The organism is Streptomyces djakartensis (assembly GCF_014651075.1).
GTDB lineage: Bacteria > Actinomycetota > Actinomycetes > Streptomycetales > Streptomycetaceae > Streptomyces > Streptomyces djakartensis.
In genome coordinates this window covers 56,766-170,193 of sequence record NZ_BMWE01000001.1, presented here as the reverse complement: position 1 = coordinate 170,193, position 113,428 = coordinate 56,766, and the positions used below count along the sequence as shown (strand labels likewise).

Here is a 113,428-nt window from a genome sequence, read left to right as displayed (position 1 = left end):
GTCGAGTACCTGGGGATCATCGCGGTGGTGGTGGCGATTGTGCTGGCGATCACCGGAACGAACATCGGGCAGACGATTCTCACCAAGATCCAGGCGCAAATCGCCAAGGTTGCTCCTTGATGCCATCTCGCCGGTACGGCGACGCAGGGCAGGCCTTCCCCATCTACATCACGGTGGTGGGGGGCCTGCTCTTTCTCGCGTTCGCCTACTTCGCGGTCGGCCAGGCCGCGGCGAACAGGAACGGCGCGCAGACGGCCGCCGACGCAGCGGCTCTCGCGGCAGCCCAGGACAGGCGGGACCAACTCGCGGGCGCGTGGGTGAAAGACGTGCTCGAACCGGCCAAGTGGGACCAGATCTTCGACGGCAACGCCGAGGGACTTGATCCTTCGTGCTGGCGCGCGCATGAGCTCGCCGCTCAGAACGATGCCCAGCTGGTCGAATCCGGTTGCACCCCGGACGACCCCTTGAGCTTCACCGTCGAGGTCGAAACCAACAAGTCCGTAGGGGACTCGATCGTCCCCGGCACGGAGAGCCAAAGGTCCAACGCGACCGCTACGGCTGTGATCGAGCCCCGCTGCGACTTCGATCCCCCTGTCGGAGACGCCGATCCTGAGGTGTTGCCGACGCTCTTGTGTGAGGACGAGGAACGCTGGGAGTTGAAACCGGACGATCTAGACGTCCTGCCCGAACCCGAAGACCTCTTCGACGTCCACCTGGCCGACCCACAAGCGAACGACGAGTGATGAAGGAAGCAGAGAGATGAGCATTCGGTTCACTGCGAAGGCGGGCAGGGGGATGGTCGCGCTAACCGTGGCGGCCGGACTGGCCCTGGGCGTGGCCGGCTGCGGCAGCGGAGGTGGAGGAGACGACAAGTCGAGCCCGTCGGCGTCCGCCTCAAAGGACAGCGAATCCAAGCCAAGTGCTCAGGAAGGTCAGGCGGAGACGCCCTTGGCTGAACTCAAGGGAACCGACGGGCTGCTCCTCCAGATCGCCTCCGCCCAGAAGGATGCCGGCGGCTTCGTCACGGTGAGCGGCAGCCTGAAGAACGACGGGGCGGAGTCAGTGGCCATTCCTGCTCAGACGAGCGGTGACGAGACCGAGGTCATCAAGCACGGCCAGTCGCTCGGTGGTGCCACACTCGTGGATCCCAAAGGAAAAAAGCGCTACTACGTCCTTCGAGACACAGACGGACGTCCGCTGACGACCACGGGGCTCACCACTCTCGAAGCCGGGCAGACGCTCCCCGTCTTCATGCAGTTCCCGGCGCCACCGGCAAGCACGGCCGAGGTCGACCTCCAGGTGCCGACATTTTCCAGCGGCACCATCAAGATCTCCGGGTGAGCCGGCCATGACCCTCACACCCGCCCGAACGGCGACCCCACGCCTCGCCCTGGTCCTCACCGCCGCCACCCTTATGGTCGCCACCAACCTCCACGGCGCCGTCTCGGCTCACGCCGACGAAAGCCCCGGCGTCCCCCCTGGTACCGAAGCCTCCGCTTCCGCCCCGGTGGAGGTCGACCCCAACGACCCAGACCTCAAGCTCCCCGAGGGCGCCACCCTCGCCGAACCCAAGGTTCTCGACATCAAACAGGTCGTCGAAGACCAAAGCGGTGACGAACGTCGAGAAGACACCAACGCCGACGTCAAGTTCGCCCTCCAGGCCGAAGTCCTCTTCAGCAAGGACAGCGCGAAGCTCAGCGCCGAGTCGAAGGCCCGTATCTCCGCGATCGCCCGGGAGATCAAGACACAGAACGCGACGAAGATCCGCGTCTTCGGCTTCACGGACAACCTCGGCTCCTCCGCCCACGGCGACGTCCTGTCCCGCAAACGGGCTGACGCGGTACAGAACGTCCTGGACAAGGAACTGACCGACTCCAACGTCACATACGAGGTCCGCGGCTACGGCGAGCAGTACCCGATCGCCGACAACGCCACGGAATCCGGCCGCAAGAAGAACCGCCGGGTCGAGGTCTCCTTCCCCCGCTCGGCGAGCTGAGCCACCACGGGCCTGCCTGCGCCCGTCTCGCGCCACCGTCAGCGAGGGCGGGCCTCGCCTGTTTCCGCACACATCTCAGCAGCGCGGCGCGCATGGATACGCCCAGTGCGCTGCTGCGGCTCAAGTAGGCCCAGGGTGGGGGCCACGGGCCCATGGGATTGATCGAGCTTTCTTAGCCTCGGCCGGGTGTCCGCCCTGAACTGTGCCGCTTAACGAGCTGAGGTCATGGATGTCTGGTGCCGGTAGCCCGATACCCCCGAGCGGGACGTGGGCCGCGCAGAACCTCCCATCCTCGGGCCAACGTTTGCCGCTGCCCAGGGAACTGGTCGGGGCGCAGGTACTGCTGTGGGTGCAGTTCGCACTGACGGCGCTGTACGTGGTCACCGTGCTGTCGGTGGTGTCGTACTAATCCGGGGAGATCTTCGGGATCCTGGTGTACGACGCGCTGCCCAGCGTGGCGGGGGTCTACTTGGCCCGGCGCCTGTGGCGGGGCGGGGTGTGGACGAGCCGTGCACTGACCGCCGTGCAGGCGTGGATCGTGTGGCTGTCGTTCGGCACTGTGATGCACGGTGATCTGTGGGTGATCACGCAAGCGGCGCTGCCGGTGGCCGTCATCGTGCTGCTGCGCCGGGCCCGATCGCGTGAGGCAGGCACCCAGGACGGCGCGGAACCCGGCGACGGTACGGAGTCCGGCGACGGCACGAGCACAGGCACGGGCGTTGGTGACACGGGCGGCAGCGACATCCCCGCGTCAGCGCAGATCATCACCTACGAGGGCGCCGGCCCGAACGACACGGTGCCGCTCGCTCCGGACCCCTTCGACGACAAGCCCCTCTGGGGGCGACGTACACGACCAGGAACGCCACGACAGGACGTTCACGGACCAGGTCCGGGGCTTCTTCGTCGCGCCGACCAAGAGCCTCCTGGCCAGCACGATGGACATCGTCAGCGACCCAGTCGGTTCCAACAAGGACAGCTGGAACGGCGACGGCCACCAGCGCCACACGAACCCGCGTCTGGCGGCCGCCTGCGACACCCGCCGCCGCGCGGCCCCGCCCGTTCTCGCGTGCGTGGTCAGGGCGTGCGGCGGCGACTGGGGAATCGGCGACGCCCGCGAACCAGGCGGCGGCACCCGGATGCGGGCGGTGTTGCCCAGGCACGGCGCTCGCACGTACGCACGCGCGGGCGAACCGCACGCCCCCGAGTGACCGGAGACGCAAGGGCGGGCAAGCGCCCTCCCCGCCCTCATCCTGCCTGCCGGCCACTCACCCCCAGCGCCCGCCGGATCGTGGCGATCATCGTCGCGGGGGAGTGGAACACCTCCTCCGCCGTGAACCGCAGAACGATCCGTACCTCGGCGCATTGCTGGAGGTCGTTGAAGCGGCCGACGTCGCGACGGTGGTCCTCGCGCCGCCCGTGGTACGCGTAGCCCTCGATCTCGACGGCGACACCCTCCGCCCGGAACAGAAAGTCACAGCGAAGCCCGCGCCCACCCGCCCCGACCAACTCGGCCTGTGTCTCCGGACGGAGACCGGCGTCGTACATGCGCAGCCGCGCGACCGTCTCCGCCGGTGAGCCGGACGCGGGGTCGGCGAGGGTGAGCCAGGCACGGCCTCGGACGCCACCGTGTGGCCGCCCGTCGAGAGCTGAGGCGAGGGCGCCGACGCGGGTGAGCGGTGCCCGCCGAACGCGTCGGCCACCGCCGCCACCGCCGACCGTCACGGTGCGATACGTGAGCGCGGACTCGACGGCGACCAGGGCCTCGTCCCGTGGGCCGGAGACCAGCAGGTCGGCGAGGGTGCGGTCGACGGTGGTGGCCCGCAGACCGCCGTGTCCCCGCATCTCGACGACCTCCCCGGCGCCGAGCACACCGCGATGCACCCGCAGCCCTGAACGCCGACGCCACCCGCCCAGATCGGTGAACTCTGCCTCGACCGCCAACAACTCGATCCCCCAGGCCCAGGCAGCCGCCCGATGGCTGGCCACAAGCTCCGGGGTGAGCAGCTGAACCGCCCGAAGCCGTATGGCGAAGTCGGGTGGAGCACCGGGCTGGGCCCACACGCCTCCACCGAGGCGAGCCCAACCCTCCGTCTTCAGCGCCCGGAAGACCGAGGCCCGAGACCATCCCGCGTCCACCGCCCATGCCGGCACCAACAACCCGTCCCGGGCGATCTCCTGCAACCTTCCCGAATCCCGCATACGCCCCACACTTCCACCCGGCACGGACAGAGTGGCCGGAGCTGTGGACAAGCGAGAGCATCCGGAAATTGTCATTTTCGTCTCAGGGCTGGCGCAGGCCCGCCCTCGCCACCTGGGCCTTTGCCGGTACCGAATGAGACAGGGGCACCAATAGTGGTCACAGGCTCTCGGAGCCTGTCACGGAGCATGGAACCTCCCCCGGGCAGGGCGCATCTTCAGGTGCGCAGGCGCGCGCCGACCTCGCGTGCCGATTCGTATCCGAGGGGGAACGAAACGTTATGAAGAGCAAGCTGACCGCCGTGGCCCTTGCCGCCGTCGTCGTCGCAGGAACCGCCGCTGCCGCCGTCCCGGCCTCGGCCGCTCCCGCCGCTCCCGAGCCGGCCCGCTGCCACACCGCCGACCTGAAGGCCGGCTTCGCCATGGGGGATGACGCGAAGCCGGAGATGGAGCAGGCCGACAAGCAGACTCAGGCGTTCATCTGGTTCACGAACCAGAGCAAGCGCACCTGCACCCTGTCCGGCTTCGCCGGTGTCGACATGGTCGGTGCTCAGGAGACCGACGGCACCTGGTCGCTGGCCCGCTCCTCCAAGAAGCCCGTCAAGATGACCCTGAAGCCGGGGGACACGGTGGACTTCAGCATCAACCTGCTCCCGGTGGCCGGGTCCACGCCGCAGAAGGAGAAGTTCGTTCCGGCGAAGTTCCTGGTCACCCCGCCGAACGAGACGGAGCACTTCACCCTGAAGTGGCCGTTCGGCGGCCAGATCCTCAAGCAGGACGGCGCCACCCACCCGGCCACCTACCTCAACCCGATCGGGATGTAGGGAGAACTGGCGTGAGAGTCAAAGCCTTCGACCACCTCGTGCTCAACGTGAGTGACGTGGACAAGGCGCTGGAGTTCTACACCGGCCCGCTCGGCCTGGCGCCCGAACGGGTCGAGGAGTGGCGGGCGGGCGAGGTGCCCTTCCCGTCCGTGCGTATCGACGAGAGCACTGTCATCGACCTGTTCCGCCGCCCGCGGGGCGAGTCCAACGTCGACCACATCTGCCTGGTCGTCGACCCGCTCGACTGGCAGGAAGTCATCGGCTCCGGTGTCTTCGACGTCCTTGAGGGGCCCGTCCCGCGCTGGGGGGCGCGTGGCACGGCCCAGTCCGTCTACGTCAGGGACCCGGACGGCAACACGGTCGAACTGCGCTGGTACCCCCAGGACCAGGCGGCAGGAAGCTGAGCGCCCTGGGAGCCCTCCGCCGGTATCCGGCGGAGGGCTTTCAGCCACCGCCCACGACGACCTCCACACACACCCCCTTCCGCACCCCCCACTCGCTCATCGCCCCGGCCATCGCCTCCACCACGTGCCGGGCGCGCACCCGAGGCATCCCGAGCCGCCCCGGCGGCATGGTGCGCACGGCGATGACACGAAGGTGCCGGTCGAGATAGGCCACATCGATCGGCATGCGCATACGGAAGGTGTGCACGCTGCCGGCAGGGGAGAGCAGCATGGCCCCGTCGACGGAGTCACGGCCCAACAGCCCTCGCGTCCGGGCCCGGTACGAGGTGGCGATCTCCAACGGCACGACGACGGAGGATCCTCGACCGCCGCCGTGCACAACCAACTCCCCGCGCCCGTCTGGCCACCGTCGCCCCATCCGCTCACACTTCCGATCAAGCCGTCTGCTGCTTCGTGACCCGAGTATCGGTATCAGTGCCCAGTGCCCAGTGCCCAGTGCCCAGTGCCCAGTGCCAGCGTCCTCGCGTAACTCCCTCGACGGATAAATACCGAGCAGCTCCACCGACGCCGATGCAACCATCGGCCCCGTGGCAGACTCGCTGACAGACCCGCAGATGAAGCCCCCCACCTTCGAAACCCTCGTCGCGGAAGCCGCCTCCGCCCCCACGGAGGGCTGGGACTTCTCCTGGTTCGAGGGGCGGGCCACCGAGGCGCGGCCCTCCTGGGGGTATGCCGTGTCGATGTCCGAGCGGCTGGGGCGGGCCGGTGCCGTGCTCGATGTGCAGACCGGCGGCGGTGAGGTGCTGGACTTCGCGCTCGGCAAGGCCGCGGCGCAGCCGTTGCTCAGCGTCGCGACCGAGGGGTGGCCGCCGAACGTCGCCAAGGCGACCGCCCTGCTCCGGCCACGCGGAGTCGCGGTCGTCGCCGTGCCGGAGGACGCTCCGCTGCCCTTCGCGGACGGCACGTTCGACCTGGTCGTCAGCCGGCATCCGGTCCGCCCGAACTGGGACGAGATCGCCCGGGTCCTCCAGCCGGGGGGCACGTACTTCGCGCAGCACGTGGGGCCGGGCAGCGTCTTCGAGCTCGTCGAGCGGTTCCTCGGTCCCCAGCCCGAGGACGTGCGCGGCGCCCGGCATCCCGACCGTGAGCGGGCCGACGCCGAGGCGGCCGGACTGGACGTCGTGGATCTGCGGGCGGAGCGACTGCGCATGGAGTTCCACGACATCGGCGCGGTCGTGCACTTCCTGCGGAAGGTGGTGTGGATGGTGCCCGGCTTCACCGTCGAGGCATACGAACCGCACCTCCGCGCGCTGCACGAGCGGATCGAGCGTGAGGGGCCGTTCATCGCCCACAGCGCCCGGCAGCTCTTCGAGGCACGCAAGCCGGGCTGGTTGCCGCACCAGCAGCACCACCCGCACGACCGCACGAGCGCACGACATGACACCTCGGGCCGTGTGAGGGACCCCGGGACCCCGTAGTCACTCGTCTTGCTCACCCCACTTGCGCATCTCCCGACGAGAGTTTTCACATCGTTATCGGCGACGGCTCGCCTCCGGCCTGTCTACTCGCGTAAATTCGACCGCGGTAATTCGCGTGAGCAAAGCAGCGCGGGCGGTACCGCGCAGTGGAGGGGGCTGCGCGGTGCCAGGACCTCCTCGCCGGGGCGGCCGCGGGGTCAAGCGGGCGCGGGCGGGCGGGTCACCCGTCGGGGGGTGCGGCGGCAACGCCTTCCCGGGCGGGGTTCGAGGGGCGGCGAAACCTCCCGGCTTTCAGCCACTTGCCCGTGAATGCCCTGCGTGCGGGGGCGCATTCCGGCCAGGTGGCAGCCGTGAAGGCCGGATTCCGCGAACACCGCCGCGTCGCCGGGCGGCTCCGGAGAGTAGTTGTGGCACGCCGATGCACGCAGCATCACTCACGAAGGGTTATGGTGGGAACCCCCCCTCGGGCCGGTCCGTCTCCCCCCCACGGACCGGCCCGTTTTCCTTGTGCGTCGGGGGCGCACCGTGGCACGGCCGGAACCATTCGTTCCGTACCCGTTGGCGGCCCGCGGCGGCAGCAGGGGTAGGCTTCGCCTCCGGGGACCGCCATACGGGCAGGGACCGCCGGCGGCCACGACCGGGCCGCACACCGCGGCCTGTCCGATCCGTACGGAGGGGCTGACGATCACGTGAACCTGCGCGACAAGCTGCGCGGCCTGCTGGTCAGGCTGTACGCGCGCCGGGTGGAAGGCCACCTGGACCACGCTCAGGTGCCCAAGCACATCGGCGTCATCATGGACGGCAACCGGCGCTGGGCGAAGGCCGCCGGTTCCAGCACCGTCGACGGCCACAGGGCCGGCGCCGGGAAGATCGAGGAGTTCCTCGGCTGGTGCGCCGAGACCGACGTCGAGGTCGTCACCCTCTGGTTGCTCTCCACGGACAACTTCGACCGTCCGCAGGAGGAGCTCGTCCCCCTGCTCGGCATCATCGAGGACGTCGTGCGCACCCTGGCCGCCGACGGCCGCTGGCGTGTGCACCACGTGGGCACGCCGGACCTGCTGCCCTCCGGGATGCAGACGGTGCTGAAGGAGGCCGAGGAGACCACCGCGCACGTCGACGGGATACTGGTCAACGTCGCCATCGGCTACGGAGGCCGCCAGGAGATCGCGGACGCCGTGCGCTCCATGCTGCTCGAGGCCCAGGGCAAGGGCACCCCGATGGAGGAGCTCGTCGAGGCCGTCGACACCGACATGATCGGACGTCACCTCTACACGAGTGACCAGCCCGACCCCGACCTGGTGATCCGCACCAGCGGAGAGCAGCGGCTGTCGGGATTCATGCTCTGGCAGACCGCGCACTCGGAGTACTACTTCTGCGACGTCTTCTGGCCCGCCTTCCGCAAGGTCGATTTCCTGCGTGCCATGCGCGACTACGCCGCCCGCCACCGGCGCTTCGGCGGCTGAATCGCGCGCCCGGCGTACTCCGGCACGTGTTCCTTTCAACAAGTCACCCGCGCGGCCGGGCACCGCGGTCGCCGCACGTCGCAGCGCCTACCGGTACCCCGCTTGAGGCCGAAGTAACGCGGAGTTCACCGGCTCGCCGTCATATGCCGTGGCATGGCGACGCTCGTTCGAGGGCATAACCCAGTCAGGTCGACGCCCGAACCCCGGGTGTCGGATCTCAGCGGACGGCACGGGGCCGTCCGCCCGGGAGGCCCTTTGCACCAGCCCGATCGTGCGGTCACAGCACGGACGAAAAGGCGGAGGGCCGGTTCTCGGCCCGTGCAGCGCGGCCAGGAACCGGTCCAGCTCCGCTCCGTCGCTCCCCGACCTCATCCGAGGGGGTACGTCCTTCCGTGGTGACCAGTGCAAAGCGCCACAAGCCAGACCGGCGCACCTATGTCCTCGACACCAGCGTCCTGCTGGCCGACCCCAGCGCCCTGAGCCGCTTCGACGAGCACGAGGTCGTGCTCCCCATCGTCGTGGTGACGGAACTGGAGGCCAAGCGGCACCATCCCGAACTCGGCTACTTCGCCCGGCAGGCCCTGCGCCTGCTCGACGACCTCCGGGTGCGGTACGGCCGCCTCGACGCCCCCATTCCCACGGGGGACCTCGGCGGGACCGTCCGTGTCGAGCTCAACCACTCGGACCCCGGCGTGCTGCCCAGCGGCTACCGCCTGGGGGACAACGACTCCCGCATCCTCGCGGTCGCCCGCAACCTGCAGGCCGAGGGGTTCGACGTCACCGTGGTGTCGAAGGACCTCCCGCTCAGGATCAAGGCGTCCTCCGTCGGGCTCCTCGCCGAGGAGTACCGCGCGGAGCTCGCCATCACGGACTCCTCCGGCTGGACCGGAATGTCCGAACTGACCCTGCCGGGCGAGCAGGTGGACATCCTCTTCGAGGAAGGGCACGTCCACGTCCCGGAGGCCGCCGACCTGCCGGTGCACACGGGCCTGACGATCCAGTCGGAGCGCGGCAAGGCGCTCGGCCGGGTCACGCCCGAGGGTGGCATCCGTGTCGTGCGCGGGGATCGCGAGGTGTTCGGCATCAAGGGCCGCAGCGCCGAGCAGCGGATCGCGCTCGACCTGCTGCTCGACCCGGACGTCGGGATCGTGTCGATGGGCGGCCGGGCCGGCACCGGCAAGTCGGCGCTGGCGCTGTGCGCGGGCCTGGAGGCGGTGCTGGAGCGCCGTCAGCACCAGAAGGTGATGGTGTTCCGTCCGCTGTACGCGGTGGGCGGGCAGGAGCTCGGCTATCTGCCCGGTACCGAGGCGGAGAAGATGAGCCCCTGGGCGCAGGCCGTGTTCGACACGCTGTCGGCGGTCACCAGCCGGGAGGTCATCGAGGAGGTCACCGCGCGCGGGATGCTGGAGGTCCTGCCGCTCACCCACATCCGTGGCCGCTCGCTGCACGACGCGTTCGTCATCGTCGACGAGGCGCAGTCGCTGGAGAGAAACGTACTTCTCACCGTTCTGTCCCGGATCGGGGCCAATTCACGGGTGGTTCTCACCCATGACGTGGCCCAGCGGGACAACCTCAGGGTCGGCCGGTACGACGGGGTCGTCGCGGTCGTGGAGAAGCTGAAGGGGCATCCGCTCTTCGCGCACGTGACCCTGAACCGGTCCGAGAGGTCCCAGATCGCCGCCCTTGTGACCGAAATGCTCGAAGACGGTCAGATCTGACCGCACCACCCCGGAATAGGGGTGGTTACGCACTAGTTGGCGCCGTTCGGAAAGGCGAAGAGCCTAGCCGGGCGGCGCCTTCGCGTGTGGTCGTTCCGTGGAATTTCCTGCGTCAAACGGGTTGTGAGCTTTCACACGCGACTTGGAATTGCCTTGCCCCGTCGTGTTACGGCAGAGTCTCTCTCCTGTCAGGCCCCGCATACGACACACCTGTACCCCCAGCGGTACGGCACCACAAACAGCACAGCTCCAACTGCATAGCGATGTCGTATGCCGCCCGAGCACCACGCGGCGCTCCCCTCGGGGGAGTTGCCCACCGGGCCCGCGCCTCCCGTGACCCCGCAGTTGGGGAGGCCAGTGCCAGGGGCACGATTGCGTCCGCGAGGGTCACCGAAGCGGGCGATGCTGGAAGGAAACCGTGTGAGCCGGATCTCGGTCCGGGGATTCGCAGTGGCCTCGGCCACGGCGGTCACCGCTGTCGGAAGCGTCGTCGGCGTTGCCTCGGGCAGCACCGCGCAGAACAACGACGCCGAAGCGACGGCAAGCGGCGCCACGCTGCTCGCGGACATCCCCGCGGGCCAGCAGGCCCAGGTGCAGACCGCGTCCCTGACGCAGCAGGCCGACGTACAGGCCATCGCCGCGGACGCGAGCGCGAAGAAGGACGCCGAGGAGGCAGCCCGCAAGGCCGCCGCCGAGACGGCCATCGCCAAGAAGGAGGCCGCCAAGGAGGCGGCCGAGAAGGCGGCGAAGGAAGCCAAGGAGCGCGCGGAGGCCAAGGAAGCCGCCGCCAGCCGCTCCAAGAGCGCCGCCGACTTCCCCGTCGCGACCTCCTACACGATCGCCCAGATCCAGGCGATGGCGCGGCAGATGGTGCCCGCGGGCCAGTTCCAGTGCTTCAGCAACATCGTGGACCACGAGTCCGACTGGAACTACAAGGCGGTCAACCCCTCCTCCGGCGCCTACGGCATGTTCCAGGCGCTGCCCGGTTCCAAGATGTCGTCCGCCGGTGCCGACTGGCAGACCAACCCGGCCACCCAGATCAAGTGGGGCCTGAACTACATGAACGACCGCTACGGCAGCCCCTGTGACGCCTGGTCGTTCTGGCAGGCCAACAACTGGTACTGATCCCACGGCCCCGAGCCGCAGCCGGATCCTCGCGCGAGCCCCGCACCGTCGAACGGTGCGGGGCTCGCGCCATGTACGGTCGGGACGGACGACTCCCTGGGGAGTGGCGCGGACAGACGGGGGAAAAGGACGGATCATGTCGCGAGTGCCAGGGTGGCTCGGCCGGCTCGGCGCCGGACTGGCCGAGATGAGCGAGCAGTGGAAAGAGCGCCGGGCCGAGGCCGAGCGGGAGCGTGACGAAGCCGAGTCCCGGACACGGTCCGACGACCATGTGCCGCCGCCCCCGGACTACGCGCCCGACGTACCCGCACGACCCGATCCCGCGCTGGCCGTGCCGTGGGGGGTACGGGTCGCGGCCGAGGCGGGGTGGCGGCTGCTCGTCCTCGCGGGCACGCTGTGGGTGCTGATGCGGGTCATCAGCGCCGTCCAGCTGGTGGTGCTGGCGTTCGTGAGCGCCCTGCTCATCACCGCGCTGCTGCAGCCGACCGTGGGGCGGCTGCGGCGGCTGGGAGTGCCGCGGGGCCCGGCCACGGCGCTGACGGCGATCCTCGGCTTCGTCGTCATGGGGCTGATCGGCTGGTTCGTGACCTGGCAGGTCATGGAGAACATCGACGACCTCTCGGGCCAGATCCAGGACGGCATCGACGAGTTGCGGAACTGGCTGCTGAACAGCCCGTTCCACGTCACGGACAAGCAGATCAACGAGATCGCCGCGAACCTGCGGGAGGCGGTCGGGGCGAACACCGAACAGATCACCTCGGCCGGGCTGGAGGGCGTGACCGTCGTCGTCGAGGCATTGACGGGAATTCTGCTGGCGGTGTTCTCGACGCTGTTCCTGCTCTACGACGGCAAGCGCATCTGGCAGTGGACGCTGAGGCTGGTGCCCGCGGCGGCGCGGCCCGGAGTGGCCGGGGCAGGGCCGGCGGCGTGGCGGACACTGACGGCGTATGTGCGGGGCACGGTGATCGTGGCGCTGATCGACGCGATCTTCATCGGGCTCGGGATCTACTTCCTCGATGTGCCGATGGCTGTTCCGCTGGCCGTGTTCATCTTCCTGTTCGCGTTCATCCCGCTGGTCGGTGCGGTGGTGTCCGGGGCGCTCGCGGTGGTGGTCGCGCTGGTCACCCAGGGGGTGTTCACGGCGGTCATGACGCTGGTGGTGGTGCTGGCGGTGCAGCAGATCGAGGGGCACATCCTGCAGCCGTTCATTCTGGGGCGGGCTGTGCGGGTGCATCCGCTGGCGGTGGTGCTGTCCGTCGCGTGCGGGGGGATGGTGGCCGGGATCGGGGGTGCGGTGGTGGCTGTGCCGCTGGTGGCCGTGACGAACACCGTTGCCGGGTATCTGCGGGCGTTTTCGCGGGGGTCGGCGTCGCGGCACGCGGTGCGGCCGCGGGCGGCCACGGTGGTGGGTGCGGAGCCTGAGGCCGGGGCGCCGTCGGAGTAGCCCGGCACTCAGGGGGCTCCGCCTGCTGGATCCGCGGACCCACCCGCCGTCCGACGCGGTCGGACAAGAAGCAGACGAGCAGGGCCCCGTCCACCGTGCCCGGTGGACGGGGCCCTGCGATTCGCGGCGGGAAGCCCGGAGTTACCCGGCCAGAACCGCCTCGGCGTCCAGTGTCACGCCGACCGCCTGGATCACGGAGGCGATCTTGAACGCCTCCTGGATGACCTCGCGGTCGAGGCCCGCCTTGCGCAGGACCTGCTCGTGGGAGTCGAGGCACATGCCGCAGCCGTTGATCGCGGAGACCGCGAAGGACCACAGCTCGAAGTCGACCTTGTCGACGCCCGGGTTGCCGATGACGTTCATCCGCAGACCGGCGCGCAGGTTGCCGTACTCGTGGTCCGACAGCAGGTGCCGGGTGCGGTAGAAGACGTTGTTCATCGCCATCACCGCGGCGGCGGCCTTGGCGGCCGTGTAGGCCTCCGGCGACAGGTTCGCCTTCGCCTCCGGCTCGAGCTCGCGCAGCACGATCGGGGAGCGGGAGGCGATCGCCGTCGCCAGGACCGTGCCCCACAGCTGCTGGGCCGGCAGGTCGGAGTTGCCGATGACCGAGCCCAGGTTGAGCTTCAGGTCCTTGGCGTAGTCCGGTATCGAGGACTTCAGCGCGTCGAGCGACATGTCAGATCACTCCCCGGAGAGCAGCGCGACCGGGTCGAGGGTCTCGTCGCCCTTCGACCAGTTGCAGGGGCACAGCTCGTCCGTCTGGAGGGCGTCGAGGACCCGGAGGACCTCCTTCGGGTTACGGCCGACCGAACCCGCGGTCACCATGGAGAACTGGATCTCGTTGTTCTGGTCCACGATGAACACCGCGCGCTTGGCGAAGCCGTCCTCGCCCTCGATGCCGAGGTCGCGCATCAGCTCGTGCTTGGAGTCGGCCATCATCGGGAAGGGCAGGTCACGCAGGTCGTCGTGGTCCTTGCGCCAGGCGTGGTGGACGAACTCGGAGTCGCCGGAGAAGCCGAGGACCTGGGCGTCGCGGTCGGCGAACTCGTCGTTCAGCTTGCCGAAGGCGGCGATCTCGGTCGGGCACACGAAGGTGAAGTCCTTGGGCCACGCGAAGATGACCTTCCACTGACCCTCGTAGGTCTTGTGGTTGATCTGCTGGAACTCCTTGCCCTTCTCCAGCGAGACGCAGGCGGTCAGATCGAACTCGGGGAACTTGTCACCGACGGTGAGCACACACACTCCTTGCAGCGAAGAAACTCCCGGATCGCGGGGGTTTCCCATGGGTTGGACTGTGTTGATGTTGGCACAGGCTCGATTGATTACGGAAATAGCTACACTCGGTCGGGTTGATCGGAGGTAGTTATTAGTGACTGTCGGTAATAAGCGCAGGCAACCCAGCCTCGCCCAGCTCCGTGCCTTCGCAGCGGTCGCCGAGCACCTTCATTTCCGGGACGCGGCCGGGGCGATCGGCATGAGCCAGCCCGCCCTATCGGGCGCGGTCTCGGCCCTGGAGGAGACACTCGGAGTGACGCTCCTCGAGCGTACGACGCGCAAGGTGCTGCTCTCGCCCGAGGGGGAGCGGATCGCCGTCCGGGCCAAGGCGGTGCTGGGCGAGGTCGGCGCGCTCATGGAGGAGGCCGAGGCGGCCCGGGCCCCCTTCACCGGGGTGCTGCGGCTCGGGGTGATCCCGACGGTGGCGCCCTATCTGCTGCCCACGGTGCTGCGGCTCGTGCACGAGCGGTATCCGCACCTCGATCTGCAGGTGCACGAGGAGCAGACCGGGAACCTCCTCGACGGCCTCACCAACGGGCGGCTCGACCTGCTGCTGCTCGCCGTGCCGCTGGGCGTGCCGGGCGTTGTCGAACTGCCCCTCTTCGACGAGGACTTCGTGCTCGTCACGCCCCTCGGTCACCGGCTGGGCGGCCGGGAGGGCATCCCGCGTGAGGCGCTGCGCGAGCTGAACCTGCTGCTCCTCGACGAGGGGCACTGCCTGCGCGACCAGGCCCTCGACATCTGCCGGGAGGCCGGCCGCGACGACGTGCCGGTGACCACCACCGCCGCCGGGCTGTCCACGCTGGTGCAGCTGGTGGCGGGCGGCCTCGGCGTCACGCTGCTGCCCCGTACCGCACTCACGGTGGAGACCTCGCGCAACGACCGGCTCCTCACCGGGTACTTCGCCGCCCCCGCCCCCACCCGCCGGATCGCACTGGCGATGCGGGCGGGGGCCGCGCGCGGAGCGGAGTACGAGGAGCTGGCGGCCGCCCTGCGCCAGGCCATGCGTCCGCTGCCTGTCCGGGTCCTGGACGAGGATGTGTGACGACGTCCAGGACGGGGATGCGGGAGGACCGCCCCGGCAGGACCTACTCCGTCCGCAGCCCGTCCGGCCGCATCAGCTTCAGCAGCGGCGGCAGGCTCAGCAGCGTCACCACCAGGACGACGCCGGCGCCGATGCCGGTCATCGACAGCACACTCGGCCAGTTCACCCGGACCGGAGTGTTGGTCATCCGCAGCAGTACCGCGCCCAGGGCCATGCCCACCGTCGCGGCGAGCAGCAGGCCCAGCCCGATCGGGATCGCCGTCTGCCAGAGGACCGACAGGCCGAGGGTGCGGCGCCGGGTGCCGAAGGCGACCAGCGACGACAGCAGCTTGCGGCGTTCGCGCAACTGCTCCAGCTGCGAGACCAGCAGACTCGCACCGATCAGCGCCAGCACACACGCGGCGCCGACGGACAGGCCGGTGCGGATGGTGGCGTAGCGTTCGTTGCTCTCGACGCTGCTCCAGGTCATCGGCTCGACCAGCGGGTCCAGTCGTGCGGCCGTGTTGCGCACATGGTCGTACGCGTCCGGCACCGAGGGGTCCAGGCTCAGGAAGAGCCGGGTGGTGGTCAGCGCCCGGAGCTTCTCGGGCAGCGCGCCGGGCGTGATCAGGATGCCGCCGTGGTCGTAGCCGGTGGGGTCCTCGCGGGACTGGGCCTGCCGGATGTCCCGCGGCACGGTCCACGAGATCAAGCGTTCGCGGGAGCCGGAGTCGTCGTCCGGCAGCTCCCACAGGGTTGTGCCGGGCTTGGCCAGGCGCTCGCTCTCGTCGTACTGCGAGCGCTTGACCGCGAACACGTCACCGTCGCGGCAGGAGGCGAACGTGGCCACCTCGCGCAGTGACGCGCAGTCGGCCACCGTGATCTGGATGATGGACTCGTCCTCGCCGCGCCGGTCGCCGAGATGCACATCGGACAGCGCGGTGACCTTGCGCACGCCCTCGGTGTCGCGGTACTTCCCGACGGTGGCCGCGGTGTCGGCGCCGTCCGGAACGTCCGCGCTCATCTGCGCCCGGGTGACGTCGTACTGCGACGCCCTGGTGTAGTCGCCCTCCACCCCGGCGAAGAGCATCTGAAGGGCGATCGCCCCGGCCACCGCCACCGCGATGCCGTTGACCATCCGGGCCGCCGCGCCGCTGCTCAACTGGAGTCTGCGCACGGCCAGTTGCCAGGCGACCCCGCCCGCGCCGAGCCGGGCCACGACCCTCTCCACCATCCAGGGGAGCAGCGCCGTGACGCCGATCAGCAGGAGCATCACGCCACCGACGACGAGGTACTGGTTGAAGTTCCCGCCGTCGTCGCCCTGTCCGATCATCGGGTACAGCAGCGCGAGCCCGCCCAGCGGCAGCAGCAGCCGCCACCACAGGCGGCGCCGCGAGGGCTTGGCCGTGCGCACCACACCGAGGGGCTCGATGACCACGCCGCGCAGGGCGAGGATCGTGACCAGGACCGCGGCCGCCGGCACCGCCAGCGCGACCAGGACGGCCAGCACGGGCGAGGGGTTCAGGTAGCTCGGGAACACGCTGACGCGGAACACCTCGACGGAGGCCGCCAGTTCACGCCCGAGAAGGAAGAACCCGGTACCGAGGACGAGCCCCAGCACGGAGCCGGCGAGTGCCTCACCGGCGGCGATCCGCCGGGTCATCCGGCTGTCGGAGCCGACCAGCCGCAGCGCCGCCAGCCTCCGGTCGCGCCGCTCGCCGCCGAAGCGCACGGCCGCCGCGATGAACACCGCGACCGGCATCAGCAGCACCACGAAGACGACCAGGACCAGCAGGAGCAGCACCGGGTCCCAGCGGTCGGACGACCCCAGGTCGTCGTTGCCGAAGCTGTCGATGCGGGCCCCGCTGGCGGAGCCCTCGAGCAGTTTCATGAGCCCCTTGCCGCCCGCGAAGTACGCGAGTTCGTGGGAGCCGACGAGCCCCTGCTCGCCGATGGTGCCCGTGATCCGGTAGTCCAGCCGCTCCCGCAGCAGCTTGCCCTCGTCGGAGTCGAGCAGTTCCTTCAGCGCGGGGGAGACGACCATCTCGCCCGCCGCCGGGAACGCCGACACGCCGGGCGGCAGCGGAGCCCGCGGGCCCTCCGCCTCCAGCACCCGCCCGCGCACGTCCAGGTCCCGGTACGTGGTGTCCGAGTCCACGACGACCAGCGTGTCGTCGGCCTTGGGTATCTTCTGCTGGCTGAAGGTGTGGTCGCTGCGCGCCTCCTCACGCCGGTCGCGTTCCGCCAGCGCGTTCGGGATGGCGGTGGTGAGCAGCAGCAGCGCCACCCCGAGTCCGACGCCGACGGCCGTGAGCAGCGCCCTGGTCCACCCCTCGCGTCCGCCGGCGAAGGCGAACCGGGCCCCCATGGCCAGGTCCCGGCTCCACTGCCTGACGCTCATACGACGCGCTCCATGTCGCGCGACTTGCCGTCCCGTACGACGATCTCGCGGTCGGAGTACGCGGCCACCCGCGCCTCGTGCGTGACGAGCACCACGGCCGTGTTGGCGGACCGGGCGGCGTCCGTGAGCAGCTCCATCACGCGCTCGCCGTTGAACGAGTCGAGCGCACCGGTCGGCTCGTCGGCGAACACCACCCGCGGGTTCGTCACCAGGGCGCGGGCGACGGCGACCCGCTGGCCCTGGCCGCCGGAGACCTCGCCGGGGCGCTTCCCCCGCAGCTCGTCGACCTCCAGCCGTTCCATCCAGGCCAGTGCGGTGCGCTCGGCCTCCTTGCGGGAGGTGCCGTTCAGCCGCAGCGGCAGCGCCACGTTCTCCACGCAGGTGAGTTCCGGCACGAGCTGCCCGAACTGGAAGACGAAGCCGAACTCCGAGCGGCGCAGCGCACTGCGCTGGGCGTCGCTCATCGAGGTCACCTCGCGCCCGTCGTAGGTGATGGACCCGGAGTCGGGTGTCACGATCCCGGCGAGGCAGTGCAGCAGCGTCGACTTGCCGGACCCGGAGGGGCCCATCACGGCGACGACCTCACCGGGGTGGATCGAGAAGGCGGCGCCGTCGAGCGCGGTGGTCGGCCCGTACGCCTTGCGGAGGTTCTCGGCGGCGAGCAGGGAACCGGGAGGAACGTTCACCGGGACACCGCCTCACGGAGTCTGTCGAGGCGCGCGGCGGTGAGCTCGAGCCAGCGCAGGTCCGCCTCGAGGTGGAACAGGGCGTGGTCGCAGATGAGCTGGTCGGCGAGGTCGCCCTTGCGCTTGCGGTCGGTGAGGATCCGCATGCCGCGCAGGTGCTCGGAGCGCTGCGTGTCGAGGATGTCGCCCGCGTCCCGCCCGGTGAGCAGTGCGAGGACGACCTTGGTGTAGAGGGTCGACTGGAGGTACGGCTCCGGCTTCTCCGGCGTGGCGAGCCACCGCTCCACGTCGGTGATCCCGGCGTCGGTGATGGCGTAGCGCTTGCGCTCCGGGCCGTCGCCCGCCTCGATCCCGTCGATCTCGACGAGGCCGTGCTTCAGCAGCCGGGACATCGTCGAGTAGACCTGGCCGTAGTGCAGAGGCCGGTCGTGACCGAATTTCTCGTCGAAGGCCCGCTTGAGGTCGTAACCATGGCGGGGCCCGGACTCCAGGAGTCCCAGAAGGGTGTGACCGATGGACATGTGAGCACCATACACACGGTGTATACGTCGTGTGTATACATGGGGTGTGCAGCTGGCGCCCGAGCGGGTGACCGCGCAGGTGGCGGCCGTTTGTCACGGTTCTGCTACGCGCCACCGCCGTCGCGTGGCGGCCGGCCCCGCCGGGGCGGCGGCCCGGTGTCCCGCGGCAGCCGCCCGGCTTCCTTGAGGGCCCTGCGCAACAGGAACTCGATCTGGGCGTTCGCGGACCGCAGCTCGTCTCCGGCCCACCGGGCGAGCGCCTCGTACACCGCCGGGTCCAGCCGCAGCAGCACCTGCTTGCGCTGCTGCTGCGGCCGGCGCCGGGGGTCCGGGTCTTCGGACGGGGCCGTCACTGGTAGAGGGACCCGGTGTTGAGGACCGGCTGTGCGGCGCGGTCACCGCACAGCACCACCATCAGGTTGGAGACCATCGCCGCCTTCCGTTCGGAGTCCAGCTCCACGATGTCCCGCTCGGCGATCCGGGCGATCGCGGCCTCGACCATCCCCACCGCTCCGTCCACGATCTGCCGCCGCGCGGCGACCACCGCTCCGGCCTGCTGACGCTGGAGCATCGCCGAGGCGATCTCCGGGGCGTACGCGAGGTGGGTGAACCGCGACTCGATGATCTGCACCCCGGCCGCCTCCACCCGCGCGTGCAGTTCGGCGGCGAGCTTCTCGGTGATCTCCTCGGCGTTGCCGCGCAGTGAGAGGCCGTCCTCCTCGTGGGCGTCGTAGGGGTACTCGATGGCGATGTGCCGCACGGCCGCCTCGGTCTGTGTGGAGACGAACTCGATGTAGTCGTCCACCTCGAAGACGGCCTGGGCGGTGTCCTCCACCCGCCACACCACGACCGCCGCGAGCTCGATCGGGTTGCCGTAGGCGTCGTTGACCTTCAGGACGGCGGTCTCGTGGTTGCGGACCCGCGTCGAGATCCTGGTGCGCGAGGTGAAGGGGTTCACCCAGCGCAGGCCGTCCTGGCGGATGGTCCCCCGGTAGCGGCCGAAGAGCTGGACGACCCGGGCCTCGCCGGGCGCCACCATGTTCAGCCCGCACATGGCCAGGAAGGCCGCGAGCGCGACCAGGATGCCGGTGATGATCAGCGCGGCCTTCGCGCCTGCCCCGTCCACCGACGTGGCGACCGCGATCAGCCCGGCGCCGGCCAGCAGCCCGAGCAGGCCGAGCAGCAGCGCGAGGCCGCCGCCGATGCTGTGCGCGGTGACCTCCCGCACGCGGGGTGCGGGCATCTCGGGCACATCTGCCGTGACCTGCGGTTCCTGTGTGGACATGGGTGATCCCCCGTTTCTCCTGGGAAGCCTCTCCCGCTTAGCTTCCTCCTATCTAAGTGATATCACTTTTTTGGTTCCTGGCAACCCTGCGGGCGTCTGGAACGTCGGTTCCGTTGGGATGGGTGCTGATTGTCACGTCCGCAAAGAGCCGGATCGGCAGCCCTATCTCTTATCTCCCGGTGTTAGCTTTCTGAGCTGACCTGAGCGGCGAACCTGTGTGACATGTGGGCACACATGAGCGAAGCGGAGCAGATCGGACCCATGGGACGAGCGGAAGAGAGACGCGCCAGACAGCGCGGTGGACGCCGGGCGGCGCCCAGGCGCCGTTCGTCGGGCGCGGCCGGGAAGGGCGGCATACGCAGGCTCTTCAGCTGGAAGAAGATCCTCGGCACCTTCTTCGGCCTGTGCCTGCTCGGTATGGGCGCCTTCATCGCGCTGTACATGATGATCGACATCCCCGCGGCCGGGAACGTCGACGCCGAGCGGCAGAGCAACATCTACAAGTACAGCGACGGCACGATCATGGCCCGCGACGGCAAGGTCAACCGCGAGGTCGTCGATCTGTCCCGGGTCCCCAAGGAGGTCCGGAACACCTTCGTCGCAGCCGAGAACAAGACCTTCTACAAGGACGCCGGCGTCGACCTGAAGGGCACCGCCCGAGGCGTGCTCAACACGCTCTCCGGCCGGGGCGCGCAGGGCGGTTCGACGATCACCCAGCAGTACGTCAAGAACTACTACCTGACGCAGGAACAGACCGTCTCCCGCAAGCTCAAGGAGCTGGTGATCTCGCTGAAGCTGGACCGGGAGAAGTCCAAGGACTACATCCTCGCCGGCTACATCAACACCAGCTACTACGGCCGCAACGCCTACGGCATCCAGGCCGCCGCCCAGGCCTATTACCGCGAGGACGCCGAGGACCTCGACGTCGCGCAGGGCGCCTACCTCGCCGCGCTGCTCCAGGCCCCCAGCCAGTACGACTGGGCCGTCGCGTCCGAGAACGGCAAGAAGCTGGTGAAGGCCCGCTGGAACTACGTCCTGGACAACATGGTCGAGGAGAAGTGGCTGAGCCGGTCGGAGCGGGCCGGCATGAGGTTCCCGGTGCCGGAGGAGCCCAAGCCCGCCCCTGGCATGGAGGGCCAGAAGGGCTATCTGGTCAACGCGGCCAACGCGACACTGGAGAAGCGGCTCGTCGCCGAGGGCGTCGCGAGCAGCCGCAAGGAAGCCGATGCGATGGTCAACGCCGGCGGCTGGACCATCACGCTCAACATCGACAAGAAGAAGCAGGCGGCGCTGGAGAAGTCCGTCCAGCGGCAGCTGACCAGCAAGCTCGACCCCGACAAGCGCGAGGTCGACGCGGACGTCCAGGCCGGTGCCGCCTCGGTGAACCCGAAGACGGGCGCCGTGGTCGCGATGTACGGCGGCGAGGACTACTTCAAGCACTACACCAACAACGCCACCCGCACCGACTACCAGCCCGCCTCCACCTTCAAGCCGGTCATCCTGGCCGCGGCACTGGAGGAGCAGGCGAAGACCCAGGACGGCGACCCGATCACCGCCGACACGGTCTATGACGGCACGAGCAAGCGCCAGGTCATGGAGAACGGCAGCAAGGTCGGCTTCGCCCCCGAGAACGAGGACGACAGGAACTACGGCCCGATCTCCGTCCAGACGGCGATGAACAAGTCCGTCAACTCCGTCTTCGCGCAGATGGGCGTCGACGTCGGCATGTCGAACGTGGTGGACGTCGCCGGCAAGCTCGGCATGGACACCGAGAACATGGAGGCCGTGCCCGCCCAGACCCTCGGCAGCATGGGCGCGAGTCCCCTGGAGATGGCCGGCGTCTACGCCACCCTCGACAACCACGGCAAGAAGGTCACCCCGGCCCTCGTGAAGTCGGCCGAGCACCTGAACCGCAGCGTGAAGATGCCCGACCCGATCGGCGAGCAGGTCATCAGCCGCGAGGCCGCCGACACCGTGACGTCGGTGCTGACCGGCGTGGTCGACGACGGCACCGCCCAGACATCGGTGCGCAACAACCCCCGGCGCGACGGCCAGCAGGTCGCGGGCAAGACGGGTACGTCCGACAACAACAAGTCGGCCTGGTTCACCGGCTACACGCCGAAGCTGGTCACCTCGGTCGGCCTGTTCGGCGAGGACAACAAGCCCCCTTACAAGCAGGTCCCGATGTACAAGGCGGGCGGCGAGGCCCGGGTCGACGGCGGTGGTTTCCCGGCGCTGATCTGGGCGGCGTACACCTTCGGTGTGATGGGCGACGTCACCAGGTTCGACCTGGACACCCAGCAGGGCGCTGCCGTCCCGCCGACGCGGACGCCGACACCCACCCAGGAGCCGACCCGGGAGCCGACGCAGGAGCCGACGACCGAGGCGCCGTCGTCGTCCCCGCCGCCGACGACCGAGGAGCCGAGCAGCTCGCCGCCGGCGACTCCGACGACGACACCACCCACCTCCACCCCGCCGGCGACTCCGACGACGACACCGCCGGACGACGGTGACCCGTTCGACCCGGTCCGGCCGGGGGACGAGGAGTAGGACACGCGGAAGGCGCCCGGTGGAAACCGGGCGCCTTCCGGCGCGTCTCGGAGAGTTCACCTGAGATTCACCTGAATGTCGCCAGGGCGGGCCTGTTCGGTGGAAGCGGCCTATCGTTGAGCGCATGTTCAGGCCCCGTTCCCAGCGCGCCGACCGGCGTGCATGAAAGGTGGCGCGCTCCATGAAAAGCCCTCTTCGCGGGACCCACGAGCACGAGAGCGGCACCCGCGATTTCGACCCGGACATCACGCGTACCCGTCTCGTTCGCGCCGTCGGCGGGGCCCCGGAATCCGAGCCCCGGGAGGATGCCCCGGAGGAGGGCTGTGCGTCGTTGTACGACGCCATACGGGACATGGGTCTGTACGGGGCGAAGGTGGCGGCGGAAGGGCGCGGGAACGGTGGTGAGGGCCTCAGACTGTGACCCGTACCCGGAGGAGCCCAGCGGGCGCACCACAGGAGACAAGTACTTCAAGGAGTTCATGAGGCTCGTGCACGTGAGCCTGCGGAGCTGGTGGTGGGGGGAGCCGCTGGGGGCGCTCTTCGGCGCGGCCGGAGGTGCCTGGCTCGGTCATGACGACGACCTGCCGTTGGACGAGGTGCTCGGCGTCGCCGTCTCCATGGTGGGGGTCATCATCGGGTCCGTGTTCGGCATCCTGGCGATGATCACCCGGGCCTGCGACAACAACTTCCTGAAAAAGGCCCGGAAGGCGGGCATCCTGCCCGTCGTCAACTACCTGTGGCCGTTCTTCACCATCATCGCCATGGGCATTCTCGCCATCGTCTTCCTGCTGATGGTGGCCGGGATCCCCGAGGACGCGCCCACGGCACTGCCCATGGCGGCCGGCGCGGCGGCGGGCTTCTGCGTCCTGTGGACACTGGCCGGGCTTCTTCCCGCCCTGGGGGCGCTCATCGTGTTCACCCGGCTGATCGAGAAGACCTCCGGCGTTCAGGACTGAGGGCCGACCGGGGGTGCCGGCCCCGCGTCCCGCGCGTCACTCGTCGACGTCGAGCACCAGAGCGACCTGACGGCCCTCCAGGGTGATGCGGCCCTCACCGTAGGCGGCTCGGTAGTGGCCGGTCCCGGCGGTGATGCCGGTCTTGGCCGTCACGCGCTCCCCGGACCTGTACCTGATCACGTCACTGAGGGTCAGCGTGCCCTTCGCCAGGCGCAGAACCCGGGTGCATGCCGCCGTCACCTCAGGGCCCTGGACCGCGATCGCGGAGCACTCCGACGTCCCGTCACCGGCGTGCCGCAGCGACTTCCTGCCGGACCCGTCGGTCACCTCCGTGTAGAGGTCCAGGTGGTTCGTCCAGCCGTCACTGGTCCTCACATCCCGGACCGGGGTGGTGTCGGACCCGCTGACACCGACGAGCTCCACCCTCTCGATGTCGTTGTCAGCGTCCTTCTCCTCGGCGTGTGCCGACGCCGGAAGAAGGGCGAACGCGCTGGTGAGGGCGGCGACAGCCAACCCGCGGACAGCCGATGTGATCACGAAACCTCCTGGGTCGGTCGACGGACGCCGTTCCTGCCGGGTGTATCGGTCAGTCATCGACGTAGAGGTCGAAGACGACGCGGTCGCCGTCGAGGGTGATGTAGCCCTCTCCCTCGGCGTCGTTGTACTTGCCCGTGCCGCCCGCGATGGCGGTCCTGGCGGTGACCTTCTCCCTGCCCTCGCGGGTGATCACGTCGTGCAGGGTGATCTCCCCGGCCTTCAAGCGCAGGACCCGCGTGCACTGGGTCGTCACCCGGCTCTCGAACAGGGGCGCCTCCACGGCGGAGCACCGGGCACTTGCGTCGCCGACGCGCTTGTCACCGGGCGTGTACAGGTGCATGTACGTGGTCCAGCTGTCGCCGGTCAGCGCGTAGTACGGGGTGGAGTCCGTCTTGATGACGCCGACGAGCTCGAGCCGCTCGATGTCCTCGTCCCCGACGTCTGCGGCGGCCTGCGAGGAGAGGGAGAGGGTGAGGGCGGCGGCCAGGGCGCCGGCGGAGACGGCGCTGCGGACGGTGGCAGAGGGCATGCATCCTCCAGGTGCGGCTGTGGACGCTCAGAGTTTCGAGCGCTGTCGCATTCCACGTACGAAGCCGCTCCGGTGCAACGCGCCTTGCGAGGGAGACGCGCAGAAGCCACACGAACAGGGGACTTGACCGCCCGGTTGTCCGACACCCTCGTCGGCGCGGCGGCGGGGCCGCCCACAGCTGAGCGGGGAGCGGGCGGCACCCGCCCGCTCCCCGCCCGGGCCGGTCAGCCGCGGTTGAGCTCGAACCACACGACCTTGCCGGTGCTCAGACGGGTCGCCCCCCAGCGCCGGGCCATCCGGTTCACCAGGTACAGCCCGCGCCCGCCCTCGTCGGTGGCGCGGGCCTGACGGAGCCGGGGCAGCTGCGGGACGTCGTCGCCGACCTCGCAGCGCAGCACGTCCGTGCGCAGCAGCCGCAACGTGACCGGCCGGGAGGCGTACCGCACGGCGTTCGTCACGACCTCACTGACCAGGAGCTCGACCGAGTCGCTGAGCTCCTCCAGACCCCAGCGCTGCAGGGCGCGCCGGGCCAGGCGGCGGGCCCGGCCGGGGGCGGCGTCCTCCGGCTCCAGGAACCAGTACGCCACGTCGCTGGGCGCGATCCCGTCGAAGCGGGCGGCGAGCAGCGCGATGTCGTCGTCCCGATCACCCGGGCCGAGCATGTCGAGCACCTCGTCGCACAGCGCTTCCAGGGGCGGCGGATGGTCCGGCCCGGTGAGCTGCGCGACCGCGGCGAGCTTCTCCCGCAGCTGCTCGATGCCGGTCCACACGTCCCGCAGGCGGGACTCGACCAGCCCGTCGGTGTACAGCAGCAGCGTCCCACCGGCCGGCGCGTCCAGTTCCACCGCCTCGAAGTCGACGCCGCCGACCCCGATGGGAGCTCCGGCCGGCACCCGCAGCACCTCGGCCCGGCCACCGAGGTGGAGCAGGACGGGCGGCGGGTGGCCGGCGTTGGCGATGGTGATGCGGTGCGAGACCGGGTCGTAGACGGCGTACAGGCAGGTCGCCATGCGGTCCACACCGAGGCGCTGGGCCTGTTCGTCGAGGTGGTGCAGCACCTCCTGCGGCGGCAGGTCGAGGCCGGCGAGGGTCTGGGCGGTGGTGCGCAGCTGGCCCATGATGGCGGCCGACGTCATGGAGTGCCCCATCACGTCACCGACGACCAGGGCGACCCTGCTGCCCGGCAGCGGGATGGCGTCGTACCAGTCGCCGCCGACCCGCGCGGTCTCCGCGGCCGGCAGATAGCGGGAAGCGAGCCGCACGCCGGTGGGGCGGGGCAGTGTCTCGGGCAGCATGGTGCGCTGGAGCTCGTCCGCGATGTACGCCTCGCGGCCGTACAGCACGGCCTTGTCGATGCCGAGCGCGCTGTGCGTGGCGAGCTGGGCGGCCACCAGCAGGTCGTCCGCCTCGAAGGCGAGGCGTTCCGGGCGGCGCAGGAACAGGGCCGCACCGATGACCCGGCGGCGGCCGCGCAGCGGGGCGAGGATCGCCCGCTGCCCGTCTGAGACGGCGAACTCTTCCCCGTCCCCAAGGAGTTCGGGCAGGGCGGCACGCGCCGCGGGGGCGTCGGTGAACACCGGGCGCACTCCGCGCAGCACCTCGGCGAGCGCGCTGCCGGGCCGCACCTCGCACAGCTCGGCGCCGACCGTGTCCAGCTCGTTCGGCTCGGGCTGCGCGGCCGGCAGGAAGCCGTTCTCGGTGTCGCGCTCCGCCGGTATCCGGTCGGTGCGCCGCAGCCTGAGCACCAGCGGACCCGTGGGCCGCTCGTCGCCGACCGGCAGCGGGTCGCGCAGATAGACCAGGATCGCGTCGGAGAACGTGGGCACGGTGGCCCGGCAGAGCCCCATCACGATCTCGTCGAGATCGATGCCGCGGGCGATCCGCCGGGTGGCGGCACCCACGAACCTGAGCCGGTCGCCGTCCCGCCGCATCGGCGTGGGCCGGCCGGGCGGCAGGCTCTGGCCGCTGCGCCGCTCCGGCCCGTCGGGGTTCACCCCGGCCCGGTCCTGCTCGTCGGCCGGCTGCACCGGGATGCCCTCGGGAGCCGGGCGCGGCCGGGGGGTGTCGCGCTCGGCGGTCTGTTCGGCACCCGGCTGGGAGTGCTCGGATGCGGGGTCGCTCACGGTGTCCTTGCCCTTGCCGCACGGCGTGGAGGTGCCCGGCTCCGACGTGCCCGGTGAAGTGTGTGCCGTCGTGGCCGGAACGGTGACGTCGCCGCCTGGGCGGCCCTGTACCGGTAAGGCGCCCGCGCCGGGCGCACGACCCGGTGTCGGGGTGTGCACAAGCGCCCCGCGGGGGTCCGCGGGGTCGACGCCCTGCTGCGGGCGTCCGAAGGAGGTCGGCTGCTCCGTCACGCGTGTCGAATCCATCCGTCCGGGGCTGCACGCCGTACGTGCAGGTGGTCCCGCCGAAACTCCGATACCCGGAATACGTGCCCCAGGAACGGAATTCCCGCGTGGTCAGAGGTTGTGCCTGTGCCACCGGCGGACCGCCCGCAGCCCTGGGAGCCTGCGGCGCAGGCTCTCCCGGTGTTGCCCTCGTACCCCTCGCTCACGTCCTGCCGCCCCTCGGTGACGATCGGTCAAGCCCAGCGCGTGCTCCCGCAGTTGCCGCCGCGCGCCCTTGCGGAGGACGATCCTACGTTTCTTGCCCGGGGGCGCATCAAGGGTCTCATGAGGACACTTGCGCGGGCGTACGGTCCCAGTCTTCCGGGAGTGACGGTACCGTCCAGGACGAATCCGGGCGCCACTGCTGCCAGCCTTCCGAGAACGGCGGCCCCCAGGAGTGGATCACTTCCACCGCCGCCCGGCCGGCCGCCCGCACACTCTCGGCCTGCCGGTCGTCCATCAGCCCGTCCCGCCGGGCCTGGGCGAACTCGTCCTCGTCGCGCCAGTGCCAGCTGCGGTCCGGGTGGACGGAGATGTCCAGGAAGTGGTCGACGGAGTCCACGCCGCCCTCCCAGCGGGTCAGCGGCTCCTCCAGGTTCACGTACCAGTTCTTGAAGAGCCAGCCCGGCTCCCAGAACAGCCACACCGACCAGGGCTCGCCGGGGCGGGCCAGCTTCAGGACGCCGGTGCCGAACCACCGGTCGCGCTGCACGGTCCGCGGCTTGGTGTAGCGCGACTGAAGCGGTTCCAGGTGCACGGGGGTGCCGTCGGCGAGCACGGGCTTCACGCACTCGGTGCCCGGCGCCAGCCACACGGCGAGCAGCTCCGCGTCGTCCCGTACGACGGTGACGGGGCGCGCGATGTGGAAACCCGCTCCGCCGTTCTCCCGGTACCGCCACAGAATCCGGCTCCCGGGCGCCCAGAAGCCCGCCGCACCGCCCGTTCCCACGCGTCTCACCGCTCCGCCCTCTGCCATGCACAGATATTAGGTGCCATGGGCACACGACGCTGCGGCGCGTGTCACGGTTCACGCGCCGGGCGCACGTGCGTCGCGAAACGTCACGGGCGCGTCATCCGCAGGACATCCAGCGCCTCGTCGAGCTGCTCCATCGTCAGGTCACCACGTTCCACGTACCCTCCGTCCAGCACGACCTGCCGGATCGTCTTCCGCTCGGCCAGCGCCTTCTTGGCGACCTTGGCGGCCTCCTCGTACCCGATGTACTTGTTGAGCGGCGTGACGACGGAGGGGGAGGACTCGGCGTACTCCCGGGCCCGTTCGCGGTCGGCGGTGATGCCGTCGACGGTCCGGTCGGCCAGCAGCCGCGAGGCGTTCGCGAGCAGCCGGATCGACTCCAGCACGTTCTTCGCGATGACCGGCAGCATCACGTTGAGCTCGAAGTTGCCCGCGGCGCCGGCCGTGGCGACGGTCGCGTCGTTGCCCACCACCTGGGCGGCGACCATCAGCACGGCCTCCGGAATGACCGGGTTCACCTTGCCCGGCATGATCGAGGAGCCCGGCTGGAGGTCCGGCAGGGCGATCTCGGCGAGGCCGGTGCGCGGCCCGGAGGACATCCACCGCAGGTCGTTGGCGATCTTCGTCAGTCCGACCGCGATGGTGCGCAGCTGCCCGCTCGTCTCCACGACGCCGTCCCGGGCGCCCTGTGCCTCGAAGTGGTCACGGGCCTCGGTGAGGGGCAGTCCGGTGGTGCGGGCGACCTCCTCGATCACGGCGGCGGAGAATCCGGGCGGGGTGTTGATGCCCGTGCCGACGGCCGTGCCGCCGAGGGGCAGTTCGGCGAGCCGGGGCAGCGAGGCCTCCAGCCGCTCGATGCCGTACCGCACCTGGGCGGCGTATCCGCCGAACTCCTGCCCCAGCGTCACGGGCGTGGCGTCCATGAGGTGGGTCCGCCCCGACTTCACGACGTCGGAGAACTCCTCGGCCTTGCGCTCCAGGGAGACGGCGAGGTGGTCCAGGGCGGGGATCAGGTCCCGGGTGACGGCGGCGGTGGCGGCGATGTGGATGGAGGAGGGGAACACGTCGTTGGACGACTGGGACGCGTTCACATGGTCGTTGGGGTGTACGCCCTTGCCCAGCCGCTCGCTCGCCAGCGTGGCGATGACCTCGTTGGTGTTCATGTTGGACGAGGTGCCGGACCCGGTCTGGAACACGTCGACGGGGAAGTGCTCGTCCCACCTGCCCTCGGCGACCTCCCCGGCCGCCTCCTGGATCGCCCCGGCGATGTCCTTGTCCAGAACCCCCAGCTCGGCGTTGACCTTGGCCGCCGCCCCCTTGATCCGGGCCAGCGCCTCGATGTGCGCGCGCTCGATGCGCTGCCCCGAGACCGGGAAGTTCTCCACGGCACGCTGCGTCTGAGCACGCCACTTGGCCTCTGCGGGGACACGCACTTCGCCCATGGAGTCGTGCTCGATGCGGTATTCGTCGCTCATACCGGCTATAGCGATCGAGAGGGCGGTGATGTTCCTGGACCGGGGCGGGGGGCGGAGACCCCGCCGGAGGGAACGGGGCGGGGCGGCGGGGGCGGGATCCGACCCCGCCGCCCCGGGGCACTAGGCCAGCCCAGGCCCCCGCACCGGGATCGAGGTGAACGTCGGCGCCGGGGCAGGGTCCTGGAAGAAGTCGTTGCCCTTGTCGTCGACGACGATGAACGCCGGGAAGTCCTCGACCTCGATCTTCCAGACGGCCTCCATGCCGAGCTCCTCGTACTCGACGACCTCGACCTTCTTGATGCAGTCCTGGGCGAGCCGGGCGGCCGGGCCGCCGATGGAGCCCAGGTAGAAACCGCCGTGGGCGTTGCACGCGTCGGTGACCTGCTTGCTGCGGTTGCCCTTCGCCAGCATCACCTTGGAGCCGCCCGCCGCCTGGAACTGCTCCACGTAGGAGTCCATCCGGCCGGCCGTGGTCGGGCCGAAGGAGCCCGACGCGTAGCCCTCGGGCGTCTTGGCCGGGCCGGCGTAGTACACCGGGTGGTCCTTCAGGTACTGCGGCATCTCCTCGCCCGCGTCCAGCCGCTCCTTGATCTTGGCGTGCGCGATGTCACGGGCGACGACCAGCGGGCCGGTGAGGGACAGCCGGGTCTTCACCGGGTACTTGGTCAGCTCGGCGAGGATCGTCTCCATCGGCTGGTTGAGGTCGATCTTCACGACGTCGCCGCTCTCGTCGAGCTGCTCGTCCGTCGTCTCCGGCAGGAACCGCGCCGGGTCCGTCTCCAGCTGCTCCAGGAAGACGCCCTCGGCGGTGATCTTGGCGACGGCCTGGCGGTCGGCGGAGCAGGACACCGCGATGGCCACCGGGCAGGACGCGCCGTGCCGCGGCAGCCGCACCACGCGCACGTCGTGGCAGAAGTACTTGCCGCCGAACTGCGCGCCGATGCCGATCTTCTGCGTCAGCTCGAAGACCTTCTGCTCCAGCTCCTGGTCCCGGAAGCCGTGCCCCAGCTCGGAGCCCTCCGCCGGGATCTCGTCGAGGTAGTGCGCGGAGGCGTACTTCGCCGTCTTCAGCGCGTACTCGGCGGACGTGCCGCCGACCACGATCGCCAGGTGGTAGGGCGGGCAGGCCGCCGTGCCCAGCGAGCGGATCTTCTCCTCCAGGAACTTCATCATGGAGGCCTCGTTCAGAACGGCCTTCGTCTCCTGGTACAGGAACGACTTGTTGGCCGAGCCGCCGCCCTTCGCCATGAACAGGAACTTGTAGGCGCCGCCGTCGGTCGCGTACAGCTCGATCTGCGCGGGGAGGTTGGAGCCGGTGTTCTTCTCCTCCCACATGGTGAGCGGAGCCATCTGCGAGTAGCGCAGGTTGAGGTTCTGGTAGGCGTCGTAGATGCCGCGGGACAGGGCCTCCTCGTCGCGGCCCGCCGTCAGCACGTTCTGGCCGCGCTTGCCCATCACGATCGCCGTGCCCGTGTCCTGGCACATGGGCAGCACGCCCGCCGCCGCGATGTTCGCGTTCTTCAGCAGGTCCAGCGCCACGAACTTGTCGTTGCCCGACGCCTCCGGGTCGTCGATGATGCGGCGCAGCTGCGCGAGGTGGGCCGGGCGCAGGTAGTGCTGGATGTCGTGGATGGCCTCCTCGGCGAGCTTGCGCAGCGCCTCCGGCTCCACCTTGAGGAAGGTCCGCCCGTCCGGCCCCTCGACCGTGGAGACACCCTCGGAGGTCACCAGCCGGTACGGCGTGGTGTCCTCTGCCTGGGGGAGCAGATCGGTGTACGCGAACTCAGGCATCTCAGCCCATTCCTCACTCTGCGGACGGCGGCCCGCCTCCTTTGGCGAGCGCCCACCAGCGTAGAACCTGCCGCTGACGGCGAGCTTGTGAGGTAAGGCTCAGTTCGTCACAGTCGAGCACCGCGGAGGGTATCGCGATCTATCGTGTCTTCGGTACGCTGCTGCCGTGGACCTTCAGAAGCAGGACCTCCAGAAGCAGACGCCGGCCGCCTCCGGGCTCCGCGCCTCCGACGCCGAGCGCGACCGGATCGCCGACATCCTGCACGACGCCCTCGCCGAGGGCCGTCTCACCGCGGACGAGCACGCCGAGCGCGTCGAAGGGGTGCTGCGCGCCAAGACGGTCGGCGAGCTGGAGGTCCACATACGGGACCTGCCCGCCGCCCACCGCCAGGGCCCGGGCGGCCCGTCCCGGGCTCCGGCCCCGCATCGGCCGATCGCGGGCGCCGTTCCGGTCGACCCGGACGACAACGTGGTGGCGATCTTCAGCGGCGCGGTCCGCAAGGGCCGCTGGCGCACAGGCGGCCGTATCCACGCGTACGCGATCTTCGGCAGTGTGGAGATCGACCTCAGTGAGGCGCTCTTCGACCACCAGCACGTCGTGATCAAGTCCTTCGCGCTCTTCGGCAGTGTCGGGATCCGCGTCCCGGAGAACGTGTCGCTGCGCGGCACGGGCGGCGGTGTGCTCGGCAGCTTCGAGGTGGACACGCTCGACTCGGGCGAACCGGACGCCCCGGTCGTCTACGTCGACGGCTGGGCCGTGCTGGGCAGCATCGAGGCGCGCCCACGGCGCGGGAGGGTCGTCGCGGACATCCTCGACCGGGTGCAGCGCAAGGCCGACAAGGGTTTGCGCAAGCATCTCGGCCATTGACACTCGCGAATCCGTCCGGCGTTCAGGGCAAATCGCCCTGCTCGTGCGCGGCCCGACGGAGGGGAGACCGGGGGCCGAACCAGCGGTTGGGAACTCAGTGCATAGGCGCGCGCACAGCGGGTAGGCCTTGCTGCATCGTCTCTCGCTCGCGAAGCCGTCGTCAGGAGTAGACCGTGCTGCAACCGCCGCATTCGTCTCTGCAGGTAGCTGCCGTTCCGGCCCCGCGGGTGCCAGTGCGAGACAGGGACCAAGACGCCCCGTGGCACACCGAGGCGGTGTGCCGGCGCGACGAGGCCGGCCTCTTCTTCGCCCCCTCCAAGGAACCGACGGCCGCCCGGCTCTCCCGGGAAGAGGCTGCGAAGCGGGTCTGCGCCCGCTGTCCGGTCATGGTGGAATGCCGCGAGCACGCCCTGCTGCAGCCCGAGCCCTACGGCGTCTGGGGCGGTCTGACCGCCGCCGAACGCCGCGTGGTCCTGGCGCGCCGCCGCCGCCGCGATCTGGAGCTGAAGAAGGCGGCCCGCTCGGCGAACCGGATAGCCGCGGCGGGCTGACCGCCCACAAGCCTTCAGCGGCACGTCGAGCAGCACACCGGGCAACACCTCGAAGGGCGCCCCCACCGCACCGGGGGCGCCCTTCGGCATGACCGGAGAGCTGCCTCCGGTCTCACGGTGTCCCGCTACTTCCCCTTGTCGAAGTCGATCGCGCTGTACGCCCGCAGCTTGCTCAGCCGGTGCTCCGAGGAAATCCTCCGCACCGTCCCCGACCGCGACCGCATCACGATCGAGTCGGTCGTAGCGGTCTCGGCCCGGTACCGGACCCCCCGCAGCAGCTCCCCGTCGGTGATGCCCGTGGCCACGAAGAACACGTTCTCCCCGGTGACCAGGTCCTCCGTGGTCAGCACCCGGTCCAGATCATGCCCCGCGTCGACCGCCCGCTGCCGCTCCTCGTCGTCCTTGGGCCACAGCTTGCCCTGGATCGTGCCGCCCAGGCACTTCACCGCACAGGCCGAGATGATCCCCTCCGGCGTGCCGCCGACGCCGAGCAGCAGATCGACGCCCGTGCCCTCGCGCAGCGCCAGGATGGAGCCGGCGACATCGCCGTCGGAGATCAGCTTGATGCGCGCCCCGGTGTCCCGGATCTCCTTGATGATGCCCTCGTGCCGCGGCCGGTCGAGGATCACCACGGTGACGTCCTCCGGCGCGGACCGCTTCGCCTTGGCGACCCGGCGGATGTTCACCGACACCGGCGCGTTGATGTCGACGAAGTCGGCCGCCTCGGGCCCGGTGACGAGCTTGTCCATGTAGAAGACCGCCGACGGGTCGAACATGGAACCGCGCTCGGCGGCGGCCAGCACCGCGATCGCGTTCGTCATGCCCTTCGCGGTCAGCGTGGTGCCGTCGATCGGGTCGACGGCGATGTCGCACTCGGGCCCCGTCCCGTCGCCCACGTGCTCCCCGTTGAACAGCATCGGGGCCTCGTCCTTCTCGCCCTCGCCGATGACGACGACGCCGTTCATCGAGACGGTGGAGACGAGGGTGCGCATGGCGCGCACCGCGGCGCCGTCGGCGCCGTTCTTGTCACCGCGTCCGACCCAGCGGCCCGCGGCCATCGCCGCCGCCTCGGTCACCCGGACCAGCTCGAGGGCGAGGTTGCGGTCGGGGGCCTCGGAGGGCACATCCAGTTCGGACGGCAAGTGATGATGCTCGGTCATCGGAGCGCACCTTTCTGTACGACGACGGCCGGAAAGAGGGTTCTGTCGACCGACTCTATCTCTGAGACCGCAAAATGAGCAGGGGCCCCCACGGATGAGCGCGCTCAGCACCTGCGACGATAGGGGGCGTGGCAGGCACGAACGGCAAGCAGAAGACGGCGCGGGACATGATCCTCTCCATGGGTGTCATCGTCCTGGTCGCGGGCTTCATATACCTCTTCATCCCGCACGACGAGAGCCCGCGCGAGGTCAAGCGCGTCGACTACCGGGTCGAGCTGCTCACGGCCCGCCGCGCGGCTCCGTACCCCGTGGCCGCGCCCGAAGGACTGCCCGACGCATGGAAGGCCACCTCCGTCCGCTATCAGGGTGACGACTTCGACGCCTGGCACCTCGGCTTCCACGATCCCGAAGGGGAGTACGTGGCGGTCGAGCAGTCCACTCAGCCGCGCCCGGTCTTCGTCGACGAGCGCACCAAGGGCGCGCAGGAGACCGGGAAGACCGAGAAGATCGACGGCCGGACCTGGACCCGCTACGTGGGGGGCCGCTACGACGCGCTGGTCCTGGAGGGCACCGAGGGCTCGACGACGGTCGTGACGGGCACCGCGTCGTTCGCGCAGCTGACGAAGATGGCGGACGCGCTGAAGGCGGAGTGACACCCGCCGCACACAGGGAAGGCCCCCGGCGCGCGCCGGGGGCCTTTGCTGTGTGCTGATCTCAGAGCGTGTGCGCGGATCTCAGACCGTCTTGACGACCTGGTCGAACTCCAGCCGCGGGGCGCGCGGGTACCAGGCGTCCGGGCCCAGGCGGCCGATGTTGACGACCATCAGCGGGGTGTGGTCGGCGTCCAGGAACTCCTTGCGGACGCCCTCGAAGTCGAAGCCGGTCATCGGGCCGGCGGCCAGACCGGCGGCGCGGACGCCGACGATGAAGTACGCGGCCTGGAGGGCGGCGTTCAGCGCGGCGGCGTTCTCGCGGACCGGGCGCTCGGCGAAGAAGAGGTCCTTCACCTGCGGCATGGCCGGGAACAGGTGCGGCAGCTCCTCGTGGAACTCGTTGTCCGCGGAGAGGATCGCGACCAGCGGGGCGCTCGCCGTCTTGGGCCGGTTGCCCTCGGCCATGTGCGCGACCAGACGCTCGCGGGCCTCGGGGGAGCGGACCAGGGTGATGCGCAGCGGGGTCTGGTTGAAGGCGGTCGGACCGTACTTGACCAGGTCGTAGATCGCCTGCACCTGCTCGTCGGTCACCGGCTCGTCGGTGAAGGTGTTGGCGGTGCGGGCCTCGCGGAACAGCAGGTCCTGGGCGGCGGGGTCAAGAACGAGGGACATGGATGCACTTTCTCGCAGCTGTCGGGTCCGAAGATCGGCTGACGGTTCCGACCGTACGCCAGTGAAGTTCAACCTTCAACTATCATCAGGGTGTCGTGTGTCACCCCGACCCGAACCGGTCCACGACTACTCGGCCTCTCCCGCTTCCCCGGCCTCCTCCGCCAGCGCCGCGTCCAGCCGCTCCCGCGCCCCGTCCAGCCAGCGCCGGCACACCTTGGCCAGCTCCTCGCCGCGCTCCCAGAGCGCGAGGGACTCCTCCAGCGTCGTACCGCCCGCCTCCAGGCGCCGGACGACCTCGATCAGCTCGTCCCGCGCCTGCTCGTACCCGAGCGCCTCGGCCATGCCCGGCGTCTCATCAACCTCGCTGGTCATCCACCCACCCTATGTGTCCACTCGTACGGAGAACTCACCCTCACCGACCCGCGCGCGCAGCGCCTCGCCGGCCTCCACCTCGCCCGGGTCGCGGACCGCGTGCCCGTCCGCCTTCTGCAGCACGGCGTACCCGCGCCTCAGGGTGGCGGCGGGGGAGAGGGCCACCACCCGCGCGTGCGTGTGCGTCAGCTCCGAGTCCGCCCGGTCCAGCTGGTGCCGCAGACAGCGCCGGCCCCGGTCGAGCAGGTCCGCCACCTGGTCGGCGCGCTCGTCGATCATCCGGTGCGGATCCTCTATCGACGGCCGGGCCAGCGCGTGGGCCAGCCCGCGCTCCTCCCGCTCGACCAGCGCCGCCACGCACCGCCGCGCCCGGTCCCGCAGCAGCCGCACCCGCTCGTACTCCTCGCCGACGTCCGGCACGACCTTCTTGGCGGCGTCGGTCGGTGTGGAGGCGCGCAGGTCGGCCACGTGGTCGAGGAGCGGGTTGTCGGGCTCGTGCCCGATGGCGGACACCACGGGCGTACGGCACTGCGCCACCGTCCGGATCAGCTGCTCGTCGGAGAACGGCAGCAGGTCCTCCACACTGCCGCCGCCCCGCGCCACGATGATCACGTCCACGTCCTCGAGCGCGTCGAGCTCCTTCACGGCCTGCACGACCTGCGGCACGGCGTGCACGCCCTGCACGGCGACGTTGCGCACCTCGAAGCGCACCGCGGGCCACCGGTGCCGGGCGTTCTCCAGGACGTCCCGCTCGGCGGCCGAGGCCCGCCCGCAGACCAGTCCGACCAGCTGCGGCAGGAAGGGCAGCGGCTTCTTCCGCTCCGGCGCGAACAGGCCCTCCCGCGTGAGGGCCTTCTTCAGCTGCTCCAGGCGCGCGAGCAGCTCACCGACGCCGACGGGCCGTATCTCGGCCGCCCGCAGCGACAGCTGCCCCCGCGGGGCGTACCACTCGGGCTTCGCCAGCACGACGACCCGGGCGCCCTCGCTCACCACGTCCGCCACCGCGTCGAACACCTGCCGGTAGCAGGTGACGCTGACGGAGATGTCGTACGACGGGTCCCGAAGCGTCAGGAACACCACACCCGCGCCCGGGCGCCGCGACAACTGCGTGATCTGGCCCTCGACCCACACCGCCCCGAGCCGGTCGATCCACCCCCCGATGAGGCGCGACACCTCACCGACGGGGAGCGGGGATTCCGCGGACGTGTTCACAGCCATGCCCGCGAGAGTAGTGGGCGCCGCCGACAACACGGCTCACCCGGGCGCGATCTTCGACCCGCGGGACGCGGCCTTACGATGGGACGCATGTCTGCTTCGCCTGGCCGCCGTGTCCTGCTCGCCGCCCCCCGGGGCTACTGCGCGGGTGTGGACCGCGCCGTGATCGCCGTCGAGAAAGCGCTGGAGCAGTACGGCGCTCCGGTCTACGTCCGGCACGAGATCGTCCACAACAAGTACGTCGTGCAGACCCTGGAGAAGAAGGGCGCGATCTTCGTCGAGCAGACGGAGGAGGTCCCCCCGGGCAACATCGTCATGTTCTCCGCGCACGGCGTCGCCCCCGTCGTCCACGAGGAGGCCGAGCGCGGCAGGCTCGCCACCATCGACGCCACCTGCCCCCTGGTCACCAAGGTCCACAAGGAAGCCGTCCGCTTCGCGAGCGAGGACTACGACATCCTCCTGATCGGCCACGAGGGCCACGAGGAGGTCATCGGCACCTCCGGCGAGGCCCCCGACCACATCCAGCTCGTCGACGGGCCGGGCGATGTGGCGAAGGTCGAGGTCCGTGATCCGTCCAAGGTCGTCTGGCTCTCCCAGACCACGCTGTCCGTCGACGAGACCATGGAGACCGTCGACGCCCTGAAGGAAAAGTTCCCGCAGCTCATCTCCCCGCCCAGCGACGACATCTGCTACGCCACGCAGAACCGCCAGCTGGCCGTGAAGCAGATGGGCGCCGAGTCGGACCTGGTCATCGTGGTCGGCTCGCGCAACTCCTCCAACTCCAAGCGGCTCGTCGAGGTCGCCAAGATCGCGGGGGCCCGGGAGGCCTACCTCGTGGACTTCGCCGAGGAGATCGACGAGGCCTGGCTGGAGGGTGTGAGCACGGTCGGTGTCACCTCCGGCGCCTCCGTCCCGGAGGTCCTGGTCGAGCAGGTCCTCGAGTTCCTCTCCCAGCGCGGCTTCGAGGACGTCGAGATCGTCAAGGCGGCCGAGGAGTCCATCACCTTCTCGCTGCCCAAGGAGCTGCGCCGCGACCTGCGCGAGGAGGCGGCGACGCTGGTCGCCGAGCGCGGCGGGGCCGGTGCCGCGGCCGGTGCCGGTGTCGAGGCCGGTGAAAATCCCGGGGAGTGATCGGGGACAGGCGGGGCGGCGACCGCTGCCCCGCCTGTGACGTTCAGCCTGTTCTTGCGAGGAACCCCAGGGCTTCGGCCCCGGGAGGAATCGCGCCCTCGTGCTCGCAGCGCGCAGCGCCGCGGCATCGCAGCCCGCACCCGGCCGCGGAGCGGCCGGGTGTCGTCTTCCGCGGAGCCGGAGAGTATGCGGTGACGGCTTCACCCGGTGTCGGACCCTGCGCGCCAAACTCCAGAGGATCGCCCTGGAAGAGCTGACGGGCATCCGCGAACGGGTACGGCTCCGCAAGCCCCAACGGGCCACCCACTCCAGCTGGTCCTTTGCCCAGCTGGGGCAGTTCATCGCGTACAAGGCCCGCCGGGCGGGAGTGCCGGTGGTGTATGTCGACCCGGCGTACACCTCGCGTACCTGTGCCGAGTGCGGGTACATCGACAGAGGACGGGGCTGGACGCGAACGCAGCATCACCGCCAGTGGTGCCCGTTGCGCAAGCCCGGCGCTTTGGCGCCGGGTAGTTGACTCGTTCGTCGTAACGTGGGGCCATGCAGATCTTCGGTGTGGACATCGGCGGTTCCGGGATCAAGGGTGCCCCGGTGGACTTGGACAAGGGCGACCTGGCGCAGGAGCGCCACAAGGTCCTCACCCCGCAGCCGGCGACGCCCGACGGGGTGGCCGACGGCGTCAAGCAGGTCGTCGACCACTTCGGCTGGACGGGGCCGGTCGGGGTCACGTTCCCGGGCGTGGTCACCGACGGGGCCACGATCCGCACGGCGGCGAACGTCGACGACAGCTGGATCGACACCGACGCGGCGGCGCTGCTCGGCGAGCGGCTCGGCGGGCTGCCGGTGACGGTCGTGAACGACGCGGACGCGGCGGGCGTCGCCGAGATGCACTTCGGCGCCGGCCGCGGCCGCCGAGGCACGGTGATCCTGCTGACCCTCGGCACGGGCATCGGCAGCGCGGTCTTCGCCGACGGCGTGCTGGTTCCCAACACCGAGCTGGGGCATCTGGAGCTCGACGGGCACGACGCGGAGAAGCGGGCCTCCAGCAAGGCCCGCGAGGACCACGACATGTCGTGGGAGCACTGGGCGTCGCACCGGGTGCGCAAGTACCTCGCGCACGTCGAGATGCTGTTCTCGCCCGATCTGTTCATCATCGGCGGCGGCGTCAGCCGCAAGTCCCACAAGTTCCTGCCCCACATCAAGGGCATCAAGGCGGAGATCGTCCCGGCGCAGCTGCAGAACAACGCGGGCATCGTGGGGGCGGCGATGCGGGCGGCGGGCCGCTAGTACCCACAAGGGCCCCGGTGTCTATCTGGCTCTGGCCCTGGCCGCCCTCCGCAGCCGTACCATCCGGATCCGCCGCACGATCACGATCAGGCCGGTGATCAGGGTGCCTGCGTACAGCCACCCGGCCTGTGTGGCGAGGGCCGTCACCAGCCCCATCAGCCGGCCGGCGACACCGTCGTCGCCGTCCGCCAGCGGCAGCAGTCCCACGGCGAACGCGATCGGCACCAGGACAGGCGCGGTCATCAGGTCTCCCCGGCGCACCCAGACGGCGGTCAGCACGCACACCGGCAGGAACAGCACGCCGTACGCCGTGAGCGACGCCCCGAACAGCGCGTCGCAGAGCCCGCCGAGCAGGAACATCACCACCGCGCAGAACAACCCGCCGCCCAGCCCGGTCAGCCGGGGGTTGGGAAGCCTCCCCGAGACGGGTGCCGGTACGGGGGCGGGCCGCCGCACCGCCGCCGGCCGGCGCTGCGGCCCCGGCTGCCGGACCGCTCCACCGCCGGCCCCCCGTCCCGCCTGGGGCGGCAGGGGCGATCCGGGCCGGTCGCGTCGCGGTCCGTACTGGGCAGGTCGCGTCCTGTATCGCTCCACCGCTCCAACTTAGGTCGTTCAATATGCCGAATGGCCCCTCAGACACGCCGTGGGTCGATGCCCGGCCATGCGTTCGATACGCCGCCCGGGACGGTTCCGGGCACGCCGTAGACTGGTGGATCGGCCGGTCTCCTGGCCCCCTGGCCCTCTCCACTCACGGGAAGTCGCAACGTGTCGCTCACGATCGGAATCGTCGGTCTGCCGAATGTCGGCAAGTCGACCCTGTTCAACGCCCTGACCAAGAACGACGTGCTGGCGGCCAACTACCCGTTCGCCACCATCGAGCCGAACGTCGGCGTCGTCGGCGTCCCCGACCCCCGCCTCACAAAGCTGGCCGAGATCTTCTCCTCCCAGCGCGTCCTGCCGGCGACCGTCGACTTCGTCGACATCGCGGGCATCGTGCGCGGCGCGTCCGAGGGTGAGGGCCTGGGCAACAAGTTCCTCGCGAACATCCGCGAGTCCGACGCGATCTGCCAGGTCATCCGCGCCTTCAAGGACGAGAACGTCGTGCACGTCGACGGCAAGGTCTCGCCCAAGGACGACATCGAGACGATCAACACGGAGCTGATCCTCGCGGACCTCCAGACGATCGAGAAGGTCCTGCCGCGGCTCCAGAAGGAGTCGCGCATCAAGAAGGACCTCGCGGCGAAGGTCAAGGCGGTCGAGGAGGCCAAGGAGATCCTGGAGAAGGGCGACACGCTCTTCGCGCACGGGATCGTCCAGGGCACCGAGCGCAACGAGCTCCTGCACGACCTGCACCTGCTGACCACGAAGCCCTTCCTCTACGTCTTCAACGTCGACGAGGACGAGCTGACCGACGAGGACTTCAAGAACGAGCAGCGGGCCCTGGTCGCCCCGGCCGAGGCGATCTTCCTCAACGCCAAGCTGGAGGCGGACCTCGCCGAGCTCGACGAGGACGAGGCCCTCGAACTCCTCCAGTCCGTCGGCCAGGAGGAGCCCGGTCTCGCCACCCTCGCCCACGTCGGCTTCCGCACCCTCGGCCTGCAGACCTACCTCACGGCCGGCCCCAAGGAATCCCGCGCCTGGACCATCAAGAAGGGCGCCACTGCCCCGGAGGCCGCCGGCGTCATCCACACCGACTTCCAGAAGGGCTTCATCAAGGCGGAGGTCATCTCCTTCGACGACCTGGTGGAGACGGGCTCGGTGGCGGAGGCCCGCGCGAAGGGCAAGGCGCGTATGGAGGGCAAGGACTACGTGATGCAGGACGGGGACGTGGTGGAGTTCCGGTTCAATGTGTGACCGGTGACGTGACAGGAAAATCCTGACCCGCCCGCAGGGTGGACGGGGTCTGGCCCCCGGGGACAGGCCCCCTTTCCATGCCCCGGCGGGCGGGGCGCACCTCACCCGCCGCCCTGCCAGCCGTCGTGGTGCAGGACCTCCTCCAGCGGCATCCGTGGCCCCGGACGGAAGGTGGTGCCCGAAGGGTACGCCGTCGGCAGCAGCGCGCCCTGGCGGACGGTCGGCGGCAGGCCCAGCAGGTCGGCGACCTCCCGTTCGCGGTCCAGGTGGACCGTGGTCCAGGCGGTCACCAGACCGCGGCTGCGGGCGGCCAGCGCGTAGCTCCAGGCCGCGGGCAGCAGCGAGGCCCACAGTCCGGCCTGGTTTCCCTCCGGCAGCCGGCCGCCGGCCAGTTCGAGGCAGGGGATGACCAGAACGGGCACCCGGTGGATCCGGTCGGCCAGTGTCCGGGCGGCGGTGAGTACGGAGCGCGTTCCCGCGGGCCGTTCGTCCAGCCGGGCGAGGGCCTGCGCGTTGCGGTCGTAGAACGCGGCGCGGTACACCTCGGCGACCGCGGCGCGAATCCGCTGGTCGGTGAGCAGGATCCAGCGCCAGTTCTGCCGGTTGTTGCCGTTGGGTGCCTGCAGGGCGATGCGCAGACAGTCCTTGACCAGTTCCGGGTCCACCTCCCGGTCCAAATCGAGGCGGCGCCGGACGGTGCGCGTCGTGGTCAGCAACTCCGTGCAGGTGAGCGGTGGTTCGCTGGTCATGGCAGCAGTACCGCCCGGACGGTGAGAGCGAGGTGGGTCCCGAAGACGAAACCCGTCGCGGCCGGCAGCGGCCAGCCACCGCGGCGTGCGGCGAGGAACCGCCGGGCCCCCAGCGCGGGCAGGACCGCCATCGCGCACGGCAGCAGCCCGAGCGCGCCGTCCGGGCCGAAGAGGACGATCTGGCAGCCCGCCGCCCCGGCGGCGAATCCTGTGGTGAGCAGAGCGCTGCGCCGGGGCCCGAGGGCCGCCGAGTACATGCGGGCGCCCGGCGCGGCCTCCCAGCTCGTCTTCCGGGCGAACTCGAAGTGCAGGAACACACAGGCGCACAGCGTGAGCAGCAGCGCGCCGCGCCAGTCGGCGGTGATCGTCCCGGCGGCGGCCAGCGATCCGTACACATAGACACCGAGCAGCACCTGCACCGGGTACGTGACGGCGAGGTTGAGCAGCTGCCGGTCGCGCACGGCCGGTGACAGGCGTTCCAGGACGACCAGCGAGAGCCCGTAGCCGAGGGCCGTCAGGATCAGCAGGACGGCCGCCGCCGACAGGGCCGCGTTCAGGCCCACCGCCGCGGCGGTGACGGCGGCCATGCCGCCACGCAGTTCGGCGACGGTGATCTCGCCGGTGACCAGGGGCCGGTCGGGATGGTGCTCCCGGTCGTACTCGAGGTCCTTCTGCTCGTCCAGCATCCGCAGGAACAGCAGGGCCAGGACGACGGAGGCCACCCGTACCCAGGTGGCGCCGGACGGCTGCCAGGCCGTGCCGGTCAGCGTCACCGCCGAGCCCTCCAGGGCGAGGACCCAGAGCAGCCCGTAGGTGGCGTAGACGTGCGGCCGGAACATGCGAAGCACGAATCGGCCCAGTCTGGCGGGGACGTGCGTAACGGCGATGGTGGTCACTGACGGTGTCCCCGGTCTCAGACGTGTGCGGGCGCGGGTCTCGGGCTGCTCTCCGCTCGCCGGGCGCGTCCCTCGGACACGGGCGTGGGCGCCAGGGCGTGTTCCGGCGAGGCGAAGACGCCCCCCGGGCCCGTCGAGTTCCGGTCGGCGAGTCGGATCCGGGCCTCGGCGACCAGGGCGCCCGGCTGGTGCAAGGTGCACTCGACGTCGGCACCGGGCCGCACGGGCGCGGTACGGCACTCCAGGGGCAGATCCATCTCGGCGAAGCGGCGAAACCGCGCGGACAGCGCGACGGGGAGCGCGGCGGGACCGTCCACCGTGCCGGCGTCCACGGAGGCGACCAGGGCCAGTTGCCACAGGCCTTCCAGCTCCAGCATGCCGGGCACGTGGTCCACCCAGTGGTCGAACAGGGTGGGATGCGTGGTGTCGACGACGAGGCGGGCCGTGCGCCCGCCGTCACCCGTCGCACGCGACGGGGAGATGACGGCATTGGCGGGGTCACGGCGGTCGACCAGCGCGGGATCGATGCGCGGGACGGACAGCGCGACCGGCCGGCCGGGCAGGCCGAGTGCATCGCGCTGGCCGGACCGCAGCCGCTGCCAGTCCTCCGGAGGCATCCAGGAGTAGTCGATACCCGCCTGCAGGGCCTCGCGTCCGCCGACGGCCGCCGTGAAGCACAGCCGCCTACCCGTCAGGCCGGACCGGGAGCTGGGCCGGTGCTCGATGTGCGCGCCGATGACGACCTCGGCGGGACTGTCACCGTGCGCCAGAGCGGCCGGGTCGGTCACCTGGAACTCCACCGTGCGCAGCAGGAACTTGTGGTCCATGGGAACGCCGAGGTAGCGGTGCGACACCACGAAGAGGCCCTGACGGCACGCCTCGAGCAGCAGGAAGGGGGCGTGGTGGCTGCGCGGACCGAGGGTGTCGTCGTAGAAGGGGTGGAGGCGGGGCAGCTGTGCGGCGAGGAGCACCTCGTCGCTGCCCTGGCGCTCCGCGTCGGTCAGGAAGACCTCCGCGACCGCGGCCCGGTGCACCAGCGCTCTGGGAAGCGTTCCGGTGAACTGCATGATCGGCCCCTCGCTCAGGATCGGACGGCACGGACGGCGGCCAGGTGGCGTCGCCACTCGTCGACCCCTGCTCCGTCCAGTACCGGGGCCCGGCCGGGCTGCCGCATGGGAAGCACCTTGGAGCCGACGATGACGGCGTCCCACGGGTCGAGTTCGAGTCCGTGGGACCAGGCCGACTCCAGCAGTTCCCGCGGTTCGGCGCCGGGAACGGGTGAGTGATGGCCGGAGACCGCTTGCCGCAGGCGCTCGACGGCGGGTTCGAAGTCGAGTGCGCGTGGTTTGCCGGCCGCGTACAGCCGGCCGGCCAGATCCAGGGCGTGCGCGGTGTGGTCCTCGTCCGCCAGTGCGCCGCGCAAGAGGCGGTCGCGTTCGCCGTCGTCGAAGTGGACGGCCAGTTCGCGCAGCACGTCGGCGGGTTCGTCGGGCGTGTGCACCAGGTTGAGCAGGTAGCTGTAGCGGCCGAGGTGGTGGCGCAGCTGACCGGGGACCCGGGCGTCCGGGTCGGTGGGCCCCTTGTGGTGGGTGAGCAGGACCGAGGCCGGCACGTCGGTGTCGTGCTCGGGCCGGACGAGCAGGACGAGGGCGTCGGCGTCCTCCAGGAACAGCGCGGCGAGGCGCCTGCGGTGGGGGGTGGCGAGGTTCCACTGGAAATACCAGAGCGAGCGGATCACGGTCCGGGTGAGCCGGGTGACGGCCGCGCCGACGATCCGGTACCGCCGCGCGGTCAGCCAGTCCACGGCCGCCTCCAGCTTGCGCGCCACCACGGCGTCGGGCTTCAGCAGCAGGGCCGCGTGCCGGTGCGCGAACCCGGTCACGTCGTCGGTGAGGGCGGCGAGCTGCTCGTAGCCCTCCTGGTAGTAGGTGTCCGCGCCGTACAGACGCTGCTTGGCGGGGTGACAGGTGAGCAGGGGCGAGACCGGTATGCCGTGGCTCGGTTCGGGGGTCATGGCTGCGGGCTCCTCTCGGGTGGGGTGACCGCCGGCGCCGCGGCGCCCCCGCGCGGTGTGCTCGCGCCGAGGTAGCCGACCTTCAAGGAGTGGTCGAGCAGCTTGCGCAGGTAGGGACGGCCGCCGGCGGGGACCGGATGGCGGCTGAAGGCGACGGTGTTGGTGTTGTCGAAGTGGATCCGGCGACGCATGTAGGAGGCGTAGAGCGAGATGACGCGCTCGTGGCAGAGCCGTTCGCCGTCCGGGAGGGCCTGAGCGGAGAAGACGGCGGGCGGTATCCACCTCGCCACCTGGAACGAGGGGTACTCGGCGAGCACGTCGGAGAAGTCGCGCAGGGTCACGGCCCGGCCGGCGACGGCGTGCAGGGTCAGCCCCCGGGCGTCCTCGAAACGGGTCGCCGCCTCGGCGATCAGGTCCGCGACGTAGTCGACCGGGACCAGGTCGAGGAGTGCGTCGTAGTTCCCGGGGATGGTCCTGGCCCGTCCTTTGGTGATCAGCCTGACCACCGGGTACAGGGTCTTGAAGTCCCGGACCTGGCCGGTGCGCCGGTCGCCGGCGATGATGCTCGGCCGGACCACGGTGACGGGCAGGCCGTCGGCGGCCGCCTTGTGCACCAGGGTCTCCGCGTACAGTTTGCTCTGCTCGTAGGCGTTGCCGAACCGCTGGCCGACGTCGAGTTCGCCCTCGCGGGCGGCGCCGTCGCGCTCCCCGCACACATAGGCGGTGCTGACGTGCACCAGGGGCGTCCCGTGGGCCCTGGCCAGGGCCACGACGTTCTCGGTTCCGGTGACATTGACGTCCTGGTACACCTGCTCGGGGCGGCCGAAGTCGGTGATCCCGGCACAGTGCACGATGCGGTCCGCGCCGGCCACCATGCGGAGCCGCTCCGCGTCCAGGCCCAGTCCGGGCCGGGTGACGTCCCCGGTGAGCGGCGTCAGCGTTCCCGGCTTCGGCTTCAGCGGTCTGCCGTTGTTGCGGACGATGCCGCCGTTGCTGTGCAGCAGGGCCAGCACCGAATGACCCGCCGCGGTGAGCCGGGCGGTGACCTCCGCGCCCAGGAACCCGCTGGCGCCGGTGATCAGAACGGTCATCGCCTCGGTCATCGGTTCTCCCGGCCGCGGGACATCGGACTCACGTCTTCCTCCAGGGTTCGGACGGTGGTCGGGGCAGGGCGCTCAACGCGCCTGGTGGGGCTGGGCTCCGCTGGTGGCGACCAGATCGCGGATCTCCTGGAGCGGCAGCTGGGAGTCGAAGTGGGCCGCGACGCGCACCCAGTCGTAGCCGAGCTCCAAGGTGGCCCGCCAGGTGTCGGCGGAGTCGAACGAGGAGGGGAAGGCGTCGGCACCGGCGGCCTGCCGCACCACGCCGACGAAGTCCTCCAGTTCGCACAGCACGGCTTCGGCGCGCTCGGCCGAATCGATGGTCAGCCGGGTCAGGCCGTCGGCCAGGGCACGGATCGGCCGGGTGTCCTCCGGCAGCAGGGAGAGCCTGCGGACCAGGTCTGAGTCGGACGGCAGCGGGCTGACTCCGTAGGCGCAGAACAGTCCGCGCAGCGCGCTGTGCACCGCACGGCGCGCGGCGACCTCGGCGACCTTCCACTGCCCTCGCTGCAGGGCACCCGCCAGGTCCTCCCGGGCGTTCTCGACGACCATGTTGGAGAACGCCAGTTCCAGGGTGGCCGCCCCGAACCGTTCGGCGGGCAGCGGGATGAGATCGACCGCGTCGGGGGCGGTCACCGCCGCTCCGCGCAGCGACAGCAACGGCTGGGCGGTGCTGGGAGGCGGGGTGATGGGTCCCGGGGGCGACGCCAGCGGCAGCGCCGGTGTGACGGTGCCACCGCCCTTCCAGGCCAGCCGTACCAGCCCCAGCCGCAGGAACTCCGCCAGCAGGGAGCCTGCTTCCCGGGTCCCGGTGGCCCGGGCGTTCGCCAGCACCTGGGGCAGCGGACTGCCGAGGACGAGCGAGCGCCAGACCCGGCCGGCCCGCTCGCCGAGCGCGAACACGTCGCGTCGGCCGCGGATCACATGGACGCGTTCCGCCGCCTGCCAGGTGGTCACGCCGGGTTGCCGTTCCACGGTCAGCCGCTCCGGTGTCCGCCGTACGCCGGTGACGCCCAGGTCCGCGGCGAACGCCAGGCAGGCGGCGAGATAGTCGTCGGCGGCCACCTCGGCGGCGGCGGACTCCAGCTGCCAGTAGCGGTCACTGATGTCGGGCCGGTCCGCCCGGTCCAGCTGCATCGACAGCCACTTGGGCTCCAGGTACGTCTCGCCCTGCCCGGCGGCCCACGACTTGACCACCTGCACCAGCCCGGAGCGCGCCCAGTCCACCGCCTCCTCGGACTCACCGAGGCACTGCATCGCCAGCGCGTGCCGCAGGGACTGCCTGGCGCAGTGCGCCCACCAGGCGGCGGCGATGTCGCGGAAACGTTCCACCGGAAGCATGCCCTTGGCCTCCTCGACCAGGGCGTGACCCCGCAAGGGGTAGCTGTGCAGCAGACGCTGACAACGGTTCAGCAGATCCTCCGGGATCCTGCCGACGCGCTTGGCGCCCGTCTTCAGGGCGGCGAACTGCTCGGCGAGCTGGTGTACCGAACGGGTCCGGATCTCCACCCGCCGGCCGTCGACGAAGAACAGCGAGGGCATGGTCGGCAGGTCGTCCTTGGTGCGGCCGATGAGCAGGAAGTCGATGTCCGACCCGGGATTGCCGAACCCCTCGGCGATGGACCCTTCGAGCACCACGGCCCAGTCGCCGGTGCGCACCTGGGGCAGCGTCTTGTCGAGCAGGTCCTGCAGATAGTCCTCGGTGAGGATCACGCGTGTCTCTCCGTCCTGTGGGTGCCCGCCGTCACGGTGCGCCGCCGTCCCCGGGCGGGTCGGCGAGTACGGTGACGGTGCCGGCGGCGCCGTCGACGCGCAGCCGCGCGCCGGTGCCGATCTCGGTCGTGGCGTTCTTGACCTGGACCACGGTGGGGATGCCCAACTCCCTCGCCACCACCGCCACGTGGGTCAGCGGGCTGCCCCTTTCGATGACCAGCGCCGCGGCCGAGGGCAGCGCGGCCACCCAGCCGGGGTCGGTGCGGTAGGTGAGCAGGATGCCGCCGCCGATGTCGCGGGGAGTGTCGGTGACCACCGCGAGCCCTTCGACGACTCCGGGGCAGCAGGGGGTGCCGCGCAGTTCCCGGGCGCCGCTGCGGGCGGCGGGGCCGCCGGCCCAGCCCGCCCGCTCCAGGTTCCCCGACCAGTACGGGGCGCCGCGGGTGGTGAACCGGGACGGAGCGTGCAGCTCGGCGTCGGCGGCGAGCCGCCGTCGGCGCAGCGCGGCCAGTTCCCTCAGCTCGGAGTGGGCGATCATGCCTTCATAGGCGCCGCGGACCTCCTCCAGACGCAGCATGAACACGTCGTCCCAGGCGTCGATGGCCCCGCTGCGGGCCAGGTCGCGGCCCATGGCACGCAGCATGCGCTTGACCGAGCCGAAGGCGCGGGTGCGGCAGAAACGCAGCCGCTCCCGGTCGGTGAGTGCGGCCCTGGCCTTGCGCCGCACCCGCTCGTACACCCAGCGCCGGGGGCCGCGCAGACGCTCGTCGAGGTAGGCGTCGGCCTCGTTCCCGCGGGCCCCCGCGGCGCCGCTCGTGCTGCCGGGCAGCGCGTCACGCAGCAGCGTGAACAGTCCGGCCGGGTTCTCGTACAGGTCGGGCACCTCGAGCTTGAGCTCGTCGGGGCTGCGGTAGCCGTAGTCGGTGATGTAGGCGTCCACGGCGGCCAGGAACCCGGTGTGGCCGCCGTCGCGCAGCGCCGCGTAGGCGTCTTCGTCGGTGGTGTTCTCCAGCAGCCGCCGCAGTCCGTCGTCGGCTCGCACCCGGGCGGCCAGCGCGGACAGCGCCCGCGCGGGTTCGGCGGACTCGACGTCGCTGCCGGGGGCGGCCGCGGCCCAGGTGAACCACTCGGGGGCATCGGGCAGCCACTTGCGGGTCAGCAGGGCCAGCATGCCCACGGAGAGCAGGATCGTGGCGTCCAGGGCCTGCATCGGGCCCCACTTCTCGATGAGCTCCCGTTGCAGCCGGCGAAAGCGGCGGTAGGTCTCGTCACCGGGCAGCGCGTCGTAGTCGACGTTGTTGAAGACCTCGTAGGCACGGTAGAAGTTCCGGTGGAAGGTCTCCATGGATCTGCCGATGGTCAGGAACCTGTGCGCGAAGACGACGGTGCGGGCCAGCCGGGAGACGCGGCCGCGCAGGCCGGGCCGGGGTGTGAAGGGATGGAGCGCGTCAGCCGCCTCGTCGGAGACGCTCTCCGCCACGCCCAGCGATTTCTCCAGCACCCGCCGGTTGAGCCGGTAGAGGGGTGCCAGCCGCACCATGCGGTACCAGTGGTACAGGTTGTAGTAGACCCGTCCGTGGACGTACCCGAGCAGGTGCGGGGTCCACTCCTGGACCTCGCGCAGCTGGTCGCCCTTGACGCCCAACGCGCGGGCGTAGCTCTCGTACACCTTGGCGTAGGTGTCGGCGGCGAAGCTGTAGGTGAGCGGGGAGACGACACCGCTGAAGCTCTCGATGATGTTGGAGTTGTCCCACACCCGCAGTTCCCCGGCCGGTTCCCCGGCGGTGCCGGCCGCCGGGCCGAGGGCCGTGACCGGACGGCTCTGCAGGATCCACAGGGTCCCCTCGGCGATGGCCCACTCGATGTCCTGCGGAGCGCCGTAGTGTTCGGTCGCGCGTACCCCTGCCGCGTGCAGCAGGGCCAGGTCGTCCGCGGTCAGGGACAGCGCCTCGCGGTCCTCGTCGGCGACCGGCGACACCTCGCAGCCGGGTCGGCCGCCGGCGTCGTATCGTTCCTGCTTGTCGCCGATCACGGTGCTCAGCGGCTCACCGGTGGCGGCGTCCAGGACGACGGTGTCCGCGTCGACCGCGCCCGAGACCAGCCCTTCCCCCAGCCCGTGGACGGCGCTGATCACATGGCGGTCGGTACGGCCGGTCACCGGGTCGGCGGTGAACAGGACGCCGCTGCGCTCGGCGGGCACCATGCGCTGGACGATGACGGCGACGCCGCCGGTGCCGGGCGGCAGTCCACGCTGCGCGCGGTAGCGCAGGGACCGTTCCGAGAACCCGGAAGCCCAGCACCGGCGGACATGGGCGGCGACCTGCTGGAGACCGGAGACGTTCAGAAAGCTGTCGAACTGGCCGGCGAAGGAGTGTTCGGCGCCGTCCTCCTCCGCGCCGGACGAGCGGACGGCCACGAGTCCGCCGCCGGCCTGACGGTAGGCCTCGGCGATGGCCTCGATGACGCGCTCGCCCAGTGGTGCCGCGTCGATCAGCGTGGCGATCTCGGCGGCGACTTCTCCGGCCCTGTCGGGCCGGCCCTCCGCCGCGCGCAGGCTCTGAAGGCACTCGGCCAGTTCGCTGCCGCGGGAGAACTCCTCGAAGACGTCGAGGCCGATCACCGACCAGCTCGGGACCTGGAAACCGGCCGCGGTCAGGATGTGGAGGTTCCTCCCTTTCCCACCGGCCAGTTCGACGACCTGGGCTTCGTCACTGAGTGGTGTGAGGACGTGCGGGGCCTGGTGGCCGGAGCCGACGGTGAGCGACAACTGGATTTCCTCTGCTGGGCTTTCCCAACCTCGTCGAGAGGTTGCGCGTAGGAGCCTGGTCCTCGGGTGTGCGTCAGATGGACTTGGTGACGCGCAGGATCTGCCAGATGGCGGGGAGGCTGGCGCGGCCGTGGAAGGCGAGGTACTCGGGGAGTACCAGCTCCGGACCCCACTTCTCCTTGTAGGCGAGCTGGCTGGCCGAGGGGTAGACCTTGTCGCCGCGTTCGGCCATGAGGCGCATGAATCGGGTGGTCAGGCGGCTCGCCCCGGTGACCTCGTGGTCGGGGGACAGGCCGACGAACGGGGTGAAGCCGAAGTGCAGCCACTCGGCTCCCTCGTCACGGAAGGTCTCCATCGCGTGCAGGTTGATGGCCTCCATCACCCCGGGTGGCGCGGTCGCGCGGCGGCGGCTGAGGTCGTGCAGCCAGCCGGGGTGCGAACCGTAGGCGGGCGAGTAGGAGATGTAGCCGATCGAGGTGCCGTCCAGTCTGCCCAGCAGCAGCCGCCGATGGTGCTGGACCGGGCCGCCGCACTCGCCGACCAGGAACTCGATCTCCTTGACGTGACGCCCCTTGGAGCGCAGCCATTCGCGGTCGATGGAGGCGAGCTCGTCGGCGGCCTCGGCATAGGGAACCTCGGCCACCTCGAGACCGCTCCGCCTGGCCTTGGAGATCTTGTTGCGCAGCTTCATGAACTTGGTGCCGCGCAGCGTGTGCCCGGGCAGCCTGACCGCGTACGAGGAGCCGACCTGGTTCACGGTGAAACCGCACCGTGCGTACAACTCGGCGTCACCGCGCTGGAGCTGGATGGCGACCACCTTGCGGCGGGCCTTGCGGGCGAAGCCGAGGAAGGCGCGGAGCAGGCGCTCCCGCTCCTCCTGCGGCGCGAAGACGCCGCCGAACTGGATCAGGTAGCGACCGGCCTCGCGATAGGCGACCAGACCGGCGGCCGACGGATCGGTGAAGAAGGCGTTGCCGGCGTTGAGGGAGAGGAAGGCGCTGGGGTTGTCCGCACTCTCCTGTAGGGCCGCGACCACTGCGTCCCGGTCGGACTCCTGGTTGACGCTGACCATCCGCTTCTCCCTGTCGTCATCTGAGCAGCCGACGAACACACCCGGCTCATGGTCGCGGAGGGCACTCTGATCAGCCTGACAAACCGGTCTCAGGCCCATCTCCGCCGATTGTCAGGCGTGGCTGTGACAGTCGGTTGCAAGGGCCATGACGTTGGACATTTCTTCCCGTCCCCGTGGTGGAGGCGGGAGAGCGGAGGATCTGCGTGGGCAGCGCCCGTACGACGCCCCGGGCGTCGCATCTCAAGGACACCGTCGGCACCGGGGAGAACAGCACCGGTCTGCTGAGCTACGCCTCGCTCGTCGACGGCAAGAACGTGCCGAGTGACCGATGGGTCTACGTCGTCGACTCGGACGCCCTGCTGGATGACGCCTTCACCAGCCTGACGCTGAAGAGGAAGCTGGAGAGCGGCCGGCTGGCCCCCGAGGAGCTGCCCGGTGGCAGCATCGTCGGGCGAGTGGCGCGGGCGGACCGCGAGACCGTTTCGCAGGCCGTCGAGGCGGCCTCCCGTGCGACCGGTGAGTGGAACGCCTTCCCGCTCGAGGAGCGGCTGGACCGGTTCGGTGCCCTGCTGCACCGCCGACTGGCGGAGAAGGCCGACCGCACCATCGAGATCCTGCTGCGGGAGGGCCACCCGCTGGCGCTGGCCCGCTGGCAGGTGTCCGGGGCGCTGGAGTGCTTCGGGCCCGAGTCCCTCGCTTTCTACCGCAGCCAGATGCTGCAGGAGTCCCAGCACGGCGAGCGGCGGATATCCGTGCGGCGCAGGCCGGACGGCGTGGTCTGCCTCAACCCGCCGCAGAACGCCCCGCTGTCGAGCGCGCTGCTCGGCGTGACGGCGATGATGGCCGGCAACTCCCTGGTCGTACGGGCTCCGCGCAGCGCCCCGCTGGGCGTGATGTACGTCCTGCACGAGGTGGTCGCGCCGGTGCTCCAGGAACTCGGCGCACCCGGCGGCACGCTGAACGTGGTCTGCGGCGACCCGGCCCCGGTGCTCTCGGCCTGGCTGGACAGCCCGCTCGTCGACGACATCATGTACTTCGGCAGCAGCGAGGCCGGCATGCGCTTCCAGGAGCGCTGCGTGGCGTCCGGCAAGAAGCCGATCCTCGAACTCGCCGGCAACGACGCGGTCGTGGTGTGGAAGGACGCGGACCTGGAGTACGCCGCCGAGGCGCTGACCGAGAGCTTCTACGGCTCCGGCCAGCTGTGCATGATCCCCAACCAGGTGCTCGCGCATCCGGACGTCACGGAGCGGCTGGTCGCTCTGCTGGCCGAGAAGGCCCGCGAGGTCCGGGGCGGTTCCGTCCGGGACGAGGGAGTGCTGCTCACCCCGGTACTGCGCAACGAGAAGTTCTTCGCCTGCCTGGACGACGCCCTTGCCCATGGTGCCGAACTGGTCTGCGGCGGGCACGCGATGCAGGCCGACGGCACCCGGGACACCGCCGGCATCTTCCTGGAGCCGACGGTGGTGCTGGTCCGGGGGATGGCCGAGGCCCGGGAGATCCAGGCGGTGCGCCACGAGACCTTCTTCCCGCTGCTGCCGGTGATCGCCGCCGAGCCGGCCCCGGACACCGTGCTGCTCGAGCGGTTCGTGGACTTCGTCAACAGCAACCCCTACGGGCTGCGGAACTCGGTGTGGGCCCGCGACCCCGAGGTGGTGGACCACTTCGTCACCCGGATCACCAAGGGCGGCCTGCTCAAGGTGAACGACTCGCACATCGGCTTCCTGCCCGGGCTGCCCACGCACGGCGGCACCGGCCTGACCGGCGGGGTGTACGGCGAGGCCAACTACCCGATCCTGCGCACCTCGCACATCCAGGGCGTGAGCGTCTCCGCAGGCGGCATCCGCCCGAGGGACGCCGTGTTCGGCGCCTGGCAGGCGATGCGCCGGAACGAGGCGGAGACGGAGACGGCGGTCGAGTGACAGCGCCGCTGACCGCTGCCGGCCGATGACCCACGGGTGCCCGGCCGGCCGATGACCGCCCCGGGCCGTCGGCGCCGGACGGTGACCGCTGTACGCGGCCGGTGGTCCCGGTGCGACCGAGCGCCGGGACCACCGGTGAGACCTGCAAAGACCGAGAGAGCAGAGAGAATCCGCATGCGCCCACTCGAAGCAGCACGCGCGACCTGTGAATCCTTCTTGCCCGGCCTGCTCGACCGCCTCGCCGGCGTTCCGCTCGCGGAGCTCGAGGCACCGCAGAGCCCGGCCATCAGCCACTTCCGGCAGTGCGGCGGGCCCGCTCTGGTGATCCCCAAGGAGTACGGGGGTGTCGGCGCGGACCCGCTCCAGGCGATGGCCGTGACCCGGGCCCTGGCCTCCTACGCCCCGTCCCTGGCGGTGGCGACCACGATGCACCACTTCTCCGTGGCCACCTTGTTCAGTCTCGCGGCCAGCGTGCAGAGCAGCGGCATGGAGTGGGCGCTGCTCGAAGGGGTCGCGGAGCAGGGGCTGCTGGTCGCCTCCGGGTTCGCGGAGGGGCGGCCCGGTCAGGGCATCCTGTCGCCGACCATGACCGCCCGGAGGACCGAGGGCGGTTATCTGATCAACGGCTCCAAGAAGCCGTGCAGCCTGTCCCGCTCCATGGACCTGCTGACCGCCAGTGTGGCGCTGCCCGCCGCCGACGGCACCACGCAGATGGCGGTGCTGCTGATCCCCCGGGAGACGGAAGGGGTCAGTGTGCACCCGTTCTGGGGGAGCCAGGCGCTCGCGGGCGCCGAGAGCGACGAGATCCGGCTGACCGATGTCTTCGTGGACGAGCAGCTGATGATGCCCAACACGGCCGGCCCGGGCGAGCTGGACGAGCTCCAGACCGTCGGCCTCATCTGGTTCGAACTGCTCATCTCCAGCTGCTACCTGGGCATGGTCAGCGGTCTGGTCGAACGGGCCGTGGACCAGCGCAAGGGCAGCGATTCGGACCGGGCACGGGCGTTGATCCGCCTGGAGGCGGCCGCCCAGCTCCTCGAGGGCGTGGCCCGGCGGGTGCGGGACGGCGAGATCGGCAACGAGGGCCTCGCCCAGGCGCTGGTCGCCCGGTACGCGGCGCAGGACGCGCTCGGCGACGCCCGGAACCAAGCGGTGGAACTGCTGGGCGGGACCGCGTTCATGACCGCGTCCGACGTCGCCGTCCTGGCCGCCGCCTCGCACGGGATCGGCTTCCACCCGCCGTCCCGGAGCAGTTTCACCGGCCCGTACCTGGCGCACGCGGCGGGCGAGCCGCTGCGTCTGGCCTGAGGAGACCACTGTGACCATCGCACCAGGCACCTCACCGACCGCCGCCGCCCCGGACCGGGCGGCCCCCGGCGGTGCCCGCCGCATACCCGGCCGTGAGGAACTCGGCCAGATGTACCGCGACCACCTGAACCGGGGCCGGGCCACCCTCGGTGAGATGTTCGGCGGCCATGTCGAAGTGGAGTCGCAGGGCGCCTGGGTCACCACGGCCGAGGGACGGCGCTTCCTCAACTGCGGGGGCTACGGCGTCTTCCTGACCGGTGCCCGGCACCCCACGGTCATCCGGCACGTCGTCGAGCAGCTTCAGACCCATCCGATCTCCACCCGGGTCTTCCTGGAGCCGCAGGCGGCGCTCGCCGCGGAGGCGCTGATCTCCGTCGTCCCGGCCGGACTGTCCCGCGTCCACTTCGCCGGCTCGGGGGCCGAGGCCGCCGAGACCGCGCTCAAGCTGGCCCGGACCAAGGGCCGGCACCGGCTGGTCGCCACGGTCAACGGCTACCACGGCAAGACGGCGGGCGCGCTCAGCCTCACCGGCAACGAGCTCTTCCGCGCCCCGTTCCAGCCGCTGCTGCCGGGAACCACGCACGTTCCGTTCGGTGACGCCGCGGCACTGGAGGCGGTGCTCGCCGAGGCACCCGGCGAGGCTTGCGTGTTCGTGGAACCGGTGCAGGGCGAGGCCGGAGTCGTCATCCCACCGGCCGGCTACCTGCGCGCCGTGCGGGAGGCCTGCGACCGGCACGGGGCGCTGCTGGTGCTCGACGAGATCCAGACCGGCCTGGGACGCCTCGGCACCTGGTGGGGCGCGGACGCGGAGGGCGTCACCCCTGACATCATGCTCGTCGGCAAGGGACTCAGCGGCGGGGTCGTGCCGGTGTCGGCCGTGGTGGCGACCCGGGAGGCGTTCTCCGTCTTCGACCGTGACCCGTATCTGCACACCTCCACCTTCTCCGGCGCTCCGCTCGCCATGGCCGCCGCCCGCGGGGCCATCGCGGCCATGAAGGAGGAGGAACTCGTCACCAGGGCCCGCGAACTGGGCGACGAACTGCTGCCGGAACTGCGCAGGATCGCCGTGCACCACTATGGGGACGCCGTGCGCGAGGTGCGCGGCCGGGGACTGCTGCTGGGCATCGAGTTCGCCGAGCCGGGACCGGCCGGCGACCTGCTCATCGAGCTGATCGACAACGGAGTGATCGCCAACCACTCCCTCAACTCGCACCTGGTGCTCCGTCTGACCCCGCCCGCCGTTCTGGCCCGCAGCGATGTGGACTTCCTCTACGAGGCGTTCGACCGGGCGTGCCGCGCGCAGGCGGCCCGCTACTCATCCACCGCAGGAAGCAGCCGAGACCATGCGTAACGCATCTGTAGCCCTCCGTATCCACGACGTCAGTCCTCAGGCCGTGTTCGAGCGGGTCCATGACTTCGCCCGCTACCCGGACTTCACCGACGTGGTCCGGAGCGTGACCGTCCACGAGATCTCCCCCCAGGAGGAGACGAGCGACTGGGAGGTCTACTTCCGCAACGGCATCCTGCGGTGGACCGAGGCCGATCGTTTCGACCGGGAGGCCCTGGTCATCTCCTTCGAGCAGGTCGACGGCGACTTCGAGGAGTTCTCCGGAAGCTGGCGGATCACCGCCGACGGGCCGGACAGCCTGGTCTTCTTCTCCGCCGACTTCGACTTCGGCATCCCCAGCCTGGCCGGCATTCTGGACCCGGTGGCGCAGCGGGTGTTCAAGGAGACCATCGCCCGGGTCGTCTTCGGCCTCTTCGCCGGAGCGGTGAGCGTGGTGGACGACGAGGCGGTGGCCAAGGCCGTGGTGGAGTCGGCCATCCCCTCCCCGAGCGTCCCGGGGCTCCGCTGATGGACGGCAAGAACCTCTTCGAGACGCCCACCACCTACCGGCTGATCCGTCTGGAGTACGGGCTCGGCCTGGTGGTGGCGACCGTCCTCTTCTTCGCCCACCTCGACGAGGTCCGCTGGCTCCCGGCGATCGGGCTGTTCGTCTACATCGACCTGATCGGCTACCTGCCCGGGGCCTTCGCCTACCGCCGCAGCCCCGACAAACGCATACCGAAGGTCTACTTCGTCCTCTACAACGTGATGCACAGCCTGGTGACCCAGGGGCTTGTGGTGCTCGCCTGGATCTGGCTCTTCGGAGCCGAGTGGGCGCTGCTGGCCATTCCGATCCACCTCTTCGGGGACCGCGCCCTTTTCGGCAACTTCCTGAAGCCGTTCGCGCTGCGCTTCGAGCCCGAGCCCCATCCGGCGTACACCGCCTTCCGGGAGCGCTACGAGGCGTCAGGCGTGGAGCCGGCCCCTGGCCAGGCGGCCGGCGTGCCGGCCCACCGCTGACCGCCCGGCCCCCCTTCCGACAGACCACACCGGTCCGCACGGACCGGCCACCGACATCGAGGAGCCTGCCATGAGCAACGTCTACGACCGTCTCGTCAAGCTGCTGACCGAGGGCTTCGGGCTGGAGGCCGACGAGCTGAACCCGGACGACACGTTCGGGCACCTGGAGATGGACTCGCTCGCCCTGGTCGAACTCACCGTCGCCGCCGAGGAGGAGTTCGGTGTCGCGCTGACCAACGACGAGGTCGGCCCCGACTCCACGCTGGCGCAGGCGGCCCAGGTCATCGAGCAGAAGACGGTAGCCGTCTGATGGGCGGCAGCCCGAGCGGCGAGCACGAGCGGTTCGACGCGGCCGTCACCGGACTCGGCATGATGACCCCGGCCGGGGCCGGCACCGCCGCGTCCTGGGAGCGCATCCGGGAGGGCGCCGGCACGGAGGCCGTCAGGATGCCGGAACTCGCGGGCATCACGACCGATTTCGCCTGCAGGGTGCCCGGCTTCGACCCGGTCGCGGTGCTCGGCCGGCGCCGGGCCGGGCAGTTCGACCGCTCCAGCCAGCTGGTGCTGGCCGCTGCCATGGAGGCGGTGGCCGACTCCGGCCTGGATCCGCAGACCTGGGACGGCGCCCGTGTCGGTGTGGTGCTCGGCAACGGAATCGGCGGCGCCGAGACCTGGGAGACGCAGCATCGCAGGCTTCTCGACTCGGGGCCGCGCCGGGTCTCCCCCCGGCTCATCCCGATGCTGTCGGCCAATATGGCCGCCGGGTACGTGTCGATGGAGTTCGGCGCCCGCGGCCCGTCGCTGGTGACGGCGACGGCGTGCGCCTCGGGTACGACCGCCATCGGGACCGCCCGTGATCTGCTGCGCTCGGGGGCCTGCGACGTGGTGATCACCGGGGGCACGGAGGCGCCTCTGACCCCTTCGCTGGTCACCGGTTTCAGCCAGATGGGCGCGCTGTCCCGGCGGAGCGACGACGTTCGTGGCGCGTCCCGTCCCTTCGACGCGGACCGGGACGGCTTCGTCGTCGCCGAGGGTGCCGCCGTGCTGGTGCTGGAGCGGGCCGGGGACGCCCGGGCACGAGGGGCCCGGATCCGCGCGATGATCAGCGGCTACGGCGCCTCCGCGGACGCCTACCACCCGACGGCGCCGGACCCGGAGTGCACGGGCGCCGGGCTCGCGCTGCGGGCGGCGCTCAGGGACGCCGGCGTCGGCCCGGACGAGGTGGACCACGTCAACGCGCACGGCACCTCGACCCTGATCAATGACGCGACGGAGGCCCGTCTGATCCGAGGCGCCCTCGGAGACCGGCCGCTGGTCACCTCGGTCAAGGGCGTGACGGGGCATTCGCTCGCCGCCGCCGGAGCGATCGAGGCGGCGGTGGCCGCGCTCACGCTGGCGGATTCGTTCGTCCCGCCGACCGCCAACCTGGAGAGCCTGGATCCCGAGATCGAGCTGGACGTGGTCGCCAAGGAGGGGCGTGCGACGCCGGTCGAGGTGGTCGTCAGCAACTCCTTCGGCTTCGGGGGCCAGAACGCAGTACTGTTGCTCACACGCGCCTGACGAGTACATGACTTATCGGGTGAACGGTCCTGGAGGGAGTCGATGATTCCGGTGGAACGCCGCTGGGAGATCGAGGAGAGCGTCTTCATCAAGGCCGCGCCCGAACGGGTGTATGCCGCCGTGGCGGACGTGCGGTCGATGGGGCGCTGGAGCCCGGAGTGCGTGGCGGTGCGCGGAGTGCCGCACGGCCCCGTCCCGGCCGGTTCCCGGTTCATCGGCTTCAACCGCAAGGGGCCGTTCGTGTGGTTCACCAGCTGCCGGGTCACCAGCGCGGAGCCGGGTGCCGTCTTCGCGTTCCGGGTCAGCACCTTCGGGCTCCCGGTGGCCCTCTGGGGCTACCGGTTCGCGCCGGAAGCGGACGGGACCCGGGTGACCGAGTACTGGCAGGACCTGCGCACGGGCCGGCGTGGCGGGGTCGCCGAACTGCTCGGCCGGATCTTCACCGGCACCCGTCCCGATCGGCGCCATCTCGCCAACCTGGCCGGTATGCGCGCCACGCTGGGGCGACTCAAGCAGGTGCTGGAGAGCTGAACCGTGTTGCGGAACGCCGTGATCACCCGACCGGACGCGGGCCGTCGGTGCGCCTGACCGTCGCGTCGTGAGGCCGGCCGGGTGAGGGCCCGGCGACCGGCGGCACCCGCTCGGCGAGCGGCGGGCACCAGGGACGGCTCCGCCCGCACCCGCCGTCACCGTGTTGACGAACCGCCCTCGGCGTCCGGCCGTGCTCCGTGCGACCCTGCCCCGGCGGCCGGCGCCCGGCAGACGTGCCGTCCTCACCCCTGCGAAAGCGCTGCCCGTCTTCCCTGGGCCCCCGCGCCCCCTCTCAGGGCCGCGGCACCTTGCCGGCCGGCGAAGAGCCCGGGCTCGACGGACGGAGGTGCCGGCCGAGTGCCCGCACCACCGCCGCGGCCGTCACGGCATGACCACGGCCGTTCAGCGCCCTCCCGGTACCGTCCCACATCCCGGCGTCAGCCACGGGCCCACTGGACGACAGGTCCACATGGAGCGCCCCGTGCCTCAGCGCCAGGGTCCGGGAGTGCTTGACCTGGGCGCGCTGCCGGGCCCGTACCACCTCGTGGTCCAGCTGCCCTGCCCCCGGTGATCGCGTCAGATCGAAGGGGTCCACCAGCAGCACGTCGTAACCGCGTTCGCGCAGCGGGGCGATGATCCGGACGAGTTCCGTCCGGAAGGTGCCGGCATCGAAGCCCGGGCTCAGCAGTTCGTGGCCGATCAGCTGGATCACCGCCAGGTCCCCGCCGAAGGCCAGCGCCTCGGGAAGCTGCCGGGAACGGATGTCGGCCGCCTGCCGCACCCGCCCGCTCAGCAGGTTGAGGCAGGCCACCGCGGGTTCCCCCTCCCGCAGGGCGTCCGCGACCAGTTCGGGCCAGCACGCGCTGCCGTAACCCTCGACCGGTTCCGCACGCCGGTCCGCCCTGCCCTCGCCGAGCGCCACCATCCGGCGCCAGCGCGCTCCGGCCAGGAGCCGTCGCGCCTCGCCGTCGTGCAGCCGGCAGGGGTCGTTCTTCTTGTTCATGGTATCCACGGGCAATTCGGGCACAAGATCTCTCCGCTCGCCGAGGCCTCCGCGTGACATGCGCCGGAGGCCGTCCCCCCATTGGAACTCCTTTCAAAGATGGCCTGCTTGGACGCCGGTGAACCCCGCGTCTCAGAACCGTCTCAGTGGAATGTCAGGAGAGGGCGGCAGAATCATGGACACCGGCGAACGGGGCGAGCGTCCTTCGGCCCCGCCGCACTGGAGAGGTACCCGAAGCGGCCCAACGGGGTTCCGGAGCAATCCGGATCGGGTGCAAGCCCTCGCAGGTTCGAATCCTGCCCTCTCCGCATCGGCCCTCCGGGGAAGCGGACCACGCGGTCCGCTTCCCCGGAGGGCCGCAACGCACCATGGCCCGGCCGACGGCCCCCGAGCCGACGATCTCCGGCCGTCGCCGTGGCCGGGGCCCGGCCGGGATTCCGGCGGCTCTCTCGCGCCGTCGGCCGGGAATGTCTCCCCACCCGCAAGCTTGCGAAGGGAAAGCCGGATGATCGGCACGCTGCTCAAGAAACCCCTGGAAGTGGTCGAGGCGAACTTCCGGCAGCCCAACGGCACGGCCGGGCAACTCGTCGGCCACCTGATGACGCTCCAGCACCGCTCGTTGACGGTGTGGGCGATCGAGCACATGGAGGTGCGCCGCTCCCAGCGCGTTCTTGACGTGGGCTGCGGTGGCGGGATGGCGGTCAAGCTGCTTTCCGAGCGGACGCCGCAGGGCTTCGTCGCCGGCGTCGACTACTCGATGGACATGGTCAGCCAGGCCGTTCGCCGCAACGCCGACGCCATCGCCCGCGGACGGGTCGAGGTCCGGCACGGCGACTCGGCCGAACTGCCCTACGACGACGCCAGTTTCGACCACGTGAGCGCGATCGAGACCTTCTACTTCTGGCCCGACCCGATGCGCGGGCTCGCCGAGGCACACCGTGTGCTCCGGCCGGGCGGGCAGGTGGCGATCACCCTGGAGATGAGCCGGGAGGCGGCCGACGACCACCCCTCGCTGATCCAGCGCTTCTTCGGCCGGCAGTTCACCGAGCGCTCGGAGCGGGACGGGCTGCACATCCTGTCCGGTGCCGAACTGACCGACATGCTGGCCAAGGCCGGCTTCCGCAACGTCCGGTTCGTCGCCGAGCCACGCCGTTCGCTCGGTTGGGTGTGCGCCCTCGGACAGAAGTGACGGCTGTGGAGAGGACGGCGAACATGGCAGTGGGGCAGCACAACGGACCCGCGCCGGAGGCCGACGGCCTGCCGGTACTGGGCAACGTCGTGGACTTCCGCAAGGACATCCTCGACGCGATGTACCTGGGGTGGAAGGCCCACGGTGACCTCGTCCGCTACCGGCTCGGCTCGGTCGTGGTGCACGGCGTCTCCAGCCCCGAGCTGGCCGGCGAAGTACTCACCGACAGCGCCACGTACGGGAAACTGGGCCCGGACAACCCGCTCCGGCTCATCCTCGGGGAAGGGCTGCTCACCAGCGACGACCACGAGAGCTGGATGCGCAACCGGCGCATGATGCAGCCGATCTACTCCAAGCAGGCGCTCTCGGGGATGTACCGCGCCATGGTGGACTCCACGGCCGACCAGCTCGCCCACATGGAGCGCGCCTACGCCTCCGGCGCCGAGGTGGACGTGCATGGCGAGATGATGCGGGTCACCCTGGACATCGTCAGCCGCTGCATGTTCAGTACCGACGTCACCCGCACCCGCGACAAGCTCAGCCCCGAAGCCGTGGACGTGGCGGTGAACTACGCCTTCGACCGGCTGCAGAACCCGTTCAGCCCGCCCACCACCTGGCCGACCCCACGCAACCGCCGTTTCCGGCAGGTGATGGAGGGCCTCGACGAGATGATGTACGGCCTCATCGAGGAGCGCCGGGCCGCGGGGACGCCCGAGGACGGCGCCAAGGACCTGCTCGACATGCTGCTCGCCGCCCGGGACGAGGAGACCGGAGAGGGGATGAACGACCGAGAGCTGCGCGACGAGATCATCACCACCTTCGCGGCCGGCCACGAGACCACCGCCGTCACGCTCAGCTGGGCCTTCTACCTGCTCTCCCAGCACCGTGAGGTGCTGCGCCGTGCGCAGGAGGAGGTGGACCGGGAGCTGGGGGGCCGGATGCCCACCGCGGACGATCTGCGCCGGATGCCGTATCTGCTGCAGATCTTCGAGGAGGCGCTGCGGCTGTATCCGTCGGCGCCGATCGTGCCCCGGCTGACGCTCAAGGACACCGTGCTCGGCGGCCATCACGTGCCGAAGGGCTCCCGGGTCCTGGTCAACCTGTTCAACATCCACCGGCACCCGCGCCACTGGAGTGACCCCGAGCGTTTTGAGCCCGACCACTTCGCCGCGGCGAAGAAGAAGGGCCGCCACCGTTTCGCGCACATGCCCTTCGGCGCCGGTCCGCACCTCTGTATCGGCAAGCACTTCGCGCTGATGGAGGCGCATCTGCTGCTGGCCACACTCATCCGGCGGTACGACTTCCGGCATGTCCCGTCCCATCGGGTGGTGAATCACGCGACCATCACCCTGCGGCCGAAGTACGGGATGGTCATGACGCTGCATGAGCGCCGCCACGCTGCCATCAGCGCGGGCGCCGCGGTGGCCGCGGGCGCCCCGGCGGACTGACAGGCCGATCGACAGCACGTCTGCCGTGCACGCGCGCGGCGCACCGGCAGACCGGAGGAGACGGATTCGATGCACACCGACTACACCACCGCCGACGCGCTGACCCTCAACCGGACGTACTACCGGCCGGGTCAGCGCGAAGGGCACTACGAAAGCTTCTACCAGCGCGGCAACCACCCCACGGAGCCGAAGGCGTTCTGGATCCGCTACACCATCTTCAGCCCGGCCGGCATGCCCGACGCGGCCATAGGCGAACTGTGGGCGATCTACTTCGACGGCGTCACCGGGGAGCACGTCGTCGCCAAGGAGGAGTATCCGATCGCCGAGTGCGCCTTCGACCGGGACACCTTCAGCGCCCGGGTGGGCGACCGGGTGCTCGAACCGGGCGCCCTGCGCGGTGAGGCGGTGGGCACCAATGGCCGGATCGCCTGGGACCTGACGTACAAGGGCGACGAGCCGCCGCTTCTGCTGCTGCCGCCCACGATGTACACGGGCGGCTTCCCCAAGGCGAAGAACCTGGTCGGCGTGCCGCTCGCGGTGTACGACGGCACTCTCACCGTGGACGGCCGGACCGTCGACATCGACGGCTGGACGGGCAGCCAGTGCCACAACTGGGGCAGCAGGCACACCGACTACTACGCCTTCGGCCAGGTCGCCGGCTTCGACGAGGAACCCGACAGCTTCCTGGAGATCGTCACCGGGCGCACCCGCATCGCCGGTCCGGTGACCACCCCCATGGTGACCTTCCTGGTCCTGCGTCACCAGGAACGCGAGTACTCCCTGGTGTCACTGCGCCAGGCGCTGACCGCCAAGGCCGACTTCGGCTACTTCTACTGGAACTTCGCCAGCAGCGACGACACCGTCGACATCCGGGGCCGGTTCACCGCCCGGCCGGAACACTTCGTCGGGCTGAACTACTACAACCCGCCGGGCGGCATCAAGCACTGCCTCAACACCAAGATCGCCGCCTGCGAGGTGCAGATCACCAACAAGATCACCGGTCGCACCGACCGGCTGCGCGCCGGCAACCGGGCCCTGATGGAGATCCTCACCGACGACCGCACCCACGGAATCGCGATCCGCGCATGACGGAACAGACGACCCGGACCGCGGCCCCGTCCTCCGGTGACGGTGGTCCGCACGGCGGGCCGGGCGACCGCGGGTACGTGGCCAGGCTGGCCGAGGGCACCGCCCGGCTGACCCGTCGCCGCCGCAGGCCGCTGGCCATGCTCTGGATCGTGCTGCTCCTGGTGGCGGGCTACGGGGCCACTCAACTCGCCGACGCGCTGAGCGGCGGCGGCTGGTACGTGACGGGCTCGGACTCGGCGACAGCCGCCCAGCGGGTCACCCGCGGATTCGAGGGGCGCGGCGCGACCTCTGTCACCCTCGTCGTCAAGGACACCCGGTACGACCGGGGCGACCCCGACTTCGACAAGAGGGTCCGGGGTGTCGTCGACCGCGTCACCCGCGACCCGGGGCTGAAGGTCACCAGCTCCTACGGCTACACCACGCTCACCGGCGACCAGGCCCGCGGCGCCTTCGCCGGCAAGGACGGTCACACGGCACTTGTCCGGCTCGGCTCCGGTCTCGACGACGGCACCGCCCGCCGCGTACTGCCCGGGATCCAGGAAGGACTGAGCGACACCTACGAACGCCAGGGACTGCGGGTCTCGCTGGTCAGCCAGGCGGCACTCTGGGGCGAGGTCAACCACCTCAGCGAACGAGGCCTGCTTCGTGCCGAGTTGATCACCCTGCCGCTGATCGCCCTGGTGCTCCTGCTGCTCTTCCGCAGCGTCGCCGCCGCCCTGGCCTCGCTGCTCGTCGGCATCACCTCGGTCGCCTTCACACTCGGACTGCTCGCGGTCCTCGCCCGCCACACCGAGCTCTCCGTATTCGTCCAGAACGCCGCCACCATGCTGGGACTCGGCGTCGGCGTCGACTACTCCCTCTTCGTCATCATGCGGTTCAAGGACGAACTCAGGGCCGAGGGGCCGCAGCCGTCCGCCGACGCGGTGGAGCGCGCCGTCGCCCGTACCCTGCGGACCTCCGGCGAGACGGTGGTGGCCTCCGGCGTCACCATCGTCGCCGCCATGTCGACCCTTTTCCTGGTCGACCTCAACGTCATCTGGTCCATGGCGCTCGGCGCCGTGGTCGTGGTGGCCTTCTCCATCCTCACCAGCGTGCTGCTGCTGCCTGTCCTGCTCCATCTGCTCGGTCCCCGGATCGAGTGGGGCGCGGTCGGCCGCCGCGCCGCCGCGGGGCAGCCCGGCCGGGAGAGCCGGTGGGTGACCGTCAGCCGGGCCGTGATGCGCCGCCCCGTCGCCTTCCTGCTGATCAGCCTCGTCGCGATGGGCGTCCTCGCGGTGCCGTCGCTGAGGCTGGAGACCTTCACTCCGGACGCCCGGGTGGTGCCCACGGGGGCCGCCGTGCGCGAGGGATACGACATCGCCAAGGAGCAGTTCGGCGAGGGCAGCGCCGCACCGATCCAGGTCGTCGTGGAGTCCGACGCCCCCCTGTGGCAGCGCCCTGCGGACGACTCCGCCCGGCTGCTCCGGCTCCACGACGAACTGGCCGGCCTGCCCGGCGCGGTGCGTGTCGACTCCGTCGTCGACCCGCTGCGCAAGGTGGACGCCGACCGCCCGTTCGCCGCCCTGACACCCCGGACGGCAGCCGCCCTGCCGGCCGATCTGCGTGGCGCCGTACGCCACTTCGTCTCGGCCGACGGACGCACCCTGGTGATCGAGGTGGTCGGCGACGACACCGCCTCCTCCCCATCCGTACGCGACCTGCTGGAGTCGGTGCGTACCGCATCCGCCCGGCTGGCGGCCGCGGACGGCTGGCGCGTGCACGCCGGTGGTGAGACCGCCGAGGGCGTCGACGCCAACGAGGTGATCTCGGACAGCATGCTGCCGGTCGTCGGCACCATGCTCGCCGTCATCTACCTGCTGCTGCTCCTCACCTTCCGGTCGGTGTTCCTGCCCCTGTCGGCGATCCTCATGAACCTGGTCTCGATGGCCGCCACCTACGGCGTGCTGGTCGTGGTCTTCCAGGACGGCTGGGGCAGCGGCCTGCTCGGCTTCGACAGCAGCGGCAACCTCACCAACTTCGTCCCGGTGCTGCTGGTGACCCTGCTGTTCAGCCTGAGCACCGACTACGAGGTGTTCCTGCTCAGCCGGATCCGGGAGGACTACGTCGCCACCGGGGACGAGACCGGCAGCGTGGCCCGCGGTATGGCCGCCACCGCGCCGCTGATCTCGGGCGCCGCCGTGCTGATGGTGGCGGTCTTCACGGCGTTCGCGTTCGCGGGCATCGTGCCCATTCAGCAGATCGGTATCGGCATGGCGGTGGCGATCGCCCTTGACGCGACAGTGATCCGGTTGCTCGTGGTGCCGGCCTCCATGCGGCTGATGAACCGCTGGAACTGGTGGATGCCGGGACGGAAGACCCCGGCCCCGGCCCGCCGGTGAATGTCCGTGACTTCGGAAGGTGACACGGTGAGCGACCTGATGACCGCACCGATAGTGGCCGAGAGAGTGACGGTCAGAACGTCACCCCAGACGGCCTGGGCCGCTGTCAGCGACGTGCGGCGCATGGGCGAGTGGAGCCCGGAGTGCAAAGGCGCGTGGCTCCTCGGACGTGGCGGCCGACTGCGGCAGGGGACCCGCTTCCTCGGCCGCAACCGCGCGTCCTGGCTGCCCTGGGTGACCCTGTGCCGGGTGGTGGAATCCGTTCCCGGCGAGGTGTTCACCTTCGACGTCAGCTTCTTCGGTGTCCCGCTCTCCCGCTGGAGCTACCGCTTCGCGGCGGTGCCGGAGGGCTGCGAGGTGACGGAGGAGTGGTACGACCGGCGACGAGGCATGCACGGCCATCTGATCACGTGCGTCGCCCCGCTGCTCACGGGAGTGGTACGGCGGTCCGCACGCAACCGGACCACCGCCCGCGCCACCCTCGTCGCCCTGCGCGACGCGCTCGAGGCGGGCCGGTGAGCCCGTCGGCCGGGGCCGCCCCGGCCGGGGCCGGACCGTCCTGACCGGTCCGGCCCATGCCCCGGAACCGGCAGCTTCTCCAACGCACTTCAGAAAGGAGCCCGGTGATGCGCCAGGTCACCACCGGAGCACCCCTCGGCGACCGGGACGACTCGGACCCGTTCACCACACCGCAAGCCGGGGAGGAGGCCTGCCTGGACTTCTACGCCAGGCTGGCGTCCGGCGTGACGGTGGTGACCGTGCAGGGCCCGGACGGCCCGGCGGGCAGCACTGTCTCGGCGGTCACCTCGCTCTCCGCCGATCCGCCCCTCCTGCTCGTCTGCATGGGCACCGGCTCGCGGACCCTCTCCGTGATCGAGACGAGGGGCCGCTTCGCCGTCAATCTGCTGCCGCAGTCGCAGCGGGCGCGCGCGAAGCTCTTCGCCGACCCCCGGGTCGGCTCCGCTGAGCGGTTCGCGGGCGTGGACCATCGCCGGGTGCTCGCCGTCCCCGTACTGGAGGACACCCTCGGCTGGTCGGTCTGCCTGACGGAGGACATACGCCGCTACGGCGACCACTGCCTGGTGGTCGGCCGGATCGCGGCGGTGCGCACGGCGGCCGGCCGTCCCCTGCTCTGGCACGGCAGGTCCTTCCACACGCTCGCCGACGAAGGCGTCCCGCTCTCCGTCGCCCCCGACCACCGACCGCCCCTGGAGGAAGCGTGACCAGACCCCCGGCCGGCCGCCCCTGCTGGCGGGGCCCCGACCCGGCCATGACGGCGCCCTCCGGCGACGAACCGGCACCGCCGCCGGCGCGCGGGCTGCTGGAGGCGGACGTGACGGTGGTGGGCGCCGGTCTCGCCGGGCTCTCCACCGCCTACCACCTTGCCGAGCGCGACCCGTCCCTGGACATCCTGGTGGTCGACGCCGAGGGCCCCGCCGCCGGCGCGAGCGGACGCGGTACCGGGTTGCTCGGCCCCCGTGTCGGCCCGCCCGTCGACCAGGCCGTGCGGCGCTTCGGCCCGGACACCGCCCGCCGCATGTACACGGCCAGCGTCGAGGCCGTGGAGCAGGTCATCGAACTGTGTGCCCGGCTGGGCGTGGCGACGTCCTGCCGAACCGGCGAACAGGTGGTGGCCACCCGCACCGCCGACGGACTGGCCACACTCGCCCGGCAGGCGGCGGCGTACCGGGAGCTCGGTCTGGACGTACCGGCCCTCTCCGCGGCGGACATTCGCGACCGGGTGGACGTGCCCTTCCACGCCGGCCTGCTGTACCGCGCGGCCACCCTCGACCCGGCGGCCCTCACCGGCGCCCTGGCTCGTGCCTGCGCCGCCAAGGGCGTCCGTTTCCTCGGCAACAGTCCGCTGCTGGCGCTCAGACCCGGAGAGTCCGCCGCCGAGACCCGTCTCGTCTTTCCCGGGGGGATGGTACGCACCCGCAAGGCGGTGCTGGCCGTCAACGCGGCGGCGGGCGCCCTCGGCCTGCCGGTCGGCACGGTGCTGCCGCTGCTGGTGCACGCCATCGCGACCGCGCCGCTGCCCGCCGACGCCCAGGAGGCGCTGGGCGGCCGGACCGGCTGTGCGCTGATCGACGCCCATCCCTTGGCGCCGTACTTCCGGCTCACCCACGACGGGCGGCTGGTGCTGGGCGGAGGCAGGCCTTTGCTCGCGCCGGTGGCCGACGACTCGGGCTCGGCGGCGGTGTGGCGGGGGCTGGAGGAGCGGCTGCGCGGACTGCACCCGGCCCTCGCCGAGGTCGAGGTGACCCACCGCTGGGCCGGACAGATCGGGATGACCACCGATGGTCTGCCGGTCGTCGGACCACTCGCCGACCGTCCGGACGTCTGGTACCTGGGGGGCTGCTGCGGTCATGGCCTCGCCATGTCCGTGGCGCACGGTGCCCATGTGGCCAAGGCGCTGACCGGCGACGTCCCCGACCGGCTGCCCTGGCATCGGTCCCGGGCCCCCCGGCTGCCGTTGCCCCGTCCCGCCCGGCCGCTGCTGGGCGCCGCGCTGGGCCTGATGGAACGGGGCGCCCGACGCGCGGCATGACCCGGAGAGGCCGGGAGGGCCGGGCGGTTCCCCGGCCCTCCCGGCCTCTCCGGACGTTCAGGCGCTCTTGCGCCAGACCAGCGTGGCCGCGACGGCGAGCAGCGCGAGCGCCGCGATGTCGATGCGGGCCACCCGCATGGTGGCGCTGTTGAGCGCCGGGGTGGCGTAGGCGAAGAGCAGGAACGTGCCCATGCTGACCGCCCCCGCGACCATGGCGGCCACGCGCAGCGAGGGGATGAACGCCGCGCACAGCAGACCGATCCCGACCAGCCCCAGCAGCACCGCCCGGTGGCGCAGCAGCACGGTCAGGTCGGCGGAGTGGGCGCCGTCGATCGAGACCCCGTAGGCCGTGGAGATCCGGGACGGTGCCACCGCGACGACGCCGGGCAGCACGTTCACCGCGCCGACGATGAAGAGCAGGCCGGTGATGAGTCGATCGATCCACATGAATACGTCTGGTCCGTTCGCAGGGAGAGAAGGCAACCGGTGCAGGCCGGGGGGCGGCTGGTACGGAGCTGCTCCGTGACGTGCGGGAACGGAGCCCGGCGGAATCAGCGGAACAGGGCTAGCATGCCCGCATGCGACCGGCGCAGCTTTCAGAAACATGCTCTGATCAGGCTGTGTTGTGGCTGTGGCCGGGGCAAGCTCTGTACATCGGGCCCTCGTTGACGCTGGATTTCCACTCCAGCGCGGTGAGCTGTCTGGCGGTCGGCGTCGACGCGGAGTTCACACTCGAACTGGACCACGGCTCCCGGCGCGGGATCCGTACGGCCCTGGTGCCCGCACGGGTACGGCACCGGGTCGTCGCCGACGGGACACGGATGGTCTTCTACTACCTCGACCCGGCGTCGACGCGGGAGAGGGCCTGCCGCCGGATGATGACCGGCGACGCCGGGCTGGCCAGGGATCACGAGCACGAAGCCGAACTGGTGCGGCTGGCCGCGTCGTTGAGTGACGGCGTGCCGCTGTCCCAGGTCCGCTACTGGCTGGACCTGGCCGGCCCCGACGGCACCGACGGAAGCCGGGACCCGCGGGTGAGGCGGGCGGCCGCCCGGCTGGACGGGCCCCGGGGGCAGCGGTTGGCGGCCAAGGAACTGGCGGCGGAGGCCGGTCTCTCGGTCTCCGCCTTCCTCCGGCTGTTCCGCGCCGAAACGGGCACCACCTTCCGCCGGTACCGGCTGTGGGCCCGGATGCTGCGGGTGGCCGCTCTGCTGGAGACCTGGCCGGACCTGAGCACCGCGGCCGTGGAAGCGGGGTTCGCCAGCCCGTCCCACTTCAGCAGCGCCTTCCACGCGATGTTCGGCCTGCGGCCCAGCACCCTGTTCTCCCAGCCCGTGCTGATCAGCACCGTCGGCCGGTCGGTGACCGAGCCTCTTGCCACCCCGGTCCGGGGTACGGCCGACGCCCGTTCCTGATCGCGCTGACCTGTGCGGTAGGGACGTCCGGGAGCCGCGTCGCGCCGGAAGGATCACCGTTACCCCCCGAAGTTATTACCAAGAAGTAGGCAATCCGGTAGGGCGGGGCAACAAGCCGACGACAAGAAACGTGGTCCATGATGCCGAAGGGAGGTCCACGGGGGACTTCTGGGGGGCAGGTCGATGGGCTGATAGCTCGCGCACGTTGAACGAGAAACAAGAATCAGACCGCTGCCGGATGTCGCCGTTTCATCCGCAGGTTTGACCGGTAGTTTTCTTGGAAGTGGATGTTCGATGCAAATTAGAATTCTCGGACCTTTGGACGTGTCTGACGGCGATGTGCACATCAGAATTCCGGGAGAGAAGCTGAGGGCGATCATTGCCGTCCTCGCTCTCTCTGCCGGGCGCACGGTGTCCCGGAACGACCTGATCGACGAATTGTGGGGCGAAAAGCCGCCCCGCAGTGCGGAGAACTCGCTGCACGGTCACATCGCACGCCTTCGCCGGGTACTCGCCGTGTACAGCGGAAAGCCCGGTCTGCGGGAGATCATAGAGACCTCCCCCTCCGGGTACGCGCTGATCAGCTCTGAGGTCGAGGTCGACGCCGCCCGCTTCGAAGGACTGGTCCAGCAGGCCGAGTCACTGGGGGACGAAGAACTGGAGAAGTCCGCCGAACTTCTCACGACGGCGACCGAGTTATGGCGCGGTCCGGCGCTCGTGGACACGGGACAGGGGGCCATTTGCCGTATGGCCTACAGTCGGCTCCAGCAGACCCGGATCACCGCTTCCGAGAGGCTGTTCGACATTCGGCTGAAGCTGAATCAGCACCACTCGCTCATTCGCGATCTGGAGCAGATGCATGCCATGTACCCGTTCCATGAGCGCTTCTGCGCCCAGCTGATCACCGCCCTTTACCGCTCGGGTCGCCAGGCGGATGCTCTGGACGCGTACAGCCAGATGGTCGAGCGCCTCTCGCACAGCCTGGGGCTCGATCCGGGACGTGACCTGCAGAGCAAGTTCTACGGGATCCTTCGTCAGGATCCGGCGCTTCTTTGATTCCCGGGGGTCCGTCCGGAAGATCTTCCGGACGGACCCCTGTCCGACTGCTTCACGGGTCAGCCCCGATTCAGCTGCCAGGCATGCCCCGGGGGCGGTGCGGGGAAACCGGTGGCGGTGAGCTGGTCGTCGTCCTGCCGCAGGATCGCGGTCTGCAGCCGCTGCAGCCGGGGGCCGGGGTCCATGCCGAGTTCCTCCGAGAGCAGCCGGCGAAGCGTGGCGTACCGCTGCAGGGCCTCGGCGGGCCGGCCCGACATGTACAGCGCCCGCATCAGCAGCTCCCAGCTGACCTCCCGCAGGGGGGTACGCGAGGTCAGCTCCTCGGCCGCCAGCACGGCTTCCTCCAGATTCCCCTCGTGCATCAGGATCGTCACCCGCAACTCCCGGGCCAGCAGGCAGGCTTCCTCGAGTCTGGCGATCTCCTGGGCGGCGAAGGGGTGGTCCACGGCGTCGGCGAGTGCCGCTCCCCGCCACAGCGCCAGCGCCGTGTCGATCTCCAGCCGGGCCGCTGTGACGCGTCCTTCCCTCAACAGGCGCCGGGCACGTCCCAGCTTGCGTTCAAAACGGAACGTGTCCTGTGCTTCCGGGGGGATCCGCAGGGCGTACCCCATGGACTCCCGCACCAGGACGCTCGCCGCGCCGCGCCCCGCCCGGTCGGGTTCCAGTGCGTCACGCAGCCTGCTGATGTGCGCGTGGATGGAGGAGATGGCGCTCCGCGGCGGACGGCTGAACCACAGGTCGTCGCAGAGCGACTCAAGCGGCACGGCATGCCCTCGTTCCAGCAGCAGCCGGATCAGCAGCACGCGCCGCTTCGGTGGTCCGACATCGAGCACCCCGTTCCCGGAGCGTGCGATCAGCGGGCCCAGCAAGCCGAACTCCAGTCGATGCCGTGAGGCTGCCCGACTGCTCCGTACGGATAATGAGACGTCCATGTCCGTCATTTTACTTTCGCATTCAATCATCTCGCTGCGTTGGCCTCTCGTGTCGTTTCATCGATCCTGCCGCCATGTCGGGAGATGTCGGTAGCGTCGTCACGGTTCGTGCGGGAGGGGGGCGAGAGTGCTGGGTGCGGACTGATCGTCTCCGCTTCGGAGTGCATGCATGAAACGACTGGTTACCTCCGTAACCAGTCGCTCGAGGTAGTTACTGCTGATATATGACGCATGCCACAAGTGCTGGGTTCCCGGCTCAGACGCCGCGTGCTGATCCGCGAGTCGGTGATACCCCGCTCCCGTGGAGCTTCCGGTGGTCGCGTCGGCACCAGTGGGCGGCTGCCGCGGCGATGATCGCCGCGAGCGCCAGTGCGGCGAGGATCTTCCGCTTCCCGGGGCCGAGGGTGCCGGCGGGCGGCCGGAGGGCGGCGGTCTCACGTGACGACAAGTCCCGTGCGATCCGCCGCCAGACGCGTTCCGGGGGGTCGGTCGGCAGGTCCACCACATTCGCGGAGCGGGCGGCGGTCACCACGCGGGTCATCATCCGCAACTCGTGGCGGCAGTGGTCGCACTGCTCGATGTGCCGCATGGCGTCGGCGAGTTGCCCGTCCGGCGCGGCGTTTCCGAGCGCCAGCTCCACCAGGTGCGCGGGCTCTACATGGGCCACTGCGCCCTCCTGTTCCCCGGATCACGGGACTCGGCCGGCTCCGCCGTGACCACGGGGCCGGACGACGGCGGCAGTTCCACCTCCGGCGTGGTGACCAGCGCGACCACGGGGCGGCGCACCGGCTTCGCACCGGCGGGCCGCACCAGGTCACCGGTGCCGGCGCGGGGGCCTGTGTCGACCTGGCCGAGCGGCACGGCCGCTCCCCGGCTGCTCCACGGCGCCGGGCCGTGGCGGCACCAGCCGGCCGGGGACGGGGCGTCCGGGGCGTTCACGTCCGCTCGGTCCGTCACACCCGCCCGTTCGATGCCGGCGTCGAGGTCCGCGTCGCGCCGCCGTCGCTTCGGGGCCGCGCCGTCCCGTCGGTCGGCGTGATCCGCCACCAAGTCGCGCGGAGGTGTGGCGCGGCCCGACGGCGTGACCGGAAAGCCGAGGGCGGCTGCCGGGCCGGCAGCCGCCACTTCCCCTCCGGCCGGCCCTCGCATACCGTCAGCCACCCCGGCCGGCGGCGCGGCGGCCCACCGGGGCGCCCGTCATCGTGATGACGCCCCCGATCACGACGCCGACTTCAGGCCGCTGAACGTCTGGGTGGCCAGGGCGAGGTTCTTGTCCTCGGCGCTGCCCCAGGCGTAGACGACGTTGCCGGTGCCTTCCTTCAGGTTGAGGTCGGCCGGGCCTATGGCCACGGTGTCCGTACCGGCGAGGACCACGTCGGTGTTGACGGTGCCCGCGTCGACCTCGGTGGTGGCCTCCTTCGGGTTGGTCAGGTCGTTGAAGAGGGGCTGCCCGCCGGCCCGGACGTCGACGGCGGGCGCGGCCGCGACATGGCGCACCGTCAGGCGCGACTTTCCGGCGTCCACTCGGGAGACGTCATTGGTGAAGGCCGTCAGTCGCGGATCCCCGCCGGCGGAGAGATGGGCGGCGACCGTGGCGTTCCCGCCCTCGGGTACCTCCACCTTCTTCTCCAGGGCAGGAGTGCCGTCAGGGCTCTGGCCCGCCTTGAAGATCTGTATGTCGTAGGTGCCGGCGGCGAGGGACTGGGGATCCGTCACGGTGCCGGGCTTGAAGTCGCTGATCAGTTGGTCGCCGTTGGCGTACACGTCCACCGTCATCCCGGGGATGCCGTGGAAGACGGACACCATGGCCTTGCCGGAATCGCCGGCCAGGGCGGGTGCGGTCGTGCCGAGGGCCAGGGCGCAGGCACCGGCCGATGCGGCGAGGGCGAGGCGGATGTGAGAGGTCATGAGAGATCAATCCTTCGAACGGAGCCTTCGCACGGTGCGCAGACTCAGTCCTGTTTCAGGTGTGGGGGCCGCCCCGGATGCGCGCACGGCATGACCGTTTTGCCGCGCTTATCCGTCCGTGCTCTGGGCCGGGGTCTGTTCGATCGCCTGGCGCAGCCGGTGCAGACCGCGACGGGCGTGGCTCTTGACCGTGCCCAGGGGCATGCCGGTCCGCTCCGCGATCTGTGCCTGCGTCAGGTCCTCGTAGAAGGCCATGCAGAGCACCTCCCGCTGGTGGCGCGGCAGCCGTGCCAGGGCGTCGACGAGCAGCACCCGGTCGAGGACCCGTTCCGGTACCGCCTCGTCGTCCGGCGCGGGGCTCGCGTCGCGGGCGGCCGAGTCGGCCAGCGTCAGGCGCCGCGTCCTGGCCGCCAGCGCGTCGACGATCTTGCGCCGCGTGATGCCGACCAGCCAGGCGCCGAGCGGGCCCCGCTCCGGGCGGAAGCCGGCCCTCCCGTGCCAGGCGCCGAGGAAGACCTGCTGGGTCACGTCCTCCGCTTCGTGGGTGTCGCCGAGCAGGCGGGTGGCCATGGTGTGGACGAGTGAGCCCCAGCGCCGGTAGATCGCGGCGAACGCCTCCTCGTCCGCGGCGGCCAGGCCACGGGCCAGTTCCTCCTCGTACCGCGTCTCCTCCACGGGCGGGGCGGAGGCGGTGCGTCGCGTGTCGGTGATCATGGCCTGGTTCCTCCTGCCGGGCGCGCGGGGGCGGAAGGCCGTGTGCCTCAACCGCACCTGTCGCTCCGCGGAGCGGCGATCGTGCGCTCGAAGCCAGTGTTCGGCGCACAAACGACGCGGCTCAACATGCGTCGTTTGTGCGTCGTACAGTCGGAGGTATGGATGCACACGAACGGCACGACGACGACCGGGGAGGCGGGCAGGGACCGCCTGGCGGCGGGCTGACCACCGGTGAGGTGGCGCGGCGGCTGGGCGTGGCGCCCACCACGGTGCGCACCTGGGACCGCCGCTACGGCCTCGGGCCCGACGCGCACACCGGCGGCCGGCACCGGCGGTGGACCGCTGCGGACGTGGCACGGCTGGAGCGGATGTGCGCCCTGACGGCGACTGGGATACCTCCCGCCGAGGCGGCGCGTGCGGTGCTCGCTGAAGCGGCGCCCACGGGGCCCGGCGAGGCGTCGGCCGGGGTGGCCCCGGGGCTACGGGCCGCGAATCCGTCCCCGGATACGGCCTCGGGGCGGCGGGGTGCGGGTTTGTCGCCGGATACGGCCCTGGGGCGGCGGGGTGCGGGTTTGCGGCCGGATACGGCCTCGGGGCGGCGGGGCGGCCTTTCGTCTGCGGACGCGGTCGCAGGGCGGCGGGACTTCGGAGCGTCCACCGAGGCAGCCGCGGGGCCGCGGGCCGCCGGCGGGGCGGCACGCCCCTCCCGCCCCGTCCGCAGCCGGGCGGGCAGCGGGCTGCGGCTGGGAGACGTGCGTCAGGAGTGCAAGGGCATCGCCCGTGCCGCCTTGCGTCTCGACGCCGCCGCACTCGACGAACTGCTCGAGGCCGCGATCGACGAGCACGGGCTGGTCACGGCCTGGACCGAAGTGATCATGCCGACGCTCCAGGCGGTCGGCCGCAAGTGGGAGAGCTCGGGGGAGAAGTACGTCGAGGTCGAGCACTTCCTGTCCTGGCACGTCTCCGGCGCGCTGCGGCGCGGCGCCCCCGTCGCGGTCGCCGACCGCCCGGGCGCGCTGACGGTGCTCGCGTGCGTGCCCGGGGAGAACCACACGCTGCCGCTGGAGGTGCTGGCCGCCGCGCTGGCCGAACGCGGACTGCCGGTGCGCATGTTCGGCGCCGCGCTGCCCGTGGAGTCGCTCGTCACGGCCGTCCGCAGAACCGGACCGGCCGCGGTGGCGCTGTGGGCGCAGTCCCGTACCACCGCCAGCAGGCCCCTGGCCCAGCACGTGGCCGCGATGGAGTGGGGGGTGCGCGGTGCTCGCCGCGGACCGGTCGTGCTGACGATCGGGCCCGGCTGGGCCGGCCGGACCCTGCCCGGAGTGCCGCGCCCGGCGGGTCTGGCGGAGGCCGTGGCCCTCCTGGAGTCGGTCGTCTCGCAGTAACCGCGTTCGCCGAAGTGGCGGCCCGCTGCATCCGAACACGGCCGGCGTCCGGAAGGGGCAGCGAAACGGAATCGGAGTGGTCCTCGGAGCGGTCGGCCCGGTGGTGGCGGGGAGCGGGGTGTGGTGATGATCGGCGCACGCGCCCGGATGCCCGGTGGCCGGGTACGCGGGGGCGGTACCCGGTGAGTCCGGGGCCGGGGCCCGGCGGAACGTCCGACGTGGTGGTCGTCGGGGGAGGTGCCGCCGGACTGAGCCTCGCCCACCGGCTGGTCCAGACCGGCGCCGCGACCGTGACCGTGGTGGAGCCGCCGGACGGGCCCGGGCGCCCGGCCGAGCGGACCTGGTGCTACTGGGACGAGGGCGGCGGCGACTTCGAGGAGGCGGTGCACGCCACCTGGCCGCTGCTGCGGGTGCACGGCCCGGACGGCAGCGCGCTCACCGTCGATCCGGCGCCGTCGCGCTACCGCATGGTGCGCTCCGCGGCCTTCGAACGGCTGGTGCACACGCGGCTCGCGCGTTCGCCGGGCGGCAGCCTGCTGCGCGCGACGGCGGACACCGTGCGCGACGTGCCCGGCGGCGCGGAGGTCCGCTGTACGGCACCCGGCGGCCGGACGCTGGTCCTGCGCGCCCGGCGGGTGTTCGACTCGCGGCCGCTGCCCGCCCTGCCGCCGTCCCGGACGCAGCTTCTGCAGCACTTCCACGGCTGGTTCGTGCGCACGGACACCGGCCGGTTCGACCCGGCGATCGCCGACCTGATGGACTTCCGGGTGCCGCAGCCACGGCACGGGCTCGCCTTCGGCTACGTCCTTCCGCTCGCCCCCGACCGGGCGCTCGTCGAGTACACCGAGTTCTCCCGGGCCCCGCTGACCACCGCGGCGTACGAGGCGGCACTCGGTCACTACGCGCGCCAGGTCCTGGGTCTGGACGCGTTCACCGTGGAGTCCGCGGAACAGGGCGTCATCCCGATGACCGACGCCCGCTTCCCCCGGCGCACCGGCAACGCCGTGTTCCGCATCGGCACGGCGGGCGGCGCCACCCGCCCCGCCACCGGCTACACCTTCGCCGCGGTGCAGCGGCACAGCCGGGCCGTCGCCGCCGCCCTGCGGGACGGCAACGCCACCGTGCCCCCACCCCACCGGCGGCGGGCGCTCTTCATGGACGCGGTGCTGCTGCGGGCCCTGGACACCGGCCGCATCGACGGCCCCGCGTTCTTCACGGATCTGTTCCGCCGCACGCCGGCCCACCGCCTGCTGCGCTTCCTGGACGGCGCCACCTCCCTACGGGAGGAGTGGGGCATCGGACTGCGCACCCCGGTGATCCCGATGCTCCGCACCGCGGTCGAAGTGCCCTTCCTGCCCCGCCGCACCCACCCCGCCCCACGAACCGGAGAGAGCCCCCGATGACCCTGCTGCGCGACCACGACCTGGCACGCGCCTTCGACCACGCGGCCCGCACCTACGACCGGCTCACCGCCCTCAGCCCCGGTTACCGCACCGACCTGCTCCGCTCCGCCCGCCGGCTGCGGCTGCCGGGGGACGGAGCCGGTCTGCACCTGCTCGACCTCGGCTGCGGCACCGGCGCCTCCACTCTGGCCCTGCTGCGGGCCGCGCCCCGGGCCCGGATCACCGCCGTGGACGCCTCCCCGGGCATGCTGCGGCGGGCACTGGCCAAGCCGTGGCCCGACGGCGTGCGGTTCCTGCACAGAAGCGCCGAGACCCTCGAAACAGCCGGTGAAGGCCCCTTCGACGCGGTCTTCGCCGCCTACCTGTTCCGCAACGTCTCCGACCCGGACGCCGTGCTGCGCACGGTACGGGCGCTCCTGCGGCCGGGCGGGCGCCTCGCCGTACACGAGTACAGCCTCGGCGGCTCACCTGCACACCGCGCGCTGTGGACCGCCGTCTGCCAGGGCGTGATCATCCCCGCGGGCACCCTCACCGGCGACCGGGCCCTCTACCAGCATCTGTGGCACAGCGTCCTCGCCTTCGACACGGCGCCCGCCTTCACCGGCCGGCTGACCCGGGCCGGGTTCACGGGGGCCCGTGCCCTGCCCCTCGCCGGGTGGCAGACCGGCATCACCCACACCTTCGTCGCCCGCAACGGCTCCACGACGGCGGCGGAGCACGCGGCGGAGGACACGGAGCACACGGAGTACACGGAGGACATCCGATGAGCACCCGCACCGTGCGGCGTGGCCGGGACCGCAGGGCCGAGGTCCTGACGCCCGCCCCCGGCCGGGACCGGTTCGCCCCCGGGGACGCGCCCTCGGTCGCCGTGGTGGGCGGCGGGATCGCCGGTCTCGCGGCGGCCACCGGACTGGCCGAACGCGGCGCCCGGGTGACCCTCTACGAACGCGAGGAGTCCCTGGGCGGGCGCCTCGCCGGCCACCGCACCCGGCTCGCGGACGGCTCCGTCGTGACCATGAGCCGCGGCTTCCACGCCTTCTTCCGCCAGTACTACAACCTGCGCGGCCTGCTGCGGCGGACCGACCCCGCCCTCTCGCGCCTCACCCCGCTGCCCGACTACCCCCTCAGGCACAGCGGTGGCCTGACCGACAGCTTCGCCCGCGTCCCGCGCACACCGCCGTTCAGCGCCCTCGGCTTTGTCGCCCTCAGCCCCACCTTCGGCTGGCGCGACCTCACCGCCCTGGACGCCCGGGCGGCGCTGCCGCTGCTGGACGTGCGCGTGCCGGAGGTGTACACACGCTTCGACCGGATCAGCGCGGCCGGCTTCCTGGAACGCGTCCGCTTCCCCGAGGCCGCGCACCACCTGGCCTTCGAGGTGTTCTCGCGCAGTTTCTTCGCCGACCCGCGCGAACTGTCCGCCGCCGAACTGATGCTGATGTTCCACATCTACTTCCTCGGCTCGGCGGAAGGGCTGCTGTTCGACGTGCCCGACGAGCCCTTCCCGCAGGCCCTGTGGGAGCCGCTCGGGACCTATCTCCAGCGCCTCGGCGCGGACGTCCGCACCGGCACGGCCGTACTCGGCGTGGACCCGGCCGGCACCGGGGGAGCCGAGGTGCGCACCGGCACCGGCACCGACCGGCACGACGCGGTGGTGCTCGCCCTCGACACCGCGGGACTGCGGCGGGTCGTCGCCGGCTCGCCCGGCCTGGGCACCGGCACCTGGCGCGACGACATCGCCGCCCTGCGCACCGCCCCGCCGTTCCTCGTCTCCCGGCTCTGGCTCGACCGGCCGGTCCGCGCCGACCGCCCCGGCTTCCTCGGCACCAGCGGGTACGGCGGCCTGGACAACGTGAGTGTCCTGGAACGCTACGAGGGCGAGGCCGCCCGCTGGGCCGCGAGGAACGCGGGGTCGGTGGTGGAACTGCACGCCTACGCCGTCCCCGACGGCACGGAACCGCAGAGCGCGCAGCACGAGGTACTCGAACAGTTGCGGCGGGTGTACCCGGAGACCCGCGCGGCGCGGGTCGTCGACGCCCGGCACGAGTGGCGCGCGGACTGCCCGCACTTCCCGGTGGGCACCCACCACCGTCGCCCCACCGTGACGACCCCTCACCCGTGGCTGACACTGGCCGGTGACGGGATCCGCTGCGACCTGCCCGTGGCCCTGATGGAACGGGCCGCCACCACCGGCTTCCTGGCGGCCAACGCCCTGCTCGCCGGGTGGGGCGTCCGCGGCCAGGTGCTGTGGACCGTCCCGCGGGCGGGCCGCTCCCCGGCCCTGCGGGCACTCGGCGCGCTCGCGGGCCGCTCGGCACACCGGTGACCGGCACCGCTTACGGCCGTGTCCCGCGCCGGCCGTGGCGCTTGCCGGGCCTTCCCGCAGGGAGCGTGACGGCGGGAGCGCCGGGGGGGGCGTCCCAGCCGGGGAAGCCGCCAGTGCTGCGAAGTGGTGGTGTGCGGCGTGGCGGTGGTCCGCGTCGTCGTGGGCGCCGCGCGGGCCGTGCCGCTTCCCGGGGCTTCCCGCTGGGGGCGTGACGGCTGAGACGCCGGGGGGCGTCTCAGCCGGGGAAGCGTCCGGTGCTGCGGAGCGTCCAGCGTCTCTCGGCGTAGGCGAGGTCGTCGCGCCACAGGCGCCCGGCGGTGCGGCGCATCAGGGGGCGCAGCAGGGGGGCGGCGGCCCGGGCCAGCGCGAAGCCGCGCCGGCCCGAGGTGGCGACGACCGCCTCGATGACGGCCGTCCGCGGCCGTGCCTCGGCCGCCGACGTCAGCGGCGTGGCATGCGTCTCCACCACGGACGCGGCCCCCTCGCCGCCGGTGATGCGCATGACGACGGTGCGCGGCCCGGGCGCGGTGAACTCGGCCCGGACCGGGACCACCAGACGGCCCGCAACCCGGAAGGAGACGTCGACGGCGAAGGCGTCGTCCTCGTCGCCCCGGGGCTCGCGGACGACCGTCAGATCGACGAAGGAGTACGGGTGGAACCAGGACCCGTGCCACGGGTCGAGCCGGTTGGCCACGACGTCCTGCGGCTCGCACCGCCCGACCGCCGTGAGCACGGCGTCCACCCCGGCGCCCGGCGCGGGACGCCCAGGAACGACGGGGCGTTCCGACGGCTCCTCGCCGCCCACCTCGTCCAGCCGCACCCACACCAGCACCCCGTCGTCGTGGACGGGGTACGGCTGCCAGCCGGCGGACGCGGAACCGTCCAGCGCCAGTCCGTGCCAGTGACACACCAGCGTGCCGCACACCACCCGGCTGTCCCGCAGCGGCGCACCCAGGTGCGGGCAGACGCCGGGCCCCGCACGCAGCTCGCCCGACCCGGACCGCCACAGCACCACCTCGGCACCGCCGACGGTCCTGCCGTAGGGCCTGCCGGGGCGCACCTCCCGGGAGGCGCCGACCACGAACCAGTTCCCGGAGGGCCGGGCGGACGCCCGCTTCAGCGCGTCGGCGATCAGCGCCGGCCGCGCCGCGCGCCAGGTCGGCGCCTGCTCCGCCCAGCCCGGTCCACGGCGCCGCCGCAGCGGCGCCGTCCAGCGTGCCCCGTCCGCCCGCTCACCCACCACCCGACCCCTTCCGCTCCAGCGCGCCGGGGACCGGCGTGGGCGCGGCGCGCCATCGCGCCCCGGCCGCCTTCAGGATTCCGCCCGCGGCGGTGGCCGCCCGCCGGCGGCGCGGCACCACCGCACGACGGTGCAGCACGGTGTAGTCGTGCCGCGCGATCGCGTCGAGGATGCCGCCGTACAGCGTGAACGCGGCGCCGATGCACGGGCGCACCCGCGGGTCGAGCATCGCGATGCCCGGTTTTGCCGCCCGGTACACGTCCCTGGTCAGGGCCTCGGCCGCGACGAACGCCGCCCGGATGCGCGGGTCGTGGCGCCCGGTGCGCCGGCTCCACTCCAGCAGCGGCCGGTCCACGCCGTGCGCGGCGAGCAGGTCCGCCGGCAGGTAGACGCGGCCGCGGTCCAGGTCCTCGCCCACGTCCCGCAGGAAGTTGGTGAGCTGGAACGCCACCCCCAGGTCAGCCGCGTACGGCGCGGCCTCCTCGCGCGGGACGACCGTGCCGAGCACGGGCAGCATCTGCAGTCCGATCACCGCCGCCGAGCCGTGCATGTAGGCCCGCAGGTCGGCGTAGGTCGGGTAGTCCGTGACGGTCAGATCGGCGCGCATCGAGGCGAGGAAGTCGGCGAACAGCGTCACCTCGATGCCGTACCGGTCGGCGGTGTCGGCCACCGCCCGGACCACCGGTTCGCTCCCGCCGCCGGTGCGCAGCGCGTGGGCGAGGCCGCCCTCCAGCCGCGTCAGCAGCAGACCGGGCTCGTCCGGGGTCCGGCGCCGGTTCAGGTCGTCGACGATGTCGTCGGCCCGGCGGGCGAAGCCGTACAGCGCGTGCACCGCCGAGCGGCGTTCCAGCGGCAGCAGGCGGGTGGCCAGGAAGTAGGTCCGGCCGTGGCGGGCGTTGAGCTGCCGGCACCGGGTGTAGGCGGCACGCAGGCCGGGGTCGGTGATCCCGGCGGCGTCCAGTTCACGACGGGTCATGGGCACCTGCTCCGGTCGGGGCGGTCGGGCGTTCCTGCACGGCCGGGCGCGGCCGGGACACCGGTGAGCGGCGCCGGGCGCCGCCGGTGACCCGGGCGGCGGCGAGCTTGCCGCTGATCAGCACGGTGGGTACGCCGACCCCGGGTGTGGTCCCGCAGCCGGCGAGCACGACGTTGTCCAGCCCGCGTACGAGGTTGCGCGGCCGGAAGGGCCCGGTCTGGGCGAAGGTGTGGGAGACGGAGAAGGGGCTGCCCGCCGCGTGTCCCTGTGCCGTCCAGTCGAGCGGGGTCACCAGGAGCTCCTCCTCGACACTGTCCGCGAAGCCGTCCAGGCCGCGCCGCTCCAGCTCGGCGACCAGGCTGTCGCGGTAGCGGGGGCCCAGGTCGCGCCAGGCGGCGGCGGACGGGCCGACGGCGGTGTTCGGGCAGGGCGCGAGGACGTAGTGGAGGTGGCGGCCCGGCGGTGCCAGGGACGCGTCGTGCGCCGTCGGGCGGGTGATCAGCAGGGACGGGTCGCTCATCAGCGCCCCCGAGCGGGTCAGTTCGTCGAAGGTGCGCTCCCATGCGGCGCCGAAGGACAGCGTGTGGTGCGCGAGGTGGGGCCAGGTGCGGTCGGTTCCGGCGTGCAGGACCACCGCGGACGGCGAGTGCCGCAGCGGTACCGGGCGCCGGGGTGCCCGGCCCAGCAGCCGGTGTGCGGTGGACAGTTCGCAGGTCAGCACGACCGCGTCGCACGGGATCCGCTCGCCCGAGGCGAGACGGACGGCCCGCACCCGGCCCGACGCGCGTTCCAGCGCGCTCACCTCGGCCGACCAGCGCAGCTCGGCACCGGCACCGGCCGCCGCGTCGGCCATCGCCCGGGGCAGCGCGTGCATGCCGCCCTTCGGGAACCAGACACCGGCCACGGTGTCCATGTAGGCGATCACCGCGTAGGCCGCGAGCGCCCGGGCCGGCGCGACACCGGCGTACAGGGCCTGGAAGGAGAAGACCCGGCGCAGCCGGTCGTCGGAGAGGAAGCGGCCGATCCGGCCGTCCAGCCGCCCGAAGCCGCCGAGCGCCGCCAGCCGGGCCAGGTCGGAGTGGACGAGCTGGAACGGCGAGTCGAAGTTGGTGTCGATGAAGCGGCGCATCTGCGCCCGGTACAGCCGCTCCAGCCACTCCCGCAGCCTGCGGTAGCCCGCCGCCTCCGCCGGCCCGGCGAAGCGCCGCACCTCCGCCTCCATGGCCTCGCCGTCGGTGTGCACGTCGAGCCGGGTCCCGTCCGCGAAACCTGCCCGGTAGGCGGGGTGCAGGGCCACCAGCTCGACATGCCGGTCGAGGCGGTCGCCGACGGCCGCGAACGCCTCGTCGGCCAGATGCGGCATCGTCAGCACGGTGGGCCCCGTGTCCACGCGGTAGCCGCCGAGCCGTACGCGCCCGGCCCGGCCGCCCGGCCCGGCGTCCCGTTCGACGAGCGTGACCCGGCGGCCGGCGCCCAGCAGATGGAGGGCGCAGGCCAGGCCGGACAGGCCGGCGCCCACCACGACGACGTGGTCCGTCGGTCCCGGCACCGTCCTCATACGAGCTCCTCGGCGGGCCGCGGGGCGACGCCCGAGGCCAGCTCGACCAGGGCGGCGAACTCCCGCCGCACCTCGGGTCCGGCGGCGGTCGACGCGAAGTGGCGCAGAGCGGCCGCCGCCAGCTCCCCGATCCGTGCCTCGACCTCCGCCCGGGCGCCCGTCCGCTCCAGCGCCGCCCGCATCCGCTCGACGGTGTGCCCGGCCCGCGCGTCCGCGCCCGGGGCGAGCACGGCGGCGGCCTCCTGATCGCCGGCGGCGTCGGCGAGCCGGACGGCGACGACGAGGAGCGGGGTGAGCTTGCGGGAGCGCAGATCGTCGTCGGCGGGTTTCCCGGTCCGGGCCGGGTCACCGAAGGCACCGAGCAGGTCGTCGCGCAGCTGGAAGGCGAGCCCCGCGCACCGGCCGGCGTCCCGCAGCGCCCCCAGGGTGCGGGTGTCCGCGCCGGCCAGTGAGGCACCCAGCGTCAGGGGCCGCTCGACCGTGTACAGGGCGCTCTTGAGGACGGCGATGGCCAGCGCCTCCTCGTCGCAGGACAAGCCGCTCGCCTGGGCGTGCAGGTCGCGGTACTGCCCGGCGACCATCTCGGTGCGCATGGCCCGCCACTCGGCGTGCAGCCGCGAGCCCCGCGGCGTACCGAGCGCCGTCTCCGTCAGCAGATCGTCCGCCCACGCCAGTGCCAGGTCGCCGGCGAGGACGGCGGCCGACGTCCCGAACGACTCGGCGGAGCCGTTCGTCCGGCCGGTCCGGTGGAGGCGGGCGAAGTCCTCGTGCATCGCCGGAGCCCCCCGGCGCAGGGCCGAGCCGTCCATCACGTCGTCGTGTATGAGGGCGCAGGCCTGCAGCAGTTCGAGGGCGGCCCCCAGGCGCAGGACCTCGGTGGCGTCGCCCGTGCCGCCCGCGGCCCGCCAGCCGCACCACACGAACGCCGTGCGCAGCCGCTTGCCGCCACGCCGGACGAACGCCGCGACGCGATCCGCCATGTCGCGGGCGAACAGCGCGTCGGTTTCCCGGGCCTGCCGCAGGCGCGCGTCGAGCACCCGCTCGAGGACGTGCTCGACGGCTCTCACGGCCTCGTGAGCGGTTCCAAGCATGCGCTGCCCCTTCTCGCTTCCGGTCCTCCGCACATCAGTGCTTCCACCGGGAGCGGTGTCTTGGATGCGCCGAAGGGGCGACGCCGCCGGAACGCGCCGGTTCCCGCGTCCCGGCGCCGGCTCCTCAGTCGCGGCCGCGGGCGGCCCTGAAGCGGGCCAGGCCGTCGCCGAGGCCGATGAGCGGCGCGGGATAGCGCAGAGCGGCCCGCCGGTCCTCCGAGAGGCGCCACGGCTCGTGCACCGCGCCGCCCTCGATGTCCGCCAGTTCCGGCACCCAGCGGCGTACGTAGGTGCCGTCCGGGTCGTGGCGCCTGCCCTGGAGCACGGGGTTGAGGACGCGGTGCGGACGGGTGTCGGTGCCGGTGCCGGCGACCCACTGCCAGTTCATCTGGTTGTTGACGATGTCGCCGTCCACCAGGAGATCCAGGAAGTGCCGTGCGCCGATCCGCCAGTCCACGTACAGCGTCTTCGTCAGGAAACTCGCCGTCAGCAGCCGGGCCCGGTTGTGCATCCAGCCCTCGCGGCGCAACTGGCGCATGCCGGCGTCCACCATCGGATAGCCCGTACGGCCCTCCCGCCACGCGGCGATGTCCTCGGCCGCCTCGTCCGCGCCGCGCCACCGGTCGCCGCGGGTGCGGTAGTCCTGGACGGACGCGTCGGGCCGGGCGGCCAGGACCTGGTGGTGGAAGTCGCGCCAGCACAGCTGCCGTACGAACGCCTCGGCCCCGGGCCCGCCCCGCTCGCGGACCCGGCGGACCAGCTCCACCGGTGAGAGCGCCCCGAAGTGCAGGTACGGAGACAGGCGCGAGGTCGCGTCACCGGCCAGGTCGTCGTGCCGCTCCTCGTACCGGGGCAGGTCCGCCCTCGCCCAGGCCGCGAACCGGTCGCGCCCCGCCGACTCCCCGCCGGGCGGAACCTCCGGCGACACACCCCGGACGCCTTCGCGGGACGGCAGCTCCTCGCCGCGCGCCGAGCCGGGAACGCGCACGGCCCGCGGCGCGGGCAGCGGATCACGCAGCGACTGCTGTGACCAGCGGCGGAAGTAGGGGGTGAACACGGAGAAGTGATCGCCGCCGGACGGTGTCACGGCCCCCGGGGCGACGGCGGTGATCACGCTGTCGTGCACCCGCAGCACGACACCGCCGGCGCCGAGTTCCTCGCGCAGCCGCTCCTCACGGCGGTGGGCGTGGGCGGTGACGCCGGCGGCCATGTGCACCTCCGTCGCGCCGCACGCGGCGGCGACCGCCCGGACCTCCCGGGCGACCGGACCCGAGCGCACCACCAGCCGCCCGCCGCGCCGGCGCAGCGAGGCGTCGAGGTCGGCCAGGCAGTCGGCGAGGAAGGCGGCGCGGTTGGGCACGTCGAAGCCGGCCGCGTGGACGGCGGGGTCGCGGACGAACAGGGGCACCACCTCGTCCGCCGCCCCCAGCGCGGCGCGCAGCGGCGGATGGTCGTGCAGGCGCAGGTCCGAGGTGAACAGGACGACCGCGACGGTCATGGTGTCACTCCTGGTGCGGTGGTGCGGATTCCGTCTGTCGTTGCGCGCCCCCTCGCCGGTGCGGGCCCCCGCCGTATGCGCGCGGGGCGCGCGCGGCGGTGCGGAGTCCACCTGTGCCGTCTGCCGCGGTTGCGCCCCGAGGCGGCTGTGCTGCCTGGCCCGGGCGGGCGCGTGCGGCGGCGGGGCGTCCGTCTGTTCCGTCTGCGGCGGATGTCCGGCCTGGACCGGTGCGGGCCTTCGGGGCGCGCGGGGTGGGTGTGGTGGTGGGGCGTCCGTCTGCGTCGTCCGCGGCGGATGTCCCGCCTCGCCCGGTGCGGGCCCGCCGGATGCGCCGGGTGCGTGAGGCGGTGCGGCGTCCGCCCGTGTCGTCGGCCGCGGCTCGGGCGATGTTGCGCGCCATGCCGCCGAACACCACAAAGTGGAACGGGGCGACGCTCCACCAGTAGGCGTGGCCCAGCAGTCCGCGGGGGTGGAACAGCGCCCGCTGCCGGTACCGGGTACGGCCCTCGTCGTCGGTCTCGACGTGCATCTCCAGCCAGGCGAGGCCGGGCAGCCGCATCTCGGCGCGCAGCCTCAGCAGACGCCCGGGCCGGACCTCCTCGACCCGCCAGAAGTCCAGCGAGTCGCCGACCCTCAGGCGCTCGGTGTCACGCCGCCCGCGGCGCAGCCCGACCCCGCCGGTGAACCGGTCCAGCCATCCCCGGACCGCCCAGGCCAGAGGGGAGGAGTACCAGCCGTTCTCGCCCCCGATGCCCTCGACCACCCGCCACAGCGCCTCCCGCGACGCGTCGACCCGCCTGTGCCGCTCGTCCTGGTAGAGGCTGCCGCCCGCCCAGCCCGGGTCCGTGGGCAGCGGGTCACTGGGAGCCCCGGGCACCGAGGCCGAGGACCAGCGCGTGGCGACCTGCGCCTCCCGGACCCTGCGCAGCGCCAGGGCCAGCGCCTCGTCGAACGGCAGGGGCCGGCCCGGGGCGTCCGGCACATGGCGGGCGATGTCGTGTTCCCGGCAGACGACCTCGTACCGCAGGGACTCGGTCAGCGGCCGGGCGATCGAGGCCGGCACCGGGGTGACGAGCCCGACCCAGTGGCTGGACAGCCGCGGGGTGAGGACCGGCACCGGCATGATGAACCGCCTCGGCAGCCCCGCGACGGCGGCGTACCGGAGCATCATCTCGCGGTAGGTGAGGACGTCGGGCCCGCCGATGTCGAAAGCCCGGTTCACGTCGGCCGGCATGGTCGCCGACCCGACCAGGTAGCGCAGCACGTCCCGCACCGCGATCGGCTGGATCCGGGTGTGCACCCAGCTGGGGGTGATCATGACAGGCAGGCGTTCGGTGAGGTAGCGCAGCATCTCGAACGACGCCGACCCCGAGCCGATGACGACGGCCGCCCGCAGCACCGTGGCGGGCACGGGGGAGTCCAGGAAGATGTCCCCCACCTCGGCCCGGGACCGCAGATGCGGGGAGAGGGAGCGCTCGGGGACGTCGCGCGGCGTGAGCCCGCCGAGGTAGACGATCCGCCGCACGCCGGCGAGCCGCGCCTGCTCGGCGAAGATCCGGGCGGCCTCCCGGTCGGTGTCCTCGAACCCGGGGCCCGACCCGAGGGCGTGCACCAGGTAGTAGGCGACGTCGACACCGCGCAGGGCGGCGGCGACGGACTCCGGGTCGGTGACGTCTCCCTGGACGGTCTCGGCGTGCTTCGCCCAGGGGTGGTCCCGGAGCCTGCCCGGGGAGCGGGCGAGGCACCGGACGCGGTGGCCCGCCTGCAGCAGTTCCGGCACCAGGCGCCCGCCGATGTATCCCGACGCCCCGGTGACCAGGCAGTGCGACCGTGCCCCGTCCGTCGCCATGGTCGTGCCTCCCGTGCCTCGACGCTCGTGCCGTGCCGTCGGATGACGGCCCCGACATGAGGACTTCCGGCTCGGCACCCGTCACGGATGCACCGCACGTCCGGCGCCGGACGCCTCAGCCGGAGCGAGGGCCGTCGCCGGCTCGCGGGGCCGGGCGGGCCAGGGTGCCGGGCCACCACGCCCGCGGCCCGATGCCGATCACCAGCGCGGGCACCAGCGACGAGCGGACCACGAGCGTGTCGAGCAGCACCCCGAAGGCGGCGACGATGAAGGCGATCTGCAGCGCAGTCCCGGACGCGGGGAAGGGGCTCATGACGCCCGGTCGGCTGCGGGGGCGGCTCGACCTCACGTCCGGCGTGGTCACCGCCTGCCTGGACCGGCCCGAGCCACCGACACGGCCCGCGGTCGTTTCAGCCGCGAGGAACCGGGAGGTGGTCGTCCGCTTCCTCGCCGAGATGAACGCGGAACTCGCCCTGCTGCGGCGGGACTCCGGCTCAGGGCGCGACCGGACAGGGGCCGGACCGCGGACAGCGGCCCCCACGCCCCGTCAGAACTGGAGCGACCTCGGCAGGAATTGCAGAAGGGTCATGCCTGGACGCACGAAGCGCTTGTGACGGCCCGTCAGTCGTCGCAGACGGGTGTGACGGCGGCTATAGCGGGGAGAAAGTGCCTGCGTAAAGCCCTCACGCTCACTTTGTCATCACATCGAGTGATTCTCTGGCCTTTACTTGCATGGCACAACCTACGGTTGCCACGCTGTTGCTGTCTGTACAACCTGATGGGAGCGGCCAGTGACATTCGGTGAGCAGCCGGCGTACTTGCGTGTCGCGGGTGATCTGCGCAAGAAGATCGTCGACGGTCAGCTGCCGCCGCACACCCGCCTCCCGTCCCAGGCCAGAATCCGCCAGGAGTACGGCGTCTCGGACACCGTCGCCCTGGAGGCCCGCAAGGTGCTCATGGCGGAAGGGCTGGTCGAGGGCCGCTCGGGCTCGGGGACCTATGTGCGCGAGCGGCCCGTGCCCCGGCGCGTCTCCCGCTCCGGATACCGCCCGTCCGGCGGGGCCACGCCGTTCCGTCAGGAGCAGGCGGACGGCGAGGGGCGGGGCACCTGGGAGTCCAGCAGCGAGCAGGCCGAGGCGAGCGTCGCGGTCGCCGAGCGGCTGGGCATCGAGCCGGGCGACCGCGTGATGTGCACGAAGTACCTCTTCCGCGAGGGCGGCGAGGTGATGATGCTCTCCACCTCCTGGGAGCCGCTCGCCGTGACGGGCCGTACGCCCGTGATGCTGCCGGAGGAGGGCCCGCTCGGCGGCATGGGCGTCGTCGAGCGCATGGCGGCGATCGACGTGATCGTGGACAACGTCGCCGAGGAGGTCGGCGCCCGGCCCGGTCTCGCCGAGGAACTGCTCGTCCTGGGAGGCGTCCCCGGCCATGTGGTCCTGGTGATCTCGCGCACCTTCTACGCCTCCGGCCGCCCGGTCGAGACGGCCGACGTCGTCATCCCGGCCGATCGGTACCGGGTCGCCTACCACCTTCCGGTCAAGTAGCGAACGCTCACACCAGCCCCGCGTTGCGCTCCCCGTGCGCCCCGCTCCCGCCGTCGCCGTGACGGGCGTCACGGGACGGGTGCGCTCCGGGCGCCCGGCCGGGCGTCGTTTCCGCAGGTCGACCGAGGCGGCTGCGGCATGCCTCCAGCAGGGTGCGTCGCGGTACGCGGACGGCGCGTTTCCCGGCGTGCGCCCCCTGCGTTCTGGCTGGTTGCGTACCTCTTTGTGAAAAGCCGTATTCGCTGCGTGAAGGTTAGGCGTAGGCTCGGGCATATGCGCATTGCGGTTTCCTTGGCGGGTGGGGCACGGCACAGGCCGCGGGTGGGAAGTGGAGGGGCGCGATGAACGACAGCACGATCACTCTTCCCTGGCTCGTGATACGAGAGGACGGCAACGGCAACCGGTACCGCGTCGGCCGGTACGCGACCCGGGCCGAGGCCCAGAGGATCGCGGACAGCCTCGACGGCCGCGGCCACAAACAGCTGTACTGGGTCGAGCGGCTGGGGCAGAACGGGCCGGCCGTGGCACACGACTAGAGCCTGTCGTCTGGAGCATGGCGCAGGGAACCGGCGGCGTTTGTCAGGGCGGATGTGCGTGCCAGGCCCCGCGTCTGCGGGCTGATCCGAGTAGCAGGCCCTGGCCCGCGAGCGCCCGCGTGACGGTCCCGTAGGCTCCCCGCATGAGTGAGCGAATCGTCGTGGTGGGTGCCGTGCTGCTCGACGACGGACGGCTGCTGGCCGCCCGGCGCAGTGCGCCCGTCGAGCTGGCCGGGCGCTGGGAGTTGCCCGGCGGCAAGGTCGAGCCGGGAGAGACGGCCGACGCGGCGCTCGTGCGTGAGCTGCGCGAGGAACTCGGTGTGGACGCCGAGGCCGGCGGGCGCGTTCCGGGTGAGTGGCCCCTGAAGCCGCCGTACGTCCTCCAGGTGTGGACCGCGCGGCTGCGGCCCGGCTCCGCCGCCCCCGAGCCACTCGAGGACCACGACGAACTGCGCTGGCTCGGCCCCGGCGAGATCTGGGACGTCGACTGGCTCGCCCAGGACGTGCCCGCCGTCCGCGAGACCCTCGCACACCTGGGACACCCCGCCGCCCGCGGGGGAGAAGCGTCCGGCGCCTGAGGCGGGCCGGGGGCGCGCGGTGTCGGGCAACTCACATGTGACTGCCTCGTACGCCTTTCGTGCCGCAGCGCGCCACCCCGCGCGGTACTCCGCCCCCGATACCGGGTATGTGCTCATTAGTCCCATGAAAACGGACATGGGCGGGCTTGTTGCCTGGGAAGTGATCGGCGTGAGCGACACTGAAGGCGACTGCGCCGCGTGGATTTTCCCCGCCGAGCCGGACGCCGTGCGGACCGCCCGTCAGTCCGTTCGCGGCCAGCTCCGCCGCTGGGACCTCGACCGCCTCGCCGACCTCGCGGCATTGCTGGTCAGCGAGTTGGTCACCAACGCCCTGCGGCATGCCACCGGGCCCATCGGGGTCCGGCTGGTCCGCCCCTCCGTGCTGAACGGCGTGCTCCTGGTGGAGGTCTCCGACCCGCTCCCCGACCCGCCCCGCGAACGCGTCGCCAGGCCCGAGGACGAGAGCGGCCGCGGGCTGCAACTGGTGGCTTCCTCCTCCCGCCGCTGGGGAACCCGGCCCGGCACCGAGGGCAAGACCGTGTGGTTCGAACTCGCGGTGCCGGAGTGAAAAAACGGTGTACGTACGATCCGCCGTTGTAGAGCGACCGGTTCCGGCCAGTGGCGGTTGGCGGCGAACGGGATTCGACGACGTGTCCCCTGGTTAGAAGACGGGGAGTGTTCTCATGGTCCGGACCGAAAACCATCGGGACCGTGCTGTGATCGTGAACACCGTGTTGTGCGGCACCGTAGTGCTGGATACTGCGGGCAGCCGCCCCCGGTGACCGGTGCCGGAAGCGGTGAGCTGGAGGGGACGGTTCGCGTGAGCGAGATACCAGCGAAGGCCACGGAGTCCGAGGACCCGTCGGAGGGAGAGAAGGCGAGGGCCGTGGACGGCCTGGCCTCCGCCGTGGGGGGTGCGCTCGCCGCTGACGGGGTGCAGACCGGGGACGCCATGTGGCAGAGCAGTCCCCCCGGGTCCATCTACGACTACATCAAGGTCGCGTCCTTCTCCATCGGCCCGGACGGACTCGTCGACCAGTGGAGCCTGCGCGCCGAGCACCTCTTCGGCATCCCCGCCGAACGCGCCGTCGGCATGGACCCCATCGAGGCCTTCATCGACCCGCGCCTGCGCGAGCGGGGCATGCGCAAGATGGCCGAGATCCTCGACGGCCGTGAGTGGACCGGTGTGGTGCCCTTCCGGATGCCGAAGGGCGCCGAGGGGGAGTGCGGGCACGAGGGACTCGCCGAGGTCTACGTCATGCCGACGCGCAACGAGGACGGCGAGAAGGCCGCCGTCTGCATCGTCGTCGATGTGCGCACCCTACGCAGCATCGAGACCGACCTTGCCGCCTCGCAGGCCATTTTCAGTCAATCCCCGTTCGGTTTCCTGCTGATCGACCCGGACCTGCGGGTCCGCCGCGTCAACCAGCGGTTCGCCTCCATCTTCGGCGGCTCGCCCGACGACCACCGTGGCAAGGGAGTCCACGACTACCTCCCGCGCGGGGAGGCGGATCGGGTCGCCGCCACGCTGCGCCGGGTGCTGGAGACCGGCAGCTCCATCACCGACATGCACGTCACGGGCTTCGTGCCGGGCTCCGACGCCCGCCGCCACTGGTCCGTCAACCTCTACCGCGTGCACAGCGGTTCGGGCCGCCCCATCGGGGTCGCCTGGCTCGGGATCGACATCACCTCCCGTCGCGCCGCCGCCCGCGAGGCCGCAGCCGCGCGGCGCAACCTGGCGCTGCTCAACGAGGCCGGCGCCCGCATCGGCAACTCCCTGGACCTGGAGACCACGGCCCGCCAGCTCCTCGACGTCGTCGTGCCCGACTTCTGCGACCTGGCCACCGTCGACCTCTACCAGGGCCTGCTGGCCGGCGACGAGACCCCGCCCGGGCTCGCCGACGGCAGCGCCGAGCTGCGCCGGGTGGCCTTCGCCAGCGCCGTCTCCGACGCCCCCTTCGCCGGGGCGGGGGTGCCCGTCTCGGTCGGCGCCGTCCACCACTACCCGTTCAACTCGTCCTGCGCGGACGCCCTGCGCACGGCCCGGCCGCAGACCGTCCCCGGTGAGGACGGCGGGCTCGTGCAGTCCACGCTCGCCGTGCCGATGGTCGCCCACGACACCGTCGTCGGGCTGGTGCAGTTCGCCCGTACGAAGGGCAGCGAGCCGTTCGGCGACCGGGACCGCGACCTCGCCGTGGAGCTGGCGGCACGCGCGGCCGTCTGCATCGACAACGCCCGCCTGTACCGGCGCGAGCACGAACGCGCGCTGATACTGCAACGGTCCCTGCTCCCACCGGGCGACCCGGAGGCCTCCGGGCTCGACATCGCCTGCCGCTACCTGCCCGGCAACGCCAACACCGGGCGGCCCAGCGAGGTCGGCGGCGACTGGTTCGACGTCATAGAACTCCCCGGGCACCGCACCGCGCTGGTCGTCGGCGACGTCATGGGCCGCGGCCTGCGCGCCGCCGTCGCGATGGGCGAACTCCGCACGGCGGTCCGCACCCTGGCACAGCTCGACCTCGAACCCGCCGAGGTGCTCTCCCAGCTGGACGAGATCGCGCGCAACCTCGGCGCTCCCGGCGGCGTCCAGCAGGCGACCAGGGCGGCCCGCCGCCCCCGGGAGGCGGACCTCTCGGAGGTCTACCTGGCCACCTGCGTCTACGCGGTCTACGACTCGGTCACCCGGCGCTGCACCTTCGCCAACGCCGGCCATCTGCCGCCCGTGCTGGTCGAACCGGGCGAGCCGGCACTGATGCTGGACGTGCCGCCGGGCATGCCGCTGGGCGTCGGGGGCGAGCCCTTCGAGGAGGTCGAGGTCGAACTGCCCGAGGGCGCCCTGCTCGCGCTCTACACGGACGGACTGGTCGAAAGCCGCGACCATCCGCTCGACGAGGGGCTCCAGGCCTTCGTCAGCTCCCTGTCCGACCCCGCCCAGCCGCTGGAGGACGTCTGCGACCACGTCCTCAACACCATGGACACCCACCACGGCGAGGACGACATCGCGTTGCTGATGGCACGTGTACAGGGCCTGCCCACCGAGTCCGTCGGCGACTGGATTCTGCCGCGCGAGCCGCGCAGTGTGGGCCGGGCCCGGGAGTACGCGCGTGCCCAGCTCCTCAGCTGGGACATGGAACCCCTGGTCGACACCACGGAGCTCCTGGTCAGCGAACTCGTCACCAACGCCCTGCGGTACGGCGAGGGCGAGATCCGTCTCCGTCTGCTGCTGGACCGGACCCTGGTCTGCGAGGTCTGGGACTCCGGCCTGGTCCAGCCCCGCCGCCGCCGTGCCCGCGACACCGACGAGGGCGGCCGCGGACTGCAACTGGTCGGTCTCCTGAGCGCCGCGTGGGGCTCGCGCCGCACGCCCCGCGGCAAGACGGTCTGGTTCGAACTCCCCCTCCCCGGCGGCGAAACGAGGCTGGCGGACCCCGCGGAGGCGCTGCTGAGCCTGTTCTGAGACCGGCCGGCGGCCACCGTAGGATCGCCCCATGTCCGACACCACGCCCCGGTTACGGGTGGCGGCGACACCGGCGGCCCCCGCCCTGACCCTGCGTCCCTGGACCGCGGCGGACGCGCCCGGTCTGCTCGCGCTGAGCCGGGACGACGCCCTGCGGCACTGGACGTCCCTCGACGTCGACGACGAGACGAGCGCGGCGCGATGGCTGCGGGAGCAGCGAGAGGGATGGGAGCAGGGCCGCCGCTTCGCGTTCGCCGTCGAGGAGGCCGGCCCCGCCGGCACGGCTGCGGCGCCGGCCGGTCACGTGGTCCTCAGGTACGCCGCCCCCGGCGCCGCGTCCGCCGAGGTCGGTTACTGGACGGCGGCACGCGCACGCGGCCGGGGCGTCGCGCCGCGCGCCCTGGGCGCACTGACCGAATGGGCGTTCACCACCTTCGCCCGCGACGGCCTGACCCGCCTCGAACTCATCCATCAGACGGACAACTCGGCCTCCTGCCGGGTGGCGGAGAAGAGCCGCTACGACTTCGCCGCCGTCCTGCCGGCGCAGCCGCCCGCGTACCCCCGGCAGGGGCACCTGCACGTTCGGCACCTGACCGAGAACTCCGGCTGATCGCAACCGAACGTCCGTGCTGATCGTCATCCCCGGCAACACCGACCGCAACACCGGGGGAGACGGCATGCAAGGCACGGAGGACACAACACCGGACGAGACCAAGGCCGCTGACGACGGAAACTCCTTACCCGCAGCTCCCGCGCCAGGCAGTCGCAGAGGCAGCGGGCGTCGGCGCCGGGTCAGACGCACGGCGCTCACCGTGCTGCTGGTGCTTCTGATCCCTCTCCTGTCCGCGCTGACAGCTCTCCGCGTCAACTACACGGGCGACCCGGCGGACGGCACCCGCACCCGGAACCGCGACGCGCTCTGGCTCGGCCACGCCTGGGTGGACGGCCGCAAGAAGGACGCCGACGTCACGGCCCTGGCCCGCCGTCTGCGCGGCACCGGCATCAGTGACCTGTACGTCCACTCGGGCCCGCTGGAACACGACGGCACCCTCCCCGAGTCGGTGTATCCGAGGGCCCGCTGGTTCATCGACGCCGTGCACGAGAAACTCCCCGGCGTCCGCGTCCAGGCCTTCCTGGGCGACGTCCTCGCGACCGAGACCCCCGACGGCATGCGCCTGGAGGACCCCGGGACCCGCGCCGCCGTCCTCCGCTCCGCACGCCAGGTCCTGGACACCGGCTACGAGGGCGTCCACCTCGACCTGGAGCCCCTGCACTCCGGCGACCGCAACTACCTCACGCTCCTCGACGCCCTGCGCCGCGAGACCCGCTCCCGGGACGCCCGGCTCTCCGTCGCCGCCCACCAGATCGACCCGCTCCCGGCCCTCCACACGGTGTGGGGCCGCGTCACCGGCCACCCCAAGTGGTGGTCTCAGCAGTTCTTCGGCCAGGTCGCCCGCCGTGTCGACCAGATCGCCGTCATGTCGTACGACACCATGCAGCCGCTGGAGAGCACCTACGGCGGCTACGTCGCCCAGCAGACCTCGCTCGCCCTGGAGGCCACCCCGCCCTCCACCGACCTGCTGATGGGCCTGCCCTTCTTCCACGAGGACCGGTTCGGGCACTGGAACCACGCCGAGACCGTGCCCGCCGCCGTCCGTGGCGTCCGCCTGGGCCTGTCCCGCACGGACGCGGACCGGGCCCGCTTCGGTGTCGCGCTGTACATCGACTTCGCCGCGACGGAGGCGGACTGGCGCGCGTACGAGGAACACTGGGTCGAGTGACTCCCGTCCTCCAGGAGGCGCTCAGCCTGCCGAGGACCGCCTCCTGATCTTCGAGCCCAGCCACACCAGCGGGTCGTACTTGCGGTCGACAGCCCGTTCCTTCAGGGGGATCAGCGCGTTGTCCGTGATCTTGATGCCCTCGGGGCAGACCTCGGTGCAGCACTTGGTGATGTTGCAGTAGCCCAGGCCGTGGTCGTCCTGGGCGGTGGTCTTGCGGTCCAGGCCCGTCTCCGCCGCCGCGTCCAGCGGGTGCATGTCCAGCTCCGCCACCCGCATCAGGAACCGGGGCCCCGCGAACGCCTGCTTGTTCTCCTCGTGGTCGCGGACCACATGGCAGGTGTCCTGGCACAGGAAGCACTCGATGCACTTGCGGAACTCCTGCGGCCGGTCCACGTCCTCCTGCATCATGCGGTACTCGCCCGGAGCGACACCGGCCGGCGGCACGAAGGCGGGCACCTCCCGCGCCTTGGTGTAGTTGAAGCCGACATCGGTGACCAGGTCGCGGACGACCGGGAACGCCCGCAGCGGCGTCACCGTGATCGTCTCCTCCCGGTCGAACACCGACATGCGCGTCATGCACATCAGCCGCGGCCGGCCGTTGATCTCCGCCGAGCAGGAACCGCACTTGCCCGCCTTGCAGTTCCAGCGCACCGCCAGATCGGGTGCCTGGGTGGCCTGCAGGCGGTGAATGATGTCGAGCACCACCTCGCCCTCGTTGACCTCGACCTCGAAGTCCTCCAGGCCGCCGCCGCTCACGTCACCGCGCCACACCCTGAAGTGGGCCGTGTAGCCGCTCATTCGTACAGCTCCTCTTCGGCGAGGTACTTGACCAGCTCCTCCTTGTCGAACAGGGCGAGCAGGTCGGCACGGACGGGTTCGGTCGTCTCACGGGTCAGGGTGATCTGGCCGCGGACCGGGTCCGTCGCCGCCAGACCGCCCGTCGGGTCGGTGAGCGCGCACAGCAGGTTGATCCGCCGCCACTTGCGGTCCATGCCCGGATGGTCCTCCCGGGTGTGCCCGCCGCGCGACTCGGTGCGCTCCAGCGCGGCCCGCGCCACGCACTCGCTGACCAGCAGCATGTTCCTGAGGTCCAGGGCGAGGTGCCAGCCCGGGTTGAACTGGCGATGGCCCTCGACACCGGCCCGGCGGGCCCGTACCCGCAGCTCGGCCAGCTTCTCCAGGGCCTGTTTCATCTCCGTCTCGCGGCGGATGATGCCGACCAGGTCGTTCATCGTCTGCTGCAGTTCCTGGTGCAGGGTGTACGGGTTCTCCGGCGGGCCCCCGGCCGGCTCCCCGCTCTCCGCCTCGGCCGAGAAGGGCCGCAGGGCCTCGGCGGCGGCCGAGTCGACCTGGACGTCGTCCACGACGGGCCGCGCCCCGGCCAGCCCCGCCGCGTACTCGGCCGCGTGCCAGCCCGCCCGGCGCCCGAACACCAGCAGGTCGGACAGCGAGTTGCCGCCGAGCCGGTTGGAGCCGTGCATGCCGCCGGCCACCTCACCGGCCGCGTACAGCCCCGGCACCCCGCGCGCCGCCGCCGTGTCGGACTCCACCGCGACACCGCCCATCACGTAGTGGCAGGTGGGCCCGACCTCCATCGCCTCCGCGGTGATGTCGACGTCGGCCAGCTCCTTGAACTGGTGGTACATCGACGGCAGCCGGCGCTTGATGACCTCGGCGGGCATCCGCGTCGACACGTCGAGGAACACGCCCCCGTGCGGGGAGCCGCGCCCCTCCTTCACCTCGGCGTTGATCGCCCGCGCCACCTCGTCCCGGGGGAGCAGCTCGGGCGGGCGCCGGTTGTGGTCCGGGTCGTCGTACCAGCGGTCGGCCTCGTCCTCGGTCTCGGCGTACTTGTCCTTGAAGACGTCGGGGATGTAGTCGAACATGAACCGCTTGCCGTCGGAGTTGCGCAGCACACCGCCGTCGCCGCGCACCGACTCGGTGACGAGGATGCCCTTCACCGACGGCGGCCAGACCATGCCCGTCGGGTGGAACTGCACGAACTCCATGTTCAGCAGGGGCGCCCCGGCGAGCAGGGCCAGCGCGTGACCGTCGCCGGTGTACTCCCAGGAGTTCGACGTCACCTTGAAGGACTTGCCGATACCGCCCGTCGCGAGGACGACGGCGGGTGCCTCCAGCACGAAGAAGCGGCCCGACTCGCGCTCGTAACCGAAGACGCCCGAGACGCGGCCGCCCGCGGCGGAGCCGCTGTCCGACACAGTCTTCAGCACGCGCGTGACCGTGCACTCCTGGAACACCTTCAGCCGGGACTCGTAGTCGCCGGTCTCCTTGAAGTCCTCCTGCTGGAGCTGGACGATCTTCTGCTGGAGGGTGCGGATCAGCTCCAGGCCCGTGCGGTCGCCGACGTGGGCGAGGCGCGGGTACTCGTGGCCGCCGAAGTTGCGCTGGGAGATCCGGCCGTCCTTGGTGCGGTCGAACAGCGCGCCCCAGGTCTCCAGCTCCCACACCCGCTGCGGCGCCTCCTGGGCGTGCAGCTCCGCCATCCGCCACTGGTTGAGGAACTTGCCGCCGCGCATGGTGTCGCGGAAGTGGACCTGCCAGGTGTCGTTCTCGTTGGCGTTGGCCATCGCCGCGGCGATGCCGCCCTCGGCCATCACCGTGTGCGCCTTGCCGAACAGCGACTTGCAGATCACGGCCGTACGGGCGCCCCGCTCGCGGGCCTCGATGGCGGCGCGCAGCCCGGCGCCACCGGCGCCGACCACGACGACGTCCCATTCCTGCCGGTCGACCACGGACATCACGAAGGCCCCATCCCTCTAGAAGAAGCGCGGATCGTCGAAGGCGCCGGACGCGACCAGGTAGACGTAGAAGTCGGCGACCGCCACGCTCACCAGCGACGCCCAGGCCAGCTGCATGTGCCGGGCGTTGAGCTTCCCCACCCACTGCCACATCCGGTAGCGCACGGGATGCCTGGAGAAGTGCTTCAGCTTGCCGCCGACGATGTGCCGGCAGGAGTGGCAGGAGATCGTGTACGCCCAGATCAGCACGATGTTGACCAGGAACACGAGGGTGCCGAGCCCCATGTGGCCCCACGCGTAGTCCTCGTCGCGGAAGGCGAGCACGGTGTCGTAGGTGAGGATCCCGGCGACCAGGAGCGCGGCGTAGAAGAAGTACCGGTGGATGTTCTGCAGGATCAGCGGGAAGCGGGTCTCGCCGGTGTACTTCCGGTGTGGTTCGGCCACCGCGCAGGCCGGCGGGGACGCCCAGAAGCCCCGGTAGTAGGCCTTGCGGTAGTAGTAGCAGGTCAGGCGGAAGCCGAGCGGGAAGATCAGGATGATGACGGCGGGCGAGAGGCCCCACCAGCCGCCGAAGATCTCCCAGTTCGGCCCGGCTCTCATCGGCTCGCAGTTCTCCGCCAGGCAGGGGGAGTAGAAGGGCGAGACGTACGGCGCCGCGTAGTAGTCGGCGTTCGCGAAGGCCCGCCAGGTCGAGTAGACGATGAAGGCCAGCAGGCCGGCGGCCGTGCCGGCCGGGGCCAGCCACCAGCGGTCGGTGCGCAGGTGCGGGGCGTCGATCGCGGCGCGCGTACCCGCCTGTACGCCGCCGCTCGGGTGGGTGGGTTCGGTGGCGGGAGGTTCCGTACCAGTGGCCACGTGACGACTCCGGTCGGGTTCGGGGGAGGTGCCGGTCGCTCGACGCCCTCCAGGTCAGGGAGCGCGCCGGTCCCGGGCGCCGAGCCCCTCGTCGTCCGAGTCGCGCCACAGGGCCGAGTCGTACGGCGTGTCCGAGATCGTGACGAGATCGGGGCGTTTCGGGTCGGCCGGTGACGCGGCGGCGTCACGCAGCAGGGCGACGCTCTCGCGCAGGTGGTTGGCATCGGCACGGACCCGGCGCATCTCCAGGCCACCGGTGCCGAGCTGCTTCTCCAGGCGCCCCAGCGACCGGAACAGGTCGTCGAGCGAGCGCTGGACTGACGTCAGTTCGTCGTGAACGGACATGACTTGCCCTCACTTCCGCGGGTCCTTCGAGGCCCAAGGCGGCAACGTTCATGCGCCTGCGAGTGTTGCGCGTCACACCTTGCGCTGTGAAGGGGACGTGCACCGATTGGCCGAGGCGTGTGGGTGCACCCACCGGTGCGCTGCGCCGCATGGGTGACTTCACGACCCGTGGCCGCCGTGTCGCCCTCTGTTGCTGAACCCTTTCCTCTTCAGTGGCCGCATACATCAGATGAAATCCAAATACCGCCAAAAGTGATCATAACGCCCTCGGCTCCCCGGAGGTAGCACAGATGTCCCAGCACGGCATCGGCCCGCGCGCGGTCTCGCGCTCGGTCGCCTTCCTCACCGCGGGTGTGCTCGCGGTGCCCGCGCTCGCCGGATGCGGCTCCGAGGACCCGGCCGGCGAGCCGCTCGCCGCGCCCGACATCCAGCCCGCCGCCCGCGACCGGATCACCGACGGCGGCACCCTGCGCTGGGCCGTGGACTCCGTGCCGGACACCCTCAACACGTTCCAGTCGGACGCCGACGCCACCACCAACCGCGTCGCCCAGGCGGTCCTGCCGTCGATGTTCCGGATGAACGACAGCGGCCGCCCCGAGCGCAACCCCGAATACCTGGAGTCGGCCGAGGTCGTCGAGACCGAGCCCAAGCAGGTCGTCCTGTACAAGCTCAACCAGCAGGCCGTCTGGAGCGACGGCCGCGAGATCGGCGCCGCCGACTTCGCCGCCCAGTGGCGTGCGCTGTCCGGCAAGGACACCGCCTACTGGACCGCCCGCAACGCCGGCTACGACCGCATCCAGAAGGTCGAGCGCGGGGAGAGCGCCCTGGAGGTCAAGGTCACCTTCAGCCGCCCCTACGCCGACTGGCGGTCGCTGTTCTCACCGCTGTACCCGAAGGACGTCATGGGCACCCCGGACTCCTTCAACGACGGGGCGCGCAAGAAACTCAAGGTCACCGCCGGTCCCTTCAAGGTGAAGAAGGTCGACCGCAAGGACGACGAGATCACCCTCACGCGCAACCCGCGCTGGTGGGGCCGGCCGGCCAAGCTCTCGGAGATCGTGCTGCGCACGGTCCCACGCGAGGAGCGGGCCGACGAGCTGGCCGCGGGCACCCTCGACCTGGCCGAGATCGATCCCTCGGCGGCCCGCCGCATCACCGTCACCGCCAAGCCCCGCAGCTCCGGCAGCGCACTGATGGGCCCCAGCGCCCCCAGTGCCGACGGGTCCGCCACGGCCGGGGACGACGAGTCCGGCGAGGAGGCCGAAGCCCGCGACGAGCGCGGCGAGGCCGCGGCCGAGGAAGCCCGCGAGCGGCAGGCGCTGCGCGGCTACGAGGTGCGCAAGTCCCTGGAGCCCGCCTACACCCAGCTCGCCCTGAACGGCGCCGAGGGACCGCTCGCCGACGAGCGCGTCCGCAGGGCCGTAGCCCGCGCCCTGGACCGGGAGGAACTGGTCGCGGCCGTCCTCAAGCCGCTCGGCCTGCCCGCCGTACCGGTCGGCAGCCACCTGGCCCTGTCCGGCCAGGCCGCGTACGCCGACAGCAGCGGTGCCCTCGGCGACCAGGACACCAAGGAGGCGCAGGCCCTGCTCGCGGACGCCGGATGGATCCGTGGCGGGCCCGTCAAGGAGCAGAAGAAGAAGGAGGGGGAGAAGGCGGCCGGCGCCGAGGGCGAGAAGGCCGGCGAGTCCTCCGGGAAGCCGGAGGACGACGACGGCACGTACATCGTCGGCGAGCACGACAAGGACCGGCAGGACGACAAGGGCCTGGCCGGCCACCCCGACCAGGACGGCAAGCAGTACAAGCAGCCGGACCAGGGCGGCGCCCCCGGCGCGTACGCCCCCCGGGGAACCGCCGCCCCGGCGGGCCGCGAGGCCGCCCCGCTCGCCAAGAACGGCAAGCCCCTCACCCTCCGTTTCGTGCTCCCCTCCGGGCCCGGCTCCCAGACGCTGCGCACGGTCGCCGACCGCGTCTCCCGCATGCTGGAGCGCGTCGGCATCCGCACGGAGATCTCCAAGGTCGCCGACGAGTCCTACTTCAAGGACCACATCGCCTCCGGCCAGTACGACCTCGCCCTGTACTCCTGGCCCACCACCGCCTACCCCGCCACCGACGCCCGCCCCGTCTACGCCAAGCCGGTACCGGCCGCCGACGGCTCGCTGAGCATCGAGCAGAACTACACCCGCGTCGGCACCGACCAGGTCGACCAGCTCTTCGACCAGGCCGTCGCCACCCTGGACGAGGGCGAGTCCCGTTCCCTGATCCGCAAGGCCGACTCCCGCATCTGGGCCGCCGCCGGATCGATTCCCCTCTACCAGCGCCCCCAGCTCATGGCGGCCCGCAAGAACCTGGTGAACACCGGCGCCTTCGGCTTCGGCACGCCGGTCTTCGAGGACATGGGCTTCCTGAAGAAGGGCATGAAGCCGGCAGGAGGCCCGTCACACTCGGCGGTATCCAGCCCGTCCGGCGCCTGAGGACGAGGCCCTTCAGGTCGAAGCCGGGGCTGGGGGCGGCAGCCCCCAGCAGCCCGGAGAGCGACTCCCAGCACCTCACAGCAGGCCTGACCTGCGCCGACGTATCCCGGCTCACCCCAGCGGGAGCGTACCCGTACCATGGGGTGAGGCCGTGGCATGTTGAGCCCGGCAGGGCCCGCGCACCACCGACGTACGCGCAGGGCATTCCTCACCACTCCGGGAGTACGCCTTCTTATGGCCACGCGCCACGACATCCGCAACGTCGCCATCGTCGCCCACGTCGACCACGGCAAGACCACCATCGTCGACGGCATGCTGAAGCAGGCCGGCGCCTTCGCCGCCCACCAGCTCGACTCGGTCGACGACCGCATGATGGACTCGAACGACCTGGAGCGTGAGAAGGGCATCACGATCCTCGCCAAGAACACGGCGGTGAAGTATCACCCCAAGGACGGCGGGGAGCCCATCACCATCAACATCATCGACACCCCCGGCCACGCCGACTTCGGCGGCGAGGTCGAGCGCGGTCTGTCGATGGTCGACGGCGTGGTGCTGCTCGTGGACGCCTCCGAGGGCCCGCTGCCGCAGACCCGTTTCGTGCTGCGCAAGGCGCTCCAGCAGCGGCTGCCCGTCATCCTCTGCATCAACAAGACGGACCGCCCCGACTCTCGGATCGACGAGGTCGTCAACGAGGCGTACGACCTCTTCCTGGACCTGGACGCCGACGAGGACCAGATCGAGTTCCCGATCGTCTACGCCTGCGGCCGCGACGGCATCGCGTCCCTCACCAAGCCCGAGGACGGCACGGTTCCGAGCGACTCCACCAGCCTGGAGCCGTTCTTCTCCACGATCCTGGAGCACATCCCGGCCCCGACCTACGACGAGGCCGCCCCGCTCCAGGCGCACGTCACCAACCTGGACGCCGACAACTTCCTCGGCCGCATCGCGCTCCTGCGCGTCCAGCAGGGCGAGCTGAAGAAGGGCCAGACCGTCGCGTGGATGAAGCGCGACGGCTCCGTGCAGAACGTGCGGATCTCCGAGCTGATGATGACCGAGGCGCTCACCCGCAAGCCGGCCGAGAAGGCCGGCCCCGGTGACATCTGCGCCGTCGCCGGTATCCCGGACATCATGATCGGCGAGACCCTGGCCGACCCGGAGAACCCGGTCGCGCTGCCGCTGATCACCGTCGACGAGCCGGCCATCTCCATGGTCATCGGCACCAACACCTCCCCGCTGGTCGGCCGCGGCGGCACCGGCAAGGGCGCCGACGCCAAGGCGGCCGTCAAGGACCGCAAGGTCACCGCCCGCCAGGTCAAGGACCGCCTGGACCGCGAGCTGATCGGTAACGTCAGCCTCCGCGTGCTCGAGACCGAGCGGCCGGACGCCTGGGAGGTGCAGGGCCGCGGCGAGCTGGCCCTGGCCATCCTGGTCGAGACCATGCGCCGTGAGGGCTACGAGCTGACCGTCGGCAAGCCCCAGGTCGTCACCAAGGACGTCGACGGCAAGGTCTACGAGCCGGTCGAGCGCATGACGATCGACGTCCCCGAGGAGCACATGGGCGCGGTCACGCAGCTCATGGGTGTCCGCAAGGGCCGCATGGACAACATGTCCAACCACGGCTCCGGCTGGGTCCGCATGGAGTTCGTGGTGCCCTCCCGCGGCCTCATCGGCTTCCGCACGGAGTTCCTGACCCAGACCCGCGGCACGGGCATCGGCCACTCCATCCACGAGGGCTTCGAGCCCTGGTTCGGCACCCTCCAGACCCGTAACAACGGTTCGCTGGTCGCCGACCGCGCCGGTGCCGTCACCGCCTTCGCGATGACGAACCTCCAGGAGCGCGGCGTGCTGTTCGTGGAGCCGGGCACCGAGGTGTACGAGGGCATGATCGTCGGCGAGAACTCCCGCGCCGACGACATGGACGTCAACATCACCAAGGAGAAGAAGCTCACCAACATGCGGTCCTCGACGGCCGACGTGACCGAGTCGATCGTGCCGCCGCGCAAGCTGTCGCTGGAGCAGTCCCTGGAGTTCTGCCGCGACGACGAGTGCGTCGAGGTCACCCCGGAGGCCATCCGCATCCGCAAGGTGAACCTGGACGCCCGCGAGCGCGCCCGCGCCGCGAGCCGCGCCAAGCACGGCTGACGGTCCCGGAACGGGCAGAGCCCCGGTAGCTCCGCGGAGCTACCGGGGCTCTGCCGGCGACGCGGCCGGCCGTGCGACCTGACGAGCCTGCCACCAGGGCCCCTCAGACGCCGGTCCGCCCGTCGACGAGCTCACGCACGACGTCCAGGTGGCCGTTGTGGCGGGACGTCTCCTCGATGAGGTGGAGGAGCACCCAGCGCAGGTCGACATGGCGGCCGTCGCCGATCGGGCGCTTCGCCGTCGAGTCCAGGTCGTGTTCGGTCACCAGGCGACGGTGGCGGGCACTCTGTTCCTCGTACTCGGCGAGAAGCCGGGGCAGCGGGATGTCGACCGCCGTCCGCATCTCGGGATCTGGATCGTCGTCGGTCGCCTCGGAGAGCGGCCCCTCGAGTTCCTCGCCCAGGAACATCACCTGGAACCAGTAGTACTCGACCCACCGCAGATGGCTGATCAGTCCGCACAACGTCATCAGCGGCGAACCCGGGAGCGGGGCCTTGCGGGCGTCTTCGGCGGACACACCCTCACACTTGGCTCGTGCGGTGTCACGGGCGTAGTCCAGCATCGTGGCCAGCTGCGTACGCTCGTCCCACGTGGGAGGCGTGTCGGTTAGTCGAGGCATCCCGGGAAGTTTTCCGCAGGCCGGAACGGATGTCGACCCAATTGATCCGCCAGGCGCCGTCAAGGCGACGCCCAGGCAACGGGTAGGGAAAACCCTCGATTTGCCCGGGGCGGCCGTTCCGGGCGCCTCGCTCGCACTACCCTGCTGCGGAGCGCCTTTCTCTGCCCTGCCTGGGGCGTCTGGCAACAGCCTTGCGTCGACGGCCTCTTGAGCGCGCGACAGGTACCGGTGGCACCTTGCACGGGGGCCACGGTAGTCGCAACCGGTTTATCTCACTCTCGCGTCCGGAATGCGGACAGTCAGCACCGATAGATGTGTAACAAGTCCGTTTCGCAGGCATCTTTCACCAAACCCTTTGTCCGGATTTTGGAAGATGTATACGCGAGCTGTGATCGAACCGAGACCTCGAGGGTGTGGCTCGGTAATGGCGTTTGGCAGATAGTTAGGCGCGTAGAGCTCGGATGAAGGGTCACCCGCCGGCGGCGGCAGCGACTCACGAGCGCGGGGGCACCTGACGACTTCCGGCACCGGCGACGGGCGGTGGCGGTGGTCTGTCCGTGCTCCCTTCGCGGTGAACCAATGACTTCATAGGAGGAACCCATGCGCGGTGCCAGGAGCGCCAAGTGGGTCGCGGGGGCGATAGTGGTCGCCCTGGCCGCCACCGCCTGCGGCGGCAGCGGTGACGGTGAGGGGAAGAGCAAGGGTTCCGGCCCTGCGGGGTACGTCTCGATCGACGTCGGCGAGCCGCAGAAGCCGCTGGTCCCGGCTGACACGAACGAGAGCAACGGCTCGTACGTCATCCAGTCCCTCTTCACCCAGCTGCTGGACTTCGACTCCAAGGGCGAGATCGTCTACACGAACGCCGAGTCGGTCACCTCCGACGACTCCAAGACGTGGACGGTCAAGCTCAAGAAGGGCTGGAAGTTCCACAACGGCGAGGAAGTCACCTCCAAGTCGTACATCGACGCTTGGAACTGGTACGCCAACATCAAGAACAACCAGCAGAACTCCTTCTGGTTCCAGGACATCAAGGGCTACGACGACGTCCACCCGGAGAAGGGTGAGCCGAAGGCCAAGGCCATGTCCGGTCTGAAGGCCGTGGACGACCACACCTTCACCATCGAGCTGAAGTACAAGATGCCGTACTTCAACTACAAGCTGGGCTACACCACCTGGGCCCCGCTGCCCAAGGTCTTCTACGACGACCCGAAGGCCTTCGGCCAGAAGCCGGTCGGCAACGGTCCCTACAAGTTCGAGAAGTGGGACCACAAGAAGCTCATCCAGGTCAAGGCCTGGGACGAGTACCAGGGCCCGAACAAGGCGAAGAACAAGGGCGTCCAGTTCAAGAACTACACGACGGTCGAAGCCGCCTACAAGGACGTCGTCTCCGGCAACCTGGACATGATCCGCCAGGTCGGCCCGACGGACCTGCCGAAGTACAAGCAGGACCTGGGTGACGGCGCCATCGAGCAGCCGTACGCGGCCCTGCAGTCGCTGCACCCGGCGTTCTACTCCAAGACCTTCAAGGGCATCGACCCGAAGGTCCTGCAGGGTCTGTCGATGGCGATCGACCGCGACACGATCACCAAGACGGTTCTGAACAACACCCGTACGCCGGCCAAGGGCTTCACGCCGCCGGGCGTCAAGGGCTACCAGAACCTGGACACCGACGTGTTCACGTACAACCCGACGAAGGCCAAGCAGCTCATCAAGGAGGGCGGTGGCGTTCCGGGCAACAAGTTCACCGTCCAGTACAACACCGACGGTGGGCACAAGGAGTGGGTGACCGCGGTCTGCGAGTCCATCCGCAAGGCCACCGGCGTCGACTGCGTCGGCGACCCCAAGCCGGACTTCGCCACGGACCTCGAGGCCCGTGACAACGACCAGGTGAAGGGCATGTACCGCGGTGGCTGGGTCGCCGACTACCCGGTCAACGCCAACTTCATGAAGGAGCTGTACCACACCACCGCCGAGGCCAACAACGGCCGCTTCTCCAACAAGGAGATCGACGGGCTGATGAACAAGGCGGACAACGCCAACTCCCTCGAGGACTCGGTGAAGGCCTTCCAGGAGGTCGAGAAGAAGCTGGTCGAGCACATGCCGGCCATCCCGCTCTGGTACTACCGCATCAACGGCGGCCACGGTAAGAACGTCGACAACGTCAACGTCGACTTCCACGGTGACCTCGAAGTGTGGGCCGTCACCACCAAGTAAGAGGAGCCCTTCGGGCTCTTCCCACTCGGCCGTAGACCCGCCGCCGCTCCGGTGGCGGTGGGAGGTACGGGGGGCCGTCCCGTCAACAGGGGACGGCCCCCGTACCTGCGTTCACCCCTCACGGAGGCACCTATGGGGCGCTATGTCGCACGACGACTGCTCCAGATGATCCCGGTGTTCATCGGGTCAACCTTGCTCATCTTCTGCATGATGTACGCCCTGCCCGGCGATCCCGTCCGGGCGATGATGGGGGATCAGGCGTACGACCCGGCGGTGGTCGCGAGCATCAAGAAGGACCTCGGCCTCGATCAGCCGCTCCTTCAGCAGTACGTGAACTACATGACCGGCCTTTTCCAGGGCGACTTCGGCACCCAGATCGCCAGCAAGCGGCCCATCGCGGACATCATCCTCGATGCGTTCCCGGTGACGATCAGGCTGACGATCTTCGCCTTCACCTTCGTCACGCTCGTGGGTATCGGCCTCGGTGTCATCGCCGGCCTGCGCCCCGACACGCTGCGGGACCGCGGACTTCTGACGCTGACGCTGGTCCTCGTGTCGATGCCGTCCTTCGTGCTGGGCTTCCTGCTGCAGTACCTGCTCGCGTTCAAGTGGTCGGTCACCACGCCCACGGTGACCGACTCGACGGACTTCGCGCAGCTCGTGCTTCCCGCCACCGTGCTGGCGTCGCTGTCGCTCGCCTACGTCGCCCGGTTGACCCGCACGTCGATCGCGGAGAACCTGCGGTCCGACTACATGCGCACCGCCGTGGCCAAGGGGCTGCCGCGTCGCCGTGTCGTCGGTGTCCACCTGATGCGCAACTCACTGATTCCCGTGGTCACCTTCCTCGGCATCGAGGTCGGCAACCTGATGACCGGCGCGATCGTGACCGAGGGCATCTTCAACGTGCGGGGTATCGGTGTCGAGATCTACGAGGCGCTCAGCCGGCGTGAGGGCGCCACGGTCGTGGGAATCGCCTCGCTGATGGTGCTCATCTACCTCGCTGCCAGCTTGATCGTCGACCTGCTCTACGCGGTCCTGGACCCGAGGATCCGGTATGCCTGACAAAACCGTCGAGAAGAAGGTCGAAGCCCTTCCCGGTGACACGGTGAGCACCGCCGGTGTCGTCGTGGCCGACGCCGGCCCGGCTCCCGACAAGGCGCGCAGCCTGTGGTCCGACGCCTGGCACGACCTGCGGCGCAACCCGCTGTTCCTGGTCTCGGCCGTGCTGATCGTGTTCCTTCTGGTGATGTCGGCCTGGCCGGGACTGTTCACCAGCGCCTCGCCGCGCGACGCCGACCTGGCCAAGCATTACCTCGGCAAGCCGAACTGGGGCCACTTCTTCGCCCCGGACTGGCTCGGCTACGACGTGCAGGGACGTTCGATCTACGCCCGTGTCGTCCACGGTGCCCGCGCCTCGATCACCGTCGGTGTGGGGGTCACCCTCGCCGTCACCGTCCTCGGCACGGTCATCGGCATGATCGCCGGCTACTTCGGCGGCTGGACCGACACGCTGCTCTCGCGGCTGACCGACATCTTCCTGGGCATCCCGTTCCTGCTCGGCGCCCTGGTGGTGCTCAACTCCTTCAACGACCGCACCGTCTGGGTCGTCATCATGGCCCTCGCCTTCCTCGGCTGGACCCAGATCGCCCGGGTGGCCCGCGGTGCCGTCATCACCATCAAGCAGGCGGACTACGTGGTGGCCGCCAAGGCACTCGGCGCGTCGACGTCCCGGATCCTGTTCCGGCACATCCTGCCCAACGCGCTCGCGCCCATCATCGTCGTGGCGACCATCGCGCTCGGCGGCTACATCGCGGCCGAAGCCACCCTGTCCTTCCTGGGAGTGGGGCTCGGTGACACGGCGGTGTCGTGGGGCGGTGACGTGGCGCGCGGGCGTGAGCAGCTCCGTATCGCCCCCCACACCCTGATCATCCCGTCGGTGATGGTCTCGATCACGGTGCTCTCGTTCCTTATGTTCGGCGATGCGGTACGCAACGCCCTCGACCCCAAGCTGCGCTGAGGGAGGCGTACGTGACCATCATCGACGAAACGGCCGAGAGCCCCGCTCCGGACGGCTCCGGGGACACGGGCCGCCCCCTGCTCGAAGTCCGCGACCTGCACGTGGAGTTCCACACCCGCGACGGGATCGCCAAGGCCGTCAACGGCGTCAACTACTCCGTCGCCGCGGGTGAGACGCTCGCCGTGCTCGGCGAGTCCGGCTCCGGCAAGTCCGTGACCGCGCAGGCGATCATGGGCATCCTCGACATGCCGCCCGGTCGTATCCCCAAGGGGGAGATCCTCTTCCGCGGCCAGGACATGCTGAAGATGTCCGGCGAGGAGCGCCGGAAGATCCGCGGCAGCAAGATCGCGATGATCTTCCAGGACGCGCTGTCCTCGCTGAACCCGGTGCTCTCCGTGGGCTACCAGCTCAGCGAGATGTTCCGGGTCCACCAGGGCATGTCCAAGAAGGACGCCAAGGTCAAGGCGATCGAGCTGATGGACCGGGTGAAGATCCCGGCCGCCGGGGACCGGGTGAACGACTACCCGCACCAGTTCTCGGGCGGTATGCGCCAGCGCATCATGATCGCGATGGCGCTCGCCCTGGAGCCGGACCTGATCATCGCCGACGAGCCCACCACGGCCCTCGACGTGACCGTCCAGGCCCAGGTCATGGACCTGCTCGCGGAGTTGCAGCGCGAGTACAACATGGGCCTCATCCTGATCACCCACGACCTCGGCGTGGTCGCCGACGTCGCGGACAAGATCGCCGTGATGTACGCGGGGCGCATCGTCGAGCGCGCCCCCGTCCACGAGCTGTACAAGCGCCCCGCGCACCCGTACACCAAGGGTCTGCTGGACTCGATCCCGCGCCTGGACCAGAAGGGCCAGGAGCTGTACGCGATCAAGGGACTGCCGCCCAACCTGCTGCGCATCCCGACCGGTTGCGCCTTCAACCCGCGCTGCCCCCAGGCTCAGGACGTCTGCCGTACCGACGTCCCGCCCCTGCACCCGGTCACCGAGCGGGACGGCACCGAGCTGGCCGGCCGCGGTTCGGCGTGCCACTTCTGGAAGGAGACGATCCATGGCTGAGCTCAGCAAGACGGGCGAGCCGCAGGACGCCACGCCGAACGTCTCCGAGGTCGAGGTCGTCGACGCCCACTCCGAGTCGGAGGCGGTCGCCGCGATCGAGGCGCCGGTCGAGCGGGGCGAGCCGATCCTGCAGGTGCGCAACCTGGTCAAGCACTTCCCGCTCACCCAGGGCATCCTCTTCAAGAAGCAGGTCGGGGCGGTCAAGGCGGTCGACGGCATCTCCTTCGACCTCTACCAGGGCGAGACGCTCGGCATCGTGGGCGAGTCCGGCTGTGGCAAGTCCACGGTCGCCAAGCTGCTGATGATGCTGGAGAAGGCGACCGCCGGCGAGATCTTCTACAAGGGCCAGGACGTCACCAAGCTGTCCGGGCGTGCGCTGAAGGCCGTCCGCCGGAACATCCAGATGGTCTTCCAGGACCCCTACACCTCGCTGAACCCCCGTATGACGGTGGGCGACATCATCGGGGAGCCGTTCGACATCCACCCCGAGGTGGCCCCGAAGGGCGACCGGCGCCGCAAGGTGCAGGAGCTCCTGGACGTCGTCGGCCTCAACCCGGAGTACATCAACCGCTATCCGCACCAGTTCTCCGGCGGTCAGCGCCAGCGCATCGGCATCGCCCGCGGCCTGGCCCTGAACCCCGAGATCATCATCTGCGACGAGCCGGTGTCGGCCCTGGACGTCTCCGTCCAGGCGCAGGTCATCAACCTGATGGAGCGGCTGCAGGACGAGTTCAACCTGTCCTACGTCTTCATCGCCCACGACCTGTCGATCGTCCGGCACATCTCGGACCGGGTCGGTGTGATGTACCTCGGCAAGATGGCCGAGATCGGCACCGACGAGCAGATCTACGACCACCCGACGCATCCGTACACCCAGGCGCTGCTGTCGGCGGTCCCGGTCCCCGACCCCGAGTCCCGCGAGGGCCGCGAGCGGATCATCCTCACCGGCGACGTCCCGTCCCCGGCCAACCCGCCGTCGGGCTGCCGCTTCCGCACCCGCTGCTGGAAGGCGCAGGACAAGTGCGCCGAGGAGGTCCCGCTGCTGGCGGTCCCGGAGCGCTTCAAGGGCCAGGACACACCGGCGGCACACGAGTCGGCCTGCCACTTCGCCGAGGAGAAGGACGTCGTCCACGCGTCCTGAGCCCGCGGTCCGGCTCAGCCGCACCCGCCCACAGGTTCCCGGCACCGGCTTCGGTGCCGGGAACCGGGCCGGGCACGGCGTGTCACCCGGCCACCTCACCGCCGAAGCCGAACGGGTTCCCCACCGAACTGCATTAACACGCAGGCAACTTCACCGACCCGGTTCCGATATACGGACGCGTCAGGCTGAACAGCGTACGGCCGTGCGGGTGCCGTAAACGGGCCGGGGCGCGCCATGTCGCCCCGGCCCGTTGCCGCGTTCAGGAACCCGTGGGGCCCAGGGCGCGCTTGAGGAAGTCGACCTGGAGGAGCAGCAGGTTCTCCGCGACCTGCTCCTGCGGGGTGATGTGCGTGACCCCGGACAGCGGCAGCACCTCGTGCGGCCGGCCGGCCGCCAGCAGCGCCGAGGAGAGGCGCAGGGCGTGCGCGACGACCACGTTGTCGTCGGCGAGGCCGTGCACGACCATCAGCGGGCGGTGCGGGCCGGCGGGGGAGGACAGGCCGTCGGCCGTCACGAGGGAACTCCTCGCGTACGCCTCCGGGTGCTTCTCCGGGTCCCCGAGGTAGCGCTCCGTGTAGTGCGTGTCGTAGAGCCGCCAGTCCGTCACCGGCGCCCCCGCGATCCCCGCGTGGAAGACGTCGGGGCGGCGCAGCACCGCGAGCCCCGCCAGCCAGCCGCCGAAGGACCAGCCGCGGATCGCCACCCTGTTCAGGTCCAGCGGATACCTCTTCGCCAGGTCCTGCAGCGCCTCCACCTGGTCGTCCAGCGACAGCGTGAAGTCGTGGTGGATGCCCTTCTCCCAGGCGGGGGAACGGCCCGGGGTGCCCCGCCCGTCCGCGACGACCACCGCGAACCCCTGGTCCGCGAACCACTGAGAGGTGAGGTGCGGGTTGTGGGCGGCGAGCACTCGCTGTCCGTGCGGCCCGCCGTACGGGTCCATGAGCACCGGCAGCGGGGTGTCACCGTCGTAGTCCCGAGGCATAACCACGGCGCACGGGATCCGACGTGCGCCCCCCTCGGTGAGCGTCACGCGGGGGGACAAACCAGGATCTTCGGCGTACGAACGGACAGTCGCGGTCGGCTTTCCGTCACGCAGGACCCGCACCCGCGAACCCGGCCGGTCCAGGGTCGCCGAGACCAGCACGGTCACGCTCCCGGCCCGCACCGCCGCGTGCACGCCCGGCTCCCCCGACACCCGCTCCACGCCCAGCTCGTTCACCCGGTACACGTGCACCTGGCCCGTCTCGGCGTCGGCGGCCTCGGCACCCGCCGACGCCGAGACCAGCACGTCCTGGCCGGAGACGTCCAGCACCGCCCGGACGTGCAACTGGGCTCCCGTGAGGGGCCGTTCCCCGACCGCCAGTACCCGCGCACCACCCTCGTCCGCGATCCGCACCAGCTGCCCCGAGGGACTCCAGCACGGCACCCCAGGGAAAAGATCAAGCCATGTTGGATCTTCATCGGCGTGCACCATCCGCGTCGCACCCGACTCCGTGTCCACCGCCAGGATCAGCTGGCTGCGCTGGTCGCGAGCCTGTACGAGCAGCAGCGGAGCACCAGCCGCTGACCAGTGCACACGCGCCAGATACGGATACCGGGCCCGGTCCCAGGCGACCTCCGTGCGCGCCCCGTCCAGCCCGATGACGAACAGCCGCACGTCCGCGTTGCCGGTGCCCGCCGCCGGGTACGCCACCCGCTGCGGCTCCCGTTCCGGATGCGCCGGGTCGGAGATCCACCACCGCCGCACCGGCGTGTCGTCCACACGCGCCACGAGCAGCCGGTCCGACTCCGGGGCCCACCAGAAGCCGCGCGACCGGTCCATCTCCTCGGCCGCGATGAACTCGGCCAGCCCATATGAGACATTCTCGGAATCGGGCTCGGCGAGCGCCCGGTCGCCGTCCCCCTCGGCGCCCACGACCCGCAGGGCACCCTGGGAGACGTAGGCGACATGCCGCCCGTCGGGCGACGGACGCGGGTCGATCACCGGCCCCTCAGCGGGCAGTTCACGCGCCGTCCCGGCCCGCAGCTCGGCCGCGAAAAGCCGCCCTGACAAGGCGAAAGAGGCCAACTCGACAGCCGCGTCGGTGGCGTACCCGACGATGCCGGCACCGCCCTC

104 protein-coding genes, 1 tRNA gene and 3 pseudogenes (2 of these 108 only partly in view) are annotated in these 113,428 nt (G+C 71.2%); 60 read left to right on the top strand and 48 right to left on the bottom strand.

Going from position 1 to position 113,428, the window contains the following annotated elements; translation table 11 throughout:
- From IE212_RS00790 to IE212_RS00770, 5 genes are all read left to right on the top strand, one after another.
- On the top strand, positions 1-120 hold the 3' portion of the coding sequence (locus tag IE212_RS00790) for a hypothetical protein (protein ID WP_190195693.1). Its footprint begins 114 nt before the window's first position; 120 of the gene's 234 nt are visible here — the last part of the coding sequence; its start codon lies beyond the left edge, outside the window; the stop codon is at positions 118-120.
- The gene (locus IE212_RS00785; RefSeq protein ID WP_190195692.1) at positions 120-743 is read left to right on the top strand and encodes a pilus assembly protein TadG-related protein; all 624 of its coding nucleotides are present in this window, start codon (positions 120-122) and stop codon (positions 741-743) included. The genes IE212_RS00790 and IE212_RS00785 overlap by 1 nt, the downstream gene beginning before the upstream one ends.
- 16 nt (positions 744-759) lie before the next feature.
- Positions 760-1,341 carry a hypothetical protein gene (locus IE212_RS00780; protein WP_190195691.1) on the top strand — a complete coding sequence of 194 codons (582 nt, stop codon included), beginning with the start codon at positions 760-762 and terminating at the stop codon, positions 1,339-1,341.
- Between the two features lie 7 nt (positions 1,342-1,348).
- Positions 1,349-1,996: an OmpA family protein gene (locus IE212_RS00775; protein WP_190195690.1), complete on the top strand. Its 648-nt coding sequence runs from the start codon at positions 1,349-1,351 to the stop codon at positions 1,994-1,996.
- Positions 1,997-2,931: 935 nt separating this feature from the next.
- Positions 2,932-3,204 carry a hypothetical protein gene (locus IE212_RS00770; protein ID WP_373301305.1) on the top strand — a complete coding sequence of 91 codons (273 nt, stop codon included), beginning with the start codon at positions 2,932-2,934 and terminating at the stop codon, positions 3,202-3,204.
- 37 nt (positions 3,205-3,241) lie between these two features.
- Here IE212_RS00770 and IE212_RS00765 read toward each other — a convergent pair whose 3' ends face one another.
- A complete protein-coding gene (locus IE212_RS00765) occupies positions 3,242-3,937 on the bottom strand; it encodes a putative endonuclease domain-containing protein (protein WP_229863962.1) in 696 nt (231 codons plus the stop codon).
- A 536-nt stretch (positions 3,938-4,473) separates the two neighbouring features.
- On the opposite strand from IE212_RS00765, the gene IE212_RS00760 reads away from it, so the two are divergent.
- Both IE212_RS00760 and IE212_RS00755 read left to right on the top strand, forming a co-directional pair.
- On the top strand, positions 4,474-5,016 hold the full coding sequence (locus IE212_RS00760; RefSeq protein ID WP_190195688.1) for a DUF4232 domain-containing protein: 543 nt from the start codon (positions 4,474-4,476) through the stop codon (positions 5,014-5,016).
- Positions 5,017-5,027: 11 nt separating this feature from the next.
- A complete protein-coding gene (locus IE212_RS00755) occupies positions 5,028-5,420 on the top strand; it encodes a VOC family protein (RefSeq protein WP_190195687.1) in 393 nt (130 codons plus the stop codon).
- 40 nt (positions 5,421-5,460) lie between these two features.
- Here IE212_RS00755 and IE212_RS00750 read toward each other — a convergent pair whose 3' ends face one another.
- Positions 5,461-5,838, bottom strand: coding sequence for a DUF192 domain-containing protein (locus tag IE212_RS00750; protein ID WP_190195686.1), 378 nt, complete (start codon positions 5,836-5,838; stop codon positions 5,461-5,463).
- 196 nt (positions 5,839-6,034) lie between these two features.
- Here IE212_RS00750 and IE212_RS00745 point away from each other — a divergent pair, with 196 nt between their 5' ends.
- From IE212_RS00745 to IE212_RS00725, 5 genes are all read left to right on the top strand, one after another.
- A complete protein-coding gene (locus tag IE212_RS00745) occupies positions 6,035-6,898 on the top strand; it encodes a class I SAM-dependent methyltransferase (RefSeq protein ID WP_190196139.1) in 864 nt (287 codons plus the stop codon).
- 689 nt (positions 6,899-7,587) lie between these two features.
- On the top strand, positions 7,588-8,361 hold the full coding sequence (locus IE212_RS00740; RefSeq protein WP_190195685.1) for an isoprenyl transferase: 774 nt from the start codon (positions 7,588-7,590) through the stop codon (positions 8,359-8,361).
- Positions 8,362-8,753: 392 nt separating this feature from the next.
- Positions 8,754-10,079, top strand: coding sequence for an RNA 5'-3' helicase PhoH2 (phoH2, locus tag IE212_RS00735; RefSeq protein ID WP_190195684.1), 1,326 nt, complete (start codon positions 8,754-8,756; stop codon positions 10,077-10,079).
- Between the two features lie 420 nt (positions 10,080-10,499).
- Positions 10,500-11,204, top strand: a complete 705-nt coding sequence (locus tag IE212_RS00730) for an aggregation-promoting factor C-terminal-like domain-containing protein (RefSeq protein WP_190195683.1) — start codon at positions 10,500-10,502, stop codon at positions 11,202-11,204.
- A 136-nt stretch (positions 11,205-11,340) separates the two neighbouring features.
- On the top strand, positions 11,341-12,648 hold the full coding sequence (locus tag IE212_RS00725; RefSeq protein WP_190195682.1) for an AI-2E family transporter: 1,308 nt from the start codon (positions 11,341-11,343) through the stop codon (positions 12,646-12,648).
- A 141-nt stretch (positions 12,649-12,789) separates the two neighbouring features.
- Here IE212_RS00725 and IE212_RS00720 read toward each other — a convergent pair whose 3' ends face one another.
- Positions 12,790-13,323, bottom strand: a complete 534-nt coding sequence (locus IE212_RS00720; protein WP_190195681.1) for an alkyl hydroperoxide reductase — start codon at positions 13,321-13,323, stop codon at positions 12,790-12,792.
- Between the two features lie 6 nt (positions 13,324-13,329).
- Positions 13,330-13,884, bottom strand: a complete 555-nt coding sequence (locus tag IE212_RS00715; protein ID WP_190195680.1) for a peroxiredoxin — start codon at positions 13,882-13,884, stop codon at positions 13,330-13,332.
- A gap of 133 nt (positions 13,885-14,017) precedes the next feature.
- Between IE212_RS00715 and IE212_RS00710 the strand changes: the two genes are divergently transcribed.
- The gene (locus tag IE212_RS00710; protein ID WP_190195679.1) at positions 14,018-14,968 is read left to right on the top strand and encodes a LysR substrate-binding domain-containing protein; all 951 of its coding nucleotides are present in this window, start codon (positions 14,018-14,020) and stop codon (positions 14,966-14,968) included.
- Positions 14,969-15,011: 43 nt separating this feature from the next.
- Here IE212_RS00710 and IE212_RS00705 read toward each other — a convergent pair whose 3' ends face one another.
- From IE212_RS00705 to IE212_RS00685, 5 genes are all read right to left on the bottom strand, one after another.
- Positions 15,012-17,348 carry an ABC transporter permease gene (locus IE212_RS00705; protein WP_190195678.1) on the bottom strand — a complete coding sequence of 779 codons (2,337 nt, stop codon included), beginning with the start codon at positions 17,346-17,348 and terminating at the stop codon, positions 15,012-15,014.
- Positions 17,345-18,034, bottom strand: a complete 690-nt coding sequence (locus IE212_RS00700; RefSeq protein ID WP_190195677.1) for an ABC transporter ATP-binding protein — start codon at positions 18,032-18,034, stop codon at positions 17,345-17,347. Before IE212_RS00700 ends, IE212_RS00705 begins: the two co-directional genes overlap by 4 nt.
- On the bottom strand, positions 18,031-18,555 hold the full coding sequence (locus IE212_RS00695) for a PadR family transcriptional regulator (RefSeq protein WP_190195676.1): 525 nt from the start codon (positions 18,553-18,555) through the stop codon (positions 18,031-18,033). Before IE212_RS00695 ends, IE212_RS00700 begins: the two co-directional genes overlap by 4 nt.
- Positions 18,556-18,659: 104 nt before the next feature.
- Positions 18,660-18,908 carry a type II toxin-antitoxin system antitoxin gene (locus tag IE212_RS00690; protein ID WP_190195675.1) on the bottom strand — a complete coding sequence of 83 codons (249 nt, stop codon included), beginning with the start codon at positions 18,906-18,908 and terminating at the stop codon, positions 18,660-18,662.
- On the bottom strand, positions 18,905-19,840 hold the full coding sequence (locus IE212_RS00685) for an SPFH domain-containing protein (RefSeq protein WP_190195674.1): 936 nt from the start codon (positions 19,838-19,840) through the stop codon (positions 18,905-18,907). Before IE212_RS00685 ends, IE212_RS00690 begins: the two co-directional genes overlap by 4 nt.
- A 261-nt stretch (positions 19,841-20,101) precedes the next feature.
- Between IE212_RS00685 and IE212_RS00680 the strand changes: the two genes are divergently transcribed.
- The 3 genes from IE212_RS00680 (at position 20,102) to IE212_RS00670 (ending at position 23,346) form a co-directional block, all read left to right on the top strand.
- The gene (locus IE212_RS00680) at positions 20,102-22,390 is read left to right on the top strand and encodes a transglycosylase domain-containing protein (protein ID WP_190196138.1); all 2,289 of its coding nucleotides are present in this window, start codon (positions 20,102-20,104) and stop codon (positions 22,388-22,390) included.
- 181 nt (positions 22,391-22,571) lie between these two features.
- Positions 22,572-22,811, top strand: a complete 240-nt coding sequence (locus IE212_RS00675) for a hypothetical protein (RefSeq protein ID WP_190195673.1) — start codon at positions 22,572-22,574, stop codon at positions 22,809-22,811.
- Positions 22,812-22,869: 58 nt separating this feature from the next.
- A complete protein-coding gene (locus IE212_RS00670) occupies positions 22,870-23,346 on the top strand; it encodes a hypothetical protein (protein ID WP_190195672.1) in 477 nt (158 codons plus the stop codon).
- 36 nt (positions 23,347-23,382) lie between these two features.
- Here IE212_RS00670 and IE212_RS00665 read toward each other — a convergent pair whose 3' ends face one another.
- From IE212_RS00665 to IE212_RS00640, 6 genes are all read right to left on the bottom strand, one after another.
- Positions 23,383-23,883 (bottom strand): hypothetical protein, encoded by a 501-nt coding sequence (locus IE212_RS00665; RefSeq protein WP_190195671.1) that lies wholly within the window; start codon positions 23,881-23,883, stop codon positions 23,383-23,385.
- A 49-nt stretch (positions 23,884-23,932) separates the two neighbouring features.
- A complete protein-coding gene (locus IE212_RS00660) occupies positions 23,933-24,412 on the bottom strand; it encodes a hypothetical protein (protein ID WP_190195670.1) in 480 nt (159 codons plus the stop codon).
- Between the two features lie 224 nt (positions 24,413-24,636).
- A complete protein-coding gene (locus IE212_RS00655; RefSeq protein ID WP_190195669.1) occupies positions 24,637-26,781 on the bottom strand; it encodes a SpoIIE family protein phosphatase in 2,145 nt (714 codons plus the stop codon).
- Between the two features lie 301 nt (positions 26,782-27,082).
- On the bottom strand, positions 27,083-27,775 hold the full coding sequence (fomD, locus tag IE212_RS00650; RefSeq protein ID WP_190195668.1) for a cytidylyl-2-hydroxypropylphosphonate hydrolase: 693 nt from the start codon (positions 27,773-27,775) through the stop codon (positions 27,083-27,085).
- An 83-nt stretch (positions 27,776-27,858) separates the two neighbouring features.
- Entirely contained in the window at positions 27,859-29,247 is a 1,389-nt protein-coding gene (locus tag IE212_RS00645; RefSeq protein WP_190195667.1) for a class II fumarate hydratase, read from the bottom strand.
- Between the two features lie 120 nt (positions 29,248-29,367).
- Positions 29,368-31,038: a fumarate hydratase gene (locus IE212_RS00640; RefSeq protein WP_190195666.1), complete on the bottom strand. Its 1,671-nt coding sequence runs from the start codon at positions 31,036-31,038 to the stop codon at positions 29,368-29,370.
- Positions 31,039-31,204: 166 nt separating this feature from the next.
- Here IE212_RS00640 and IE212_RS00630 point away from each other — a divergent pair, with 166 nt between their 5' ends.
- Both IE212_RS00630 and IE212_RS00625 read left to right on the top strand, forming a co-directional pair.
- Positions 31,205-31,906 (top strand): DUF1707 SHOCT-like domain-containing protein, encoded by a 702-nt coding sequence (locus IE212_RS00630; RefSeq protein ID WP_190195664.1) that lies wholly within the window; start codon positions 31,205-31,207, stop codon positions 31,904-31,906.
- Positions 31,907-32,079: 173 nt separating this feature from the next.
- Positions 32,080-32,457, top strand: a complete 378-nt coding sequence (locus IE212_RS00625; RefSeq protein WP_190195663.1) for a WhiB family transcriptional regulator — start codon at positions 32,080-32,082, stop codon at positions 32,455-32,457.
- Positions 32,458-32,582: 125 nt separating this feature from the next.
- Here the strand turns inward: IE212_RS00625 and glpX are convergent, their stop codons facing one another.
- Positions 32,583-33,617, bottom strand: a complete 1,035-nt coding sequence (glpX, locus tag IE212_RS00620) for a class II fructose-bisphosphatase (protein WP_190195662.1) — start codon at positions 33,615-33,617, stop codon at positions 32,583-32,585.
- Positions 33,618-33,745: 128 nt separating this feature from the next.
- On the opposite strand from glpX, the gene IE212_RS00615 reads away from it, so the two are divergent.
- Positions 33,746-34,270: a DUF4245 domain-containing protein gene (locus IE212_RS00615; protein WP_190195661.1), complete on the top strand. Its 525-nt coding sequence runs from the start codon at positions 33,746-33,748 to the stop codon at positions 34,268-34,270.
- 81 nt (positions 34,271-34,351) lie between these two features.
- Here IE212_RS00615 and IE212_RS00610 read toward each other — a convergent pair whose 3' ends face one another.
- The 3 genes from IE212_RS00610 to xseA form a co-directional block, all read right to left on the bottom strand.
- Positions 34,352-34,942: a malonic semialdehyde reductase gene (locus IE212_RS00610; protein ID WP_190195660.1), complete on the bottom strand. Its 591-nt coding sequence runs from the start codon at positions 34,940-34,942 to the stop codon at positions 34,352-34,354.
- Positions 34,943-35,068: 126 nt separating this feature from the next.
- Positions 35,069-35,314 (bottom strand): exodeoxyribonuclease VII small subunit, encoded by a 246-nt coding sequence (locus IE212_RS00605; RefSeq protein WP_190195659.1) that lies wholly within the window; start codon positions 35,312-35,314, stop codon positions 35,069-35,071.
- A 9-nt stretch (positions 35,315-35,323) separates the two neighbouring features.
- Positions 35,324-36,532 (bottom strand): exodeoxyribonuclease VII large subunit, encoded by a 1,209-nt coding sequence (gene xseA, locus IE212_RS00600; protein ID WP_190195658.1) that lies wholly within the window; start codon positions 36,530-36,532, stop codon positions 35,324-35,326.
- Positions 36,533-36,610: 78 nt separating this feature from the next.
- Here xseA and IE212_RS00595 point away from each other — a divergent pair, with 78 nt between their 5' ends.
- From IE212_RS00595 to ppgK, 3 genes and pseudogenes are all read left to right on the top strand, one after another.
- Positions 36,611-37,660, top strand: a complete 1,050-nt coding sequence (locus tag IE212_RS00595; RefSeq protein WP_190195657.1) for a 4-hydroxy-3-methylbut-2-enyl diphosphate reductase — start codon at positions 36,611-36,613, stop codon at positions 37,658-37,660.
- Between the two features lie 238 nt (positions 37,661-37,898).
- Positions 37,899-38,177: pseudogene (locus IE212_RS00590) on the top strand (zinc ribbon domain-containing protein); the annotation flags it as partial.
- A 23-nt stretch (positions 38,178-38,200) separates the two neighbouring features.
- Entirely contained in the window at positions 38,201-38,947 is a 747-nt protein-coding gene (gene ppgK / locus IE212_RS00585; protein WP_190195656.1) for a polyphosphate--glucose phosphotransferase, read from the top strand.
- A gap of 21 nt (positions 38,948-38,968) precedes the next feature.
- Here ppgK and IE212_RS00580 read toward each other — a convergent pair whose 3' ends face one another.
- On the bottom strand, positions 38,969-39,541 hold the full coding sequence (locus IE212_RS00580; RefSeq protein ID WP_190195655.1) for a DUF6542 domain-containing protein: 573 nt from the start codon (positions 39,539-39,541) through the stop codon (positions 38,969-38,971).
- A 171-nt stretch (positions 39,542-39,712) separates the two neighbouring features.
- Between IE212_RS00580 and ychF the strand changes: the two genes are divergently transcribed.
- Positions 39,713-40,801, top strand: coding sequence for a redox-regulated ATPase YchF (gene ychF, locus IE212_RS00575; RefSeq protein ID WP_190195654.1), 1,089 nt, complete (start codon positions 39,713-39,715; stop codon positions 40,799-40,801).
- A 101-nt stretch (positions 40,802-40,902) separates the two neighbouring features.
- Here the strand turns inward: ychF and IE212_RS00570 are convergent, their stop codons facing one another.
- From IE212_RS00570 to IE212_RS00535, 8 genes are all read right to left on the bottom strand, one after another.
- Complete coding sequence (locus tag IE212_RS00570; protein ID WP_190195653.1) at positions 40,903-41,550, bottom strand: nitroreductase family protein; 648 nt, start codon at positions 41,548-41,550, stop codon at positions 40,903-40,905.
- On the bottom strand, positions 41,547-42,398 hold the full coding sequence (locus tag IE212_RS00565) for a hypothetical protein (protein ID WP_190195652.1): 852 nt from the start codon (positions 42,396-42,398) through the stop codon (positions 41,547-41,549). Before IE212_RS00565 ends, IE212_RS00570 begins: the two co-directional genes overlap by 4 nt.
- 65 nt (positions 42,399-42,463) lie before the next feature.
- On the bottom strand, positions 42,464-43,513 hold the full coding sequence (locus tag IE212_RS00560) for a ScbA/BarX family gamma-butyrolactone biosynthesis protein (RefSeq protein ID WP_190195651.1): 1,050 nt from the start codon (positions 43,511-43,513) through the stop codon (positions 42,464-42,466).
- A 14-nt stretch (positions 43,514-43,527) separates the two neighbouring features.
- The gene (locus tag IE212_RS00555; RefSeq protein ID WP_190195650.1) at positions 43,528-44,460 is read right to left on the bottom strand and encodes a nucleoside-diphosphate kinase; all 933 of its coding nucleotides are present in this window, start codon (positions 44,458-44,460) and stop codon (positions 43,528-43,530) included.
- The gene (locus tag IE212_RS00550) at positions 44,457-45,563 is read right to left on the bottom strand and encodes an SDR family oxidoreductase (protein WP_190195649.1); all 1,107 of its coding nucleotides are present in this window, start codon (positions 45,561-45,563) and stop codon (positions 44,457-44,459) included. Before IE212_RS00550 ends, IE212_RS00555 begins: the two co-directional genes overlap by 4 nt.
- A gap of 72 nt (positions 45,564-45,635) precedes the next feature.
- Positions 45,636-47,273, bottom strand: coding sequence for a hypothetical protein (locus tag IE212_RS00545; RefSeq protein WP_190195648.1), 1,638 nt, complete (start codon positions 47,271-47,273; stop codon positions 45,636-45,638).
- Between the two features lie 31 nt (positions 47,274-47,304).
- Positions 47,305-50,040, bottom strand: coding sequence for a phosphoenolpyruvate synthase (locus IE212_RS00540; protein ID WP_190195647.1), 2,736 nt, complete (start codon positions 50,038-50,040; stop codon positions 47,305-47,307).
- Between the two features lie 73 nt (positions 50,041-50,113).
- Positions 50,114-51,112, bottom strand: coding sequence for a bifunctional lysylphosphatidylglycerol flippase/synthetase MprF (locus tag IE212_RS00535; RefSeq protein WP_190195646.1), 999 nt, complete (start codon positions 51,110-51,112; stop codon positions 50,114-50,116).
- A 314-nt stretch (positions 51,113-51,426) separates the two neighbouring features.
- Between IE212_RS00535 and IE212_RS00530 the strand changes: the two genes are divergently transcribed.
- The 8 genes from IE212_RS00530 (at position 51,427) to IE212_RS00495 (ending at position 58,777) form a co-directional block, all read left to right on the top strand.
- Positions 51,427-53,031 (top strand): aldehyde dehydrogenase family protein, encoded by a 1,605-nt coding sequence (locus IE212_RS00530; RefSeq protein ID WP_229864010.1) that lies wholly within the window; start codon positions 51,427-51,429, stop codon positions 53,029-53,031.
- A gap of 174 nt (positions 53,032-53,205) precedes the next feature.
- Positions 53,206-54,339, top strand: coding sequence for an acyl-CoA dehydrogenase family protein (locus tag IE212_RS00525; RefSeq protein ID WP_190195645.1), 1,134 nt, complete (start codon positions 53,206-53,208; stop codon positions 54,337-54,339).
- A gap of 10 nt (positions 54,340-54,349) precedes the next feature.
- Positions 54,350-55,690, top strand: coding sequence for an aspartate aminotransferase family protein (locus IE212_RS00520; RefSeq protein ID WP_229863960.1), 1,341 nt, complete (start codon positions 54,350-54,352; stop codon positions 55,688-55,690).
- The gene (locus IE212_RS00515; RefSeq protein ID WP_190195644.1) at positions 55,683-56,195 is read left to right on the top strand and encodes a type II toxin-antitoxin system RatA family toxin; all 513 of its coding nucleotides are present in this window, start codon (positions 55,683-55,685) and stop codon (positions 56,193-56,195) included. The genes IE212_RS00520 and IE212_RS00515 overlap by 8 nt, the downstream gene beginning before the upstream one ends.
- On the top strand, positions 56,195-56,686 hold the full coding sequence (locus tag IE212_RS00510; protein ID WP_190195643.1) for a hypothetical protein: 492 nt from the start codon (positions 56,195-56,197) through the stop codon (positions 56,684-56,686). The genes IE212_RS00515 and IE212_RS00510 overlap by 1 nt, the downstream gene beginning before the upstream one ends.
- Before the next feature lie 70 nt (positions 56,687-56,756).
- On the top strand, positions 56,757-56,996 hold the full coding sequence (locus IE212_RS00505; protein WP_190195642.1) for an acyl carrier protein: 240 nt from the start codon (positions 56,757-56,759) through the stop codon (positions 56,994-56,996).
- Entirely contained in the window at positions 56,996-58,246 is a 1,251-nt protein-coding gene (locus IE212_RS00500) for a beta-ketoacyl-[acyl-carrier-protein] synthase family protein (RefSeq protein WP_190195641.1), read from the top strand. The genes IE212_RS00505 and IE212_RS00500 overlap by 1 nt, the downstream gene beginning before the upstream one ends.
- Before the next feature lie 42 nt (positions 58,247-58,288).
- Entirely contained in the window at positions 58,289-58,777 is a 489-nt protein-coding gene (locus tag IE212_RS00495; RefSeq protein WP_190195640.1) for an SRPBCC family protein, read from the top strand.
- Between the two features lie 292 nt (positions 58,778-59,069).
- Here the strand turns inward: IE212_RS00495 and IE212_RS00490 are convergent, their stop codons facing one another.
- The gene (locus IE212_RS00490) at positions 59,070-59,780 is read right to left on the bottom strand and encodes an SGNH/GDSL hydrolase family protein (protein ID WP_190195639.1); all 711 of its coding nucleotides are present in this window, start codon (positions 59,778-59,780) and stop codon (positions 59,070-59,072) included.
- Between the two features lie 221 nt (positions 59,781-60,001).
- Here IE212_RS00490 and IE212_RS00485 point away from each other — a divergent pair.
- The 8 genes from IE212_RS00485 to IE212_RS00450 all read left to right on the top strand — a co-directional run bounded on the left by IE212_RS00485 (position 60,002) and on the right by IE212_RS00450 (position 68,435).
- Positions 60,002-60,088 (top strand) — tRNA-OTHER (locus IE212_RS00485).
- Positions 60,089-60,285: 197 nt separating this feature from the next.
- The gene (locus IE212_RS00480; protein ID WP_190195638.1) at positions 60,286-60,969 is read left to right on the top strand and encodes a class I SAM-dependent methyltransferase; all 684 of its coding nucleotides are present in this window, start codon (positions 60,286-60,288) and stop codon (positions 60,967-60,969) included.
- A 23-nt stretch (positions 60,970-60,992) separates the two neighbouring features.
- Positions 60,993-62,417, top strand: coding sequence for a cytochrome P450 (locus IE212_RS00475; RefSeq protein ID WP_190195637.1), 1,425 nt, complete (start codon positions 60,993-60,995; stop codon positions 62,415-62,417).
- Positions 62,418-62,486: 69 nt separating this feature from the next.
- Entirely contained in the window at positions 62,487-63,506 is a 1,020-nt protein-coding gene (locus IE212_RS00470; RefSeq protein WP_190195636.1) for a hypothetical protein, read from the top strand.
- On the top strand, positions 63,503-65,884 hold the full coding sequence (locus IE212_RS00465; RefSeq protein ID WP_190195635.1) for an MMPL family transporter: 2,382 nt from the start codon (positions 63,503-63,505) through the stop codon (positions 65,882-65,884). The genes IE212_RS00470 and IE212_RS00465 overlap by 4 nt, the downstream gene beginning before the upstream one ends.
- Positions 65,885-65,911: 27 nt before the next feature.
- On the top strand, positions 65,912-66,403 hold the full coding sequence (locus IE212_RS00460; RefSeq protein WP_190195634.1) for an SRPBCC family protein: 492 nt from the start codon (positions 65,912-65,914) through the stop codon (positions 66,401-66,403).
- 107 nt (positions 66,404-66,510) lie between these two features.
- Entirely contained in the window at positions 66,511-67,107 is a 597-nt protein-coding gene (locus IE212_RS00455; RefSeq protein ID WP_190195633.1) for a flavin reductase family protein, read from the top strand.
- The gene (locus IE212_RS00450; protein ID WP_229863958.1) at positions 67,104-68,435 is read left to right on the top strand and encodes an NAD(P)/FAD-dependent oxidoreductase; all 1,332 of its coding nucleotides are present in this window, start codon (positions 67,104-67,106) and stop codon (positions 68,433-68,435) included. Before IE212_RS00455 ends, IE212_RS00450 begins: the two co-directional genes overlap by 4 nt.
- Positions 68,436-68,492: 57 nt before the next feature.
- Here IE212_RS00450 and IE212_RS00445 read toward each other — a convergent pair whose 3' ends face one another.
- Entirely contained in the window at positions 68,493-68,882 is a 390-nt protein-coding gene (locus IE212_RS00445; RefSeq protein WP_190195632.1) for a phosphopantetheine adenylyltransferase, read from the bottom strand.
- Positions 68,883-69,100: 218 nt separating this feature from the next.
- On the opposite strand from IE212_RS00445, the gene IE212_RS00440 reads away from it, so the two are divergent.
- Both IE212_RS00440 and IE212_RS00435 read left to right on the top strand, forming a co-directional pair.
- Complete coding sequence (locus tag IE212_RS00440; RefSeq protein ID WP_229863956.1) at positions 69,101-69,850, top strand: helix-turn-helix domain-containing protein; 750 nt, start codon at positions 69,101-69,103, stop codon at positions 69,848-69,850.
- Between the two features lie 324 nt (positions 69,851-70,174).
- Positions 70,175-70,906: an AfsR/SARP family transcriptional regulator gene (locus IE212_RS00435; protein ID WP_229864009.1), complete on the top strand. Its 732-nt coding sequence runs from the start codon at positions 70,175-70,177 to the stop codon at positions 70,904-70,906.
- A 59-nt stretch (positions 70,907-70,965) separates the two neighbouring features.
- On the opposite strand, the gene IE212_RS00430 is transcribed toward IE212_RS00435, so the two are convergent.
- From IE212_RS00430 to IE212_RS00410, 5 genes are all read right to left on the bottom strand, one after another.
- Positions 70,966-71,838: an AfsR/SARP family transcriptional regulator gene (locus IE212_RS00430; RefSeq protein WP_190195629.1), complete on the bottom strand. Its 873-nt coding sequence runs from the start codon at positions 71,836-71,838 to the stop codon at positions 70,966-70,968.
- A gap of 256 nt (positions 71,839-72,094) precedes the next feature.
- Complete coding sequence (locus IE212_RS00425) at positions 72,095-72,505, bottom strand: hypothetical protein (protein ID WP_190195628.1); 411 nt, start codon at positions 72,503-72,505, stop codon at positions 72,095-72,097.
- Entirely contained in the window at positions 72,493-72,963 is a 471-nt protein-coding gene (locus IE212_RS00420; RefSeq protein ID WP_190195627.1) for a sortase family protein, read from the bottom strand. Before IE212_RS00420 ends, IE212_RS00425 begins: the two co-directional genes overlap by 13 nt.
- A 93-nt stretch (positions 72,964-73,056) precedes the next feature.
- Entirely contained in the window at positions 73,057-73,746 is a 690-nt protein-coding gene (locus IE212_RS00415; protein WP_190195626.1) for a DUF4397 domain-containing protein, read from the bottom strand.
- Positions 73,747-73,854: 108 nt separating this feature from the next.
- On the bottom strand, positions 73,855-74,460 hold the full coding sequence (locus IE212_RS00410; protein ID WP_190195625.1) for an RNA polymerase sigma factor: 606 nt from the start codon (positions 74,458-74,460) through the stop codon (positions 73,855-73,857).
- Positions 74,461-74,618: 158 nt separating this feature from the next.
- Here IE212_RS00410 and IE212_RS00405 point away from each other — a divergent pair, with 158 nt between their 5' ends.
- The 4 genes from IE212_RS00405 to IE212_RS00390 all read left to right on the top strand — a co-directional run bounded on the left by IE212_RS00405 (position 74,619) and on the right by IE212_RS00390 (position 79,571).
- Entirely contained in the window at positions 74,619-75,845 is a 1,227-nt protein-coding gene (locus IE212_RS00405; protein ID WP_229863954.1) for a MerR family transcriptional regulator, read from the top strand.
- A gap of 218 nt (positions 75,846-76,063) precedes the next feature.
- The gene (locus IE212_RS00400) at positions 76,064-77,248 is read left to right on the top strand and encodes a lycopene cyclase family protein (RefSeq protein ID WP_190195624.1); all 1,185 of its coding nucleotides are present in this window, start codon (positions 76,064-76,066) and stop codon (positions 77,246-77,248) included.
- Positions 77,245-78,015, top strand: a complete 771-nt coding sequence (locus tag IE212_RS00395; RefSeq protein WP_190195623.1) for a class I SAM-dependent methyltransferase — start codon at positions 77,245-77,247, stop codon at positions 78,013-78,015. The genes IE212_RS00400 and IE212_RS00395 overlap by 4 nt, the downstream gene beginning before the upstream one ends.
- A complete protein-coding gene (locus IE212_RS00390) occupies positions 78,012-79,571 on the top strand; it encodes an FAD-dependent oxidoreductase (protein ID WP_190195622.1) in 1,560 nt (519 codons plus the stop codon). The genes IE212_RS00395 and IE212_RS00390 overlap by 4 nt, the downstream gene beginning before the upstream one ends.
- Before the next feature lie 235 nt (positions 79,572-79,806).
- On the opposite strand, the gene IE212_RS00385 is transcribed toward IE212_RS00390, so the two are convergent.
- The 7 genes and pseudogenes from IE212_RS00385 to IE212_RS00355 all read right to left on the bottom strand — a co-directional run bounded on the left by IE212_RS00385 (position 79,807) and on the right by IE212_RS00355 (position 88,096).
- Entirely contained in the window at positions 79,807-80,811 is a 1,005-nt protein-coding gene (locus IE212_RS00385; protein ID WP_229863953.1) for a Rieske (2Fe-2S) protein, read from the bottom strand.
- Positions 80,804-81,787, bottom strand: coding sequence for a phytoene/squalene synthase family protein (locus tag IE212_RS00380; protein ID WP_190195621.1), 984 nt, complete (start codon positions 81,785-81,787; stop codon positions 80,804-80,806). Before IE212_RS00380 ends, IE212_RS00385 begins: the two co-directional genes overlap by 8 nt.
- A complete protein-coding gene (gene crtI, locus IE212_RS00375) occupies positions 81,774-83,345 on the bottom strand; it encodes a phytoene desaturase family protein (RefSeq protein WP_190195620.1) in 1,572 nt (523 codons plus the stop codon). Before crtI ends, IE212_RS00380 begins: the two co-directional genes overlap by 14 nt.
- Positions 83,342-84,436, bottom strand: a complete 1,095-nt coding sequence (locus tag IE212_RS00370) for a polyprenyl synthetase family protein (RefSeq protein WP_190195619.1) — start codon at positions 84,434-84,436, stop codon at positions 83,342-83,344. Before IE212_RS00370 ends, crtI begins: the two co-directional genes overlap by 4 nt.
- 124 nt (positions 84,437-84,560) lie before the next feature.
- Positions 84,561-85,934 (bottom strand): cryptochrome/photolyase family protein, encoded by a 1,374-nt coding sequence (locus IE212_RS00365; RefSeq protein WP_190195618.1) that lies wholly within the window; start codon positions 85,932-85,934, stop codon positions 84,561-84,563.
- 304 nt (positions 85,935-86,238) lie between these two features.
- Positions 86,239-87,783 (bottom strand): annotated as a pseudogene (locus tag IE212_RS00360) (SDR family oxidoreductase); the annotation flags it as partial.
- Positions 87,784-87,898: 115 nt separating this feature from the next.
- Positions 87,899-88,096, bottom strand: a complete 198-nt coding sequence (locus tag IE212_RS00355) for a hypothetical protein (RefSeq protein ID WP_190196180.1) — start codon at positions 88,094-88,096, stop codon at positions 87,899-87,901.
- Here IE212_RS00355 and IE212_RS35570 point away from each other — a divergent pair.
- From IE212_RS35570 to IE212_RS00320, 8 genes and pseudogenes are all read left to right on the top strand, one after another.
- Positions 88,095-88,397: pseudogene (locus IE212_RS35570) on the top strand (hypothetical protein); the annotation flags it as partial. The gene IE212_RS00355 and the pseudogene IE212_RS35570 sit on opposite strands and share 2 nt — an antisense overlap.
- Before the next feature lie 177 nt (positions 88,398-88,574).
- Positions 88,575-89,327, top strand: coding sequence for a GntR family transcriptional regulator (locus IE212_RS00350; RefSeq protein WP_190195617.1), 753 nt, complete (start codon positions 88,575-88,577; stop codon positions 89,325-89,327).
- A 341-nt stretch (positions 89,328-89,668) separates the two neighbouring features.
- Positions 89,669-89,863 (top strand): SPOR domain-containing protein, encoded by a 195-nt coding sequence (locus IE212_RS00345; RefSeq protein ID WP_190195616.1) that lies wholly within the window; start codon positions 89,669-89,671, stop codon positions 89,861-89,863.
- Between the two features lie 143 nt (positions 89,864-90,006).
- A complete protein-coding gene (locus IE212_RS00340; RefSeq protein ID WP_190195615.1) occupies positions 90,007-90,441 on the top strand; it encodes a (deoxy)nucleoside triphosphate pyrophosphohydrolase in 435 nt (144 codons plus the stop codon).
- 124 nt (positions 90,442-90,565) lie between these two features.
- Positions 90,566-91,009, top strand: coding sequence for an ATP-binding protein (locus IE212_RS00335; RefSeq protein WP_373301300.1), 444 nt, complete (start codon positions 90,566-90,568; stop codon positions 91,007-91,009).
- Between the two features lie 252 nt (positions 91,010-91,261).
- Positions 91,262-93,898, top strand: coding sequence for a SpoIIE family protein phosphatase (locus IE212_RS00330; protein ID WP_229863951.1), 2,637 nt, complete (start codon positions 91,262-91,264; stop codon positions 93,896-93,898).
- Between the two features lie 31 nt (positions 93,899-93,929).
- Complete coding sequence (locus IE212_RS00325) at positions 93,930-94,508, top strand: GNAT family N-acetyltransferase (RefSeq protein WP_190195612.1); 579 nt, start codon at positions 93,930-93,932, stop codon at positions 94,506-94,508.
- Between the two features lie 67 nt (positions 94,509-94,575).
- On the top strand, positions 94,576-95,679 hold the full coding sequence (locus IE212_RS00320; protein WP_190196132.1) for a glycoside hydrolase family 18 protein: 1,104 nt from the start codon (positions 94,576-94,578) through the stop codon (positions 95,677-95,679).
- Between the two features lie 21 nt (positions 95,680-95,700).
- On the opposite strand, the gene IE212_RS00315 is transcribed toward IE212_RS00320, so the two are convergent.
- From IE212_RS00315 to IE212_RS00300, 4 genes are read right to left on the bottom strand one after another with little or no spacing between them, the layout of a single operon-like run.
- Positions 95,701-96,477, bottom strand: coding sequence for a succinate dehydrogenase/fumarate reductase iron-sulfur subunit (locus IE212_RS00315; protein WP_190195611.1), 777 nt, complete (start codon positions 96,475-96,477; stop codon positions 95,701-95,703).
- Positions 96,474-98,438: a fumarate reductase/succinate dehydrogenase flavoprotein subunit gene (locus IE212_RS00310; RefSeq protein ID WP_190195610.1), complete on the bottom strand. Its 1,965-nt coding sequence runs from the start codon at positions 98,436-98,438 to the stop codon at positions 96,474-96,476. Before IE212_RS00310 ends, IE212_RS00315 begins: the two co-directional genes overlap by 4 nt.
- A gap of 18 nt (positions 98,439-98,456) precedes the next feature.
- Positions 98,457-99,293, bottom strand: a complete 837-nt coding sequence (sdhC, locus tag IE212_RS00305) for a succinate dehydrogenase subunit SdhC (protein WP_190195609.1) — start codon at positions 99,291-99,293, stop codon at positions 98,457-98,459.
- 54 nt (positions 99,294-99,347) lie between these two features.
- Positions 99,348-99,638, bottom strand: a complete 291-nt coding sequence (locus IE212_RS00300) for an Rv0250c family protein (protein ID WP_190195608.1) — start codon at positions 99,636-99,638, stop codon at positions 99,348-99,350.
- 290 nt (positions 99,639-99,928) lie between these two features.
- Here IE212_RS00300 and IE212_RS00295 point away from each other — a divergent pair, with 290 nt between their 5' ends.
- Together IE212_RS00295 and typA are read left to right on the top strand one after the other, a co-directional pair.
- Positions 99,929-102,109, top strand: a complete 2,181-nt coding sequence (locus IE212_RS00295) for an ABC transporter family substrate-binding protein (protein ID WP_190195607.1) — start codon at positions 99,929-99,931, stop codon at positions 102,107-102,109.
- Positions 102,110-102,343: 234 nt separating this feature from the next.
- Positions 102,344-104,251, top strand: a complete 1,908-nt coding sequence (gene typA, locus IE212_RS00290) for a translational GTPase TypA (protein WP_190195606.1) — start codon at positions 102,344-102,346, stop codon at positions 104,249-104,251.
- A 103-nt stretch (positions 104,252-104,354) separates the two neighbouring features.
- Here the strand turns inward: typA and IE212_RS00285 are convergent, their stop codons facing one another.
- A complete protein-coding gene (locus IE212_RS00285) occupies positions 104,355-104,870 on the bottom strand; it encodes a DinB family protein (protein ID WP_190195605.1) in 516 nt (171 codons plus the stop codon).
- 600 nt (positions 104,871-105,470) lie between these two features.
- Between IE212_RS00285 and IE212_RS00280 the strand changes: the two genes are divergently transcribed.
- The 5 genes from IE212_RS00280 to IE212_RS00260 all read left to right on the top strand — a co-directional run bounded on the left by IE212_RS00280 (position 105,471) and on the right by IE212_RS00260 (position 111,312).
- On the top strand, positions 105,471-107,084 hold the full coding sequence (locus tag IE212_RS00280) for a peptide ABC transporter substrate-binding protein (RefSeq protein WP_190195604.1): 1,614 nt from the start codon (positions 105,471-105,473) through the stop codon (positions 107,082-107,084).
- A 132-nt stretch (positions 107,085-107,216) separates the two neighbouring features.
- Complete coding sequence (locus IE212_RS00275; protein WP_190195603.1) at positions 107,217-108,146, top strand: ABC transporter permease; 930 nt, start codon at positions 107,217-107,219, stop codon at positions 108,144-108,146.
- Entirely contained in the window at positions 108,139-109,101 is a 963-nt protein-coding gene (locus IE212_RS00270; protein ID WP_190195602.1) for an ABC transporter permease, read from the top strand. The genes IE212_RS00275 and IE212_RS00270 overlap by 8 nt, the downstream gene beginning before the upstream one ends.
- Before the next feature lie 11 nt (positions 109,102-109,112).
- Entirely contained in the window at positions 109,113-110,171 is a 1,059-nt protein-coding gene (locus IE212_RS00265; protein WP_190195601.1) for an ABC transporter ATP-binding protein, read from the top strand.
- Positions 110,164-111,312, top strand: coding sequence for an ABC transporter ATP-binding protein (locus tag IE212_RS00260; RefSeq protein ID WP_190195600.1), 1,149 nt, complete (start codon positions 110,164-110,166; stop codon positions 111,310-111,312). Before IE212_RS00265 ends, IE212_RS00260 begins: the two co-directional genes overlap by 8 nt.
- A 259-nt stretch (positions 111,313-111,571) precedes the next feature.
- Here the strand turns inward: IE212_RS00260 and IE212_RS00255 are convergent, their stop codons facing one another.
- Positions 111,572-113,428, bottom strand: the 3' portion of a protein-coding gene (locus IE212_RS00255; RefSeq protein ID WP_190195599.1) for a S9 family peptidase. The gene runs 267 nt beyond the window's last position; the window shows 1,857 of its 2,124 coding nt (coding positions 268-2,124); its start codon lies off the right edge, out of view; it ends in the stop codon at positions 111,572-111,574.

What these genes read in the sequence shown, in the direction of transcription:
- IE212_RS00480 (WP_190195638.1), top strand. Translation starts at nt 60,286, where the DNA reads ATGATCGGCACGCTGCTCAAGAAACCCCTGGAAGTGGTCGAGGCGAAC.
- IE212_RS00685 (WP_190195674.1), bottom strand. Translation starts at nt 19,840, where the DNA reads ATGTCCACACAGGAACCGCAGGTCACGGCAGATGTGCCCGAGATGCCC.
- IE212_RS00670 (WP_190195672.1), top strand. Translation starts at nt 22,870, where the DNA reads ATGAGGCTCGTGCACGTGAGCCTGCGGAGCTGGTGGTGGGGGGAGCCG.
- IE212_RS00285 (WP_190195605.1), bottom strand. Translation starts at nt 104,870, where the DNA reads ATGCCTCGACTAACCGACACGCCTCCCACGTGGGACGAGCGTACGCAG.
- fomD (WP_190195668.1), bottom strand. Translation starts at nt 27,775, where the DNA reads ATGGCAGAGGGCGGAGCGGTGAGACGCGTGGGAACGGGCGGTGCGGCG.
- IE212_RS00510 (WP_190195643.1), top strand. Translation starts at nt 56,195, where the DNA reads ATGGACGGCAAGAACCTCTTCGAGACGCCCACCACCTACCGGCTGATC.
- IE212_RS00355 (WP_190196180.1), bottom strand. Translation starts at nt 88,096, where the DNA reads ATGAGCCCCTTCCCCGCGTCCGGGACTGCGCTGCAGATCGCCTTCATC.
- IE212_RS00445 (WP_190195632.1), bottom strand. Translation starts at nt 68,882, where the DNA reads ATGTGGATCGATCGACTCATCACCGGCCTGCTCTTCATCGTCGGCGCG.
- IE212_RS00750 (WP_190195686.1), bottom strand. Translation starts at nt 5,838, where the DNA reads ATGGGGCGACGGTGGCCAGACGGGCGCGGGGAGTTGGTTGTGCACGGC.
- IE212_RS00770 (WP_373301305.1), top strand. Translation starts at nt 2,932, where the DNA reads ATGGACATCGTCAGCGACCCAGTCGGTTCCAACAAGGACAGCTGGAAC.
- typA (WP_190195606.1), top strand. Translation starts at nt 102,344, where the DNA reads ATGGCCACGCGCCACGACATCCGCAACGTCGCCATCGTCGCCCACGTC.
- IE212_RS00515 (WP_190195644.1), top strand. Translation starts at nt 55,683, where the DNA reads ATGCGTAACGCATCTGTAGCCCTCCGTATCCACGACGTCAGTCCTCAG.
- IE212_RS00645 (WP_190195667.1), bottom strand. Translation starts at nt 29,247, where the DNA reads ATGAGCGACGAATACCGCATCGAGCACGACTCCATGGGCGAAGTGCGT.
- IE212_RS00745 (WP_190196139.1), top strand. Translation starts at nt 6,035, where the DNA reads ATGAAGCCCCCCACCTTCGAAACCCTCGTCGCGGAAGCCGCCTCCGCC.
- IE212_RS00495 (WP_190195640.1), top strand. Translation starts at nt 58,289, where the DNA reads ATGATTCCGGTGGAACGCCGCTGGGAGATCGAGGAGAGCGTCTTCATC.
- IE212_RS00280 (WP_190195604.1), top strand. Translation starts at nt 105,471, where the DNA reads ATGCGCGGTGCCAGGAGCGCCAAGTGGGTCGCGGGGGCGATAGTGGTC.
- IE212_RS00535 (WP_190195646.1), bottom strand. Translation starts at nt 51,112, where the DNA reads ATGGTCAGCGTCAACCAGGAGTCCGACCGGGACGCAGTGGTCGCGGCC.
- IE212_RS00555 (WP_190195650.1), bottom strand. Translation starts at nt 44,460, where the DNA reads ATGACCCCCGAACCGAGCCACGGCATACCGGTCTCGCCCCTGCTCACC.
- IE212_RS00475 (WP_190195637.1), top strand. Translation starts at nt 60,993, where the DNA reads ATGGCAGTGGGGCAGCACAACGGACCCGCGCCGGAGGCCGACGGCCTG.
- IE212_RS00595 (WP_190195657.1), top strand. Translation starts at nt 36,611, where the DNA reads ATGGGACGCATGTCTGCTTCGCCTGGCCGCCGTGTCCTGCTCGCCGCC.
- IE212_RS00370 (WP_190195619.1), bottom strand. Translation starts at nt 84,436, where the DNA reads ATGCTTGGAACCGCTCACGAGGCCGTGAGAGCCGTCGAGCACGTCCTC.
- IE212_RS00505 (WP_190195642.1), top strand. Translation starts at nt 56,757, where the DNA reads ATGAGCAACGTCTACGACCGTCTCGTCAAGCTGCTGACCGAGGGCTTC.
- IE212_RS00500 (WP_190195641.1), top strand. Translation starts at nt 56,996, where the DNA reads ATGGGCGGCAGCCCGAGCGGCGAGCACGAGCGGTTCGACGCGGCCGTC.
- IE212_RS00340 (WP_190195615.1), top strand. Translation starts at nt 90,007, where the DNA reads ATGAGTGAGCGAATCGTCGTGGTGGGTGCCGTGCTGCTCGACGACGGA.
- crtI (WP_190195620.1), bottom strand. Translation starts at nt 83,345, where the DNA reads ATGAGGACGGTGCCGGGACCGACGGACCACGTCGTCGTGGTGGGCGCC.
- IE212_RS00325 (WP_190195612.1), top strand. Translation starts at nt 93,930, where the DNA reads ATGTCCGACACCACGCCCCGGTTACGGGTGGCGGCGACACCGGCGGCC.
- IE212_RS00430 (WP_190195629.1), bottom strand. Translation starts at nt 71,838, where the DNA reads ATGGACGTCTCATTATCCGTACGGAGCAGTCGGGCAGCCTCACGGCAT.
- IE212_RS00560 (WP_190195651.1), bottom strand. Translation starts at nt 43,513, where the DNA reads ATGCAGTTCACCGGAACGCTTCCCAGAGCGCTGGTGCACCGGGCCGCG.
- IE212_RS00300 (WP_190195608.1), bottom strand. Translation starts at nt 99,638, where the DNA reads ATGTCCGTTCACGACGAACTGACGTCAGTCCAGCGCTCGCTCGACGAC.
- IE212_RS00335 (WP_373301300.1), top strand. Translation starts at nt 90,566, where the DNA reads ATGAAAACGGACATGGGCGGGCTTGTTGCCTGGGAAGTGATCGGCGTG.
- IE212_RS00785 (WP_190195692.1), top strand. Translation starts at nt 120, where the DNA reads ATGCCATCTCGCCGGTACGGCGACGCAGGGCAGGCCTTCCCCATCTAC.
- IE212_RS00315 (WP_190195611.1), bottom strand. Translation starts at nt 96,477, where the DNA reads ATGAGCGGCTACACGGCCCACTTCAGGGTGTGGCGCGGTGACGTGAGC.
- IE212_RS00380 (WP_190195621.1), bottom strand. Translation starts at nt 81,787, where the DNA reads ATGACCCGTCGTGAACTGGACGCCGCCGGGATCACCGACCCCGGCCTG.
- IE212_RS00760 (WP_190195688.1), top strand. Translation starts at nt 4,474, where the DNA reads ATGAAGAGCAAGCTGACCGCCGTGGCCCTTGCCGCCGTCGTCGTCGCA.
- IE212_RS00725 (WP_190195682.1), top strand. Translation starts at nt 11,341, where the DNA reads ATGTCGCGAGTGCCAGGGTGGCTCGGCCGGCTCGGCGCCGGACTGGCC.
- IE212_RS00455 (WP_190195633.1), top strand. Translation starts at nt 66,511, where the DNA reads ATGCGCCAGGTCACCACCGGAGCACCCCTCGGCGACCGGGACGACTCG.
- IE212_RS00470 (WP_190195636.1), top strand. Translation starts at nt 62,487, where the DNA reads ATGCACACCGACTACACCACCGCCGACGCGCTGACCCTCAACCGGACG.
- IE212_RS00660 (WP_190195670.1), bottom strand. Translation starts at nt 24,412, where the DNA reads ATGCCCTCTGCCACCGTCCGCAGCGCCGTCTCCGCCGGCGCCCTGGCC.
- xseA (WP_190195658.1), bottom strand. Translation starts at nt 36,532, where the DNA reads ATGGCTGTGAACACGTCCGCGGAATCCCCGCTCCCCGTCGGTGAGGTG.
- IE212_RS00705 (WP_190195678.1), bottom strand. Translation starts at nt 17,348, where the DNA reads ATGAGCGTCAGGCAGTGGAGCCGGGACCTGGCCATGGGGGCCCGGTTC.
- IE212_RS00390 (WP_190195622.1), top strand. Translation starts at nt 78,012, where the DNA reads ATGAGCACCCGCACCGTGCGGCGTGGCCGGGACCGCAGGGCCGAGGTC.
- IE212_RS00395 (WP_190195623.1), top strand. Translation starts at nt 77,245, where the DNA reads ATGACCCTGCTGCGCGACCACGACCTGGCACGCGCCTTCGACCACGCG.
- IE212_RS00365 (WP_190195618.1), bottom strand. Translation starts at nt 85,934, where the DNA reads ATGACCGTCGCGGTCGTCCTGTTCACCTCGGACCTGCGCCTGCACGAC.
- IE212_RS00270 (WP_190195602.1), top strand. Translation starts at nt 108,139, where the DNA reads ATGCCTGACAAAACCGTCGAGAAGAAGGTCGAAGCCCTTCCCGGTGAC.
- IE212_RS00655 (WP_190195669.1), bottom strand. Translation starts at nt 26,781, where the DNA reads ATGGATTCGACACGCGTGACGGAGCAGCCGACCTCCTTCGGACGCCCG.
- IE212_RS00405 (WP_229863954.1), top strand. Translation starts at nt 74,619, where the DNA reads ATGGATGCACACGAACGGCACGACGACGACCGGGGAGGCGGGCAGGGA.
- IE212_RS00695 (WP_190195676.1), bottom strand. Translation starts at nt 18,555, where the DNA reads ATGTCCATCGGTCACACCCTTCTGGGACTCCTGGAGTCCGGGCCCCGC.
- IE212_RS00410 (WP_190195625.1), bottom strand. Translation starts at nt 74,460, where the DNA reads ATGATCACCGACACGCGACGCACCGCCTCCGCCCCGCCCGTGGAGGAG.
- IE212_RS00550 (WP_190195649.1), bottom strand. Translation starts at nt 45,563, where the DNA reads ATGACCGAGGCGATGACCGTTCTGATCACCGGCGCCAGCGGGTTCCTG.
- IE212_RS00780 (WP_190195691.1), top strand. Translation starts at nt 760, where the DNA reads ATGAGCATTCGGTTCACTGCGAAGGCGGGCAGGGGGATGGTCGCGCTA.
- IE212_RS00640 (WP_190195666.1), bottom strand. Translation starts at nt 31,038, where the DNA reads ATGCCTGAGTTCGCGTACACCGATCTGCTCCCCCAGGCAGAGGACACC.
- IE212_RS00310 (WP_190195610.1), bottom strand. Translation starts at nt 98,438, where the DNA reads ATGTCCGTGGTCGACCGGCAGGAATGGGACGTCGTCGTGGTCGGCGCC.
- IE212_RS00295 (WP_190195607.1), top strand. Translation starts at nt 99,929, where the DNA reads ATGTCCCAGCACGGCATCGGCCCGCGCGCGGTCTCGCGCTCGGTCGCC.
- IE212_RS00775 (WP_190195690.1), top strand. Translation starts at nt 1,349, where the DNA reads ATGACCCTCACACCCGCCCGAACGGCGACCCCACGCCTCGCCCTGGTC.
- IE212_RS00570 (WP_190195653.1), bottom strand. Translation starts at nt 41,550, where the DNA reads ATGACCAGCGAACCACCGCTCACCTGCACGGAGTTGCTGACCACGACG.
- IE212_RS00320 (WP_190196132.1), top strand. Translation starts at nt 94,576, where the DNA reads ATGCAAGGCACGGAGGACACAACACCGGACGAGACCAAGGCCGCTGAC.
- IE212_RS00345 (WP_190195616.1), top strand. Translation starts at nt 89,669, where the DNA reads ATGAACGACAGCACGATCACTCTTCCCTGGCTCGTGATACGAGAGGAC.
- IE212_RS00415 (WP_190195626.1), bottom strand. Translation starts at nt 73,746, where the DNA reads ATGACCTCTCACATCCGCCTCGCCCTCGCCGCATCGGCCGGTGCCTGC.
- IE212_RS00275 (WP_190195603.1), top strand. Translation starts at nt 107,217, where the DNA reads ATGGGGCGCTATGTCGCACGACGACTGCTCCAGATGATCCCGGTGTTC.
- ppgK (WP_190195656.1), top strand. Translation starts at nt 38,201, where the DNA reads ATGCAGATCTTCGGTGTGGACATCGGCGGTTCCGGGATCAAGGGTGCC.
- IE212_RS00260 (WP_190195600.1), top strand. Translation starts at nt 110,164, where the DNA reads ATGGCTGAGCTCAGCAAGACGGGCGAGCCGCAGGACGCCACGCCGAAC.
- glpX (WP_190195662.1), bottom strand. Translation starts at nt 33,617, where the DNA reads ATGACCGAGCATCATCACTTGCCGTCCGAACTGGATGTGCCCTCCGAG.
- IE212_RS00675 (WP_190195673.1), top strand. Translation starts at nt 22,572, where the DNA reads ATGAAAAGCCCTCTTCGCGGGACCCACGAGCACGAGAGCGGCACCCGC.
- IE212_RS00465 (WP_190195635.1), top strand. Translation starts at nt 63,503, where the DNA reads ATGACGGAACAGACGACCCGGACCGCGGCCCCGTCCTCCGGTGACGGT.
- IE212_RS00680 (WP_190196138.1), top strand. Translation starts at nt 20,102, where the DNA reads ATGGGACGAGCGGAAGAGAGACGCGCCAGACAGCGCGGTGGACGCCGG.
- IE212_RS00605 (WP_190195659.1), bottom strand. Translation starts at nt 35,314, where the DNA reads ATGACCAGCGAGGTTGATGAGACGCCGGGCATGGCCGAGGCGCTCGGG.
- IE212_RS00490 (WP_190195639.1), bottom strand. Translation starts at nt 59,780, where the DNA reads ATGAACAAGAAGAACGACCCCTGCCGGCTGCACGACGGCGAGGCGCGA.
- IE212_RS00525 (WP_190195645.1), top strand. Translation starts at nt 53,206, where the DNA reads ATGCGCCCACTCGAAGCAGCACGCGCGACCTGTGAATCCTTCTTGCCC.
- IE212_RS00720 (WP_190195681.1), bottom strand. Translation starts at nt 13,323, where the DNA reads ATGTCGCTCGACGCGCTGAAGTCCTCGATACCGGACTACGCCAAGGAC.
- IE212_RS00610 (WP_190195660.1), bottom strand. Translation starts at nt 34,942, where the DNA reads ATGTCCCTCGTTCTTGACCCCGCCGCCCAGGACCTGCTGTTCCGCGAG.